Annotated in this window: 74 protein-coding genes and 2 pseudogenes; 32 read left to right on the top strand and 44 right to left on the bottom strand. The window is 61.8% G+C overall.

Annotation, left to right across the window (positions count from 1 at the left end; all coding sequences use genetic code 11):
- A partial coding sequence (locus A8B82_RS10530) for a hydantoinase/carbamoylase family amidase (RefSeq protein ID WP_067291810.1) occupies nt 1–1,012 on the bottom strand: 1,012 nt, incomplete at its 3' end.
- Nucleotides 1,013–1,140: 128 nt separating this feature from the next.
- Nucleotides 1,141–3,909 carry a formate dehydrogenase subunit alpha gene (fdhF, locus tag A8B82_RS10525; RefSeq protein ID WP_067291808.1) on the bottom strand — a complete coding sequence of 923 codons (2,769 nt, stop codon included), beginning with the start codon at nt 3,907–3,909 and terminating at the stop codon, nt 1,141–1,143.
- A gap of 205 nt (nt 3,910–4,114) precedes the next feature.
- Here fdhF and A8B82_RS10520 point away from each other — a divergent pair, with 205 nt between their 5' ends.
- Together A8B82_RS10520 and A8B82_RS10515 are read left to right on the top strand one after the other, a co-directional pair.
- Nucleotides 4,115–4,768 carry a histidine phosphatase family protein gene (locus tag A8B82_RS10520; protein WP_067291805.1) on the top strand — a complete coding sequence of 218 codons (654 nt, stop codon included), beginning with the start codon at nt 4,115–4,117 and terminating at the stop codon, nt 4,766–4,768.
- Between the two features lie 13 nt (nt 4,769–4,781).
- Nucleotides 4,782–5,402 (top strand): glutathione S-transferase family protein, encoded by a 621-nt coding sequence (locus tag A8B82_RS10515; protein WP_067291802.1) that lies wholly within the window; start codon nt 4,782–4,784, stop codon nt 5,400–5,402.
- Nucleotides 5,403–5,432: 30 nt separating this feature from the next.
- On the opposite strand, the gene A8B82_RS10510 is transcribed toward A8B82_RS10515, so the two are convergent.
- From A8B82_RS10510 to puuE, 12 genes are all read right to left on the bottom strand, one after another.
- A complete protein-coding gene (locus A8B82_RS10510; RefSeq protein ID WP_067291799.1) occupies nt 5,433–6,164 on the bottom strand; it encodes an SDR family NAD(P)-dependent oxidoreductase in 732 nt (243 codons plus the stop codon).
- Nucleotides 6,161–6,724: a DUF3833 family protein gene (locus A8B82_RS10505; RefSeq protein ID WP_067291796.1), complete on the bottom strand. Its 564-nt coding sequence runs from the start codon at nt 6,722–6,724 to the stop codon at nt 6,161–6,163. The genes A8B82_RS10510 and A8B82_RS10505 overlap by 4 nt, the downstream gene beginning before the upstream one ends.
- Nucleotides 6,712–7,959, bottom strand: coding sequence for an MFS transporter (locus tag A8B82_RS10500; protein WP_067291794.1), 1,248 nt, complete (start codon nt 7,957–7,959; stop codon nt 6,712–6,714). The genes A8B82_RS10505 and A8B82_RS10500 overlap by 13 nt, the downstream gene beginning before the upstream one ends.
- Nucleotides 7,959–8,717 carry a DUF1365 domain-containing protein gene (locus A8B82_RS10495; protein WP_067291791.1) on the bottom strand — a complete coding sequence of 253 codons (759 nt, stop codon included), beginning with the start codon at nt 8,715–8,717 and terminating at the stop codon, nt 7,959–7,961. The genes A8B82_RS10500 and A8B82_RS10495 overlap by 1 nt, the downstream gene beginning before the upstream one ends.
- Entirely contained in the window at nt 8,714–10,033 is a 1,320-nt protein-coding gene (locus tag A8B82_RS10490) for an NAD(P)/FAD-dependent oxidoreductase (RefSeq protein ID WP_067291789.1), read from the bottom strand. The genes A8B82_RS10495 and A8B82_RS10490 overlap by 4 nt, the downstream gene beginning before the upstream one ends.
- Before the next feature lie 216 nt (nt 10,034–10,249).
- Entirely contained in the window at nt 10,250–11,485 is a 1,236-nt protein-coding gene (locus tag A8B82_RS10485) for a DNA recombination protein RmuC (RefSeq protein ID WP_067291786.1), read from the bottom strand.
- A complete protein-coding gene (gene mutL / locus A8B82_RS10480; RefSeq protein ID WP_067291782.1) occupies nt 11,482–13,326 on the bottom strand; it encodes a DNA mismatch repair endonuclease MutL in 1,845 nt (614 codons plus the stop codon). Before mutL ends, A8B82_RS10485 begins: the two co-directional genes overlap by 4 nt.
- 52 nt (nt 13,327–13,378) lie before the next feature.
- Entirely contained in the window at nt 13,379–14,605 is a 1,227-nt protein-coding gene (locus A8B82_RS10475) for a urate hydroxylase PuuD (protein ID WP_067291779.1), read from the bottom strand.
- Nucleotides 14,606–14,708: 103 nt separating this feature from the next.
- Nucleotides 14,709–16,142 carry a uracil-xanthine permease family protein gene (locus tag A8B82_RS10470; protein ID WP_067291776.1) on the bottom strand — a complete coding sequence of 478 codons (1,434 nt, stop codon included), beginning with the start codon at nt 16,140–16,142 and terminating at the stop codon, nt 14,709–14,711.
- 46 nt (nt 16,143–16,188) lie between these two features.
- The gene (locus A8B82_RS10465; RefSeq protein ID WP_067291773.1) at nt 16,189–16,692 is read right to left on the bottom strand and encodes an ureidoglycolate lyase; all 504 of its coding nucleotides are present in this window, start codon (nt 16,690–16,692) and stop codon (nt 16,189–16,191) included.
- Entirely contained in the window at nt 16,689–17,498 is an 810-nt protein-coding gene (locus tag A8B82_RS10460; RefSeq protein WP_067291770.1) for a bifunctional allantoicase/(S)-ureidoglycine aminohydrolase, read from the bottom strand. The genes A8B82_RS10465 and A8B82_RS10460 overlap by 4 nt, the downstream gene beginning before the upstream one ends.
- On the bottom strand, nt 17,495–18,910 hold the full coding sequence (gene puuE, locus A8B82_RS10455) for an allantoinase PuuE (RefSeq protein ID WP_067291768.1): 1,416 nt from the start codon (nt 18,908–18,910) through the stop codon (nt 17,495–17,497). Before puuE ends, A8B82_RS10460 begins: the two co-directional genes overlap by 4 nt.
- Before the next feature lie 498 nt (nt 18,911–19,408).
- Between puuE and uraH the strand changes: the two genes are divergently transcribed.
- Nucleotides 19,409–19,768 carry a hydroxyisourate hydrolase gene (uraH, locus tag A8B82_RS10450; RefSeq protein ID WP_067291765.1) on the top strand — a complete coding sequence of 120 codons (360 nt, stop codon included), beginning with the start codon at nt 19,409–19,411 and terminating at the stop codon, nt 19,766–19,768.
- Here the strand turns inward: uraH and A8B82_RS10445 are convergent.
- The 7 genes from A8B82_RS10445 to A8B82_RS10415 form a co-directional block, all read right to left on the bottom strand.
- Nucleotides 19,748–20,677, bottom strand: a complete 930-nt coding sequence (locus tag A8B82_RS10445; RefSeq protein ID WP_067291762.1) for a metal ABC transporter permease — start codon at nt 20,675–20,677, stop codon at nt 19,748–19,750. The genes uraH and A8B82_RS10445 overlap by 21 nt on opposite strands.
- Nucleotides 20,674–21,876 carry a metal ABC transporter permease gene (locus A8B82_RS10440; RefSeq protein WP_067291760.1) on the bottom strand — a complete coding sequence of 401 codons (1,203 nt, stop codon included), beginning with the start codon at nt 21,874–21,876 and terminating at the stop codon, nt 20,674–20,676. Before A8B82_RS10440 ends, A8B82_RS10445 begins: the two co-directional genes overlap by 4 nt.
- Nucleotides 21,873–22,673, bottom strand: coding sequence for a metal ABC transporter ATP-binding protein (locus A8B82_RS10435; RefSeq protein WP_067291758.1), 801 nt, complete (start codon nt 22,671–22,673; stop codon nt 21,873–21,875). Before A8B82_RS10435 ends, A8B82_RS10440 begins: the two co-directional genes overlap by 4 nt.
- A 3-nt stretch (nt 22,674–22,676) precedes the next feature.
- The gene (locus tag A8B82_RS10430; protein ID WP_067291818.1) at nt 22,677–23,645 is read right to left on the bottom strand and encodes a metal ABC transporter solute-binding protein, Zn/Mn family; all 969 of its coding nucleotides are present in this window, start codon (nt 23,643–23,645) and stop codon (nt 22,677–22,679) included.
- A 594-nt stretch (nt 23,646–24,239) separates the two neighbouring features.
- Complete coding sequence (locus A8B82_RS10425) at nt 24,240–25,178, bottom strand: sensor histidine kinase (protein ID WP_067291756.1); 939 nt, start codon at nt 25,176–25,178, stop codon at nt 24,240–24,242.
- Nucleotides 25,163–25,870 carry a response regulator transcription factor gene (locus A8B82_RS10420; RefSeq protein WP_067291754.1) on the bottom strand — a complete coding sequence of 236 codons (708 nt, stop codon included), beginning with the start codon at nt 25,868–25,870 and terminating at the stop codon, nt 25,163–25,165. Before A8B82_RS10420 ends, A8B82_RS10425 begins: the two co-directional genes overlap by 16 nt.
- The gene (locus tag A8B82_RS10415) at nt 25,867–27,348 is read right to left on the bottom strand and encodes a DUF4153 domain-containing protein (protein WP_067291752.1); all 1,482 of its coding nucleotides are present in this window, start codon (nt 27,346–27,348) and stop codon (nt 25,867–25,869) included. Before A8B82_RS10415 ends, A8B82_RS10420 begins: the two co-directional genes overlap by 4 nt.
- A gap of 167 nt (nt 27,349–27,515) precedes the next feature.
- On the opposite strand from A8B82_RS10415, the gene deoC reads away from it, so the two are divergent.
- Together deoC and A8B82_RS10405 are read left to right on the top strand one after the other, a co-directional pair.
- Complete coding sequence (gene deoC / locus A8B82_RS10410; RefSeq protein WP_067291749.1) at nt 27,516–28,529, top strand: deoxyribose-phosphate aldolase; 1,014 nt, start codon at nt 27,516–27,518, stop codon at nt 28,527–28,529.
- 61 nt (nt 28,530–28,590) lie between these two features.
- Complete coding sequence (locus tag A8B82_RS10405) at nt 28,591–30,933, top strand: aldehyde dehydrogenase family protein (protein WP_067291747.1); 2,343 nt, start codon at nt 28,591–28,593, stop codon at nt 30,931–30,933.
- A 364-nt stretch (nt 30,934–31,297) separates the two neighbouring features.
- On the opposite strand, the gene A8B82_RS10395 is transcribed toward A8B82_RS10405, so the two are convergent.
- The 6 genes from A8B82_RS10395 to A8B82_RS10370 all read right to left on the bottom strand — a co-directional run bounded on the left by A8B82_RS10395 (nt 31,298) and on the right by A8B82_RS10370 (nt 38,486).
- Nucleotides 31,298–32,614 carry a M16 family metallopeptidase gene (locus A8B82_RS10395; RefSeq protein WP_067291741.1) on the bottom strand — a complete coding sequence of 439 codons (1,317 nt, stop codon included), beginning with the start codon at nt 32,612–32,614 and terminating at the stop codon, nt 31,298–31,300.
- Nucleotides 32,611–33,951 (bottom strand): M16 family metallopeptidase, encoded by a 1,341-nt coding sequence (locus tag A8B82_RS10390; RefSeq protein ID WP_067291737.1) that lies wholly within the window; start codon nt 33,949–33,951, stop codon nt 32,611–32,613. The genes A8B82_RS10395 and A8B82_RS10390 overlap by 4 nt, the downstream gene beginning before the upstream one ends.
- Before the next feature lie 89 nt (nt 33,952–34,040).
- A complete protein-coding gene (locus A8B82_RS10385; protein WP_067291734.1) occupies nt 34,041–34,562 on the bottom strand; it encodes a DUF3035 domain-containing protein in 522 nt (173 codons plus the stop codon).
- A 51-nt stretch (nt 34,563–34,613) separates the two neighbouring features.
- Nucleotides 34,614–35,111, bottom strand: coding sequence for a signal peptidase II (gene lspA / locus A8B82_RS10380; RefSeq protein WP_067291731.1), 498 nt, complete (start codon nt 35,109–35,111; stop codon nt 34,614–34,616).
- A 13-nt stretch (nt 35,112–35,124) separates the two neighbouring features.
- Nucleotides 35,125–36,711 (bottom strand): bifunctional phosphoribosylaminoimidazolecarboxamide formyltransferase/IMP cyclohydrolase, encoded by a 1,587-nt coding sequence (purH, locus tag A8B82_RS10375; protein WP_067291728.1) that lies wholly within the window; start codon nt 36,709–36,711, stop codon nt 35,125–35,127.
- An 11-nt stretch (nt 36,712–36,722) separates the two neighbouring features.
- Nucleotides 36,723–38,486, bottom strand: coding sequence for a heparinase II/III family protein (locus A8B82_RS10370; RefSeq protein WP_067291725.1), 1,764 nt, complete (start codon nt 38,484–38,486; stop codon nt 36,723–36,725).
- Nucleotides 38,487–38,587: 101 nt separating this feature from the next.
- On the opposite strand from A8B82_RS10370, the gene A8B82_RS10365 reads away from it, so the two are divergent.
- Nucleotides 38,588–39,391 carry a phosphate/phosphite/phosphonate ABC transporter substrate-binding protein gene (locus tag A8B82_RS10365; RefSeq protein WP_235604665.1) on the top strand — a complete coding sequence of 268 codons (804 nt, stop codon included), beginning with the start codon at nt 38,588–38,590 and terminating at the stop codon, nt 39,389–39,391.
- 573 nt (nt 39,392–39,964) lie between these two features.
- Here A8B82_RS10365 and A8B82_RS10360 read toward each other — a convergent pair.
- Nucleotides 39,965–40,597, bottom strand: coding sequence for a MarR family winged helix-turn-helix transcriptional regulator (locus tag A8B82_RS10360; RefSeq protein WP_067291723.1), 633 nt, complete (start codon nt 40,595–40,597; stop codon nt 39,965–39,967).
- 193 nt (nt 40,598–40,790) lie between these two features.
- Between A8B82_RS10360 and A8B82_RS24800 the strand changes: the two genes are divergently transcribed.
- The gene (locus tag A8B82_RS24800) at nt 40,791–41,069 is read left to right on the top strand and encodes a DUF1289 domain-containing protein (protein ID WP_443069337.1); all 279 of its coding nucleotides are present in this window, start codon (nt 40,791–40,793) and stop codon (nt 41,067–41,069) included.
- Between the two features lie 177 nt (nt 41,070–41,246).
- Here A8B82_RS24800 and A8B82_RS24795 read toward each other — a convergent pair.
- From A8B82_RS24795 to A8B82_RS10340, 4 genes and pseudogenes are all read right to left on the bottom strand, one after another.
- Nucleotides 41,247–41,651 (bottom strand): annotated as a pseudogene (locus A8B82_RS24795) (transposase); the annotation flags it as partial.
- A 198-nt stretch (nt 41,652–41,849) separates the two neighbouring features.
- Nucleotides 41,850–42,518: a VOC family protein gene (locus tag A8B82_RS10350; RefSeq protein ID WP_201120779.1), complete on the bottom strand. Its 669-nt coding sequence runs from the start codon at nt 42,516–42,518 to the stop codon at nt 41,850–41,852.
- Nucleotides 42,519–43,119: 601 nt separating this feature from the next.
- Nucleotides 43,120–43,512 carry a PPC domain-containing DNA-binding protein gene (locus A8B82_RS10345; protein ID WP_067291721.1) on the bottom strand — a complete coding sequence of 131 codons (393 nt, stop codon included), beginning with the start codon at nt 43,510–43,512 and terminating at the stop codon, nt 43,120–43,122.
- Nucleotides 43,505–44,059: a PCC domain-containing protein gene (locus A8B82_RS10340; RefSeq protein WP_201120778.1), complete on the bottom strand. Its 555-nt coding sequence runs from the start codon at nt 44,057–44,059 to the stop codon at nt 43,505–43,507. The genes A8B82_RS10345 and A8B82_RS10340 overlap by 8 nt, the downstream gene beginning before the upstream one ends.
- Before the next feature lie 519 nt (nt 44,060–44,578).
- Here A8B82_RS10340 and A8B82_RS10335 point away from each other — a divergent pair.
- Together A8B82_RS10335 and A8B82_RS10330 are read left to right on the top strand one after the other, a co-directional pair.
- On the top strand, nt 44,579–45,391 hold the full coding sequence (locus tag A8B82_RS10335; RefSeq protein WP_067291715.1) for a helix-turn-helix transcriptional regulator: 813 nt from the start codon (nt 44,579–44,581) through the stop codon (nt 45,389–45,391).
- 355 nt (nt 45,392–45,746) lie between these two features.
- Nucleotides 45,747–46,715, top strand: coding sequence for an MBL fold metallo-hydrolase (locus A8B82_RS10330; protein ID WP_067291712.1), 969 nt, complete (start codon nt 45,747–45,749; stop codon nt 46,713–46,715).
- A 322-nt stretch (nt 46,716–47,037) separates the two neighbouring features.
- Here A8B82_RS10330 and A8B82_RS24520 read toward each other — a convergent pair.
- A pseudogene (locus A8B82_RS24520) lies at nt 47,038–47,241 on the bottom strand (IS3 family transposase); the annotation flags it as partial.
- Between A8B82_RS24520 and A8B82_RS10325 the strand changes: the two are divergent.
- Nucleotides 47,191–47,376: a hypothetical protein gene (locus tag A8B82_RS10325; protein ID WP_067291709.1), complete on the top strand. Its 186-nt coding sequence runs from the start codon at nt 47,191–47,193 to the stop codon at nt 47,374–47,376. The pseudogene A8B82_RS24520 and the gene A8B82_RS10325 sit on opposite strands and share 51 nt — an antisense overlap.
- Here the strand turns inward: A8B82_RS10325 and A8B82_RS10320 are convergent.
- Together A8B82_RS10320 and A8B82_RS10315 are read right to left on the bottom strand one after the other, a co-directional pair.
- Nucleotides 47,369–48,664 carry a TRAP transporter large permease gene (locus A8B82_RS10320; RefSeq protein WP_067291706.1) on the bottom strand — a complete coding sequence of 432 codons (1,296 nt, stop codon included), beginning with the start codon at nt 48,662–48,664 and terminating at the stop codon, nt 47,369–47,371. The two genes, A8B82_RS10325 and A8B82_RS10320, sit on opposite strands and share 8 nt — an antisense overlap.
- Nucleotide 48,665: 1 nt before the next feature.
- A complete protein-coding gene (locus A8B82_RS10315; protein WP_067291704.1) occupies nt 48,666–49,232 on the bottom strand; it encodes a TRAP transporter small permease in 567 nt (188 codons plus the stop codon).
- 801 nt (nt 49,233–50,033) lie between these two features.
- On the opposite strand from A8B82_RS10315, the gene A8B82_RS10305 reads away from it, so the two are divergent.
- From A8B82_RS10305 to A8B82_RS10280, 6 genes are all read left to right on the top strand, one after another.
- On the top strand, nt 50,034–51,077 hold the full coding sequence (locus A8B82_RS10305; protein ID WP_082899238.1) for a TRAP transporter substrate-binding protein: 1,044 nt from the start codon (nt 50,034–50,036) through the stop codon (nt 51,075–51,077).
- Between the two features lie 153 nt (nt 51,078–51,230).
- Nucleotides 51,231–52,493, top strand: coding sequence for a ribulose-bisphosphate carboxylase large subunit family protein (locus A8B82_RS10300; RefSeq protein ID WP_067291697.1), 1,263 nt, complete (start codon nt 51,231–51,233; stop codon nt 52,491–52,493).
- A complete protein-coding gene (locus A8B82_RS10295; RefSeq protein ID WP_067291694.1) occupies nt 52,490–53,833 on the top strand; it encodes a four-carbon acid sugar kinase family protein in 1,344 nt (447 codons plus the stop codon). The genes A8B82_RS10300 and A8B82_RS10295 overlap by 4 nt, the downstream gene beginning before the upstream one ends.
- A gap of 152 nt (nt 53,834–53,985) precedes the next feature.
- Entirely contained in the window at nt 53,986–54,387 is a 402-nt protein-coding gene (locus A8B82_RS10290) for a hypothetical protein (RefSeq protein ID WP_067291692.1), read from the top strand.
- A gap of 334 nt (nt 54,388–54,721) precedes the next feature.
- Nucleotides 54,722–55,756 carry a LacI family DNA-binding transcriptional regulator gene (locus tag A8B82_RS10285; protein WP_067291689.1) on the top strand — a complete coding sequence of 345 codons (1,035 nt, stop codon included), beginning with the start codon at nt 54,722–54,724 and terminating at the stop codon, nt 55,754–55,756.
- A gap of 2 nt (nt 55,757–55,758) precedes the next feature.
- Nucleotides 55,759–56,979, top strand: coding sequence for a winged helix-turn-helix domain-containing protein (locus A8B82_RS10280; protein ID WP_067291687.1), 1,221 nt, complete (start codon nt 55,759–55,761; stop codon nt 56,977–56,979).
- Here A8B82_RS10280 and A8B82_RS10275 read toward each other — a convergent pair.
- Nucleotides 56,959–57,732: an IclR family transcriptional regulator gene (locus tag A8B82_RS10275; protein ID WP_067291684.1), complete on the bottom strand. Its 774-nt coding sequence runs from the start codon at nt 57,730–57,732 to the stop codon at nt 56,959–56,961. The two genes, A8B82_RS10280 and A8B82_RS10275, sit on opposite strands and share 21 nt — an antisense overlap.
- Before the next feature lie 350 nt (nt 57,733–58,082).
- Here A8B82_RS10275 and A8B82_RS10270 point away from each other — a divergent pair, with 350 nt between their 5' ends.
- The 8 genes from A8B82_RS10270 (at nt 58,083) to A8B82_RS10235 (ending at nt 65,722) form a co-directional block, all read left to right on the top strand.
- The gene (locus A8B82_RS10270; protein WP_067291682.1) at nt 58,083–59,321 is read left to right on the top strand and encodes an NAD(P)/FAD-dependent oxidoreductase; all 1,239 of its coding nucleotides are present in this window, start codon (nt 58,083–58,085) and stop codon (nt 59,319–59,321) included.
- Nucleotides 59,322–59,353: 32 nt separating this feature from the next.
- Nucleotides 59,354–60,343, top strand: coding sequence for a TRAP transporter substrate-binding protein (locus A8B82_RS10265; protein WP_067291680.1), 990 nt, complete (start codon nt 59,354–59,356; stop codon nt 60,341–60,343).
- A 67-nt stretch (nt 60,344–60,410) separates the two neighbouring features.
- Nucleotides 60,411–60,935, top strand: a complete 525-nt coding sequence (locus A8B82_RS10260; protein WP_067291677.1) for a TRAP transporter small permease — start codon at nt 60,411–60,413, stop codon at nt 60,933–60,935.
- A gap of 4 nt (nt 60,936–60,939) precedes the next feature.
- Entirely contained in the window at nt 60,940–62,250 is a 1,311-nt protein-coding gene (locus tag A8B82_RS10255) for a TRAP transporter large permease (RefSeq protein ID WP_067291675.1), read from the top strand.
- Between the two features lie 9 nt (nt 62,251–62,259).
- Nucleotides 62,260–63,198: a hypothetical protein gene (locus tag A8B82_RS10250; protein ID WP_067291672.1), complete on the top strand. Its 939-nt coding sequence runs from the start codon at nt 62,260–62,262 to the stop codon at nt 63,196–63,198.
- A complete protein-coding gene (locus A8B82_RS10245; RefSeq protein WP_067291670.1) occupies nt 63,191–63,928 on the top strand; it encodes a 5-oxoprolinase subunit B family protein in 738 nt (245 codons plus the stop codon). The genes A8B82_RS10250 and A8B82_RS10245 overlap by 8 nt, the downstream gene beginning before the upstream one ends.
- Nucleotides 63,925–64,950, top strand: a complete 1,026-nt coding sequence (locus tag A8B82_RS10240) for a biotin-dependent carboxyltransferase family protein (protein WP_067291668.1) — start codon at nt 63,925–63,927, stop codon at nt 64,948–64,950. Before A8B82_RS10245 ends, A8B82_RS10240 begins: the two co-directional genes overlap by 4 nt.
- Before the next feature lies 1 nt (nt 64,951).
- Nucleotides 64,952–65,722: a LamB/YcsF family protein gene (locus A8B82_RS10235; protein ID WP_067291665.1), complete on the top strand. Its 771-nt coding sequence runs from the start codon at nt 64,952–64,954 to the stop codon at nt 65,720–65,722.
- On the opposite strand, the gene A8B82_RS10230 is transcribed toward A8B82_RS10235, so the two are convergent.
- The 7 genes from A8B82_RS10230 to A8B82_RS10200 all read right to left on the bottom strand — a co-directional run bounded on the left by A8B82_RS10230 (nt 65,719) and on the right by A8B82_RS10200 (nt 75,998).
- A complete protein-coding gene (locus A8B82_RS10230) occupies nt 65,719–68,817 on the bottom strand; it encodes an FG-GAP-like repeat-containing protein (protein ID WP_067291663.1) in 3,099 nt (1,032 codons plus the stop codon). The two genes, A8B82_RS10235 and A8B82_RS10230, sit on opposite strands and share 4 nt — an antisense overlap.
- Before the next feature lie 42 nt (nt 68,818–68,859).
- Nucleotides 68,860–69,729: a sulfotransferase gene (locus A8B82_RS10225; protein ID WP_067291661.1), complete on the bottom strand. Its 870-nt coding sequence runs from the start codon at nt 69,727–69,729 to the stop codon at nt 68,860–68,862.
- The gene (locus A8B82_RS10220; protein WP_067291658.1) at nt 69,726–70,616 is read right to left on the bottom strand and encodes a glycosyltransferase family 2 protein; all 891 of its coding nucleotides are present in this window, start codon (nt 70,614–70,616) and stop codon (nt 69,726–69,728) included. Before A8B82_RS10220 ends, A8B82_RS10225 begins: the two co-directional genes overlap by 4 nt.
- 195 nt (nt 70,617–70,811) lie before the next feature.
- On the bottom strand, nt 70,812–72,002 hold the full coding sequence (locus A8B82_RS10215) for a hypothetical protein (RefSeq protein WP_138069737.1): 1,191 nt from the start codon (nt 72,000–72,002) through the stop codon (nt 70,812–70,814).
- A 296-nt stretch (nt 72,003–72,298) separates the two neighbouring features.
- Nucleotides 72,299–73,486 (bottom strand): tetratricopeptide repeat protein, encoded by a 1,188-nt coding sequence (locus A8B82_RS10210; RefSeq protein ID WP_067291652.1) that lies wholly within the window; start codon nt 73,484–73,486, stop codon nt 72,299–72,301.
- A complete protein-coding gene (locus A8B82_RS10205; RefSeq protein WP_082899237.1) occupies nt 73,486–75,117 on the bottom strand; it encodes an SEL1-like repeat protein in 1,632 nt (543 codons plus the stop codon). The genes A8B82_RS10210 and A8B82_RS10205 overlap by 1 nt, the downstream gene beginning before the upstream one ends.
- 98 nt (nt 75,118–75,215) lie before the next feature.
- Nucleotides 75,216–75,998, bottom strand: coding sequence for a prepilin peptidase (locus A8B82_RS10200; RefSeq protein WP_067291648.1), 783 nt, complete (start codon nt 75,996–75,998; stop codon nt 75,216–75,218).
- A gap of 92 nt (nt 75,999–76,090) precedes the next feature.
- On the opposite strand from A8B82_RS10200, the gene gspG reads away from it, so the two are divergent.
- The 7 genes from gspG to gspM all read left to right on the top strand — a co-directional run bounded on the left by gspG (nt 76,091) and on the right by gspM (nt 80,708).
- Nucleotides 76,091–76,564: a type II secretion system major pseudopilin GspG gene (gspG, locus tag A8B82_RS10195; RefSeq protein WP_067291645.1), complete on the top strand. Its 474-nt coding sequence runs from the start codon at nt 76,091–76,093 to the stop codon at nt 76,562–76,564.
- A complete protein-coding gene (locus tag A8B82_RS10190; RefSeq protein WP_067291643.1) occupies nt 76,549–77,022 on the top strand; it encodes a type II secretion system protein in 474 nt (157 codons plus the stop codon). The genes gspG and A8B82_RS10190 overlap by 16 nt, the downstream gene beginning before the upstream one ends.
- Nucleotides 77,019–77,378 (top strand): type IV pilus modification PilV family protein, encoded by a 360-nt coding sequence (locus A8B82_RS10185; protein WP_067291641.1) that lies wholly within the window; start codon nt 77,019–77,021, stop codon nt 77,376–77,378. The genes A8B82_RS10190 and A8B82_RS10185 overlap by 4 nt, the downstream gene beginning before the upstream one ends.
- Nucleotides 77,375–78,043 (top strand): type II secretion system protein GspJ, encoded by a 669-nt coding sequence (locus A8B82_RS10180; RefSeq protein WP_067291638.1) that lies wholly within the window; start codon nt 77,375–77,377, stop codon nt 78,041–78,043. Before A8B82_RS10185 ends, A8B82_RS10180 begins: the two co-directional genes overlap by 4 nt.
- Nucleotides 78,040–78,954, top strand: coding sequence for a type II secretion system minor pseudopilin GspK (gspK, locus tag A8B82_RS10175; protein WP_067291635.1), 915 nt, complete (start codon nt 78,040–78,042; stop codon nt 78,952–78,954). The genes A8B82_RS10180 and gspK overlap by 4 nt, the downstream gene beginning before the upstream one ends.
- Before the next feature lie 75 nt (nt 78,955–79,029).
- A complete protein-coding gene (gene gspL, locus A8B82_RS10170) occupies nt 79,030–80,220 on the top strand; it encodes a type II secretion system protein GspL (protein WP_067291634.1) in 1,191 nt (396 codons plus the stop codon).
- Entirely contained in the window at nt 80,217–80,708 is a 492-nt protein-coding gene (gene gspM / locus A8B82_RS10165) for a type II secretion system protein GspM (RefSeq protein ID WP_067291631.1), read from the top strand. The genes gspL and gspM overlap by 4 nt, the downstream gene beginning before the upstream one ends.
- 3 nt (nt 80,709–80,711) lie before the next feature.
- On the opposite strand, the gene A8B82_RS10160 is transcribed toward gspM, so the two are convergent.
- On the bottom strand, nt 80,712–81,230 hold the full coding sequence (locus A8B82_RS10160) for a hypothetical protein (RefSeq protein ID WP_067291628.1): 519 nt from the start codon (nt 81,228–81,230) through the stop codon (nt 80,712–80,714).
- Nucleotides 81,231–81,351: 121 nt separating this feature from the next.
- Between A8B82_RS10160 and A8B82_RS24515 the strand changes: the two genes are divergently transcribed.
- Nucleotides 81,352–81,557 (top strand): hypothetical protein (locus A8B82_RS24515; RefSeq protein ID WP_235604664.1); only part of this gene is annotated, 206 nt, incomplete at its 3' end.

The following is an 81,557-nucleotide window of genomic DNA, read 5'->3' as shown; positions in this document are numbered from 1 at the left end:
GTCCCGGTGCCACGGCCTCCGCCCCCGCCTCCAGCGCCCCCCGCAACCCCGCATCCATCCTCACCGGCTCCAATCCCAACAGCGGACCATAGGACAATGCCATGCCCCGCGCCTCTGCCACCTCCTGTGCCGTGTCGCGGATAATCGCCTCCATCCGGGCCAGCCTCTCTCCGTCCCCGTCCCGCCACTGCATTGAAAAGACGGCCTTTCCCGGCACGATGGAGGAGGCATTCGGATGCAATGACAGATGCCCGATGGTCCAGACCGTCGCCGGGGTCACCACATTGCGAAACCGCTCCTCCAGCAGGGCATTGAACGCCGTGACCGCCTGAAAAGCATCCTTGCGCAGGTGCATCGGCGTGGTGCCCGCATGGTTCTGCTGGCCTTCGAACGTCACCTTCATGTCGCGAATGCCCACAATGTCCGAGACCACGCCAATCCGCTCGCCGGAGGTATCCAGCGTCGGCCCCTGCTCAATGTGCATCTCGATGAACCCGGTAAAGCGGGCCGGGTCTACCGGGCCGGTGACCATCCCGCCCATCGCCGCACGCGCATCCGCCAGCGTCACCCCGCCATGATCCGTCAGCACATCCGCATCCACCTGCGACAAATGCCCCGACCAGACCGCAGATCCGGTGGTAACGCCAAAGCGTCCTTCCTCATCCTGGAATGAGACCACCGATATCGCCGGTCCGCCCGACTCCCGGCTCGCCCGCGCCACCTCCAGCGCCGCCACAACCCCCAGCGCGCCATCCAGCCAACCGCCCTCCGGCTGGCTGTCCGAATGCGACCCCATCAAAAGCGACGGCCCCTCGGCAAGGCCAAAGAGGTTCCCCATCCCGTCCATGGCCACCTGCAACCCGGCGTCCTCGAAACGCCCCGCCAGCCAGTCCCGCGCGGCCACATCGGCCTGCGTATAGGCGGGCCGGACCACCCCTTTGCCCACACCCGAAGCCCCGAATTCCCGCAACGCATGAAGGTCCGCCAGAAATCTCTCCGCATTGATCTTCATACCGTTTTCCCTCTTTTTGGCCGAAAATATTCCCGGGGAGTTTGAGGGGCAGCGCCCCTCATCAGCAAGAATAAAATCGCATGCGCGCCCGCAAGGGCGCGCACCAGCCGATCAACTCCGCGGCAAGATCACTCCGCCGCGACAGCACCCGTCACGGCCTCTACCTTCACAGCAGAGAACTTGAACTCCGGGATCTTGCCATAGGGGTCCACCGCCGGGTTGGTCAGAATATTCGCCGCCGCCTCGACATAGGCAAAGGGCAGGAACACCATGTCGGGAGACACCGCACGGTCCTCTCGGGCCATGATCTCGATACTGCCACGTTTGGTGCTCAGGCGCACATGTTCACCCGGCGCGACCCCCAGTTTGCGCAGCGTGCTGGGGTGCAGCGAACAATTCGCCTCGGGCTCCAGCCCGTCCAGCACCGTCGCGCGGCGGGTCATCGACCCGGTGTGCCAATGCTCCAATTGCCGCCCCGTGGTCAGGATCATCGGATAATCCGCATCCGGTTCGTCATCCGGCGCAATGATCGACGCAGGCGTGAACCGCGCGCGGCCATCGGGGCGCGGGAAGCCGTCGGCAAAGACGATGGCCTGCCCCGGATCGGTCTCGCTCAGTGACGGATAGGTCACCGCATTCTCGCGGCTCAACCGGTCCCAGGTGATGTTGTTCAGCGACCGCATGTTCAGCTTCATCTCGGCAAAGACATCCGCCGGGCTGTCATAGGACCAGCCCAACCCCAGCCGATTGGCCAGTTCCACCTCGATCCACCAGTCCTCGCGCGCCTCGCCCGGCGGTGCCACCGCCGCCCGGCCCATCTGCACCTGCCGGTTGGTATTGGTCACGGTCCCCGATTTCTCGGCAAAGGCACTGGCAGGCAGGATCACATCGGCATAATTCGCTGTCTCGGTGATAAAGATGTCCTGCACCACCAGATGATCCAGCTTGGCCAGCGCGTCGCGCGCATGTTCCACATCCGGATCGGACATCGCGGGGTTTTCGCCCAGCACATACATGCCCCGGATATCGCCGTCATGAACCGCGTCCATGATCTCGGTCACGGTCAGCCCCTTTTCGGCCGAGAAATCCCCCGACTTCCAGACATCGGTAAAGGCAGACCGCACACCGTCATCCATCACCGACTGGTAGTCCGGCAGGAACATCGGGATCAATCCCGCGTCCGACGCGCCCTGCACGTTGTTCTGCCCCCTGAGCGGGTGCAGACCGGCACCCGGCCGCCCCACCTGCCCGGTCATCAGCGCCAGCGAAATCAGGCAGCGCGAGTTGTCGGTGCCGTGAATGTGCTGGCTGATCCCCATGCCCCAGAAAATCATCGCCGCATTCGCCCCGGCAAAGGTCCGCGCCACATCGCGCAGGGTCTCGGCGTCAATGCCGCAGATTTTCGCCATCTTCTCGGGGGTGAAATCCTTCAGGTGCTCTTTCTCCGCCTCCCAGTTCTCGGTGTAGGCTTCGATATACTGCTGGTCGTACAGCCCTTCCTCGACAATCACATGCATGATCGCGTTCAGCATCGACACATCCGTGCCGGGCCGGAATTGCAACATATGGCTGGAGAACCGTTTCAGCGCCTGGCCGCGCGGGTCCATCACGATCAGCTTGCCGCCGCGTTTGGTGAACTGCTTGAAATAGGTCGCCGCGACGGGGTGGTTCTCGATCGGGTTGCAGCCGATGGCAATCGCCACATCCGCGTTCTCGATCTCGTTGAAGGTCGCGGTCACCGCGCCGGAACCGACGTTCTCCATCAGGGCCGCCACACTGGAAGCATGGCAAAGCCGGGTGCAGTGATCGACGTTGTTATGGCCAAAGCCCTGGCGGATCATTTTCTGGAACAGGTATGCCTCTTCATTGGTACACTTGGCAGAGCCAAAGCCCGCGACCCCTTTGCCGCCGATGTCCTTCAGCCCCTTGGCGGCGAAATCCAGCGCCTCGTCCCAGGATGCCTCGCGAAAGAACTGGGACCAGTTGCCCGGATCGACGTTCAGCCCCTTGGGCGGCGCGTCGTCGCGGCGGATCAGCGGTTTGGTCAGGCGGTGTTCGTGGTGGATATAGTCAAATCCGAAACGCCCCTTGACGCAAAGCCGCCCCTCGTTCGCGGGGCCGTTGATGCCGTCAACGTATTTTACCTTGCCATCCTTCACCTTCAGCGAGATCTGGCAGCCCACACCGCAGAACGGGCAGATGCTCTCCACCTCGGAATCGAAGTCCGCGGAATCACCCACCTGATCCTCATCCACCACCGTGGCGGGCATCAGCGCGCCGGTGGGACAGGCCTGGACACATTCGCCGCAGGCCACGCAGGTGGAGGCGCCCATCGGGTCGGCCATGTCAAAGGTTGGATAGGCATCGTGGCCCCGGCCCGACATGCCGATCACATCGTTGACCTGCACTTCACGGCAGGCGCGCACGCACAATCCGCATTGGATACAGGCGTCCAGGTTCACGCTCATCGCCACATGGCTGTCGTCCAGCAGCGGGATACGGCCCTCTTCCAGCTTGGGAAAGCGGCTGGCCTCGACCCCGTTCATCGCGGCCATGTCCCACATATGGCTGGATTTGTCATGGCTGACGTCATGCCCCGGTTGATCGGCCATCAGCAGTTCCACCACCATCTTGCGCGCGTTTTCGGCGCGCGCGTTGTTGGTGGTCACAACCATGCCCTCCGCTGGTTCGCGGATACAGCTTGCCGCCAGCACGCGCTCGCCCTCGATCTCGACCATACAGGCGCGGCAGTTGCCATCGGGGCGATAGCCGGGCGCAGGCTTGTGACACAGATGCGGGATCTTCAGGCCGCGCCCATTGGCGACTTCCCAGATCGTCAGGCCCGCCTCGGCCTCCACGGTATTGCCGTCGAGTGTGAATGTGATCTTCTCAGCCATTGCCGTCTCCTCGCATGCGCCCCCAACCTATAGCGAAATCCGGCGCAGGTCAGGAGTCCCATTCCCGACACACCCCCCCGGTTTTGCGCCACGAGGCGTTTCCGACAGGCGTCACAGTTTCCCCTATCGGCCGGTGCAATCACCGATCTCGCGCTTTCAACCCGCGCGCTGCTCGCCTATCAAGGCAGAAACAGGCAGGTGTCCCATGTCCCACATCACCCTTATCCGTCACGGTCAGGCAAACTCCGGTGCCAAGGACGAGGTGAGCTATGACAAGCTCAGCCCGCTGGGTCATGAACAGGCCGCCTGGCTGGGCGATCACCTGCGCGATAGCGAAACCCATCACACGCGACTTTACACCGGCACGCTGACCCGGCACATCGAGACCGCCGAAGGCATGGCCACGGGGCTGGAACCGATCCGCGATCCACGCCTGAACGAGCTGGAGTATTTCACGCTCGCCTCCCTGATGGAGCATCAGCACGGGATTCCCTTTCCCCTGGAACAGGGTGCCTTCACCGACCATCTGCCCACTGTTTTCCAGCACTGGCAGGACGGCATGATCGAACAGGCCCCGGAATCCTGGGAAAACTTCCACACCCGGATCGAGGATGCCCTGCAAGAGATCGCCGCAGGTCAGGGGCCTGCGCTGGTGGTGACATCAGGGGGGCTTATTTCCATGGTCATGGCGCAGGCGATGGGCCTTGGTATCCCGGCCATGTCCCGCATCGCCCTGGCCATCATGCATACCTCCATGCACCGGCTGTTTCCCATCGGCGGCCATTGGTCGCCGGTGTTGTTCAACGCGGTGCCGCATCTGGACCGACCAGACCGTCGCAGCGCGCAAACCCACATCTGAAAGGACACAGATCATGCTGAAGCTTTATTACGCGCCCGGCACGATCTCCATTGCGGTGGCCATCGGACTGGAGGAGGCCGGGCTGGCCTATGAAGCTGTCAAAGTCGATTTCGCCAATGCAGAACAGACCATGCCGCCCTACCTGGCGATCAACCCAAAAGGCCGGGTGCCTGCGCTCGTCGGCGATGACGGCACGGCCATGACCGAAACCGGCGCCTTGCTGGACTATATTGCCGCCATCGCACCAGAGGCGGGGCTTGTGCCTGCGGATGCGCAAGCTGCGGTCCATATGCGGGCTGTCATGTACTACCTCGCCTCGACCATGCATGTCGCCCATGCCCACAGAATGCGGGGCAGCCGCTGGGCCGATGCCCAATCCAGCTTTGACGACATGAAGGCAAAGGTGCCGCAGACCATGGCCGCCTGCGCCGCCTATGTCGAAGCAGAATGCCTGCGCGGCGATTATGTGTGCGGCGATGCCCTGACCATCGCCGATCCCTATCTGTTCATCGTTTGCAACTGGCTGGCGGGCGATGGCGTCACCCTCACCGACTTCCCCCGCATCACAGCCTTTCTGGCCCGGATGGAGCGCCGCGACAGCGTCAGGACCATCCGCGCCAAGGGGATGCTGTAACAGCATTTCAGCCCACCAACGCTGCCGGGTCTAGGAAAAGATGCGGAAATACAGCCAGTCGGGCAGGAACTGGCTGGCACGGAACACCAGCGAAAAGAGCCATGGAAAGCTCTTTTTGAAGCTGTCGGTGCCCATATGCTCGATCACCTGCCGGGCGGCCTCGTCGGGGTCCATGATGAAGGGCATGCGAAAATCGTTCTTCTCGGTCAGTTGAGTCTTGATGAAACCGGGGTTGACGACCTGCACCTGCACGCCGGTCTTGCGCAGGTCGGCATACATGCATTCGGCCAACGACATGGTGGCGGCCTTGGACGCGGTGTAACCGATGGAACCGGGCAATCCGCGAAACCCCGTCAGGCTTGAGGTGATGACGATATGCCCGGCATCGCGTGCCACCATCCCCGGCACCACCTGCCCCATGACCCGCATCAGGCCGGTGAAATTCACATCCGCCATGGCGGTCGCCTGTTCCGCGTTCCATTCGCGCGCACCGAATGGCCAATAGACACCGGCCAGATAGACCACGCCGTCGATCTGGCCCACAGCCTCTGCCGCCGCCTTCACACTGTCGGCGTCGGTCACATCGACAGTCTGGAAACTGGCCTTGCCCGGCAGTTCATCAACCAGCGCTGCAAGCTTTCCCTCGGACCGGGCGGAAACGATCACCTCGGCACCAGACCGGCTCAGCCTGCGTGCCAAAGCGGCGCCCAATCCGTCGCTGGCACCCACAAGCCAGTATCGTTTCGACTGAAAGCTCTTCATTGTCCCTCCTTCGGTCGGATGGTGGCGATCAGCTCTGCCACCTTGATCCCGTACTTGCGGAACTGACTGCGGTTCACGATGGTTCCGTCGGGTGTCAGGTACATCCAATCGACCGTCCGCAGCCGGTGTCCGCCGCTTTCCGGGGGCAGTGTGATGTCGTATCTGATCTGCGCCGCCGACCCGGCCACGCTGCCCCTGCCGCCGCCCGGCACGTCGTCAGCCGTGGCGATGAATTCATCGTTGTCCTGCAGGGAAATACGCCATTCCCGATCCTGAACGCTCCCGTCGTTGTAACGGAACCGCTCTGCCATCACGGCGGTGTCACCGTCCCACCGGATGTCGAAATCCGCCACGAAGGAGCTGGTCACCCGTCCCAGCGGGCCAAAGATCACGCCTTCGCAGACCATCTCGCCGTTCAGATGCTGCTGCATGTCAAATGCGGGGAACCCTTCGCTGTAATCTTCGGGGTGCTGACCGGGGAACTCCGCAAATCGCCTTCGCAGCAGCACCGCCACGGTCGCCAGGGCCACACCAATCAACAGGAAAATCAATGCATCCATAAATTGTCCTCAACTGCCCTCACCCGGCTCAACAAGCCGATCGAAATCAATTTCAGCGCGCAGGGCACACCGGCGTAAAGAATGATCAGCAGTCGCACGGCCTGCGGGGGGCTTGGTTCTGCACCAGTGCGCAGTCCGGCCCCCTCAAGCATTGGAAGTAGGGCAACGGCGGCGAATGCCAATGTGAATTTTGAAACAAATGACCACAGCCCGAACCCTTCGGCAGCAGAAGGCGATATCCTGGCCATCCGCGTCGCGAACATCGCCGGCAGCAGGGTCAGGTCCGCGCCCAGCACCGCGCCCGACGCCACACAGACCACTGCAAAGATCACCGCATCACCCGGCCCCAGAAACAGCGCGCCGCCGAAGGACACGATTCCCAGCACCATCGCCGCCAGCAGAACCCGTTTGCCGCCGAACCTTTCGGCCAGCAGCCCCCAGAGCGGGGCCGCGCCGGCAGCCGACAGGAAGAACAGCAGCAGCAGCGGCCCTTCCCATCCCGGCGCGTCCAGCGCGATCTCGACATAGAACAGGAACAGGGTTGAGGTCACCGCGACAGGGGCCGCGTTGAACAGCGCGATGACCAGCAGTTGCCGTGCCACCGGGTCCCGCAGGACAGTGGCAAACCCGGTCGAGGGTGGCAGCCCCGCATCGCGCCATTCCTGCCTCATGGCCAGCACACTGGCCAGCGCCAGCACCGCAAATCCTGCCGCAAAACCCGCAAAGGGCGCGCCGATGAACACCCCCAGCCCCACCGGCGCGACAGAGGCGGCGCAAACCCCCAGCAGCGCCCCGGTCTCGCGCCAGCGCGCAAGGGCCAGATGGCCACGTCCCGGCAGGCTGCCCGCCTTGGAAACGCCCTGGGCGTAAAAGCAGATTGTCAGAAAGCTGAACCCGGAGAACACCAGCGTCAGCATGATCCCGAACCAGGCAATGGGCAGGATCGGCGGCGGCACGGCAAACAGCCCCAGCATGGCGGCAGCCATGACAAAAGCCCCGGTTGCCACCGCCGCGCCGCGATGCCTGCGCATTCTTTCCGACAAGCGCCCCAGCAGCGGGTCCTGCACCACATCCAGCAGGCGCAGCCCGAACAGCACAGCCCCCAGCGCGGCAAGCGAGACACCGTATTCATCAACGTAGAACTTCGGCGCGTGGATATAGATGGGCAGGCCTGCCGCCGACAGCAGCGCCGCAAACAGCGCATAGGCCGGAAGCCTTCGCGCCAGGGCCGTCATCAGCGGCTGACTTCGTTCTTCGGTGGCAGCGGCCGGGGCCGAAACCCGGCCCCTTTCCACCACAGCTTGACCGCCTGCCAGTGGATCAGCGCCTGCACCCGCCGCGCACCAAAGGGCCGCCGCAGCATCGCGCGCAGGATGCCCGCGTTGGTCAGCGTTTTGCGCCTGCCGGTCAGTGTCGCGATCAGCCCGCCGTTCCCGGCACTGTAGTCGATCCAGATGCCGATCCGGTCCTCCCGGATGTCAAAGCGAAAGGTATAGGACCCCTCAATCGGCTGGAACGGCGAGACATGGAGTATCTTGGTCGATGGCAGGTGATCCTCTGCCGTGATCGGGCGCAGGTCCTCATTCCGACACAGATAGCAATGCCGGTCACCGTAGGTGTTCGTCACCTCTGCAATCACCGTGATCAGCGCGCCTGCGCTATCCCGACACAGCCAGAAGCTGACCGGGTTGAAGACAAAGCCAAGGACCCGTGGCTGTGCCAGAATCTCGATGGTCTGAACGCCGTCGATCCCTTGCGCCACCAGCACGTCGCGGACCCATCGCGCGCCGCGCCCCCGATGCGGCGCACCGCCATGGTCGCGGTCAAGCAGCGAGGTCAGCCCCGCCCGGTTGCGGCGGAACAGCCCCGGCGTCTTCGGCAGGGTTTCCGCGTCGCACAGCACATAGTCGATGGAATAGCGAAAGGCGTTCTCTATCGCGCCCTTGCGCCCGTGAAAGGTATGCCCGGCGATATGATCGACCGCCCCCGTCATTCGGCAGCGATGGGCAGGGCGGCACCCCGTTCGATCCGGTCGGCCACGTCCAGCGCGCTTGCCAATCCGTCCTCGTGAAAACCATTGCGCATCCACGCCCCGCAGAACCATGTGTTGCGGTTGCCATTCGTGGTGGCGATCTTTTTCTGCGCGGCAAGGGCCGCCAGGTCATAGACCGGATGGCGCAGCGTCACCTGATCATAGATCAGTTCCTCACGGATGCTGCGTTTGGTGTTCAGGGTGACAAAATGCGGATCATCCATCGGGATCGGCTGCAACGAGTTCATCCAATAGGTCAGGTCGATCCTGTCCGACGTGGCGTCGCTGTCCTCGGTATAGACCCAGGAGGCCCAGGTTGACCGTCGGCTGGGCATCATGCGGGCATCGGCATGCAGGGTGATGTCATTGGGCTGATACCTGATCGCGCCGAGGCTGGCCTGCTCGGAGTGGTCCGCGTCCGCCAGCATCGCCAGTGTATCGTCCGAATGGGTGGCAAATATCACCTCGTCAAATGCTTCCCAACCGCCGCCCGATGCCTTGATCTGCACCCCCGGCTCCGACCGGCGCACCGCCTGCACCGGCGCGTTCAGCCGGATGTCCACGCGCTTGGCGCGCATCGCCGCCTCCAGACGCGTCACATAGGCCTGCGAGCCGCCCTTGACCGTGTACCATTGATGCTGACCGGAATAACCCAACAGCGCATGGTTGCGAAAGAAATCCACCATCGCATAGGCCGGAAAGTCCATGATCTTTTCCGTTGGTGTCGACCAGATCGCCCCCGACAACGGCGACAGGTAGTAGTCCTTGAAATAGCGCCCTGTTCCCAGCACCGACAGGAATTCACCGATGGTCAGGGACTGGTCCCTGGCCACGCGGGTCGCGTGTTTGTTGAACCTGAAGATATCGCGCAGCATGGCGATGAAACGCGGGTTCAGGGCGTTGCGCCGCTGCGCAAAGACCGCGTTCAGGCTGGTCAGCGCATATTCGATCCGCCCGCCGTCGATGGAGGCGCCAAAGCTCATGTTCGATTTCACGACCGGCACGTCCAGTTCAGCGAAGAGCGCCGCCAGATTGGGGTAATTGGCATAGTTGAACACGATGAACCCGGTATCGACCGGCTGATCCCCGTTCTTTCCCGCAATCACCGTGCGGGCGTGCCCACCCAGCCGCGCACCGCTTTCGAACAGGGTCACATGGTGGCTGTCAGCCAGCCTGTGTGCCGCCCCCATGCCCGAGATACCAGCGCCGATGACGGCAATCCTGCGCCGGGGCGTTCCGCCTTGCACCGGCTCCATTGCTACAGCTTCAAAGGGCATAAAGTGATGATTTCCTGTCAGTTGTTACGCTAGTGGTTGGTTTGTGCAGTAATTACGAGGCCCAATGCCCAGGAGTTGCAAAAAACTTCTGTGCGCGCGCCAAGCCCGCCCGGAGGTCACGGCGATTTTTGAAATCACTTTGAAAACGCCACGGTATGAGAACTAGACCGGTTTTCGTGGCTTCAAGCTTCTGACGGATTTGTGAAAGCCCGTGCGCTAGGTCTTGTCGAGCGGGACCACAACGCCGGGGGTGTCGTCCTTGGCCAGTTCCTCAAAATCGAAGTTGTGCAGGCGGCCCGCACGTTTGGACGCCTTTTCCGAGCTGATCATGATCTCGTCCACGTCCTTGCGGGCCTGTCCGAAATGCCGGTCAAGGTTGCCGACCCGTGTCACCAGCCGCTCGACATCGCCATGCAGCGCGCCCAACTCCTTGCGGATGGCCCCGGCCTGTTCACGCATCCTGGCGTCCTTGAGGATGGCGCGCATGGTGTTCAGCGTGGCCATGCAGGTCGTGGGCGACACGATCCAGACCCGCGCGGCAAAGCCTTCGCGGATCAGTTCGGGGAAATTGGCATGCAACTCGGCATAGACCGCCTCTGACGGCAGGAACATCAACGCGCCGTCCGCAGTCTCTCCTTCCACGATGTATTTCTCGGAAATATCGCGGATGTGTTTCTTGACCGCGACCTTCATCGCCGCGACGGCGTTCTTCAGGTCCCAATCCGTCTTGGCATTGCGCAGCGCCTCATAGGCCTCCAACGGGAACTTGCTGTCGATCACGATCGGGCCCGGCGGGTTGGGCAGGTGGATCAGACAATCCGCGCGCTTGCCATTGGCCAGCGTGTGCTGAAGGCTGTAGCTGTCGGATGGCAGTTGTTTCGACACGATATCGCGCAGCTGGATTTCACCAAAAGCGCCGCGTGTCTGCTTGTTGCTCAGGATGTCCTGCAAGGACAGCACATCGCCCGACAGCTTGGTGATGTTGTCCTGCGCCTTGTCGATGGCGGCCAGACGTTCCTGCAACTGGGTCAGGCTGGTGGTGGTCTGCTTGGCCGAGCCATGCAGGGTCTGGTTCATGCGTTCCTGCATTTCCGTCAGCGACCGCTGCGACCGTGCGGCATTGTCGGCCAGCCGCTCCTGCATCTGCAACTGCACGGTGTTCAGCCGCGCCTCCACCGACTGGATCAGCTGGCTTTGCGCATTGGCCTGGGTGTCGGACACCATCTGCAACCCGCCGCGCAATTGCTCCTGCCCCGCGCCAAGCTGCTGCACATGGCCGCCCAGAACCTGCATCTGCTGCGACAGGGGGGCCGCCAGCCGCGCTGTCCGCCCCGCCGCGCGCACCGCCACGATCAGCAGGATCACGATCAGCGCCACCAGCGCCGCCGCCCCAAGGACAGCCAGCGCAAGCGGGTCATTCCACTGATAGATTGTTCCGCCAACCTCGATCATGTGCGTCCGAACAGCCGTTCAATATCGGCCAGCTTGAGTTCCACATAGGTGGGCCGCCCGTGGTTACACTGGCCGGAATGGGGCGTCGCCTCCATCTCGCGCAGCAGCGCGTTCATCTCTTCCGCCCGCATCCAGCGGCCCGAGCGGATCGACCCATGACATGCGATACGGCTCAGGATCGCCTCGATCCGGGCCTGCAGGAGGTTGCTGTCGCTCTGGTCGGCCAGTTCATCCAGAATATCCAGCAGCATCGCGCGGGCATTGACGGTGCCAAGAATCGCAGGCGTCTCGCGCACCGCGACGGCATTGCCGCCAAAGGCCTCGATCCCCAGACCCAGCCGCGCCAGATCATCCGACAGATCCAGCAGACGCGCGCAATCACCTGCGGACAGCTCCACAATCTCCGGGATCAGCAGCGCCTGAGCCGCCACGCCATTCTCGGCCATCTGCCGCTTGAGCTTTTCATAGACCAGCCGCTCATGCGCGGCATGCTGGTCCACGATGACCATGCCCGTTGCAGTCTGGGCAATGATGTAATTCTCATGCACCTGCCCCCGTGCGGTGCCCAACGGATAGTCGGGCGCAGGTTCGGCGGATTCGGTCACCGGGTCCGCGGGTGTCTCTACCCGTCCCCACATGCCCGCCGTCTCGGCAAATCCGGCAGGGGCCTGCGCCTGATAGGCCGCGCCCCGCGCGCCAAGGCTGGGCCGGTCCATCTGATAAACCCGCGCGCCCGTGGGTTCTGGCCGCATCGCGCCCAGTGTCGCCCCCGCAACGGTGGTAGATGCGCGGTGCCCCGCCTCTGCCAGCGCATGGCGCAGGGCCGACACGATCAGCCCGCGCGCCAGCCCCGGATCGCGAAACCGCACCTCGGACTTCGCCGGATGCACATTGACGTCCACCAGTGTCGGTTCGCAGTCGATGAACAGCGCCGCCGCCGGATGGCGGTCACGGCTGAGAAAGTCGAAATAGGCCCCGCGCAGCGCACCAACCAACAGCTTGTCCCGCACCGGGCGGCCATTGACGAAAAGATATTGCGCCACGGCAGAGCCGCGCGAATAGGTCGGCAGCGCGGCAAAACCTGTCAGGTGCAGACCCTCGCGCTGCGCGTCGATGGGCAGGGAGTTGTCGGCGAATTCCCGGCCCAGGACCTGCGCCAGCCGGCCATGCAGGGCCTCGAACATCTCTCCCTGTTCGGCATCGGCGCGGAACACCTCGCGGCCCGGCCCATCGCCCGAGACATCGCGCAGTGTGAAACGGACAAAGGGTTCAGCCATGGCCAACCGCTTGATCACGTCGCCAATCGCCTGCGCCTCTGCCCGGTCGGTGCGCAGGAACTTGAGCCGCGCGGGCGTGGCGTGAAACAGATCGCGCAGGGTGACAACCGTACCGCCATTCAGCGCGGCAGGCCGAACCTCGCCCTGCTTGCCGCCCGCCACAGTAATCTCTGCCCCGTCATGACCCGCGGCGCGGCTGGTGATGCACAGCCTGCCCACCGCACCCAGCGACGGCAGCGCCTCGCCACGAAAGCCAAAAGTATGGATGTTCAGCAGGTCCGAGCCGTCGATTTTGGAGGTCGCATGGCGCGACAGTGCCAGCGCCAGATCACCTGGCGCGATGCCGCAGCCGTCGTCCGTCACCCGGATCAGGGTCTTGCCGCCATCGGCATATTCCACCGTGATCCGCCGCGCGCCTGCGTCAATGGCGTTTTCCACCAGTTCCTTGACCGCCGATGCGGGCCGTTCGACAACTTCGCCCGCAGCGATCCGGTTGATCGCGGCATCGTCAAGCTGACGAATGACCGGGGGATTATCGGCTATATTGGGGTGAGCCAGGGACATAACGCTAGACCTAGCATGAGGGACCGCGATTCTGCCAGTGGGAAACCGGCTGTCAGCGGGTCGTTGCGGCCTTGTACCAGGCCACGATCTCTGCCCGCTCCGCCACCTGCATATAGCTCAGGTTCGCAGGCGGCATGGCATGGGTCAGACCTGCCTGCAAATAGATCTGTTTCGCCGCCATGGCGATCTGGTGTTCCGTCTCCAGCCGCACCCCCTTGGGCGGCCAGTGCAGCCCCTCCCACGTCGGCTCTGCCGCATGGCACATGGAACAGCGGCCCGTGACGATGTCCTGCACCCGGTCGAAGCCATCGGCCTGGGCAAAGCGCAGGGCAGCGGGGCCTGTCGCCTCTGCCGGTTCCTCGGCGCGGAACATCGGTTCGGTGGACAACCACATGATCAGGATGAACAGCAGCGCGGTGGCCAGCCAGGTCCAGGTCGGGTCACCTGTGCGGGCATGAACGCTGTTGAAATAATGCCGGATCGTCACGCCCATGAGGAACACCAATGACGCGATCAGCCAGTTCATCTCGGATGCGAAGGCGAGCGGATAATGGTTCGACAGCATCAGGAAGATGACCGGCAGCGTCAGGTAGTTGTTGTGGGTGCTGCGCTGCTTGGCGATCTTGCCGTATTTGGCATCCGGCGTGCGGCCCGCCTGCAAATCGGCAACCACGATGCGCTGGTTGGGCATGATGATGAAGAACACGTTGGCCGACATGATCGTGGCGGTAAAGGCCCCCAGATGCAGCAGCGCCGCACGGCCCGAGAAGACGGATGTATAGAACCAGGCCATCGCGACAAGGATCACATAAAGCAGGATCATCAGCCGCGTGTTGTCATCGCCAAAGCGGCTCTTGCAGATCCGGTCATAGGCGACCCAGCCAAAGGCCAGCGAGGCCAAGGATATGGCAACAGCCTGAAACGTCGACAGCTCCATCACCGCCGGGTCGATCAGATAGAATTCCGCGCCAAGGTAATAGACCAGCACCAGCAGGGCAAAACCGCTGAGCCATGTCGAATAGCTTTCCCATTTGAACCAGACCAGATGGTCCGGCATGTTGTCGGGGGCGATCAGGTATTTCTGGATGTGGTAAAACCCCCCGCCATGCACCTGCCACTCTTCGCCATCGGCACCCGAGGCCAGGTCGCGGTCCCGGTGCAGACCAAGGTCAAGCGCAATGAAATAGAAAGACGACCCGATCCAGGCAATGCCGACAATCACATGGGTCCATCGGACCGCGAATTCGATCCAGGAGGACATGGTGGCAAGGTCGTACATGGGCGCTCTTTCGGAATTCTGGGTTACTGCGCTGCTGTTGCGCCTGGATATTTAGAGCCAAAAAGAGGAGGGGTTGATGCGCTCCATGCCCCTCCTCCCCCTGCTAGTGTGGCAGGCTGCCTTTTGAATGGCCCTTGAGGCCGCCTGACACTTCTTCGGTTGATTCCTCGGCCAGTTCTTCGGGCAGGGCAAGGTTGAGGACAATCGCGATCAGCGCGGCAGGCAGAAGCCCGCTGGTCATCAGGATGCTCAGGGTATCGGGCAGGTGCTGCACCGCACCCGGCTCCAGTTGCAGGCCCAGACCGACAGAGATCGAGATGGCAAAGATGACCATGTTGCGGCGGTTCCAGTCCACATCGGAGAGCATCGACATGCCCGCCGCCACCACCATGCCGAACATCACGATCACACCGCCGCCCAGCACTTCGATCGGCACGGTGCGGATCAATCCGCCCACCTTGGGCACCAGCCCGCAGATGATCAGGAATATCGCGCCGCAGGTGACCACATGGCGGCTCATCACGCCGGTCATGGCGATCAGGCCGACATTCTGGCTGAACGACGTATTGGGCAACCCGCCAAAGACACCGGCGATGGCCGTACCCAGACCATCGGCATAGGTCGCACCCGCGATCTCGGTATCGGTCGCCTCGCGGCCCGCGCCGCCCTTGGTGATCCCCGACACATCGCCCACGGTTTCAATGGCCGAGATGAACGCCATCAGACAGAAACCGATGACCGCCGCCGCCGAGAATTCAAAACCGTAGCGGAACGGGTCCGGCAGCGCGACCCATGCGGCGTTGTTCCAGCTTGCGATCACACCCCGGTCGCCGCCAAACGACAACATGCCAACCGCCACGGCATAGAAGTATCCCACGATCAGCCCGACCAGAACGGCAGAGATCGACAGCATCCCACGGGTAAAGAACTTGAGCCCCAGCGTGACCACGATCACCACCAGCGCCGCCGACCAGTTCAGCAGGCTGCCGTATTCCGGCGTGCCGATGGCGGGCACCCCACCGGCGGCATACTGGATGCCGACCTTGACGAGCGCGAGGCCGATCATGGTGACCACCAGCCCCGTCACCAGCGGCGGCAGGGCAAAACGTATCTTGCCGATGAAAAGCCCCAGACAGGCATGAAACAGCCCACCCACGACGATGCCGCCAAACAGCGCGGCCAACCCATCGACCCCCTTGCCCGCAACCAGCGGGATCATGATCGGGATAAAGGCAAAGGACGTGCCCTGCACGATCGGCAGCCCCGCACCGACCGGCCCCAGCGTGATCGTCTGTAGCAGTGTCGCCACCCCGGCAAACAGCATCGACATCTGGATCAGGTACAAGAGTTCCGGGAAATCCGGCGAGTTGGAGCCAAACCCGAAACCCGCCGCACCGGCGATGATGATGGCGGGCGTCACGTTGCTGACGAACATCGCCAACACATGCTGGATGCCCAGCGGGATCGCCCGTGTCAGGGCAGGAGTGTAATTGGGATCGCGCAGTTGCTCCGGCGTCCCGATGGAGGTGGATGTCATGCTGTTGTCCCTTGTTGGAGAGGTCGTCCTCTGACGAGACGATCCGTTACGCGGGCTGTGCCCTGACAACATAGGGCCGGTCCAACGGGTATTCGTCAAGGTTCGGCGTGCCCCCGATCCGGTCCACAATGGCGAAAATGCCCGGCCCTGCCAATGGCGTGAGCACTCCATGCCATGTTCCCCGGTGCAGGTTGACCCCCTGATGCGGTGCCGTGACAAAGGCTTGCGGCACGCCGGGCCGGTCGCCCAGATCCGGTGCGACGATCACAAGGAAAGGGTTCGAGGTCATCGGCAGAAAGGCCTGCGAGCCCTCCGGATGCCGCTCAAGCAGGTCCAGCACATAGGGCAGTTCGCGCGGCACGGCGTTGAAAATGCTCAGCCCCGCGCGCCCTTCCGGGCCGAAATCAAGCGTCGCACGGTCGTGGTAGCGCCCGCACAGACCCGCGTTGATCATCTTGTCCGGTGTGCCCGCACACTCCAGCACATCCCCAAACGGGGCAAAGGCCGCCGCCGTCAGCGCCTGCGCGATAATCTCGGGCGGGGCGGTCATAGCGGCATGTGCCGGTTCACATCCTTGTACAGCAGATAGCGGAACGGCACGTCGCCGGTGGCGATGCAGGCCTGCGGACAAAAGGCACGCAGCCACATGAAATCCCCCGGTCCGACGCCGACCCAGTCCCGGTTCAGCAGGTACTCCGCCGTGCCTTCCAATACATACAACCCATGCTCCATCACATGGGTCTCGGCAAAGGGGATGCGCCCGCCGGGCTGGAAGGTGACAATGTTGACATGCATGTCATGGCGCAGGTCCGCCGGATCGGCAAAGCGCGTCGTGGCCCAGACCCCATCACAATCGGGCATGACAACGGGGGCCACCTCCTTGTCCGAGGTGACAAAGGCCTGGGGCATCTCGATGCCCTCGGCCCGCTGATAGCGCTTCCTGATCCAGTGAAACTGGGCCACCGCTTCGGTATCGTTCCACACCGTCCAGACCGTATCGGGCGGAATATAGGCATAGCCGCCTTCGCCCATGTCATGCCGCTGTCCGTCGATGTTCAGCGTCAGCCCGCCGCGCGCGACAAAGATCACCGATTGCGCCTCCGCGTCCTCCTCCGGCGCGTCAGACCCGCCGCCGGGCAGCAGTTCCACGGCATATTGCGAAAACGTCTCTGCAAATCCGGACAGGGGCCGCGCCAGCACCCACATCCGCATGTCGCGCCAGCCCGGCAGATAGCTGGTAACGATGTCGCGCTGGGTGATCGCAGGCAGCACCGCGTAGGCCGGCGTGAATACGGCGGTGCCCTCAGGGTTGCCAGACTGATCCGGCAGCCCGCCGGGCGGGAAAGCGTAACTCAAAACATGTCCTCCAGACGAAGCCGCGCGATGCGTTCGACCTGCACGCAGGCGGTTGTGAACTCGGCGGCCGTGTCATTGGCGATCCGCGCCTCAAAGGCACGCAGGATGCCCGCCTTGTCATGATCCTTGACCGCGATGATGAAGGGAAAGCCGTGTTTGGTCACGTAATCCGCATTCAGCGCCTCGAAGCGCGCGCGCTCCGCATCCGTCAGGGCATCCAGACCCACGCTTGCCTGCTCTGCCGTGCTTTCCGCCGTCAACCGCTTGGCCGCAGCCAGTTTGCCCGCCAGATCGGGATGTGCGGTCAGAACGCCCAGACGCTCGTCGGCGCTGGCCGACCGGAACATGCGCGCCAGCGCGTTGTGCAGGCCCGCCGCCGTGTCATGGGCCGGGCCCAGCTCCAGCGCAAAGGCGCGTTCCGCGATCCAGGGCGAATGTTCGAACACCCCGCCATAGGCCGCGACAAAGCTGTCCCGGTCCATCTGGCTGGGCCGCGGCCCGCGCGGCTGCGGCGGATGCACCCCGTGCCAATGATCTGCGATGTCGATGCGGCGCGGGGTCCAGACGCCTTCGAACCCCTTGATATATTCGACAAAGCGTTTCAACGCCTGAACGCGCCCCGGCCGCCCCACAAGTCGGCAATGCAGCCCCACCGACATCATCTTGGCAGCGCCCGCCGCCCCTTCGGCATAAAGCGCGTCAAAGGTGTCGCGCAGGTAGGCATAGAACTGGTCCCCCGAATTGAACCCCTGCGGCGTGGCAAAGCGCATGTCGTTGCAATCCAGCGTATAGGGAATGATCAACTGCTCGCGGTCCCCGATCTGCATCCAATAGGGCAGATCATCGTCATAGGTGTCCGAGATGTAATCGAAAGCGCCGGTCTGCGCCGCCAGCGCCACGGTATTGACCGAGGTGCGCCCACAGTACCAGCCGCGCGGCGCGCTGCCGACAACTTCGCTGTGCAGGCGGATCGCCTCGTCCATGTCGGCCTGTTCCGCCTTGATGGTATGGTCCTTGTAGTCGATCCATTTCAGCCCGTGGCTGGCAATTTCCCAGCCCGCCTCCTGCATCGCCTCGACCTGCCCCGGCGCGCGGGCCAGCGCGCTGGCCACACCATAGACGGTCACCGGGATGCCCGCGCCGGTGAACAGCCGGTGCAGCCGCCAGAACCCGGCCCGCGCGCCGTAGTCATAGATGCTTTCCATGTTCCAGTGGCGCTGCCCGGTCCAGGGCTGCGCGCCCACGATCTCGGACAGAAAGGCCTCTGACGACGCATCGCCATGCAACAGGCAATTCTCGCCGCCCTCCTCGTAGTTGACGACGAATTGCACGGCAATGCGTGCGCCCTGGGGCCACTTGGCGTCGGGCGGCCTGGGGCCATGGCCCTGAAAGTCACGAGGGTAGCGGTTCATGATAAAGTCCTGATCTTGCGCCCCCACCCTGCACAAATACCGACAGGCGCGCAATTTCTGTTGTGCCGGGAAAAAGCAATCGGGCTGCATCCGCTTGGGATGCAGCCCGACGCCAGATTGACTGCTGCTGCCTGTGTTTATGCGTTAGTCTGGGATTATTAGGCGCGGGCCAACCTGAATGACTGCTGGGGCGTATTGGCTCTTGCGGGTCGAACCCAAAAACGCAGAAATCACAATAAACACTGTGGCGCCCCCCCAGACGGCGTTCCGAAAACTTAGGTCATACACGGTTTACGTGCAGTTTTCGCCTCTTACGCCCTATATAGGCAAAGGATGATTCGCAGGTCAAAGAAAAACGAATCACTCCGGTCAGAAAGTGCGAATCACCCCGGATTCGCTGTACTTTCCAACCGCGACGGCCCGTTCAACCCCGCATTGACGCGCCGTTTCCCGGCCCTATCCTGCTGTGGAACCCCCATTCCAGCCAAGGAGCCCCCGATGCCCGATGGATATCTGACCACGCATGTCCTGGACACGGCTCTGGGCGCACCCGCCCGCGCCATGGATGTCACGCTCTACCGCCTCGACGGCGATCTGCGGATCAAACTGGCCGGGATGCAGACCAATGCGGACGGGCGCACCGATACGCCCATTCTGCCATCAAACGGCTTTGCCCCCGGCATCTACGAACTGGTCTTTGCCGCCGGGGCCTATCTGGACCGCATCGGGACACCGCCCGAAAGCCCGCGCTTTCTGGATGACATCCCGATCCGGTTCGGCATTTCCGACCCGACGGCGCATTACCACGTGCCGCTGCTGCTCTCGCCTTTCGGATATTCAACCTACCGGGGCAGCTGACCCGCGCAACCGGTGCGGACCGACCAGCGCTGTCACGCCCAGGATCAGGCCCGATACCGTCGCGATCATGCCTGCAGCCGACACGCTGTCCTGCATTCCGATCCACAGCGGCCCATAGCCCGCCAGCACATAGCCCAGCACAGCGGCAAGCGTGGCGAACCCCACCGACCAGGCCAGCTGATGCTCCAGCCGGTTGGTCATCAGCCGCGCCGCCGCAGGCGGGCAGATGAACATGGCAATCACGATGATACTGCCCACCGCGTCAAAGGCCGCCACAGCGGCAATCGCCGCCATGATCACCAGCGCCAGCCCCAGCGGGCTGGTCCGCAATCCGATGGTGCGGGCAAACCCCTCGTCAAAGGTACTGATCTTGAGCGGTCGCCAGAACAGCACGATGAACCCCGTAACCACCAGCAAGGTCGCCGCCATGCGCGGCAGTTCCACTGGCAGACTGGCCAGCGCCTGCGGGTCCAGCAGCGAGGACCAGCCGGTCGCATCCAGCCAGATCAGGCTTTCCAGATTGCCATAAAGCGCATGTTCCACGTCCAGATGCACCGAAGAGGTGTCCGATTGCTCCAGCAACAGCACCCCGCCCGCGAACATTGTGGTAAAGACCACGCCCATCGCGGCACCAGTCTCGATCCGCCCCAGACGTCGCACCGCCTCGATTGCGCCAACGGCGATGACCGCCGCTCCGGCAGCGCCCAGCAACATCGGCAGCGTGCTGATCGTACCGCCGATCAAAAAGGCAACGACGATACCCGGCAGCACCACATGGCTGATCGCGTCCCCGATCAAGGCCTGCCGCCGCAGCACCAGAAAGTTGCCGGGCAGCGCGCAGGCGACGGCCACGCAGATGCCGGTCAACAGCGGCACCAGGCTGAGCGGGACAAATTCAGCGCCGTTCATGCCAGAGCCTCCGCACGGGGAATGCGCGCGTCCACCTCGGCCAGCTGGTCGGCGGTCAGCACGGTTTCAATATCGGTCAGCCCGTCATCCTGCGCGGTGGCCGCCTCGAAGGCGGGATCGCTGCGGATCACCTGCCAGCGGCTCTCGTCGCGCAGCGCCCGTGATGCGCGCCCCCGGCCCAATTCGGTGGGCACGCCATCGGGCCGCGCCCAGCCCTGCCGGTGCAACAGTCGCAGTGTCATGTTTTCATAGATCGGTTGCCCCTGCGCCATCGCCAGCAGCCCCTGCCGCAGGTGGACCCGCCGCTGATGCCGCCGGTGCCGGGCCAGCGCCGACACCACCCCGCGCCCCGGTGCCACCAGCAGCGACAGCGCAAACAGCACAAAGCCCACCAGCACGATGATCGGCCCGGTCGGCACAGCCGGGATCGCCGCCGACAGCGCCGCGCCGACATAGGCCGACAGCCCCCCGACAGCGCCCGAAATCATCACAACCCTGTCCGTCCGCTCGGTCCAGAAACGTGCAGTCACCGGCGGAATGATCAGCAATGCCACGATCAGGATCAACCCGACAATCTTCAGCCCGACAACCGTCACCGCAAGGACCAGCCCCATCATGGCAAGGTCCGTGCGGCGCACGTTCTGGCCGATGGATACCGCATATTCGGGATCGAAAGAGGCCAGCGTCAGCGGCCGCCGCATCAGCAGCACCAGTGCCAGCGTCAAAGCGGCCGACACCGCGATCACCATCGCATCGCTGCGCAACATCCCGGCGGTCGAACCCAGAAGGAACCCTTCAAGCCCTGCCTGCTGACCCGCCGACATCGTCTGGATCACCGTCAGCAGCACGATCCCGAAACCAAAGAAAACCGACAGGACCGACCCGATCGCCGCATCCTCCGCCAGGCGGGTCCGCGTGCCCAGCCATGACACCAGCAACAGCCCCACCGCCGCCGACAGCGCCGCACCCGACAGCAACCCGACAAGGTTCCGGCCCGTTCCGCCCAGCGTCACCATCACCATGAAGGCCAGCGCAACCCCCGGCAGCGTCGCGTGGCTGATCGCATCGCTGACCAGCGCGCGCTTGCGCAGAAACAGAAATGTCCCGCCAACCCCCGCCGCCATCCCCAACAGGGTCGCGCCAATTGTCACAAGGGTCGCGTTATAGCCCAGTTGCAGCAGTAGCGCGTCCCCGATCATGACAACGCCAGCGCTTCCATCTGCGCGCCCGCCAGCCGCCCGCCATAGGCATCCTGAAGGTTCGCGGTGACAAAGGTGGTCTTCACTGGCCCTTCCGCAATGCGGCGGGTGTTGATCAGAAAGACGTTGTCGAAATAATCCGTGACGGTCGACAGATCATGATGCACCGCCACAACCGTCTTGCCCGCATCCCGCAAGGATTTCAGCACGCCGATGATCGCCTTTTCGGTGGCCGCATCGACCCCGGCAAAGGGTTCATCCAGCAGGTAAAGGTCCGCATCCTGCGCCAGGGCGCGCGCCAGAAACACACGCTGCTGCTGACCGCCGGACAATTGCCCGATCTGCCGACCGGCGAAATCCTCCATGCCGACACGGGTCAGGCAATCCTCTGCCCGCGCCCGATGCGCGGGCCGGACCCGTCCCAGCAGACCCAGCTGCGGATACAGCCCCATCAGCACCACGTCGATCACGCGGGTCGGAAAATCCCAGTCCACGCTGGCCCGCTGCGGCACATAGGCGATCCGGTGCCGCTGTTGCCCCACGGGCTTGCCGAACACCGTGGTGGTGCCCGCCAGAGGCTTGTGAATGCCCAGCGCGGCCTTGAGCAGCGTGGACTTCCCCGCGCCGTTGGGGCCGATGATGGCCGTCATCTTGCCCGGCTCCACCGTCATGTCGACGGAGAAGACCGCAGGCTTCTGGCCATAGGACACGGTCATGCCCCGCACGGCCAGCGGGCTGTCCTCGCGGCTGGTCTGCCCTGTTTCCGGGTGACGTTCACTTGCCAGGGTGACACTCATGGCTCAGCTACCGCTGCTCAGTCTGCCGGTCATGCCACCGGGTGACAGATCGGCACCCAATGCACGGGCGATGGTGGTCACGTTATGGTCGATCATGCCGATATAGGTGCCCTCATAGGTGCCTTCCTGCCCCATCGCGTCGGAATAAAGCGATCCGCCGATGACAACCTCGTGGCCCCGTGCCGCAGCACCTTCGATCAGCGCACGCATGTTGCGGTCGGACACGGAAGTCTCGACAAAGACAGCGCCGATCTTTCGCTCGACCAGCACATCGACAAGCTCTGATATCCGGTTCAGCCCCGCCTCCGAGTTGGTAGAGATACCCTGAATCCCGATCACCTCGAAATCATAGGCCCGCCCGAAATAGCTGAAGGCATCATGCGCCGTGACCAGCACGCGGGTCTCTTTCGGCACCATGGCCACCGCCTCACCAGCATAGGTCGACAGTGCCGCAAGCTCCTCGCGGTAGCCGGCGGCGTTCGCGGCGAACTCTTCCGCCATGTCGGGGCGCGCCTCGGTCAGGGCGCGGGCAATCTCCGTCACCACGTCGGTCCAGATATCAGGTGCCATCCAGACGTGCGGGTCATAGCGCCCTGCGTAGTCCGCATGTTCCAGCAACCGGCCCTTGTCCAGCGCCTCGGCCACCGCAACGACGCGGCGCTTGCCGCCCAGTTCTTCAAAGAACCGTTCCATCTGCGCCTCAAGGAACAGACCGTGCCACAGGGTCAGGTCGGCGCGGGTCATCGCAACAATGTCACTGCGGGTCTGACGGTATCCATGCGGGTCGACGCCCGGCCCCATCAGGGCCCGGACGGTCACCGCATCCCCCCCGACACGGCGCACGCCATCGGCGATCATGCCTGTTGTGGCAACAACGTCCAGCACGCCTGCCGCGCGCAGGGCGGGTGCAGTGGCCATCAGGGCAAGCCCCCCCATCAGGGTGGCGCGGCGGGTCAGGGCGAAACTGTTCATCATGTTTTTCATGATTTCTATATGAGAGCGATTCGCAACTAAGTCAATACAGTTGCGAATTATTCGCAATCTTAAGCGGACTCTGTTTACCGAATGTCCTGCGAAAGCGGCTCGTGCCCACGGATTTTCTGAATCTCGTCAACCGACCGTGCCCGGCAAAGCCCGGAACAAGCCGAAGGCGCCGGGCCATCGCAGGGCTATGGTGCGGCGATGCGCGGCGGCCTGCGGCCTCGACTCCGCGCGGGGGGAAGGGTTCGCGCCTGCTGTCCTGTCATAGCATTGCCTACCCCCTCAAACGCCCCGCCCGGCGCAAGCCGGGCATCGCCCGACCTCCCCCCGGAGGGCGATTTTGCGACCACGGCCATCACATGACCCGGACAGCGGGTTGAGACGCTTCCCGCCACACATAGGTTTGGAACGCCCTCCCGGTCGGGCGACCCCCGACTTGCACCTCACGTCACATTGCGCTCTTTCCGAACGCCCGCCTTGCACGCCGTTCCGGAGAGCTGAGTCAGCAATGTGACACAAAGTCGGTTTTGCCTGACATCTGACACTCAGCCAGTCTCATGTCTTTCCGCCAACGCAAGCCTCCCCTCAGAAGGATATCTCGAAAACTGCCCCTTTTTGCGTCGGCACATGGGCGATGGTGCCGCCATGCGCCCCGATCAGCGCCCGCACGATGGCAAGGCCCATGCCGGTCCCGCCCTGCGCGCGGGTGGTGGTAAAGAAGGGATCGAACATCCGGTCCCGGTCGCCCGGTGCCACGCCAGAACCATTGTCCGCGATCGACAGTTTCCCGGCCTCCCAGTCCAGGCTGACCCGATCCGCCCCATGGCTGACCGCGTTCTGCGTCAATTGTTCCAGCACCGCCCCCAGATCGTCCGGCGGCATCGGCACCTTGCCGTCGCGGCGCAGAACAACCGCGACCCCGCTCACCTGTGTTGCGGCCACCGACAGCAGCACCTCGCCGCCCTCGCGCGCCAGTCCCGCCGCCGCATGGCGGCGCAGGTCACGCAGCAGGTGATCCATCCGGGCGGCAGACCCCGCAATTGTGGCGATCAGCGCCCTGCGCTCCTCCCCGGTGGCATCCTCCAGCAATTCGGCGGCGCCGGTGATGGCGGTCAGCGGCGATTTCATCTCATGGGTGACGTGATCCGCATAGGCGCGCATCGTCGCCGCGCGGTTGTGCAGGGTGGCCCCCATGTCGATCACGCTTTGCCCCAGTTCCGAAAATTCCGGCGTGCCGAAATGCGCGGGCGGCGTTCCGGCGCGGCCCGCCTTCATGTCGCGGGCATGGGCAGTCAGCGCCGTCACCGGGCGCAACACCAGCCGCCACAGCAGGAACCCCAGTATCCCCGCCGACGCCAATGCCACCCAAAGGATCAGCCAGGCGGTTTCCGCCCAGCCCAGCACGTTCCCTGCAACCCTGAAATAGGTCAGGCCCAGGACCGGCACCGCGACAATCCCCGCCATCGCCCCGATCACGATCAGCGCAAGGGGTGGCCGCCATTTGCGCCTTACCTGCCTTGACATGGGCCCAACCTGATCCCGACGCCATGCACCGTCTCGATGGCATCCGCGCAGCCTGCATCGGCCAGTTTGGCGCGCAGGTTGCGCAGGTGGCTGTCCAGCGTGCGGTCCGACACATGGACATGCGCGCCATAGACCGCATCGGTCAGCGCCGGGCGCGGCAGGACCTGATCGGGGCGGACCATCAGATGGCTCAGTATCCCCATCTCCCGCGCGGTCAGGGACACGACCTGCCCCGCAACCGCGCAGGTGTGACGCCCCCTATCAAGTGTCAACACACCCCGCGTGAGGCTCTGGTCCTTTTCCACTGGCCTGCCGCCGCTGCGTTTGAGAATCGCCGTGATCCGCGCGGTCAACTCGCGGGGGGAAAACGGCTTGCTGACGTAATCGTCCCCGCCCAGCTCGAACCCCAGCACCCGGTCGATCTCATCATCCCGCGCGGTCAGGAACAGCACCGGGGTCTGGTCGGTCTGGCGCAGGGTCCGGCACAGGGCCAGACCGTCCATCTGCGGCAATCCGATGTCGAGAATGATCAGGTCATAGCGCCCGGACCTTGCCTTGCTCAGCCCTTCGTCGCCGTCGCCCGCCGCGTCACTGGTCATCCCGGCCTTGTCCAGCGCCATGCGCAGCACGGTGCGGATCTGGGGGTCGTCGTCGACGATCAGGATATGGGGCAGGATTTGGGGCGCAGTCATCGCGGGGCCTTTGCTAGGATGGTGGCAAGGCTATTGCGGGCGCGCGCGTTGCGAAAGCCCCATTCGCGCCAGTCACGCGGGCTCGCGATGCGGTGGGTGCCGGGGCAGATGCTGCGCCGCTGCGTGATCTCGAAACCGGCAATCACCGGACGCGCGGCATCGCCCAGCGCGCACAGATAGCTGGGGTCCTGGCGCACCGGATGGCTCAGGTTATAGCGCGCGATCATGGCGTCAAAGCTGACAAAGGCGCAGGCATAAAGCACCGCCACCGACAGCCCGCCGCCGCGCAGCACCAGCCAGCGGTTGTTCCGCCCCGCGCAGACCTGCCAGAAGATCAGCGCCAGCCCGGCAGCGGTCAGCCCCATCCAGATACCGGCCGCCAGCCGCAGGTGGGTCAACCCGTAGACGCTGACATAAAGGTCCAGCCGCACCAGCGACGACACCACGAGCGCCACATTTTGTGCCACCCAGAGCAGCAAAAGCACGCGCAATGCCCGGTCGCCCAGAACCCAGCGCCGCGTCATCAGAGCAAAGCCCCCGGCGAGCAGCCCGGTCACCACCAGCGGATAGGCCCCCCGGTGCGCATATTCGGCATGGGAAATCCCCTCCGGCAGGCCGACACCGCCATAGAGATAAACCACATCCAGAACCGTCTGCACCGCAAAGACCGCATTGAACAGGATCAGCGCGCGCACGGTCGAGCCGGGGTTGATCAGCCCTTCACGCCCCGGCCCCATGCGGGCGGCTGCCGGGGCCGCACCCAGCCTTTCGCGCATCGCGGGCAGGCGCAGCCCGGTCCAGACCAGCGGCAACAGGCAGAGCCAGAAACCGATCCGGTCGGCGGCGGGCAGGGTCAGGTCCCGCGACGTGACCTCTGCCAGCCAGCGGTCGGCAACCGGGTTTGCCATCAGCAGCAGGCCGACAAAGACAAGACCCAGCGCGACCGGCACCAGCCAGCGCATCAAGGCGCGCTGCACCCAGTTTGAAACCTGCACGGAGTCAGGTCGGCCCAGCGCCTCTGCCCCGTCCTGCACCGTCTGCTGCATCCCCAAGGGCCAGAGCCGCAGCATCGCCCGCAGGATCTGCTCCGGCCTCAGCCCCGCGATGGCCGCAAAGACCGCCGATCCACCCGCAACCGCGATGGCAAAGGACAAGGGCTGCACCAGTTCGGCCAGCGGCAGGAAGGCCAGCAGGCTGCCCGCCCCCACCACCATGCCCCGCCGTGCCGTCATCCCGCCCGCTGCTGTCACTGCCGCGACAACCATTGCCATGGCGAAAACCGCCAGCGACAGCCCCGGCGTGGCCTGCCAGACCAGTAGATCGCCCAGCGCCAGCAGTATCACCAGAAACCCTGCGCGCCAGAGCGTTCCCTGCGCTGTCCGGCCCTGCCCCTGCGCCGGTTCTGCCGGTGGTGCGTTCAGCCACCAACCATCCTGCTGCATTGCCATCGGCACGCCCCGGATCAAAAAGGTCTTCATGTCTCTTGCCCTCGTTCTGTTTATTCCGGGCTTTGATGCCTGTGTGATGTGCAGATGAAAGGGTCGGTTCGTGCAGTTTTCCCGCAGAGGACGTGGCGGCAGCAGCGCTTGCCAAAGGGGGCGCAGGCGTGGCACCTTCACGATCTGACCCGAACCGGAGAGCCCCGATGGCACAGCCGCTAGCCCCGTCCCAGACCCCCCTCGTGAGCACCGGCCAGACGCATCTGCCGCAGGTTACCCTGCCGCGCAATCCGGGGATGCCGCTGGACCTGAACTGGGTGCTGTCTGCGCGCGCGAACACCTCTGCGATCGAACGCCGGGCCGCCAGCCTGCCTGCGCGCCGGTCACTGAAAAAGGCGCATCAGGCGGCCTGGCTGCTGCGTGCCATCACCTGTATCGACCTTACCACCCTGTCGGGCGACGACACCGCGCGCCGGGTTGAGCGGCTTTGCGCCAAGGCGCGCCAGCCTGTGGCCCCTGCCCTGCTGAAGGCGCTGGGCATGGGGCCGATCACCACCGGGGCGGTCTGCGTCTATCACGAGATGATCGCGCCCGCCGTCGCGGCGCTGGCAGGCACCGGCATTCCGGTCGCCGCTGTTTCCACCGGGTTTCCTGCCGGGCTATCGCCCTTCGAGCTGCGCCTGAAGGAGATCGAGATGAGCGTCGCGGCAGGGGCCAGCGAGATCGACATCGTGATTTCGCGCCGCCATGTGCTGTCGGGCGACTGGCAGGCGCTCTATGACGAGATGCGCGCGATGCGGGAGGCCTGCGGCGATGCCCATGTCAAGGCGATCCTGGCCACCGGCGAACTGGGCACCCTGCGCAACGTCGCGCGGGCCAGCCTGGTCTGCATGATGGCGGGGGCCGATTTCATCAAGACCTCGACCGGCAAGGAAGGCGTCAACGCCACCCTGCCGGTCAGCCTGGTGATGATCCGTGCGATCCGCGATTATTTCGAGCGCACCGGCGTCCGCATCGGCTACAAACCGGCGGGCGGGATCTCCAAGGCCAAGGATGCGATCACCTATCTGGCGCTGATGAAGGAAGAATTGGGCGACCGCTGGTTGCAGCCCGATCTGTTCCGCTTTGGCGCGTCATCGCTGCTCAATGACATCGAGCGGCAGTTGGACCATCACGTCACCGGCAATTATTCGGCGGGCTATCGCCACGCGACAAGCTAGGGTAACCCATGGGTTACCTTGTTGAAATCGTTTACAAAATATTAACGGGAAAGGGGCGCATATGACCGTCTCTGAAATCTTCGAAACCATGGACTACGGACCGGCCCCTGAATCCGCGGCCGATGCGCTCGCGTGGCTGGTCGACCAAGGCAGCCGGTTCGGCCATTTCATCGACGGTGCCTTTACCGACCCCGGCAAGGGGTTCGACAGCACCAACCCGGCCACGGGCGAAGTGCTGGCAACGCTCACGCAGGCGACGCAGGCGGATGTGGAGACAGCGGTGAAGGCCGCGCGCAGGGCGCAGCCGAAGTGGGAAAAGCTGGGCGGGCATGGTCGGGCGCGGTATCTTTATGCGCTGGCGCGGCTGATGCAGAAGCACAGCCGCCTGTTCGCGGTGCTGGAGGTGCTGGACAACGGCAAGCCGATCCGCGAAGCGCGCGATATCGACGTGCCGCTGGCGCAGCGGCATTTCTATTACCATGCGGGCATGGCGCAGCTGATGGAAAGCGAATTGCCCGACGCGCAGGCGCTGGGTGTCTGCGGCCAGATCATCCCCTGGAACTTTCCGCTGCTGATGCTGGCCTGGAAGGTCGCGCCCGCATTGGCGATGGGCAATACCGTGGTGCTGAAGCCTGCGGAATATACCTCGCTGACCGCATTGCTGTTCGCGGATATCTGCCGTCAGGCGGGGCTGCCACGCGGCGTGGTGAACATCGTCACCGGCGATGGCGCCGTGGGCGAGATGATCGTGAATGCTGACGTGGACAAGATCGCCTTTACCGGCTCGACGCCCGTGGGTCGGCGCATCCGCGAGGCGACAGCAGGCAGTGGCAAGGCGCTGACGCTGGAGCTGGGCGGCAAGTCGCCCTACATCGTCTTTGATGACGCCGATCTGGATTCGGCGGTCGAGGGGCTGGTGGATGCGATCTGGTTCAACCAGGGGCAGGTCTGCTGTGCGGGCTCGCGCCTGCTGGTGCATGAACCGGTGGCGGAGGCATTTTATGCCAAGCTGCGGGCGCGCATGGCCAAGCTGCGGGTCGGTGACCCGCTGGACAAGAGCATCGACGTGGGCACGCTGGTTGATCCGGTGCAGTTGAAATCGGTGACCGAGATGGTGGCGGCGAATACCGCGGGCGAACGCTTTGTCGCGGATGCCGCGCTGCCGGAAAACGGCTGCTATTACCCGCCGACGCTGATCACCGGGCTGAACCCGGCGGATGTGCTGATGCAGGAGGAAATCTTTGGCCCTGTGCTGGTCTCGACCACCTTCCGCACGCCTGCGGAGGCGGTGCAGCTTGCAAACAACACGCGCTACGGGCTGGCAGCGACGCTGTGGTCGGAGAACATCAACCTCGCGCTGGACGTGGCCCCGCAGCTTGCGGCGGGGATCGTCTGGATCAATGGCACCAACCTGATGGATGCCGCCGCCGGTTTCGGCGGGGTGCGCGAAAGCGGCTTTGGCCGCGAGGGGGGCTGGGAAGGGCTGGCGGCCTATACACGGCCCAGATCAGCGCCCAAGCCGCTGAAAGAGATCGAGCCCCACAGCGGCGAAGGCGCGCCGCAGGACCCGATCGACCGGACGGCGAAGCTTTATATCGGGGGCAAGCAGGCGCGGCCCGATGGGGGCTATTCGGCCCCGGTCTGGGGCAGGAACGGTGCGCTGCTGGGGCATGCGAGCCTTGCCAACCGCAAGGATGTGCGCAACGCGGTGGAGGCGGCGCAGGCCGCAAAGGGCTGGGGCAAGACCACCGGCCACCTGCGGGCGCAGATCATCTATTACATGGCAGAGAACCTGGCCGCGCGGGCGGATGAATTCGCGGCCCGTCTGGATGCGATGCAGGGCGGCAAGTCCGGCGCGAAAGAGGTGGAGGCAAGCATCAGGCGGCTGTTCACCTATGCCGCCTGGGCCGACAAATATGATGGCCAGGTGCATGGTGTGCCGATCCGGGGCGTGGCGATGGCGATGAAGGAACCGGTGGGTGTGATCGCGGCGCTTTGCCCAGCAGAGGCACCGCTGCTGGGTCTGATCTCGGTCATGGGGCCGGCGATGGCGATGGGCAACCGCGTGATCCTTGCCGCGTCGGAACCCTATCCGCTGTCGGCCACGGATTTCGTGCAGGTGCTGGAAACCTCCGATGTGCCTGCGGGTGTGGTGAACATCCTGACCGGGCCACATGCGGATGTCGCCGACACGATGGCGCGGCATATGGATGTGGATGCGGTCTGGTCCTTCGGGGCGGGAGAATTCAGCAAGGTCGTGGAGAAAGGGGCCGCGTCGAACATCAAGCGGACATGGGTGAACAACGGCTTTGCCCGCGACTGGATGGGGGGCGACGGCGAAGGCAAAGCGTTTCTTCAGGCCGCGACCGAGGTCAAGAACATCTGGATTCCCTACGGCGAGTGAGGCACGGTGCCGGAGTTTTCAAAAACTCCGGACCAAACTTTTCAAAAAGTTTGCGCACGCGGGCGGCGCGGTTGCTGGTGGTGGGTTGCAAGGCTTTCAGGCCCAGCGTTTTCATGCCCGCCAAGATAGGCGACAGCGCGTAGCACCGCAGCCCGAAACGGAGTTTTCAAAAACTCCGGGCCAAACTTTTCAAAAAGTTTGCGCACGCGGGCGGCGCGGTTGCTGGTGGTGGGTTGCAAGGCTTTCAGGCCCAGCGATTTCAGGCCCGCCAAGATAGGCGACGGCACGTAGCACCGCAGCCCCGCACCGGAGTTTTCAAAAACTCCGGGCCAAACTTTTCAAAAAGTTTGGCTGCGCTGTCCGCTCAGTTGCTGGTGGTGGATTGCAGCCCTTCGGGCTGGCCGACCACCACGAATTGCAAACCTTCCGGGTCCAGCAACGCGCCTGCCACGCGTTTCACATCGGCCAGCGTCACCGCCTCGACCTTGTCGTTGCGGGTGGCGATATAGTCGATGGGCAGGCCCAGCAATTGCATCCCCACCAGGATATTCGCAATCGGCGCATTGCCGTCAAAGCGCAGCGGATAGGCCCCGGTGATATAGGTTTTGGCATCCTGCAGTTCTTTCTCGGTGATGCCGTTTTCTGCCGCCTTGGCCCATTCGGCGCGGATCACCTCTATCGCCTCGGCGATGCGGTTGTTGGCGGAACTGACAGAGCCCATGTAAACCTCGGCCAGGTCGCGGGCCACGAGATAGGAATAGACCCCATAGGTCAGGCCGCGCTTTTCGCGCACCTCGTTCATCAGGCGGCTTTCAAAAGACCCGCCGCCCAGCACATGGTTGAGGATCAGTGCGGCAAAGAAGTCCGGATCGTCCTGCGCGATGCCTTTTTGTCCGAAAAGGGCCACGGATTGCGGGGTCGGAAACTCCACCACGGTCACGTCGCCGGGAATGGTCACATCTGCCCGTGGCGGCATCGGGGCCCCGGTCTCGGGCAGATCGCCCAGCAGGTCATCGACCAGCGCGCCCAGTTCTTCGGGTGTGATGTCACCGACCGCGCCGATATAGACCCGGTCCCGCGCCATGACATCCTTGTGTGCGGCAACCAGATCGTCGCGGGTCAGGGCCGCCACGCTGTCCAGCGTCCCGTTGAGCGAGGAGGCATAGGGATGATCGCCGAACGCGATCCTGTCAAAGGTCTCTGACGCGATGTCATCGGGGTCCTTTGCATCCGACTGGATGATAGACAGCACCTGCCCCCGGACCCGTTCAATCGACGCGTCGTCGAACAGCGGGTCCTGAAGCGCGGCGCGCAGCAGGTCGACGGAGGGCGCGCGGTTTTCGGTCAGGAAACGGGCCGACACCGATACATCATCGCGGGATGCGTCAAAGCCAAAGGAGGTGGCCAATGCTTCGGACGCCTTGGAGAAGGCGCGCGCGTCCATGTCGCCGGCGCCCTCTTCGAGCAGCGCGGTCATCAGGTTGATGGCCCCCCGCTTGCCCGGCCGGTCCAGCGATGCGCCGCCGCGAAAGCGCAGTTCCAGCGCCACGAAGGGGATCGAATGGTCCTCGACCAGCCAGGCGGTCAGGCCGCCGGGGCTTTCGACCGACTGGATGTTCACTTCTGCCCGCGCGGGCAGTGCCATGACGACCGCGAGGATCAGACCATAAATCAGTTTCATTGGGTGACCTCCGGTTTCATCAGCCATCCGGTGACCGACTGCCTTTTATCAAAAACACTGCGCGCGGCGGCCATGATGTCATCGGCGGTGACCGCCTCCAGCACATCGGGCCAGTTCTGCACGTCTTCCACGCTCAGCCCGATGGCCAGCGCCTGGCCGTAGCGGTTGGCGACGGAATCGGCGTCGTCACGGGCATAGATCTGGTTGGCACGGATTTGCAGTTTGATCCGCTCCAGCTGCTCTGCGTCCACGCCGGTCTCCATGAATTGGGCCAGGGCGGCATCCATCGCGTCTTCGGCTTCTTGCAGGCTGACACCGGCGGCGGGCACAACCGCAAGGTCAAACGTCGTGTCGTCCAGCGAGGTGCCCCGGTAGAAGGCACCGGAATAGGTCACGATCTGCTGGTCGAATTGCAGTTTCTCGGCAAGGAAGGATGTGGTCCCGCCGCCCAGAATCTCGGCCAGCATCGTCAGGGCGGCGGCCTGTTCCTGTGCGCCGGGGTCCCGTTCGGGTGCAAGGTAGGATCGGCTGACATAGGGTTGCGCCACCCGTGCGTCGCGGAAGGTCAGCCGCCGCTCTGCCGTCTGGGGCGGTTCCTGGGTCCGCAGCCGCTCGGGCAGGTCCGGGTTGGCCGGAATCACGCCATAATATTTCTCGGCCAATGCGCGCACCTCGTCGGGCTGCACATCGCCCGAGACCACCAGGATGGCATTGTTCGGCGAATAGTAGATCTGGTAGAAGGACAGCGCATCCTCCAGGTCCAGTTCCTCCATCTCGTGCATCCAGCCGATGATCGGGGTGCCGTAGCGGTGGTTGAGGTATTGCGCCGCGTTCATCTGCTCGCCCATCAGCGCGCCGGGATTGTTTTCCGTGCGCTGGTTGCGTTCCTCGATGATCACGTCCCGTTCCGTCGCGATGTTTTCAGGCGTCAGGCGGATGTTGCGCATCCGGTCGCTTTCCATTTCCATCATCAGTTCCAGACGGTCCGCCGCGACACGCTGGTGATAGGCGGTGTAATCGTAGCTGGTAAAGGCGTTGTCACGCCCGCCGTTTGCCGCAACCGTGGCCGAGAATTCACCTGATTCAAGCTTGTCCGTCGCCTTGAACAACAGGTGTTCCAGAAAATGCGCCACGCCTGACGACCCTTTGGGTTCATCCGCCGATCCGGCCCGATACCAGACCATCTGCTGCACAACCGGTGCGCGGTGGTCTTCGACCACCACCACGTCCATGCCGTTATCCAGTGTAAAGGTGGTCACCGCCTCGTTGTCCCTGGCCTGCGCCAGGCCCGGCAGAAGAAGCGCTGCAACAGCGCCAAGAAGTTGCAACCGTTTCATGATCGCTCCTTTGAAAACAACATGAGTGAGGTACGCGCGGGCGCACCGTATTCAAGGCAACTCACGGATAAATGAGTTTTGGGCGGCGCTTAGCTGGGGTTGAAACGCCGGTTGACGGGGGGTGCGGAGGGCGTGCGCGCCCCGGCCCGGCGCCAACGCGCCGCCTCGGTCGCGGCATCCAGCGCCTGCCGTTTGTAGGCTTGTTCGTACCGGTCCACCGGCACGATCCTGATCTGGGTGAACCGTGCCTTGCGCTTGCGGAACTGGGCATCTGTCTCAGCCAGAATGCCCCGGATGCCCGGTGTCACGCCCAGGCGGCTGGCGTGGTTGACCAAAGCGCCATCGCGCCCGTCCACGCCGCCTGACAGCGCCTGCGGGTTGCCGCCAAACGCCGCCACGCCCTCGCTGGTGGCGGACCGGTCCGTGAGGTTCGCCTGCCCCGGTGTCGGCGGCGGCAGGTCGCTGTAATTGGCGGGTTCCTGCAACGGCGCAGAGGGGGACAGCATGAATTCGTCCGGACCCTTGGATTCTGTCCGAAGGTCACGCAATCCCTTGTTGGCACAGGCCGAGAGTGCCAGCGGGATCAGGATCATCAGAGCGATACGGCGCATGGTGCGTCTCCTTTGGGTCTGCCCTTCAATATCGCAGGCAGGCAGGCAATGTCACTTAGGTTTTTTGCGCGGGCGGCGCGGGGCGGATTTACCGTCCCGGCTGAACAGGATCAGGCCCAGGGCACCACCGAAAATGAAAATGTCCGCGACGTTGAAAACAAAGGGGTTTTCGATGCCGCAGCAGGACATGTTGAGGAAATCCAGCACATAGCCATAGACCAGCCGGTCCAGCACATTCGCCAGGGCGCCGCCGACCAGCAGACCGCCGCTGATCTGCGCCAGCCGGGGCTGGGCCGAGCGCATCAGCCAGATTGTCACCGCCGCACAGATCAGCAGTGCCAGTGCGATCAGAATCCAGCGGCTGGCCTCTGACCCGCCGCCGAACAGCCCGAAATTGATGCCCCGGTTTTCGCCATAGCGGAAGTTCAGCAAGGGCGGCAGCACGTCAATCGACCGGATGCGTGCCAGTTCCATGGTATGAATGACCAGGTATTTGCTGATCTGGTCGATCAGAAAAGCCAGCACACTGAAGAGAATGAAACTGCGCATTGGTTTGCCCGCCTCAGTGCCTGAAATGGCGCATGCCGGTAAAGACCATGGCCAGCCCCGCCGCGTCTGCCGCCGCGATCACTTCGTCGTCGCGCATCGACCCGCCGGGCTGGATCAGGGCGGTTGCCCCGGCTTCCGCCGCCGTGATCAGCCCGTCCGCGAAGGGAAAGAACGCGTCCGAGGCCACGACTGACCCTTGGGTCAGCGGGGCGGAGAGGCCCATCGCCTCTGCCATGTCCTGCGCCTTGCGCGCGGCGATGCGGGTGCTGTCCACGCGGCTCATCTGGCCCGCGCCGACGCCCACGGTCGCGCCGTCCTTGACGTAGATGATGGCATTGGATTTGACGTGTTTGGCCACGGTCCAGGCGAACAGCAGGTCGTTCAACTCCTGTTCGGAGGGTTGGCGTTTGGTCATGACCTTCAGATCGTCGCGGGTGATGCGGCCCACGTCCTTGTCCTGCACCAGATAGCCACCCGAGACCTGCCGCACCGCCAGCGCCGCCGCGTCGCGCAGGGCAAGACCGGCAGTGGTGAGCAGGCGCAGGTTTTTCTTTTTGCCAAAAATACGCTTGGCATCGGCGTCAGCACCGGGGGCGATCACCACTTCGGTGAATATCCCGCTGATGGCTTCGGCGGTTTCGCCGTCCAGCATCTGGTTCAGCGCGATGATGCCGCCAAAGGCAGAGGTGCGGTCGCAGTCGAAGGCGCGGGTATAGGCATCGACCATGGTCTTGCCCGTCGCCACGCCGCAGGGATTGGCATGTTTGATGATGGCGCAGGCGGGGCCCTGGGCCGGGTCGAATTCGCTGACCAGTTCAAAGGCTGCGTCGGTGTCGTTGATGTTGTTGTAGCTCAGTTCCTTGCCCTGATGCTGCTGTGCCGTCGCCACGCCCGGACGGTCGGAACCGTCGGTGTAGAAGGCCGCGTTCTGATGCGGATTTTCGCCATAGCGCAGGGTCTGTGCCAGCGTGCCGCCGAATGTCCGGCGGCGCGGGGTGCCCGGCACCTGTGCGGCCATCCATGTGCTGACTGCGGTGTCATAGGCCGCTGTGCGGGCATAGGCGGTCTGGGCCAGACGTTGCCGCAGGGCATAGGTGGTCTGGCCGTCATTGGCCTCAAGCTCTGCGATGACGGCGGCGTAATCCTCGGTATCCACGACGACATTGACGAAGCCGTGGTTCTTGGCCGCCGAGCGGATCATGGCGGGGCCGCCGATGTCGATGTTCTCGATCACTTCGGCGTATTCGGCACCTTTCGCGACTGTCGCCTCGAACGGGTAGAGGTTGACCACCACCAGGTCGATGCCGCCGATGTTGTGTTCGTTCATCGCCGCGACGTGATCGTCATTGTCGCGCAGGGCCAGCAGGCCGCCGTGCACAACCGGGTGCAGCGTCTTGACGCGGCCATCCATCATTTCGGGAAAGCCTGTCACCTCTGCCACGTCCTTGACGGTGAGGCCCGCGTCGCGCAGGGCCTTCGCGGTGCCGCCGGTGGACAACAGTTCAACCCCCTGCGCGGCCAGTGCCTGGCCAAGGTCGACCAGGCCGGTCTTGTCGGATACGGAAAGAAGGGCGCGTTTCACGGGGTAGAGATCAGGCATCTGGCAGGGTCCTATTGTTCGTCCGGTTCGGTGTTGTCAGCCAATGGGTCATCCATTGAAAGATCACGGACGCCAATCGCAGTTTCCTGCGCCTTGGACAAGGACCACCTGACCCTTGTGGCATATGTAAAGGCCATGCCGGACAGCACGATCTGTTGTGCGGCGCGGGGTTTGAGACGTGTGGTCTCAAGATAGGCACCCGGTTCCAGCGAGAGATTATGAGTGCCGTCATGGCGGAACACCCAGATTTCACCGCTTTTCAGCGCCATCGAGACCGCCGCGCCGCCAAGGTCGAGCGTTGCGTCCACATCCGGATGCAGATGAAACCGGATGTCAAAGCGCAACCCCTTGAGCCCGGCAGTATCCAGCGCCTTGTCAAAGCGCCGTTTCTCGATGTCCTCCAGTGCCAGCAGCATGTCTTCGCCTGCAAGGCCCCGGCCATCCAGCGTCAGTTCCAGGGTGCGGGCATGGGTCAGACCGTGCGAGCGCACATAGCCGTTGTGGCCGCCCTGAAAGCGGATGCCGTCGCCCGCAGAGCTCATTTCCACAGGCACATGGGTCGGCCCGTCGATCAGGGCCTCGCGCCCGGTGTGGCGGTCAGGCTCGGACAGCCGGGCGCTGGAGTACCCGCCAAGGCAGAGTGCGGAATGCGACGGGGTCGCCCGCCCGGCGCGGCGCCATTCCAGCCCAAAGGACGCACCCGATCCGCAATTGACCACCAGCGGGCGGCGGCCCGAGGTCAGTTCGAACGCGAGGGTCGAGGCATGGGCATTGCCGGAGGCCGCACCGCTGGGCGGCACAGCGGCATCGACCACCACAGAGGTGCGCCCGCCCGATAGGCGGGCATAGCCCATCGACAACCCATCTGACGCGGACATTCGCACCTTGGCCGCGGCAAGGGCGTGGTCGAGCCAGCCCTCTGCCCCGCGCCCGCCACCGTGGAACCGCGCCAGACCACCGTCAGCGTGGCGCAGGGACCGCAGGGTGGGGGCGATTCTGGAAATTGCCGCCAGATGATCCTTTGGGGTGCCGCGCCCGGCATCGCTGAGTGCTGCGGCGGCCCAAGTCAGCAGGGTGAAGACGGCAAGCAGTTCTTCGGGGTTGCGGGTGGGCAGGCCGCCTTCGGCGTCGATCTGGGTGCGGCATTCGCGCGCCAGCGCCTTGATGGCGGGGTCGGCCAGCGATTCCTGACCTTCAAGGGCAAGGCCTGCGTAGATCAGGCCGGTCAGCGCCTCGAACCTTGGCAGGCCGGGGGCGGCCCCGTGCCAGCGGCGGGACAGGAATTGTGTCTGTTGTTCAAGCGACCGGTAGAACGCCTTGCTTTGATCGGATTCTTGCCCGCGCAGGCAGAACAGCGCGTGGTTGATCCAGCGGATCAGCCGCCTGCCGGTCAGGTCCGGTGTCCAGCCGGGGCCGCGCCCCTTGCCATAAAGCGCGATCCACTCCCACAGCCAGCGTTGTGCGGCCTGCCGCGCGGTGCCGTCGCCCACAGCCGCCAGATCGTCGAGCCAGGCAAAGCCGTGCAGTTCAGCGGCATAGGCCGCATTCGGCACGTCAAGTTGCCAAAGGGTAAGGTCCGGCGCATTGATCAATGTGCCCGCAAAAAGATAGTTGCCGCCGATCAACTGCCGGCCCCGGGCGTAAGAGCCGATGGTGCGCGGTTCGGGCGACGAGACGAAACCCTTGACCTGCGCAGGCGTGCGGGTTGCGGCACGGGCGTGCCACCGGTTGAGAAACCGCGCCTTCTGTGCGGTCAGGCCGGGGATGTTGAACATGTTTTGCTGCCCTTGACGCTCTGCTGGCGTTTGCGGTCAGCATAGCGGCTGACCCGGCGGGTGTCACCGCTTTTTGCCAGGGGGTCGCGGGATCGGCGTGAATGGTCAGAATTGGGCTGTTGCCGGGGCAGCGACGGCTCTATCCTGCGGCCATGATCGCCAGCCTGATGATGTATGCCAGACCCGAAACCGATGCCGCGCTGGGGCGGTACTGGGCGCTGATCCGCAAGGCCCTGGCCGCGCGTGGGATCGCGTCACCGGTCACCCTGTCCAACACAACCGAGTCATTTGCGGTCTGGACCGACCCCGCGCTGGTGCTGAGCCAGACCTGCGGCATGCCCTTTCGAACGCGGCTGCATGACAAGGTGACCCTGGTCGGCACGCCGGATTTCGGCGTCGAGGGCTGCCCGCCGGGATATTACCGCAGCGCCATTGTGGTGCGGGCGGAGGACGACCGCGCCACGCTGGCCGATTTTGCAGCCGCAAGGTTCACCTACAACGAGACCCTGTCGCAATCCGGCTTTGCAGCGATACATGCCGCTGCCCGCGCGGCGGGGTTCTGGTTCGGGGATCGCAGCCAGAGCCATGGGCATGTGCATTCCGCCAGGGCCGTGGCCGAAGGCCGCGCAGATATCGCCGCGCTTGATGCCGTGACCTGGCGGCTGATCCGGCAATTTGAGCCCTGCGCGGATCAATTGCGGGTGCTGGAGTGGACAGAACCGACGCCCGGCCTGCCCTATATCACCGCGCGCGGGATGGACGGCGCTGCCGTATTCGAGGCGGTGGCCGAGGCGATGGCGGCGCTGTCGGCACCGGACCGCGCGGCGCTTGGGCTGCAAGGGATGGTTGCGATCTCTGCCAGCGACTACCTGGATGTTCCCAACCCGCCCTCTGCGGACATTTGACGCGCCCTGCGTTACCACCGCCGGGATCTGTGTTTCCCGGTCACGCGCTGCCCGTGGCTTTGCACGGATGATGATACGCAGATGAAGACATGTCATTTTTGACATGTCATCTTTGGCCAAGGACTGGAGCTGTCGCGCTTTCATGCCACCCCGGGTGCTGGTTCAAAGAAACGAACCCTTACAGCGGCCGGCCATTACAGCATTTCGCCTTTGCCTTGAGACACCAATTATCACCTAGAGCTTTGAAATATATGATTTCAGGCAGCTTTAGGTGATTCAGGTCCAACGCGAACCGCTCTCCCCTAAGGCAGAACACATCGCCAATGTCCCACGAGCGCGTCGCGCGGCAGGGAATTGGCCGTTCAATTTTTCGACGAGGCGTGCCGACTTGATCCAAATCCTGCTTCGCAGCAGGAGTTCCAGCGTTTCTGCGGTGTAGATTGCGGGCAACGGGGTGGCGCGACAAGGATTGCAATCTGACGCGGACAACATACCGCGTAAATGCCGCGCATGGGAAACGCCAAGCGACCCCTGCTGAGCGCCCCTTCCCTCAAAGGAAATAGGCTTCGCGGTTCAGTTATCGCTCACTATGTTGGCACCTTGGGACTTCTGCTCGATGGCCTCACTGCACTCTGACTTCGTGCCGGAAGCCTGGTAGCCGAATTGTGACAAAATCGCCAACCAGTCGACTTCATCCGACATGGTTTCGGCTGTTCTTGCAGCAACTTTTTGCACCATTTCCCGGATCAAATGTCGCTCATCGTCGGACAGATCGGACATTATCGCTTTGTCCGCTGCGTATGATAGCGGCACAATATCGTTGTATACTGCCTCTCCCCGCTTGGTCAGCCGCAGCACGACGCGACGTCGGTCCCTTCGATCCGTGCGCCGGGAAACGAATTTCTTTCCGACGAGCTGGTCCAATGCGCGGGTGATGCTGACCTGATCCATTGCGCTGATCTCGGCCAGGCTCTTGGCAGACAACGGGGCATGGTTGCGAATTATCGCGAGCAGACGCCAGCCAACCACGGTCAGTTGGAAGCGTTCCCTGTACATCTTTTCGAGCACGTGACTGACGCGGTTGCTGATGACAGTAAATACGTGCGCAATCGAGTCTTCGGGCGTGAAGAAATTCTCGGGAAGATGGTGGCGACGCAGTTCTTCTCCGACGTGGTCTTCAGTTTCTGAGCTCTTCCACTTTACCACATCACCTCACTTCACCCAACGTTTCCGCGCTGCGTCTTTATAGCCACCGTCGCCCTATCAGCTTGACGTTCCAAGGTCTACTCTCTTGGGGGGGGACAGCTGAATTTGAACCACCAATTTGGACCATAAAGCCTTGACTTTGAATAGCCCCTGGCCGCGCGTCCCAGAAAAGGGGACAACGCGGGATCATAGGATGTTGTACCTTGGCGGGATAGCAAATGGAGACACTGGCGGGATGAGCACCAGCGATCAGCACGATGATCTAGTCACAGGACCCGGAAAGGAACGGAAGGTGGAATCCCCTTGCGTGCGTATCTGCAAGCAGGACCGACAGGCCGGCTTTTGCATTGGCTGCGGACGCACGGTTCAAGAGGTATTTCGCTGGTACGACATGCCAGACAGCAAGCGCCGGGAAACTTTGGCGGAGCTGCCAGGCCGGTTGGAGTCCGTTAAGCTCAATACGGGTGAATGAACCACGTCCCCGGGGCCGCAACTTAGCCTGGAGCACCGCAGGTTCTCATGGGATCACAACGCCGCTTTGGCCATTTGTGCACCCAATGGGTTGAGGCACCGTAGAACCCTCGCCATTGTGCAGGCATTGTTCTGAACATTCTGGCTGGTCGTCGCGAACCGCCGCCGCCCATGACAATCACAACCCGGCATGCATTGCAGCCGAGCTGCGAACCTGCGGCCAATCGCGGCCATAATGACTGCTTGAGGAGAAAAGCAGATGGAGCGCTCGGAAGCGTTCGAGGCGCTGTGTCGAATGCCGCGCAAAAGCGGCTCGATCCTGCCGTTCGCTGCATTTTTCAGGAATGACCGCTTGGCCGCTGCCCCGTCCTTCGGACGTAGCGCCGCGCTCTGGGTCAGCGATGTGACGCGAAAGTCGGTTTTGCTTGGCATCTAACACGATGGGAAAGCTGAAGCTCTGCGGGATCGGGGCGTCAGGGAAGCCTTTTAGCCCATCTGCAACCGCGATCAGAACGTCCGCCACGCCCCGGTTGCGCAGATTACTCATGACGCTGAGCCGGAAATTTGCACCGTCGTTGTTGGCGGCCCGAAGAAACGCCTGTCTCTAACGCGACATGCAGCCAATTGATTTCAATTGGCGTCTTCAAGGTCGCGCCGCATCAACAATCTGGGCGGTAACCTTGAAGAAGGGGATCAATCCGACTGTCTGCTAAGGAGGCAGCTGCGGCGGTCAGAGGCTTTGCATTTTCGACCGCCGCACCTGGGAGGTAAGCCGTTGTTCTTAAGCGTCAGGACCTGCGGCTTGCGCCTCGTCGTCATAGCGCTGGCGCACTTCCACGCAAAGGTCAGTCATCGCTTCTACGACGTCTCTGCCTTCCTCGATGGCTTTTTTCTTGGTTCCGACCCAAAGGGCAAGATCGGCCTTTGCCTTTTCGTCATGCCGATTCCAGTTCTCTTCCAGCGGCGTGGTAATTTCCATCCGAATGCCCGCCGGGTCGGTGAAATAGATGCTGAGGATCATGCCCTTGTGGTCTGTGGGGCCCTGAACTTCCAGACCGTTGGACTGCAGCCATTCGTACCACTTCATGACTTCATCGGGGTCGGCAGCCTGTAGCGCGATGTGGGTGAAAACATCATAGGCAACATGCGACGACTTGGCCGGCGCTGGTACGCCAGGTGCCTCGAAGAATGCCAGGGTCGAGCCGTCACCCATCCGGAAAAAGAGATGGAAGTAGGGAATCTTCAAACCGGTCGAGGGACTGGTGTCCTCGATTACGGTGCTTACCAAATCCATACCCATGATGCGTGTATAGAACTCGGCTGTTGCCTCGGCGTCCGGTGTTACCCAAGCAGCATGATTGAGCATCATCGGCGTCAGTCCGGGATTGGGACGTTTCGACATGCTCAGTGAGCCGGGGTTTTTGGGAAGTGCGCCTGTGATGTTGGACATATCAAATCCGCCTATTGGTTAGTGTTATAAAATTGCACCGCGCGCGCGGTCGGTTGCGTCCCGCGCCAAGTCCTGACCAATGGGCGCAGACGTCATGGCGCCCGCCGTTGGAATGGAATTGAACCGCAATCAGCATGTCTGGAATATCGGCAAAAAGTACGGCAACGTCAGTCCCTGTGGCTGGGGACCGGCGTGCTAACCATCTCATCAGTAAGCAAAAATACGCCAAACGGGACCCACCCCGGCGCAGCCAAGAGCGACATAGACGGCCTTGTTCTTCATCGTTCATCTGGGAGAATCGCGGATCTTCACCCGCAGGTTTACGAAAATCACGTCGGATAGGTCCGGTTCAACGCGCGGCTCTGCCGGTCCCCGACCGCATTCAGGACGTCATCGGGGCCGCGCCACTGACACCTCGCCGTGTTTCGGGAAAAAATGGGCCGGGAAATATGCTGCGATCGTCCCGGCCTGGCATCAGTTTTGGCGGGAGGTGATCCCGTTCTTTGGTTTCAATCTGGCGATCCGTAGCTTGGAGAAGGAGGGCTGAAGCCCGGTCATTTCAACGCCCCCCGTCAGGGAAGCGCGCGTGACCCGAGCGGCCTCAGCCGGTGGGCAACCATTCTTCCAAAGTCACTTCGAGGGTAACGCAAACCGGATTTGCACCCGCTATGAAGGGGCCGCCATAGACCTCGCCATCGGTGTCAGCGACCACCCCGGACAAAACCGCCCTGACCGCGCCATCGTCCGTCGCGCGCACTTCGCCGGTCAGGTTTGTAAGCTCGACTGCTGGTCCTGTAACGTGCAGGTATTTGCCGTCCGGTGTCCCGAGGCATGCGTCGGTAAGACTGCCGACTGCACCACGAACAAAGGCATTCTTGAAACCCCGTGCCAGGCATATCTTTTCGATGCCCAGCACCAAATCTTCGTTCGGTCCGATCCGCGCATAGGCCACCCGTCCGGTCGATCCGGTTTCGATCAAGATTGGCTCACTCATGATTTTTTTCCTCGTAGGGTTGTAGCGCCGGAAAGTTGGTTTCTTTGTCAAAGACCTGATGCACGGCAAAAGTTTCGTGAGAAGTGACATGCGCAAAGATCGGGGCGTCACCCACGGTACAAAGATCGGGCAAGACGTGCCCGCCCCGCAATTCGCCGCGCTCGGTACGGATTGTCGCGTGACAATGCACCAGCGGCGCGCCCTCGGTACTGGTGCCCAGCGTCGCGTTTCCGAAAACCATGTAGCTATGGCCGGTCGGGATGGGCGGACCAAAGGCGATGACGGCCCCTCCCTCAGGATCGGGAGGGGCAACAACAAAGTTGAACTCCCGGTAATAGCCGCCGAGAAGCGTCATGGACGCACTCTTGATGCCGCATGCCGCAAGGGGCACTGCGATGCTCTCGTACAGGTTGGCGCCGGGTTGAAGCTGCAGGCGCACATGACGTCCAAATGGCGATCCTTCACAGTGAACCCGAACCGGGTTCATTTGTCCGGGATGGATCAGACTTCGGGAACGCAGCGGCTGAAGTTTGGGAGTTTGTCTCAATGAGATCTCCGATTGTCTTGAGTAATTAAAGGGTTCGGGCAGGTCTGAATCAGTTGAGAAGGCCGTGGGCCACGTCCATGCCGTCACGGTCGGCCGGGTATCGACGTAATTCCATAAACACTTCAGCCCTCACTTCGGTCAGACGACCGCTACAATCAAACCGTCTCCGCCCAATTGGTCTGTCCCCATGCCCGGTTACGCATCAGGCGACAAAGAGAAGGCTTTATGCGCGCAGGACCTGACCGCGGTGTCGGCCGGTCTTGCCCGGCACACTGATCCCAAGGCCGGTCTCCCCGCCGCGCGAGGTCCGTTTGGCGCCGCAGGGACAAGTTTTTTTCACCAGAATACAGATTGCGACTCTGGCGTGAAAATTTCGGGATTCCCCAGGTGAAATTTAAATAAGTAAAATCAGTATTTTAAATTTGGATAAAGCCGGGGGTTCTGAATATTAGTTTCACATTGCATATTTTTAAAAATGCAATAATATTCCAGTGCAGGAAGGTATGGGAGGACTTTTCGATGACGGCTTCACTTATTTTTTCCGTTGCCAACGGCGACCAAGGAGCACCCTTCGATTTGGTAGAATTGCCTGAGATCGTGGAAGCGATCGGGAGCGACAGTTTTGCCGATAGTCTGCTATCCTGCTTCGACAAGTTGCTGGGTGCCGACCATTGCTCCGTCTACCGGTTGGAAGGTTTTGAACTGTCCGAAGTTGCGTCCGCCAGTGTTGAAGGGGCACGCGCAGTAGCGCGGTCCGACCTGACCGTCTATGAGGTGAGGCGACAGCTTTCCATGTCAGGAACGGGACTGCGGATCGACGTCGCCAACATCAGCGACGATGAGATCGCCCAGAGCCCGGTCCGCACGCTGCGGCGGCACCAGCGCGTCATGATTTGCGCCCGTCGGCCCGAGGCGTCCTACTGCCTGCAAATCATGCGTTCAGCACATCAGGCAGAACTCACCGACGAGGACGTAAAGAGCCTCCGACAGGCTGCCGGCATCGTGATTTCAGCCATCGTCAAGCATCTTGATCTCACGCTTCGGCGCCCCAACCTCACACCGGCGCTCTCCTTGCTGGAGAATATCGAAACATGCATTTTGTCCTCCAAGCACCTTTCGCGCCGTGAGGGTGAGGTTTGCGCGCGCATTCTTTACGGCCTCTCGTCCATAGGGATCGCGCTTGATCTGGGCATTGGCAAAGAGAGCGTCATGACCTATCGCAAACGGGCGTATCAGCGCCTTGGAATTGGCTGCCGGCGTGAGCTGCTCATGTGGTATCTGGCGCTATGGAGCGGCGGGCAGCCGTCGAACACGCAGCCCACACTGAACTGACTGCCTGCCTTCCCCAGATACCCGCGCAGGTCGCGCCGTGGGAGAGCGTCATCAGCGGAGACAAACGCAAGCGTCGGAACGGCATTGCCATTCAAATACTCCGATTACAGCGTTCCGCATTTACCATGACGCATTTCTCATCACTTAACGCGTTGAAAAGTATGCATTCAGGCAGCGTTTGGTGATTCAAGTTTAACGCGAAGTGCCATAGGTTGTCCCCACCAGCGGTTACATTGACTGCCGAACTTTCCCTCTAGCGTGAGCGATCATAACTCTTGGCTTCGGGGTGGGTGCCCCACCAAGAAAAATTTGGAAGGGAAGAAAAATGGGTAGGGCCACGATAAAGACAGACTTGATGAGGATAATTCCTTCAATTGCCCTGGCGCTGACCATCGGTGTCGGAACCGTTGCGCTCCCGGTCAAGGGATACGCCGCTGATGAAGTGACTACCATGCCAAGGCAGGCGCCGGGCTTTTACAAATGGACCCTTGGTAACTTCGCGATCACGTCATTGAGCGACGGCACGTTCGATCTGCCGGTCGATCAGCTTCTTATTGGTCCCGAACCTGGCGAGGTTGCCGCCGCGTTCGAGTTGGCATTTGCCAAGCTGCCGATGGAAATGTCGGTCAATGCCTTTCTGATCGACACAGGTGCGCAGCTGATCCTCGTCGATGCAGGAGGTGGAAGCCTGTATGGTCCGACGCTGGGTCAGACGCAGCAGAACCTGATCGCAGCCGGCTACCAGCCAGATCAGGTAGATTTGGTCCTTTTGACCCACATCCACGGCGACCATTCAGGGGGATTGTCCATCGAGGGCAAACCTGCATATCCGAACGCCAAGGTCTGGGTGGGCCAGGGCGATATAGACTTCTTCACCGACCCGGACAAGAAAGAGGCCGCTGCTGGCCTTGACGAATTGAACTTCTCCGCTGCGCAATCCTTGCTGTCAGCCTATCAGGAAGCAGGCCAGCTCGTCGCCTTTTCCGGTGAGCGCGAGATCGTTCCTGGCGTGCGCGCCCTGCCTGCAATAGGCCATTCGACTGGGCATACCGTTTATGCAATCGAAAGCGAAGGTGAGAGTCTGGTGCTGCTGGGTGACCTTCTCCATGTTCCGCAAGTTCAGTTTGCGCATCCTGAATATTCGATGGTCTTCGACCTTGACCAAGATGAGGCCGCGGCTGTCCGCAAGACCGTCCTTGATGGTGCATCCGGGAAGCGCCAATGGATAGCTGGCGCGCATTTTTCCTTTCCCGGCATTGGCCACCTTTTGGCAAAAGGGGATGGCTTTACCTATGTTCCCGCTGAATACTCGGCCAATCGGTAGCACAGCACGAATTCAGTAGAAAATTGAGCGGCCCGCGGTGTCATCAAGGCGACATCGCGGGCCTGACTGCGTCTGATTGAAGGTGCTGCCGGGGTGTTGGCATGGCAGCCTGTCGGCAATCCGCGAAGACCCGCCTTCGTGGGGTCAGGCGATGTTCGCCGCGATCCTCCAGAAATCGAGTGCCTGCAATGATGGTTCTGGCTGACGGGTGGCATATTGGGGCAAAGAATCCGTTTGGAATTGCTGACGGAACCGTCACGAAGTTCTGCAAGCCGCCCGGTGATCCACGCCCTAAACCTTGCACATTTTCCCGCTCAAGTTAGCTGCCCAGGCTGAGGCGGGACTTTTCTTTGATCCGCGCCAAAGTGGCCAAATCAGATCGCTGACTGCGGCTGGCAGTATGATTGTGGAATGCCCGCAAACCGTGTGAGCTGACGTTCATAACACGGCACATCCGCCCGATGGCAAATACGGAATGGCGGTCATCGAGAACCCTGAACCTCAGGCCCTTTGGTTCGCGAAGAACAAAGACGCGGTGCCGCTGATCGTAATCAGCGGCACCTGGGTCAGTCAGGTATGCACGACTCGTGACGCGGACAACAACAGCGCACTGAACGTGACATCACCGATGGCTGCCTGTCGCTTCCGGGAGGCTAGTTGAATAGCAGCTCAGGAAGAAACAAAGCGATGACTGGAAACAACGCTACAAGGGCAATTCTAACGATATCCACGCTGATGAAGGGTATCACACCGCGAATGATCTTGCTGATCGGCACGTCCGGCGCAACGGAGCGCATGACGAACAGATTAATTCCAATCGGTGGCGTGATGAGCCCCAGCTCGCAGAGCATCACGAGAATGATGCCAAACCATACCGGATCAAATCCCAGTCCGACCACGATGGGGAAAAACAGTGGGACTGTCAGAAAGATCATGGACATCGTTTCCATCACCATTCCCAACAACACGTAGATCAAGCAGATCACAACGATGATCATCGCAGGCGAGAACCCCGATTGGGTCATGAACTCCAACAATGCGCGGTGCACGCCGGAATAGTTCAAGAACTCGCTAAACAGTGCCGCACCGATCACCAGCGCAAACAGGATTGCTGTTGTTCGGGCACTGTCGATCAGGATGTCGTAGAGCTTCCGAAGTGTGAGCTTCCTGCGTGCAAGCGCGATGATGAAGGCGCCGAAGGCCCCAAAACCTGCCGCCTCTGTCGCGGTGAAAACTCCCAAATAGATTCCGCCGATCACAGTGACAAACAGCAAAAGTGCAGCCCAGACTCCGGCGAGCGATCTGAACCTATCACCCCAACTTACAAGGGGGGCCGTTGGGGCAGCGGTCGGGCTGCGCTTGACCGTGTAGCGCACGGCAGCCAGATAAAGCAGCACGCCTAGCAGACCGGGGATGAGCCCCGCCGCATAGAGTTTGCCGATATGGGTTTCAGTGAGGATTCCGTAGACCACCATCAACACGCTCGGCGGAATGAGAATGCCCAGAGTTGCACCAGCCGCAATGGAGGCGGTACTCAGGCCGTCATCGTATTTGTAGTGGCGCATCGAGGGCATGGCGACCTTGCCGATGGTCACCACTGTGGCGACGCTTGATCCGCAAATCGAGGCAAATCCGCCACTTGCCAGCACTGTGGCCATAGCCAGGCCGCCCCGGCGATGGCCGACAAACGCCTGCGCCGCATGGTAAATCTCACGCGACACGCCGGTGCCGGCAATGAAGTTGCCCATCAGGATAAAGAGCGGGATCACCACCATGGCATAGGACATCGTACTCTCACGCGTGACGATAGCAGCCATGATGGCAGATTGGGGCCAGCCCACGAGATGGCCGAAGCCGAGAAACCCCGTGACGCCCATTGCAAGGGCGATTGGAACGCGCAGGAAGATGAGGAGGAATGCAAAAGCAAAACCGATCAGAGCAATTGTCATATTAGTTCTCCACCGTCGTCTTCGAGGGCTTTTCGCTGGTAGGTTCATCGGAAGTCGGGCTATCGAGCCCTTCGGCCTTCAGGATCCGTTCAAGTTCGGGGTTCTTCGTTTCTTTCAGGTTCCAATTTCGCAAAGCCGCAAAAAACATGAGCGCTGCAACAAACGACAAGATCGAAATGCTATACATGATGGGCGCAAGTGGAATTTGCAGCGAAGGCGTGGTATCTTGGTAACCGACGGCCTGATCCCCAATAATCCACAACCTCCAGCCGATAATTGCAAAGAGCCCCGACCCGAGAACGGTCACGAGAATCTTTTCGACCCGCACCAAGAAAATACCTCGAAAAGGATCTATCAAGTCGACCGCGATATGCTCTTCGCTTGCTGCAACCAGTGGCAGCATCAGAAAAATTGAGGCGGCGAGCAGGATTTCGGATAATTCGCTGCCACCCGTGAGTGGCCGATTGAAGACACTCCGGCCAATCACATCGACAAATGTCACCATCATCAGCGCAAAAAGCGCAGTCGCAGCGAGTACGCTGGCGATTGTTGCAAGTTTTCTTGTCATCTTTGAACTCCAGAATGAAAGGGGGTCACGACGTCGCTGTTGTCTTCGCGGCAGCCGCCGCAGTGATAAGTTGAATGACATATGACCTTATGCAGATCGCACATGCTTGATATGGCACGTTGCATGGTCACCTGTCGCCTAGGGGATTTGAGTGGATGGTACTGAACTCGACGCTGCATGCTTGTTCGTCAAAATGCGTAAAAACCTTTCTGGCCGACACCCGGCCAAAACAAAGGTCTTAAGGCAAAAACATCCTCACGACGCAGAGCTAGCTTGCCGCGCCTCCCGAGATTCCGGACAGAAGGTCGATCATCACCCGATTTTTGGTAGACCGCACGATCGCCCCGAACTGCAGACATGTCGCCCTTAAGTGGACTGACATCTCGTCGCAAACTACGATGAATGGCATTGTGCCACGCCTCGCGCAAATTCTGACTATAGCAGAAGCAGCCATCGCCGCTCCGATGCCATTGACAGTGTTCATATGGACTCCCCCCAGTATGAATTTGAGACTTTTAGCAGTCCGCATTGTCGTTTTCCGGTCGTTCTCACATTACTCACCTCGCTTTAGCGATGATCCTCAAGGACATGCGATCTACGACGGCTGGCGATTTACTCTTCAGGCAGCTGGGTCACCCCAACGGCGCAACTTGCTGTGCCCCGCACCTAACCATGAACAAACTTTGTCAGATGTCACACACCGCAGGGACATACTCAATTCTTGATTTGGTGTGACATGCCCATGCTGGACCGCGCCGGTAGCTGCGCCGGCACCTATAATAATCAAGGGAGGAGAACTTAATGTTGTATAAACGATTAAATTTCGTGGGGGTCGTAACCAGCCTCTGTCTGACGATGCTGCCCATGGGCGCCGCTGCGCAAGAAACCGTGACGATAAAATATTCGAACTGGTTTCCTGGGAACTACTTCGCGCTTACAGATGTGATTGAACCTTGGTTCGCTGAAATCGAAAAGGTTACCGAAGGTCGCGTAAAGGTTGACATTCTTCCAAAGGTCGTTGGCACTCCCGCAAGCCAGTTCGACGTGGTGCGCGACGGTTTGGCTGACGCAGGCTGGTTCACCACCGGCTTCACGCCTGGGCGTTTTCCTGTGGCCGAGTTTGCCGATCTCCCGCTGACGTCCGATCGCGCTTCGATCCACGCGCCGGTATATGATCGCATCTATCGGGAATACCTGGAAGACTTCAATGTTTATGATGGTGTCCACGTTCTGACGACCTTCCCGCTCTCGGCATCGCATTTCTTTGTTAAGGGCAAAGTCATCAACAAGGCTGAAGATATCGCAGGTTTGAAGCTCAGGGCGCCGAGCTCCAACGTCATCGAGATCGTAAAGCTTCTTGACGGTGTTCCAATCACCAAAACGCCGGCAGAAGCCTATGAGATGTTGTCGACCGGCGTAATCGACGGCCAGGTCACGCTCCCCAGCACCTTGGTGGGTTTCAACCAGGCTGACCTGACCGACAGTGCCTACATGGTGCCTGGCGGCCTAACGGGCCCTGTCTCCATGATCATCGTCAACAGCAATACATGGGCCAAGATCTCCGAGGCTGACCGTGCAGCGATCATGGCAATCTCGGCCGACAAAGTTGCGGCAAAGTTTGGCGCGGAATGGGAGGCTCAGGACCTTGATGCGATCAAAGTGCTGAAAGCCGACTACAATTATAGTGTTGTAACGGCCTCCTCCGAAGATGTGGAGCACATGCGCACTCTGTTCGCACCGATCGAGGAGGATTGGCTCAAGCGCGCCAAGGAAAAGGGCTATGAGAAGCCCGAAGAGCTGCTTGAGGCATATCGTGCGGCGCTCATCGAAGAAGCGAAAAAGTAATAGGTTGATCCCGGACGCGGCGCCCTCAGGGGGCGCCGCGGCTTGACCGGATCAATCTGCCAATAATCATCAGCATGTCTTGCTCGAAATGATCCGCGTTTCCGCCGGTCTTGTTTCAAAAAGACCACTTCTATTTTTTGTGAGAGATCCCCTTTGACTGAACGTATCGTCGCGACCTACTGGATCGAAACCGCATACCCGCTAGAGGTAGCAGCCGCGGCAATGGCTGGTGAGCAATCCTCGGGCACGTTTCTCAAAATCCCCAATGAAGACGCAGAACTGAAAGCGCGTTCCGCAGCCGTGGTCGAGACGATCACGCCACTGGAGACCGTGTCGACACCCTCTCTGCCCGGTGCCATGACGCCGAAAGGTGTTTCCTCACCGAAATGGCAACGCGCGCAAGTGACGATTTCCTGGCCTCTCGCCAATATGGGAACGTCATTGCCCAACCTGCTGGCCACGATAGCGGGCAACCTCTTCGAATTGCAGCAATTTTCCGGACTGCGCCTGATCGACGTCGCCCCGCCACGGGCTTTTGCCGAGACCTACCAGGGCCCCGCATTTGGCATTACTGGCACACGAGAGCTTGCCGGAGTGTCCTCTGGCCCACTGGTCGGCACGATCATAAAACCATCAGTTGGCCTGTCGCCGGATCAGACCGCAGAGATCGTCAAGGATCTCGTTGAAGCCGGAATCGATTTCATCAAGGATGACGAGCTGCAGGCTGATGGGCCGCACTGTCCATTCGACGAACGCGTAACCAAGGTAATGGCAGTCATTCGTGATCACGCAGAGCGCACCGGGCGCAAACCGATGTACGCGTTCAATGTCACCGGTGAAACCGACGAGATGCTGCGGCGACATGACCGGGTCCGCGAAGAGGGCGGCACTTGTGTCATGGCGAGCCTCAACAGCGTGGGACTGGCCGGGTTCGGGGCATTGCGCCGCCACAGCCAACTGCCCATCCATGGCCATAGAAATGGATGGGGCCTTTTCTATCGCTCGCCCCATATCGGAATCGAGTACCGCGCCTGGCAAAAGCTTTGGCGGCTGGCGGGCGCGGATCACATGCATGTTAACGGGATTTCCAACAAATTTTCCGAGCCTGATCAAAGCGTTGTCGCCTCGGCGCGCGCTTGCCTGACACCTCTGTTCGAAGATGCCCCCTACCAGGCAATGCCGGTGTTTTCCTCTGGACAGACAGCCGTTCAGGCAGGGGAGACCTTCAAATCGGTGGGCAGCACTGACCTAATCTACTGCTGCGGAGGCGGTATTATCGGCCATCCTTCGGGAATTGCGGCTGGTGTCGAAAGTGTTCGCGATGCATGGCAGGCCGCCGTCGAAGGTGTGGCCCCGTCAGACTATGCACAGAACCGCCCCCATCTTGCACAAGCGTTGGAGTACTTTGAAAAGTGAGTGAAAAATCAAATCTACTGCTGACCTTTTATGGCGACGATTTCACAGGCTCGACCGACGCTATGGAGTCGCTCTGCCGAAACGGTGTGCCTGCTGTCTTGTTTCTGGAGGTTCCCTCTGCCCAACGCCTTGCCCAATTCGATGGTCTGCGCGCCATTGGAGTTGCCGGTAACAGCCGCAGCAAGTCACCGGACTGGATGAGCGAAAATCTACCGCCGATCTTCGAGGCGCTCAAGGAACTGGGCGCACCAGTTTGCCATTATAAGGTCTGCTCGACCTTCGACAGTGCGCCCCATACAGGCAGCATTGGGCGTGCGATCGACATTGGGGCGGATATTTTTTCATCCGCCTGCGTGCCAGTGATTGTTGGCGCCCCCAGCCTGCGTCGCTATCAAACATTTGGAAACCTATTCGCTGGCTTTGGGAGCGCTATCTATCGGATCGACCGTCATCCGGTGATGAGCGCCCATCCCATTACCCCCATGCACGAAGGTGACCTCCGCCTGCATCTTGGCCAGCAGACAGACCGGTCAATTGATCTGCTCGACATCGCGGAGATCCTTGGGGAGGACTATTGCGACTGCGACAGCAGATTGCGCGCCAACGGTGCCCAGGTGCTGTTTTACGACGTGGCGGACAAGGAGAGCAGCGCTCGCGCAGGAGAACTCCTGTGGCGCAGCGCTCAAGAGGCTCCGGTCTTTTGCGCCGGTTCGTCCGGCGTCGAGTATGGTCTGGTGGAATATTGGCGAAGGTCCGGGCACATCGCGCCGGACGACGAACCGGCGCATCTGCGGAGCGAGGTCGATAAGCTTTTTGTCATGTCCGGTAGCTGCTCGCCCCTGACAGAGCGCCAAATTCTCTCGGCTTTGGATGCGGGTTTTGTGGGGCGACAGATCAGCCCGATCACCCTGCTGGACCCCGACCGGCAGGAAAGCGAAGTCGAAACCGTTATTGCGGATGTGGTGGCCGAGCTTGAAGCCGGAAAGAGCGTCGTCGCCTATACGGCACTCGGGGCCCCCACACAGGAGGAGCAAGAGTTGCAGGCGCGCGATCCGCACAAATTTTCCGACCAACTTTCGTCGATTCTGGCGCGGATATTCCGCGAGGTCCTGAAGCGTTCAAAGATTGGTCGGGCCATCGTCTCGGGGGGCGATACCTCCAGCGGCGTCGTCGCTGAAATGGGCATCTATGCCCTTTCAATGATTGCCCCGGCGGCGCCCGGAGCACCGTTGTGCCGGGTCCATGCGGAGGAGGGCACGTTCGACGGGATGGAGATCGTTCTCAAGGGTGGTCAGATGGGGACGGATAATTTTTTCGAGGAGATTCGCAGGTCGAACTGACTTGTGACTGCGCAGATGGAAGGTATCGGACGGTACTCCGCGATCGCCGTTCCGGAAAAGGATTGGATAGGCTGCCGGTCACTTTGCCGGCACAGGCAAATCCAACACGCCGGGCGCGGTTCATAACCCCTTTTATTCAATAGGAGCTTATCATGCTGAAAGTGGAAGTCGAAAAAGGGCCGAATGGCCGCATCATTCTCATGGACTCGATCACGAAGGTGACAGCGGATGATGCTGGCACTATTGTGGTTTCCGCCTCGCATGGCGGGGCAAGTTCTGGTGAATTCGCCTGCGAAGTGCCGCTCAAGATCGTGTTTTTCAACGACGCCGGTGTGGGGAAAGACGACGCGGGTATCGCGGCGCTGTCGATGCTGCAGGAAAGAGGTGTTGCAGCGGGTGCCACCTCTCATACCTCCGGCCGGATTGGCGAGGCACAGGATATGTGGGATCACGGGGAAATTTCGCATCTCAACGATGCGGCCAAGGCGCTTGGGCTAACGGTCGGTGGGAGCCTGCGGGACCAACTTCAAAAACTTGTCGAGACTGGCCTGTGACTGTGCAAATGCCGCATCGCGGCTCGGGCTTGGGGGATATTACATCAAAGCGGCGCACCTAAGACTTCAGCCGCTGGTTCCCCTTTTGGTTTGATCTGTGATTCATCCTTTGCAGGAGGATGTTTCATGTCAGCAGCACTACCGGCTGCGTTCTGGGCGCGGTTTGAAGCATATTTCAAAAAGGTATGCGCTGTAACCTGCCGCATAGCTCTTGCTGGTTCGCCGCACCCGCGACCCGAACACGGTGGCATCAATGTCCCGAACGACTAAGCCTGCGCTTGATCGTTGCCCATGCTTCGCGCTAACTGGTTGCTGAGTAATCAGGAATGAAAATTTGACCACATCTTCCAAACGGCCGCTCACCCTCCGCGATGTATCCGAGGCCTGCGGTGTCTCGGAAATGACCGTGAGCAGGGTTCTGCGAAAGAGAGGGGATGTATCGGAAGCCACACGCAACAAGGTGTTGGCTGCGGCAAAGGAGCTGGGATACGTGCCAAATCAGATTGCCGGGTCGCTGGCTTCTCAACGGGTGAACCTGGTGGCGGTCATCATCCCTTCGCTGTCCAACATGGTTTTCCCTGAAGTCCTGAATGGCATCAATCAGGTCCTTGAGGACACGCCGCTGCAACCCGTGGTCGGCGTAACGGACTACCTGCCCGAAAAAGAGGAACGGGTGCTTTACGAAATGCTGTCCTGGCGGCCATCGGGTGTGATCATCGCAGGGCTGGAACATTCAGACGCGACCCGCGCGATGCTCAAGAACGCGGGCATTCCCGTGGTCGAGATCATGGACACCGACGGTCGGCCCGTTGACGCGATGGTGGGTATCTCGCATCGCCGGGCCGGGCGTGAAATGGCCAATGCGATCCTCAAGGAAGGGTATGAACATATCGGGTTCATGGGCACCAAGATGCCGCTGGACCACCGCGCGCGCAAACGATTTGAAGGATTCACCGAAGCGCTGGCCAAGGCGGGCGTCGAGATTGAGGATCGCGCGTTCTATTCCGGGGGGTCCGCGCTGGCCAAGGGTCGGGAAATGACGCAGGAGATGCTGGAACGCTCACCGGACTTGGATTTCCTTTATTATTCCAATGACATGATCGGTGCAGGCGGCCTTTTGTATCTGATTGACCAGAAAATCGACATACCGGGTCAGATCGGTCTGGCCGGATTCAACGGTGTCGAACTGTTGCAGGGTCTGCCACGGCAATTGGCGACGATGGATGCCTGCCGGAGCGAGATTGGCCAGGCGGCGGCGAAAATCGTTCTGAACTACACGTCCGAGACACCGGACCCGGATGTTCCGACGCAGGTTACAATGACCCCGACCCTGTCGTTCGGAGACACCCTGCGCCGCCATCGCCGCTAATCATGCTGACCCTGGACAACGGCCAGGCGCGGCGGATTTTCCTTGACCGGCACGGCCTGTCCGACGCCCCTGTGGGCGAAGCAAAGGGCGCGGCGCTGCACGGATTGATCCATGATCTTGGCTTTGTGCAGCTTGACAGCATCAACACCGTGGCCCGCGCGCATGACCTGATCCTGTTTTCACGCAGGCAACGGTACAGGCCAAAAGCGCTGAAACACCTCTACGAGCGAGACAAGGCGCTGTTCGAGCACTGGACACATGATGCGGCGGTCATTCCGATGGAGTTCTATCCGCAGTGGCATCTCAGACGGCAGCGCGACGCCGAAAAGCTGCGCGCGCGGTGGCGCAACTGGCGGCGGGATGGGTTTGAGAAACGGTTTCAGAATGTACTGGACCAGATCGCAGCCGAAGGACCGCTGAGTTCTTCCGATGTCGGAAAGGGTGAAACACGCGGTTCCGGCGGCTGGTGGGACTGGCACCCTTCCAAGACCGCGCTGGAATACCTGTGGCGTTCCGGTGCGCTCTGCGTTGTCGGGCGTGACGGCTTCAAGAAGCGTTACGACCTGACGGAACGGGTGATCGAACAACATCTGCACGATCCGGCAAACTGCCCCGATACCGCCGCCACGATTGACTGGTGCTGCGATCAGGCGCTTTCACGGCTGGGGTTTGCCACCCACACCGAGATTGCCGCCTTCTGGGATCATGTCACCCCGGCCGAGGCGCGCGACTGGTGCGCCGAGGCGCTGGCGGCAGGAGCGCTGGAACAGGTGCAGATTACCGGGGCAGACGGGTCGGTCAAACTCGCTTTCGCGCGACCGGGTCTTGATCAGGACCCTGCCCGCGACAAGGCGCCCACCGGTCGCCTGCGGGTGCTCAGCCCTTTCGACCCGGCCCTGCGGGACCGGAACCGCGCCGAACGGCTGTTCGGGTTCAACTACCGGATCGAGGTCTTTGTACCGCAAGCGAAACGCACCTTTGGCTACTACGTTTTTCCCATTCTGGAAGGCGACCGCATCGTTGGTCGCGTCGACATGAAGGCCTTTCGCAATGAGGATGTGTTGCGCGTCAGTGCGCTGTGGCCGGAGGGCAGGATACGCTGGGGCAGCGGGCGGCAACGCGCCTTCGAGGCTGAACTGGAAAGACTGTGCAAGCTTGCCGGTGTCAGCAAGGTCGCATTCGAGGACGGCTGGCTGTGCGCCTCAGCGCAGAACTATCTCTGACAAATCGCCAGCCGCGGTTCTGAGCCGGTCCAGATGCGCCTCCAGGTCACCGATAGTGACGCGCTGGGTCGGTGCGTGGATGGAAAGAGTGGACATCAGCCGCTGTTGATCGTCCCAGATCGGAACAGCGATTGCGACCATACCCTCCATGAACTCCTCGTCATCGGTAGAATATTCTAGCGTCCGAACATCTTCGATCGCATGACGCAGGGCATCAGGATCAGTCAATGTTCTTGCTGTCTGCGGCTCCAGCGCTGCCGACGACAGATATTTGCCCAACATCCGCGACGGCAAGGTAGACAGGTACATCTTGCCGCTGGCGGTACAGTGAAAGGGAACCGTGGTGCCAACAGGCAGTTGGATGCGCAGGGGCCATTTCGTTTCGACCCGGTCAAGATAGACCATCCCGTCCCGGTCCGGCATCGCGACATTGCAGGTTTCGCCGATGTCTTCGGTCAGCGCGTTCAGAACGGCGAGGCGCACGGTCCGCACCCGGCTGGAGGACAGCACGTTGACCGACAGCTTGCGCAGCCGCTGCCCCGCTGAATAGGACCGCCCGTCAATGTCGCGCTGAAGGAAGCCCTCTTGCTCAAGCCTGTGGAACAGGCGATGCACTGTGGGTTTCGGCAAGCCCAGAACCTCGTTCGCGGCGGTAGGGGTCATCGGGGCCCCGACGCGCGCGATCTCTTCCAGCAAGAGCAGCAGACGCAAATTCGTCGGTATCGCCTTTTCGCGTCCGCCGATATCGTCCATTGCGCTTCATCCGTCCGGGTTATGCCGCGCCCCAATCAGGTCCAGAAGGTAAGAGCCCCGATCCAGATCGGCATATGCTCGTACAGGTAACCTCCGGGCAGCAGCGTTTTCGATAGAGACGGGAAATACGCGACCGCGACCCACACTGCAACAATTGATCCAGGATAGACCGTCGCGTAACGCAGCAATCGGAAATTAGGCACACATGTCACGCCGGAAATCTGCGTCCTGCCGCCCCGATCACCCTAACAATGACATTTTACAAACATTTTGTTGATGTTTTGTGAATTCGTGCAATGATGCTCCGAGAGAATCAAAGGCAAGACATTCATGACCCGAAAGCCCGCCAAATGAGCCGCCAAGTCGTCGTGATCGGCGCAGGCATTGTCGGCATATCAACCGCGATCTGGCTGCGCCGGGCGGGTCTGGAAGTGACGGTGATCGACCGCGGCCTGCCCGGCACTGGCACGTCTCATGGCAACGCGGGGGTGCTGGCGGCATGCTCCATGGTGCCGGTCACCGCGCCGGGCCTGCTGCGCAAGGCGCCGATGATGATGCTGAACAGCAACTTCCCGCTGTTCCTGCGGTGGTCATACGTGCCCCGTCTGCTGCCATGGCTGCGCCGCTACATGTCCCACGCCAATGATGCAGACACCCGGCGCATTGCGCGGGGGTTGACCCCGATCGTCGGCGACAGTGTCGAACAGCACAAGAGCTTGTGTGGCGAACTGGGCCTTGGAGACTGGGTGACGGACAGCGACTATTGCTTTGCCTACGCCGACCGCGCCGCGTTCGAGGCGGACAAATACGCCTGGGAACTGCGCAGGGAGGCCGGTTTCGTACCCGAATTGATCGAAGGGTCGGCGGTGCAGGACTATGACCCTGCCCTTGGCCCTGACATCACCTTTCTTGCGGTGATGAAAGACCATGGATTCATCCGCAGCCCCGGCGGCTATGTCCAGGCGCTGGCCAAGGCGCTGACGGATCGTGGCGGCAAGATCCTTCAGGCCGAGGTCACGGATTTTGACCTGACGGATGGCAAGATCACTGGCGTGCAAACCAGCACAGGTGCCATTCCCTGCAACGCCGCCGTGCTGGCAACAGGCGTCTGGTCGAAACCGATGATGGCCAAGCTGGGGCTGAACGTGCCTTTGGAAAGCGAACGCGGCTATCACGTGGTTTTTGAGGGTGCGACAGGCGGACCGCGACAACCAACGATGATTGCCAGCGGCAAATTCGTGGCAACACCCATGGAACAGGGCCTGCGCTGCGCCGGTATCGTGGAATTTGGCGGGCTGGAGGCCGGACCGTCGCGCGCGCCCCTCGACCTGCTGCGCCGCCACGTCATGGGCGCCTTTCCCGGCCTCAGCGCCACCGATGAAATCGAATGGCTGGGGCACAGACCCGCCCCCAGCGACAGCCTGCCATTGATCGGCGAGGTTGGACAAAGCCGGGTCTTTACCGCCTTCGGGCATCATCACATCGGGTTGACGGGCGGTCCGAAAACGGGCCGACTGGTCGCCGGATTGATCACCGGGCAACCGGTCAACACCGACCTTGCCCCCTATCACCCTCAGCGCTTCCAATAGCGCGTTCACAAAACCAACCGGGAGACGAAAAAATGAAACGCACACAGAAACTGATGGCAACTGCGGCAACAGCCGCCTTGACGCTTGGCACCGCCCTGCCTGCCTTTGCCGCAGAAAAATGGGACATGCCGATGGCCTATTCGGCGTCAAATTTCCACTCCGAGAATGGCGTGGAATTCGCGAAATGCGTGACCGACGGCACAAGCGGCGAAATTGAAATTACGGTTCACCCCGGCGGCGCGCTGTTTGCGGGCGCAGACATCAAGCGTGCGATCCAGACTGGTCAGGTTCAGATCGGTGAACGCCTGCTGTCCGGTCACCAGAACGAAAACGCGCTGTTCGGCTTTGACAGCGTCCCGTTCCTTGCCCCCTCCTTTGATGACAGCGGCAAACTCTGGGAGGCCGCCAAGCCCGAAATCGAAGCGCTGCTGGAGGAGCAGGGGCTGCACCTGCTCTACAACGTGCCGTGGCCACCGCAGGGCCTGTACTTCAAGAAAGAAGTGAACAGCGTTGAAGACATGGCGGGCGTCAAATTCCGCTCTTACAACAACACCACTGCGCGTCTGGCTGAATTGACGGGCATGGCCCCTGTCACAATCGAAGCCGCCGAAGTCAGTCAGGCCTTTGCCACCGGCGTAGCGGAATCCATGGTTTCCTCGGGTGCGACCGGTTATGATCAGAAGGTCTGGGAAAGCCTGACGCACTTCTACGAAGTCGATGCCTGGCTGCCGCGCAACTATGTGATGGTGAACGCGGATGTCTGGTCGGGCGTTTCAGACGCCAATAAGGAAGTGATCAACACCTGCGCCTCCGAAGCGGAGGCGCGCGGCTTGCAGAAATCCAAGGACTATACCCAGTTCACCTATGACGGTCTGAAAGAAGGCGGCATGAGCGTGCAGCCTGCCAGTGAGGAACTGATGTCGGGCCTGCGCGAAATTGGTGAGACGATGACCGCCGAATGGCTCGAAGCCGCAGGCGAGAATGGCCGGAAGCTGGTCGACAGCTACAAGTCGATGAACTGATCATCGACAGCTTTGGCGGCCCGGTTCAACGGGCCGCCCTTCCTTTTCGGACAAGGAGGCGCTTGGCGTGACAGCACTGCGCAAAACTCTCGATACGCTCTACGTTGCGGCGGGCGCCTTGGCGGCTGTCTGCCTGGTGGCGATCTTGCTGCTGATTGTGGCGCAGATGGTCGCGCGATGGACCGGGGCCGTCTTTCCCGGTGCCGCGAGCTATGCCGGATACGCCATGGCCGGGGCCAGTTTCCTTGCCTTTGCCAATGCGCTGAATCGCGGCACGCACATTCGCGTGTCGATGCTTCTCAATGTCCTGTCGAAGGGACCAAGACGCCTGCTTGAGATCTGGTGCTTTGGTCTGGCGGCGGTGATTGCCTGGTACTTCACCTATTACGCCTATTGGTTTGTCTATTGGTCGTGGAAGTTCAAGGAAATCAGCCAGGATCAGGACGCCACCCTGCTGTGGATTCCGCAATCGGTGATGGTGGCGGGCGGTGCAATCCTTGCCATCGCGCTGACCGACAACCTGCTGCACATCATTATCAGGGGCAATCACCGCCTCACCCGCGACCTCGTCGATCAAAGCTTCGGAGAATGATGCCATGACCGAAGTTTACGCCATCACGCTTTTCCTCTTTGTCCTTTTCTTCCTGCTGGGCACCGGCGTCTGGGTCGGTCTGGCCCTGATGGGGGTGGCCTGGGTCGGGATGGAGCTGTTCACCACCCGCCCCGTCGGCGACACGATGATCACGACAATCTGGGCCTCGTCGAGTTCCTGGACCCTGACTGCCCTGCCCCTTTTCATCTGGATGGGTGAAATTCTGTACCGCACCCGATTGTCCGAGGACATGTTCAAGGGTCTCGCCCCCTGGCTGGCGCGCCTGCCGGGCGGGTTGGTGCATACCAATATCGTCGGCTGTACCGTCTTTGCCGCTGTGTCCGGGTCTTCGGCCGCGACGCTGACAACCGTGGGCAAGATGTCGATCCCCGAATTGCGCAGCCGCAACTACCCCGAAAAGATGATCATCGGCACGCTGGCCGGGGCGGCGACGCTGGGCCTGATGATCCCGCCGTCACTGGCATTGATCGTCTATGGCGTAACCGTGAACGAAAGCATCACCAAGCTGTTCTTTGCCGGCGTCCTTCCGGGGCTGATCCTTGCTGTCATGTTCATGGGCTATGTCGCCGTGATCTCGCTGACCTCGAAGGACTGGAACCCAACGCAGGAAGTGGACATGAGCTTTGCCGACAAGCTGCGCAATTCGCGCTTTCTGCTGCCTGTCTTTGCGCTGATCACGGTTGTGATCGGGTCGATGTACCTGGGATTTGCCACCGCGACCGAGGCGGCGGCAATCGGCGTGATCGGGGCGCTTGTGCTGGCGCTGTTCCAGGGCTCGCTCAACTGGGGCAGCTTCCGCGAAAGCCTCATGGGGGCGATGCGCACCTCCGCCATGATCGCGCTGATCCTCGCCGGAGCGGCATTTCTGAAACTGTCCATGGGCTTTACCGGCCTGCCCCGCGCGCTGGCCGACGGCATCGCGGCGATGGAGCTGACGCGGTTTCAGCTGCTGATGGCGCTGCTGGTGTTCTACATCGTGCTTGGCATGTTCCTTGATGGCATTTCGTCAGTCGTGCTGACCATGGCGGTTGTTGAACCGATGGTGCGCGGCGCTGGGATCGACCTGATCTGGTTCGGCATCTTTGTCGTGGTCGTGGTGGAGATGGCACAGATCACGCCGCCCATCGGATTCAACCTGTTCGTGTTGCAAGGCATGACGGATCACGAAATGGGCTATATCACCAAGGCAGCCCTGCCAATGTTCGCGATTATGGTCGTGATGGTCTTTTTCCTGATCTGGTTTCCCGAAATCGCAACCTGGTTGCCGGAAAATCTGCGCAATGGACCGAACTAAAGCCCATGTATGCTGACCCGCCTTCTCTCATTGGCTTCGACCCACGCGCGCCTGTGCCTGATTGCAGGGCTGGCCGGGGGCCTGCTGCTGCCCGGTCTCGCCGCCACGCTGGTGCCTTGGCTGCCGTTGATGGTCGCTGCCCTGCTCACGATCACCGCGCTGCGGATCGGCCATCGCGCCGCCTGGGGTGCCGGGGGCGATCTGCGCTGGGGGCTGGCTTCCGTTGTGATACTGCAGACGCTGCTTCCGCTGGCAGTGTTAGGGCTCCTGACACTGCTTGGGCTGCAAGACACGCCCGCCGCGCTGGCCATCGTGCTGACCTGTGCGGCACCGGCGATCACCGGCAGCGTCAACCTGGCACTGATGCTGGGGCTGGATGCCGGGCGCATGATGCAGATCCTCGTGCTGGGGACTGCCGCCTTTCCGTTGACCATGCTGCCGGTTCTGGCGGTTCTGCCCCAGGCGGGCGACCCGCAACAGGTCGTATTGGCCGCGCTCAGGCTGCTGGTCGTGATCGTGCTGGCGACCGGCGCGGGGTTTGCGCTGCGCGCCTGGTTGTTTCCACGCCCGACCATACGCCAGATCAAGGCGCTGGATGGCGCGTCGGTGCTGGCCTTTTCGATGATCGTCGTCGGTCTGATGGCCGCGCTGAACCCCGCTTTGCGCAGCGATCCTTGGCAAGTTCTGACCTGGGCCCTGCTCGCCTTTGCCATCAGCTACCTCTTGCAAATCTGCACCCTGCTGGGCCTGAGGCTCACCCGTCTTCGGGCGCTGGCCGGGCCGCTCGCCCTTGGGGCTGGCAACCGAAATATCGCGATATTCCTGGTTGCCTTGTCGCCCGAAGTGCTTGGCCCCTTGATGATCTTTATTGGCTGCTGGCAACTGCCGATGTACCTGACGCCCATGCTCCTGCCGAAACTTTACCAATGGACATTGCGCAATGACTGACTGGCCGCAAATCCGCCGTGTCGGGCTGTCCGGCATTCTGATCACCTTTGCCGAGGCGATGACAGAACCCGCCAACCGCGCCGCACTGGCCCTGCGCGCGGCGGTCGAGGGCGCGGATTGGCCAGAGGTCACCGAGACAAGCACATCGCTTGTTTCCACCTTCCTGCAAGTGAACCTTGCCCTGACACCGGCCGAGGAGATGACCGAAAGGCTGAATGACCTGCTGTCCAGCCGCGATTGGTACAAGGCCGATCTGCCCCCCGGTCGGACCCTTTGGCACATCCCCACAGTCTACGGCACCGATCTTGCGCCGCAGCTTGAGGAAGCCGCCGAAGTGGCCGGTGTCGACCCGGACGAGGCGATCCGGCAAATCTCCGAAGCACGGGTGCGTGTGCTGACCATCGGTTTCGCCCCCGGCCAGCCCTATCTGGGCGAGCTGAGCGAGACCTGGAACATTCCCCGCCAACAGACTCTGTCGAAATCCGTTCCCGCCGGTGCGCTGATCATCGCGATCCGGCAACTGGTGCTGTTCACCAATGCCTCCCCCACCGGCTGGCGTCACATCGGCCAGACCGCGTTCCGCACCTTCCGCCCCGAAAGCGAGGAAGCCTTTGCCCTCTCGCCGGGAGATGAGCTGTGCTTTCCTGCGATCAACACCGCCGAACTGGAGAAAATCCGCAGCAATGATCAATCCGGCGACGGCGGCGCGAGCAGGGAGGTGCTGGCATGAGCGCGACATTGACCGTTGTGCAGGCCGGCCCGGCGCTGAGCATTCAGGATTTCGGCCGCACGGGATACCGCGCGCAGGGGCTGACCAAGGGCGGTGCTGCCGATCCCATTGCCCTGCACGAGGGCGCCGCCCTGCTGCGCCAGCCCGCCGGTGCCGCCATCGAAATGGTCGGCGCAGGTGGCACGTTTACCAGCGACACCGACCTGCGCATTGCCCTCACCGGGGCCGCGATGACGGCCAATATCGACGGGGCTGCGATTATCTGGAATGCCAGCCATCTTTTGCCTGCGGGTGCGAAGCTGACCATTGGCGGGGCAACGGGCGGGACCTATGGTTATCTGCACATCGGCGGCGGGCTCGCCACGCCAGAGTTGATGGGGTCGCGGTCCAGCCACCTGAGCGCGGGGCTGGGGGCAGCGCTGAAAACCGGCGACACGCTGGCAATCGGCCCCGACAAGGGATCGGATACCGGCATGGCCCTGCCGCGCGACAACCGTTTCGATGGCGGCACCGTCCATGTGGTGGAAAGCATGCAGACGGGTCATTTCAGCGTTGAAACACGCGACCGCTTTACCCAGACAACGTTCAAACGCGATCCACGCGCCAACCGGCAGGGCGTCCGGATGGACAGTGATGGCGAGGGGTTCTTCTCTGACGGTCAATTGAGCATCGTCTCTGAAGTGATTGTGCAGGGTGACATCCAGATCACCGGCGACGGCGCGCCCTTCGTGCTGATGTGCGAAAGCCAGACAACCGGTGGCTATCCGCGCATCGCGACTGTCCTTCCCGCCGATCTGCCGCGCGTCGCACAGGCCCCGACCGGTGCCGCAATCCGGTTCGAGTTCGTCTCGCTGGACAAGGCCATCGCCATTGAACAGCGCGCTGCCGCTGATCTGAAGGCCCTGCCCGGCAAACGCTATCCACTGGTCCGCAATCCCGCTGAAATGCGTGATCTGCTGGCCTATCAACTGATTGGCGGCGCGGTGTCTGCCAATGCAAACCCATTTGAAGAGGAGTCGTGACATGCCATCCGTCGATCTGAACGCCGATATGGGCGAAAGCTATGGTGCCTGGAAGATGGGCAATGATGCAGCCCTTCTGGATATTGTCACCTCTGCCAATATCGCCTGTGGCGGCCACGCCGGGGATGCCGATGTGATGGCCGCGACCATGCGCATCGCCCACGACAACGGGGTGGGCATCGGCGCGCATCCGGGATTTATGGATATTGCCGGGTTTGGCCGCAACCGCATGTCGGTGCCGCGCGCCACGCTGCAAAACCAGGTCCGCTACCAGGTTGCTGCCAGCGTCGGCATGGCCCGCAGCCTGGGCGCTGAGGTTCGCCACCTCAAACTGCATGGTGCCTTGGCCAACATGGCCTCCGAAGACGTCGATCTCGCCCGCGATTTGTACGAGGCGGCGCTGGGTGTCGCACCCGACCTGATTGTGATGGTGCTCCCCGCCACGGAACAACAGCGCGCGGCAGAGGCTCTCGGCTGCGCCTGGGCCGGAGAGATTTTCGCGGACCGCGCTTACAACGACAATGCCACGCTGGTGGACCGGTCCCTGCCCGGTGCCGTGATCCATGACGCAGCCCTTGCAGGCAAGAGGATGGTCGAAATGGTGCAGGCCGGGGCAATCATTACTGAAAGCGGCAAACATATCCCGACGAGGATCGACACGATCTGCCTGCACGGCGATACTGCCGAGGCCGTTCAGATCGCTACCGCCGTCCGGTCAGAGCTGGAAACCGCAGGCGTAACCCTGGCCCAGTTCAAGGGGCACAAGGGCTAACCGTTTCCGGCGGTGCGGCTGATCCGGTAAATGTTGCCTGCGTCAAGCTGGCCCTCGATCACTGTTTCAGTGCCATCTGCCCAGCGCAGCGACAGTTTTGTCGCGCGGCCAAGGTCGCCCAATCCGAAATGCACGCGCGGCGCGTCGAACGACATGAACCCGCCCCCCATCTGCACCTCGCGCATCTGGGTCAACCCGTTCCCATCTGTCAGGTGAAGCACAGCGCCAATGCCGTCACGGTTGCCCGCCATATCCGCAAGTTCGAACACGATGCCTTGGGTCTGGCTGTTGTTGCGGAATACGGTCAGAGGGCCGTTCACCGGATGGGTCAACAGGTCCAGGTCGCCGTCATTGTCCATGTCGAACTGCGTTGCGGCGGCGGTCATCAGGTAGTCTTCCAGCCCGAAGGGCCCGGAGGCTTCCTTGAAAGTGCCGTTCCCCTGATTGTGGAAAAACAGGTTTGACGGCGAAACCTCGTTCGGCACCCAGGTGCCGTTCACGATGTACACATCCTGCCAGCCATCATTGTCAAAATCGAATATCTTGGTGTCCCAGCTCCAGCCGCCGACATCCAGGCCGACCTCCGATGCCAGATCAGAATAGGCGTTCTCTCCCCAGGACAGCAGCACGTTGGACCGCAGGATCTGCGGATGGGTCAACGCAATCTCTTCCGGCTGTGGCTGGCGCACCGGCATGAAATGCGTGTCGCAATAGGCGCGGGGAATGGTCTGCCCCGCCGGGATCAAGGCGCAGATGCCGGGGTCTTCTTTCTGGATCGCCAGGTCCTTGACCAGCATGGCGCGGCATTCGTCCTTGTAGCGCCCCTCCAGTTCCTGGCACCGGCTGGCATAGGTCGGGTCAAAGTTGTTGCCGGATTTGTACCAGGCCTTGATCTCCATGTTCTTGGTGCAGGTCGCCTTGGCCTGCGGATCGGCGATACCGTCGCAATATTGGTCCAGCGACTGCATCTTGAGCTTTCTGGACACGCCTGACGACCGGCCCGCGATCTGCGCAAGGTAAATTTCCGGTGTGCCGTCGTTGGACAGGTCCGCCGTCTTGACGGCCATGGTTGTCGTGGTCGTATGCGGGATCAATCCCGAGGCGTGGTCGATCATCGACAACCCGCCTTTCCCGTCACCGCGATAGAAATAGTCCGGGATGTCGAAATCGTTTCCAACCACCAGATCGGCGGCCCCGTCGCTGTCAAGATCGGTCCACAGGATGCTCAGCGTCTCGCCCGGCAGTCCCGGAAGATCGGTGAACTGTTTCCCTGAAAGCGCCCCACCATCGTTCCATATCACCCGGTTGCGCGATTCCTCTCCGGGAATGCGGCGATACCAGCCAGCGGCCCAGTTCCCGAGGGCGACGTCAAGATCGCCATCGCGGTCCGCGTCGGCAAAGCTGAGCGACAGCGCGAGGATATCGTTGTCCCTTCCCGTTACCTCCCGCAGGGTATTCGGGGCAAACTGCCCCTCGACGTTGCGCCAGATGTAATTGCCCTGCAGGTAGGTGCCAATGAACAGATCAAGCCAGCCGTCGTTGTCGATATCCACCAGGGCTGACTGAAACACGGCCATATCGGCCAGCGGGCCCATGTCGACTTCCTGCCGGGCAAACCCCCCTTGGCCGTCATTCAGGTAAAGATACAACCCCACCTCGGTGGAGGCGATGGCGAGGTCGAGATCGCCGTCACGGTCAATATCCCCGGAGGATACCGACCGGCCTTCCCAGAACGGCGGCCACATATCGCGAAACGAGAACTCGACCGGTTTGTCGATGCCGATCGTGTTCGCCTCCATTCGGGTGAATCCCGTTTCCGCAGGTTCGGATAGCGGTTTCAGCGGCTGGGCCGCCAATGTGATCCGGTCCGCGTCGCCGCTGGTCACCTGCCAGGGATCGGTCCCCGCCGCCTCTGCCGCCATGAAGAGCGGCGCGGTGACGGGTGCGGCGTTACCCTGCAACAGAATGTCCAGGGCGCGTTCCGATTGCCTGTCATAGTAGATCTGCGCACCCAGACCCGCGATGATCCCCAGCACGCCAACCGCTGCAGCCAGCAGCCCGGCAGCCCGCAGACCGATGGCCTGCCAGACGATAAAGAACGAATAGACGGAAAAAGTGCCCAAGGTGAACAGCAGCCCCATCACATATCCATGCGACAGCCCCGCGCTCAGCAGCGCCCCGGTGACCACCACGTCAAAGGCGATCGGCACCGGCAGGAACAACCCGACCAGCGCAATCGCGATCAGGGCCAGCACCGAAAAGGCCAGACCCGTGATCATGTCCTGCGGCAGGAACACGGCGGCCACCGTCCCCAGGAAACCGGCAAGCAGCATCAGGGGGACCGTCAGCTTGATGATGTACCACAGGTTCTGCAGATACTCCTTGGCCACATTGACCACTGCCCCCACCGGGCTGTTGCCCAATCGCTTTCCCGCCATCAGCCCGCCACCGGGTGTCATCGCGCAAACAATCTCGTCCTCGGGCAGTTCAGTCTGCGCCAGGGTGCGGCAGATCAGCGGTACGATGACCAGGATCACCAGCAGGCTCAGCGCGATCTTTGTCACCGCCATGAAGAACGGCAGGATCGAAAACGCCATCGTCAAGACCACGATGTTGAGCGTTGGCGATGCGATCATCGCGGAGAGGGTGGTTTCCGCCCGCAGGCCGGCGGAATACATGCCCTTTGCAATCGGGGCGGCGCAGTTCACACACACACCCAGCGGCGCGCCGATCACCATGCCCATAAATGAATTGGCAAACCCTCCCTTGAAGCTGCGGCGACGCAGGTAGGGGATCATCGTCAGAAAGGCGGCGGCAAACAGGACGCCAAAGGTCATGCCCTTCTTGTTGGTATTGATCCAGTTCAGCGTGGACCAGAAAATCCGTTGTGGCAGGGTCATGTCCGCCGTGATCGGGAACTTGGCCTCGAAGCTCAGCGAATCTTCAAGCTGGATCGCGCCCGACATCATCGCCTTTTCGTCCAGCGCCGGATAGCGTGATCCGGTCCAGAACAGATAGGCAAGAACGGCAACAATCAGAACACTCAGAACAAGTCGCAGCGTGTGGGGGCGTGTCGGCACAGAGATATCTGTCATGGTGAAACTCAATTTTGAAAAATCCAATGCGGGCAGGATACCTCAAACTTGCGAATTGACCAAATCCAATTGAAAAGCCTTCACCTCCCGCCGCAGATCGGCCGGAAATACTGACAGATCATGGGTGCCCGCACGTCCGATGTTGGTTGGCCGCACCAGATCGGCGGGCGGCGTCGCATCGGCCCTACCACCGGACAGCGCCGTGATCGGGTGCCAATAGCGCATCGGGTCGACGCAGAAATCCTCGTATCTGATGACCATGAACCGGCCCGGCATCCGCGCCCGGCCATAGGTCAGCGCGCGCCGGTTCGCAGAGAGCCAATAGCGCAGCTGCCGGACGCGCATCGGCGCATCGGGGTCCGGCGCAACGCCGACGATGTCACCCCAGTGCTGCGCCTGCCAGGTGTTGTCGCTGAAAGCCATATCCAGCCCATCCCGCACGATATGGATGTAACGAAAGTCCGGCAGCAGCTGGTCCAGATAGGGCAGAAAGACATGTGTATTCGGTTCCTTCCATCCCCATGGCCCGCCCCCGGCGACCGGCGATGCCGTGCTTTGCAGCAGGTGCTGGGCCTGTGCGACCCTGGCCCCGCTGTCCCATGTGCCGTCCGGCAGCAGGTCCTGTTGCAGCGCTTCGATCATGGCCCTGTCCGGCCCTGACAATCCTGCGGAAAGGCCCAATGTCATCGCCTGCCGGAACAGCCGGATCGCGGTCACGATCTGCGACACGGGCGGCGGTGTCCGGGTCCAGTCGCGGCGTTTGAACAGGACGGTAAACCACAGGTTATCCAACGGACCGTTCAGATCGTCGCCAATGAACACCCCCGCCTGCCGCAACATCGCGGCAAAAACACGTGTGCCGCTGCCGCCCAGGCCTCCGATGGCCGTGATGGATGCGGGCGGGGCGGTCATTTGAGAAACGGCATCGCTGCGGCGGGCATACCGCCGACATAGATCGGATTTGGCACCGGAACGGGGGCAAAGCGCGTACCACGCAGACGTGTGTATTCTTCGTGAAAGGACTGCAACGGGTGGTTTTTTGGCGGTGCATTGGTCGCGATCCCGCCATGCACCTGATGAAAGACGCCTTCGCCCAGCAGCTTGACCGGAACAACGTCGGGCTGTTGCAGCACCCTATTGCGGAAATCATGGTTGCAGAACCCCCCGCCCGGTGACTGGAACGCCGGATCGAAGCCGCCCAAGTCGAGGAACCTGTCCCGGGAAAGGGCGATCCAGCTGCATTCCACCGGGAAATCGCCAAAGAAACCGGTGTCGGACGAGGGCGCTATCGTGGATATGTCAAACAGGCGATACCCGTCCCCGCGCCAGGCTGCCTGTTCCAGCATGGCGTCTTCGACCGTTTGATTGTACCCCTCCTGCGTCGATTTGGGCTGCACATCCGGCCCCAGATGCCACGACAGCGCACAGACAACGGCCTCCGGAAATGCGGCGAAAGCCGACATCGTGTAATGCAGAATGCCCGGTGTGGCCATGCGCGCACCATCCACGATAATCGCCAGCCCCTCACCCTGCGCCATCTGCGCACCCAGATTGACCGCGCCGACCGGGGATTTGCTGCTTGTTTCGTGGAAGTGATAGTGAAACTGCGGCCCGAAACGGGTCACGTCGGCTTCCTCCAGCGGGGCAGAAGAGCCATTGTCAATCACGATCACTTCGTAATCGTCAGGCTTCACACCGATCTGGTGTGCTAGGCTGAGGGAATACAGCGTGCGCGCCGCCTCGCGCCGCATGTTGTGCATGATCACGACAATCGACAGTTTCATGGGGGAACGTTTCATGGGTGCACTGCATCTCTTGTGGTCAAACGACAGTCCGCCGCCAATGGTAGAAACCCGCCAAAAACGGTGTCTTGGTCTGCCCGAACAGAGCTACCCCATTGAGATTTCGATCTCAATGCGAACCCACGGAAACGCAAACCGCCGCCCCGGAAACGGAGCGGCGATTTGCGTTTTCCCCGGCGCAATGCGCCCTGATCAGTTGGCGCTTTTCAGCGTTTCGACTTCTGCTTTCAGCTCTGAAATCGTCGCCTGCTGCTCAAGCGTATAGAGGGTCAGTTCTTCGACCTTCTCCAGCAGCTTCAGTTGCATGTCCACGACGTTGAAGCGCAGTTCGGAGTTGATCTTGTTCGCCGAAGGGACGCCCGGCAGGTGACCGTTGGCTTCGATGAACGCCTCGACTTCCGCCAGCGGCAAGAGCTTGTAGTCAGGTTCGAACACATAGTCCGGCACGTTCAGCGGTGTGCCGTTCACGATGATTTGGCCCGTAATGATGACCGCATCGGAATTCGCATTGTCACCAATCTTCAGCAGGTTGTTGTCCGCGCCTTCGTCAACCTTGATCGGCGTGTTGCCACCGACAACCCCGATGTTCAGACGACCTGAATCTGCCTGTGCGCGGAATTCCCATGTGCCTGGAGCCGCACCGCTGGTTTCCAGCGCAAAGGACGCATCATTGCCCCCGCCGTTGGCTTCGATCAGAAGGTTCGCAGGACCGCTGGATCGCTTCACGTGCAAAGACGCTTCGGGGCTTGTCCCGGCGCTCATACCCACATTTTCGTTGCCGGCAATATGAATGGACGATGACGCGGCACCGGGTGCGATGCGGAATGGCAATGTGCTCCCGTTGGACGCGTCACGAATGAAAAAGCTGGTCTCGTTGCCGGCCACATCCCATGTCTGCGCCGCAAACCCGCTGGATGTGTCCTGCTCAAGACGCAAAGTGGGCGTGTTGCCAGTCCTGGAATGCAGATCGGTGACCGGCGACGCCGTTCCGAAACCAACCCTGCCAGAGCTGTTTACAAATATAGAGTTCGTGCGCGCACCGGACAGGATGGTGAACGGGGTTCTGCCACTGTCGATTTCATCGACTGAAAACTTGTTGGCGCCCCCGTTCGTGGAATCGTTGAAGGTCAATTGCCAGTCCACAGTCGGGAAAGCGCCAACTGACGTATCCATCGCCTTGATCCGCAGATTGTTTTCCTTGAGCCGGATCGTGTCACTACCGAAGGCCTCGCCGTTGGCGCAATCGAAACCCACGCACAGCGACCGAGTTATGATCACGTCGTCGGCGTGGACGATATCCGCCATCGCCATGCCTGATGTCAGCGCATAGATACCCGCCACCAGCGCGGCGCTACCCTTTATTCTCGATACTGTAATGGACATGTTAATTCCCTTTAATAATATGCGGTCAGCGCCGCGAATTCCCTGTCAGCAATGGTCGGTTGTCAGTTCCGGTCGCTGTACAAGCTGTTCTCGTCGACCGTTGAAAAATTAAAATTTGATAAATCACACCGACCGCGACTGCCTGATCCAAAAAAATAGCAACCAAGGCGCGCCACGCGCAAAGGATATCTCAGAATCGCCGGAATTCGAAGCGTTTTGTTATTCTTTCAGGCGTTTATCAACCATTTCGAAAAAATCGTCCCTCAACATTCTACTTGGGGTAGAATATTGCGGGCTCAGGGAATCACCTTCGCACGGGACTGGGCCTCGTTGATCTGCTCCGCTGTCATCCGCGCGATGTAGCCGTCGCCAATGTTCCGCGCCTCTTCAGCGCCTGCCGCTGCGGCACGCAAAATCCACATCTGTGCCAGAACGAAATCCTGCGGCACCCCTTTGCCCTGAAAATAGAGACTGCCGAGATTGGCCATGGCTGGCGCATAACCGGCTTCGGCAGCCGCACGGAACAGGGCCGCGGCCTGAAATTGATTTTGAAACGGCGCGTCAGGCGATTGCAACAAGACCCACCCCAGTTGGAACATGCCAACCGGGTCCCCGGCGATCGCCCGCGACTGCACGTCTTGCAGCACCTCCTCTGACAGTTCCAGCGGCTTGAGCCGCGCATCATAGATCAGCGTCGACTGCTGTCCTGCATCGGGCTCGGCCTGCCGTCCCCCGGCGCGGTAAAGCTCTTTTGCGCGCTCTTCATCAAGCTCCACGCCATAGCCGTTTTCGTAAAGCACCCCCAGATTGGTCATTGCGGTTGCCAGCCCCAATTCGACGGCGGCGGCAAAATACTCTGCCGCACGGGCATAGTCCTGCGGCACACCGGTGCCACGCACGTAAAGAAGCCCGAGATTGTTCAACGCACGCGCATTTCCCTGCGCTGCGGGGCCCTCGTATAGCTCAAGCGCACGGAGATAGTCCTGCTCGACCCCGCGCCCCTCCTGGTAGAGAACACCAAGGCTGACAGAGGCGTCGCCAAGACCGGCATCGGCAGCCTGCTGATAAAGCTGTGCCACCCGGCTCATATCGCCCTCCGCGACCTCCAATGCGCGCCCCAGATCAAAGACATTCTGCGGATCACCCGATGCCGCGGCATCCTCGAACAGACGCAACGCCTCCTCGACATCCTTGTCGCCGCCCAGCCCCTCGAACCGGTAGCGCGCCAATTGATTGCTGGCACCTGCGTGCCCTTGCGCCGCAGCAAGCGCGAACCACTTCGCCGCCTCTGAATAATCCTGCGATGTGCCTTCGCCCAGGTGGTAACGCAGACCTAGCGCGAACTGCGCATCGGCTTGTCCCCGCTCCGCCTGCGTCTGCAGTTCAGGCAGCGATATGTCGGCCAGGGATTGCGCCCAGACTGACCCCGCTGCAAATACAAATGCCGAGGCAAGGACCGCGTGAAAAATCGAACGGAACGCCATCAGTCGCGCGCTGTCGATGTGGTGCCATCGGGGTCGGATGTCCTGACCACCTGGTCCGTCTGCGGGGCCCGCGCCCGCGCCGTATCGAAATACGCGCGCGCATCGGCCTGTGCCTTGGCAATCTGATCCGGTGTCATCAGGTCACCAACAACCGCCCTTGTCTCTACCGCTTCCGGGTGTCCGCTGGCCGCCGCGATGTTCAGCCACTTGTGCGCCGCGACATAATCCAGATCGACCCCGTCGCCGGTTACATAGAGATTGCCCAGACGGAACTGCGCCGGAACGCTTCCCGCAATCGCAGCGCGTTCAATCAGATCGACACCTTCGGCCTTCTTGTCTTCCTTTTGCAGATAGAATTCTCCCAGGTTGACCTGCGCAATGCGCACCCCGGCATCCGCTTGCTGCAAGAGCCAGGCTTCCGCCTGTTCATCGGCGTTCTGTAGCAAGTCGATCATGACCCATGGGACCGCCTCATGCGGCGACATCAAACCCTCAAGCTGGCCGGCCTTGGCCAGTTGCGAAATCGCCAGTGCGCCACCCGGCTCACCCTGCTGCGCCGCCTTGTGATAAAGCGCCACAGCCTTTGCCATGTCCTGCGCAGTACCGTTGCCGCTTGCATAAAGCTGCGCAAGGGCAAAGGTGGATCGGCCCAGTTCCTGGTCCGACGCCTGTTCGAACCACCTGAACGCCTTGTCATAATCCTGCGGCAGCAGACCACCACTGACATAACCGATGCCGAGGTTGTGCATCGCAGACCGGTCGCCAGCCTCTGCGGCAGCCTCAAGCCAGCGCAAAGCCTCAGCCGCGTTTGGTGTCACACCATCTGCCCCGGCGAGATATTTCGTACCCAATTCGCGCTGCGCCTGCGGTTGTCCGTTCTCGGCGGCGCGGCGAAACCAGTCCAGCGCGGCCTTCTTGTCCATTGGCACCCCGCCGCCATTGTCCAGCGCATTGGCCAGAAAGTACTGCGCTTCTGGCAAGCCCTCTCCGGCAGCTTCTTCCAACCAGCGCAATGCCTCCTGCGGATTCTGCTCGGTGCCGTGCCCTTGGGAGTAGGCCTTGCTCAGCTCATATTGCGCCCGCATGTTCCCGTTTTCGCCCGCCGCTAGAAACCAGTCAAAGGCGCGGCTCAGATCCTGCTCCACCCCTTTGCCGGATTGCAACAGCAGCCCGAGGTAATATTGCGCCTCGGCATCGCCGCGCGTCGCGGCATTCGACAAAAGCGATGCGGCGCGCTCCGCGTTCTGCTCCTCCTTGCTGCTGAGCAAGACCCGCGCCAGCAGCGTGGCGGCAGGCGCATTGTTCTGCGCGACCGCTTTCTCAAGCCAGCCAACAGCACCCCGCACATCGCGGGGCCCGCCCGTGCCTTCCAGCAATACCCGCCCGTACCGGTATTGCGCGAGGGCAGAACCCTCCTGCTCGGCCAGGGCTTTGAGCCCTCTGCGGACAAAGACGAAATCGCCACGCTGCCAGGCCTGTTCGACCTCTTCCATGGTCGCGGGGGCCGCAGCCTCTTCTGTCGCGCTGCCGGAAGTGGCGCTGCTGTCCTGCGCGGCCAGTGGCAGGCCCAATCCCGTACAAACAAGTGTCACGGAAAGAAGGCGGATTGCGGAATTCTGAAATGAAATCATGTGCTCGCTCGGATAAGGGACAGGTGCCGCAGCAATGGTCCTGCGGGCGGAGTTTCTAAATGCACCGCGACCATACCCGGCGCATAGATGAAGTCAATTCACCACGCCACGGGCACCAGTTGCGGTCCGATCAGCCAGAGGATCGCCGCAGCCCCGCACAGGGCGGCACCAAATGGCAGCGGGCGGTCGCCAGCAAGCGACTGCCTGTTCATCACCCTCTGAACCAACGCGACCGCCAATGCCGCAATCGCCGCAAGCAGGACCAGAAGCGGCAGATCGTATGGCCCGGAGAAGGCACCGAGCCCCACCATCAGCTTGACGTCCCCCAGCCCCAGCCCTTCGCGCCGCCGCAGCACCCAATAGCCCCAGCGCAGGGCAGCGAAACTGCCCGCGCCCAGCGCCGCCCCCAAAGCGGCCTGTTCCAGCCCCGCACCCTGCGGTGTCAGCGCCATGGCAAAAGCGACCAGCGCCAGCGCTGCCGTCAGCGGATCGAACAGCCGCAACCACAGCACGTCGGCTGTCGCCAGCGCGGCAAGCACCCACAAGAAGGCCGCAGACAAGACAACCGTCATGATTCCGCCGCCCTGCAGAACCGCCAGAATGCCAGCACCAAGACAGATCAGTTCGAGATAGAACAGCCAGGAAGGTATTGCGGCACCGCATCTGCTGCACCGGCCTCTCTGAAGCAAAAACGACAGGATCGGGACCATCTGCCAAGCCGTCAGTGCGGTGCCGCAACTGCGACATCCCGAGGGACGCACCACGGTATCCTCGCCGCGCGGCAGCCGATCCACAAGCACAGCGAGGAACGACCCGATTGCAGGCCCCAGCAGGATCACCAGCAATAGCCATGGCTGCGCCCCCGCCATCTGCTCTGTCATCGGCCCTGTCGTCCCTTCAAATTTTGCAACATCGCATAGACAATCATATCGCCCTCCTCCTATCATGCGCTGAATTGAAAAGGACATATTTGATGAAACGTGCTGCTTCACGCACAAACCCGGGCACGGCAGCGGTGCCAACGGCACGCGATGCGGGTTTTTCGCTGCTGGAACTTATGGTTGTGGTCGTGATCCTGTCGATTCTCGCACTGGTGATTGTCCCCCGCGTCATTGACCGCCCCGATCAGGCCCGTGCCGCGCGTGCGCAATCGGATATCTCTGCGATTTCGGGTGCGGTGAACCTCTACCGTCTGGACAATTTCCGCTATCCGACAACCGAACAGGGCTTGGCCGCGCTGGTGAACCCGCCGACCACCGATCCGCAACCGCCGAACTGGGCAACGAATGGATATATGGAACGGCTGCCGGTTGATCCCTGGGGGCAACCCTATCAATACCTGCAACCGGGAGTTCACGGGGATTTCGACGTGTTCACCTATGGTGCGGATGGGGTGTCAGGCGGCACCGGACCGGATACCGACATTGGGTCATGGAACCAGAACTGAAACCCGACCCTGCGCCTGACCGGGGCTTTACCCTGATCGAATTGCTTGTTGTCATCTCAGTGCTTGCTGTGCTGTCAGTGGGTGCAACCCTGGCGGTGTCCGGGCGCGGCACCGACAGCGCCGCATCGGACCGCGCCTGGTTCGAGACACAGTTTCGCGCTCTTCAGGACCTCGCAATGCAGGGTCGCAACAGCAAGGGGCTGAGCATCACACCAGAAGGCCTCGGCTTTGCGCGCCGAACCGGGGAGGGCTGGGATATCGGCAATCCCGTCCGCCGCTGGCAGGGCGATGTCACAATCGCAAACATGCGGCCAAGGGCGGGACCGGATGAACCCCAGATCGTCCTGTTGGCGAACGGACAGACAACCGCCTTCGACATCCGGTTTTCGGGAAACCGTGGCGCATCGCAAAGCTGCCGAAGCGACGGATGGACGGGGCTGAAATGCGGCGGCCAATGAACAGTGACAGGGGCCTGACCCTGATCGAACTGGCCGTTGCGGTGCTGGTCCTGTCGATTGGCAGCATCGCCGCCCTGCGCGCTGCCGATCAATCGCGGTTGGCTATCGGCGGTGCCGCCGACCGGCTGCTGGCACAGATCGTGGCCCGCAACAGGGCCGAGGAACTGCGCCTGCTCCCGCCCCAAGAACGCGCTGCCCTGCCCACGGAAATCCTTATGGGCGGTCAGACGATAAGCGTGGCCACAACGACCAAGACAACCGCCGCTGGCCTCACAGAGGCAACGGTGACAGCGCGGGCGCAGCGCGGCGGCGGGGCGATATTCGTGATCTACCTTCCGGTGGAGCCCGCATCATGACCTGTCAGCGCCACGATACCGGGATGACCCTGATCGAACTGGTGGTGGCCATGGCGATCTTTGCACTAGTGGCTGTCATGGGGCTTCAGGGGCTCTCCGGCATGCTGCACATTCGCGACCGGCTGACAGAATTGGATGACAACACGTCGGAATTGTCCCGCGCCGTAGCCTTGCTGCGCAACGACCTGACCGCGATCATGCCGATGCGGTTTTTCCCCCCGGACAGCCCATCCGCAGACGCGGTTGGGCAAAGCGCTGATGGGCACCTCTTTTCCCTTTCGATATCGGGACAGCCTGCCTTGGGAGCACAGCGCCTGTCCGATCATCTGCACCGCGCAGAATGGCGGCTGGACCCCGATGAAAACACGCTTTTCCGGCGCGTCTGGACCACGCTGACCCCCGCAGACACACAGGCCCTGCACCCTGAGAACCCGGTTCTGACCGGCATCGAAGACCTGCGCATCCGCAGCTACTGGAGCGGGTTGGGCTGGATCGACGGGCCAACCAATCCGATCCTGCAAGACCGGCCAGCCCCAAGCCCCGAGGACGACGACCGGGTCGGGCCGCCATCGGAAAACTACTCCGACTTCATCCCGCTGGCGATCGAGGTCACTCTGGTCACCGCAACATGGGGCGACATCACCTTGATCGAGACGCTGAAATGACCCGCCAGTCCGGCTTCGTGCTGGTGAACGCGCTGGTGATTGTCGCGGCCCTTGCCGGGGCGGCGGTGTTCCTGCTGACACGGGCCGAAGGCGGGCGCGCGCGCTTGCAAGCCAGCCAGACTGCGGGGCAGCTCACCTATTACCTGGATGCTTTCGACGCGCTGGCGATCACCATGTTGAATGCCGACCTGATGACCAGTAATCATGATCATGCTGATGAAGCCTGGGCAAAAACCGACATCGCCGTTCCGCTGGACCGGGGCCGTGTCGCAGGCCGGATCCTGGATCAGCAGGCGTTGTTCAATCTCAACTGGCTGAATGATCCGGCCTATGACGCGGCGCAGACAGCCTTTGACAAAGTCCTGCAACGGGCCAGCCTGTCGCCCCGCGTCGGTGACCAGATCATGGATTTCATCCAACCGGGCGGGCCGGAGAACAAACGCACCTATGCCGCGCTGACCCCCGCCCGCGACCCGATTGGCGGGGCGTTGCTGATGTTTGATCAGGTTGCCGATATTCCCGGTCTCAGCCCGCAGGAGATCGGGCGTCTGCGCGAAGTGGCCACAGCGCTGCCCGGTGGGCTTCCGGTGAACATCAACACCGCGCCTGTCGAGATGCTTGTGGACCTGTTGCCGGAATTTCCGCCCAATACGTTGTACCAGATCCTGAACACCCGCGACCGGACACCTTTTGTCTCCGTAGATGATTTCGTTGCCGCGCTGGAGGATCGCCTGGGCGAGCAACTGCCGGAAGGGTTCTCGCCAGCGCGCATCTCGGTATCCTCGGAATGGTTTCGGGCAGACACCGCTGCCGAACTGGATGGGCAGCAGGCACGACGCATGACATTGCTGTACCGCCTTGGTCGGCAGAGCGGGACGCTCATCCGCCTGAAGGTCAGCCAATTTGACTGACTTGCGCGCCTGGCCATTGATCAATCCTGACGGACCCTGCATCGTGGCACCGCAGACATTGGCAGGATACGACAGGTGACCGAGGCGGCCACATATGACGCGGGCAAGGACTTTGTCGCGCTGACCAGCGATGGGACCGCCCCTGGTGCCCAGCAGGTCGCGGTTGTGAACGGAGCGGATGTTCCGGTCTTTACCCTGGAGCTGCCGCCGGGCCTACGCGGACAGGCCCGCGAGCAGGTCGCCCGCCGCCAGTTGCAGGACCGCGCCGGGCTGACGGCGGAAACCACAGAAATCCGACCCATCTACCCCCCGAAACAGAGCGAGAAATGGTCGAAGGTCCTGATCGCGGACTCCGCCCTGCTGGCCGAGTGGAAGGCCACCGCTGGTCCCCACTGTCGCGCTGTCTTGCCCGACTACCTGACATTGCCGACCGCATCCGGCATCTGGTCGATGGCCATGCGGAACGACATGCTGATGGTGCGCCTTGGACCCGATGAAGGGTTCACCGCGCAACCTGATCTGGCGATGACCATGCTGAAGATGCAGCTTGATCAGGCCGACACGGTGCGCCCCGGTGCGATATTGAGCCTCGGCACCGCCCCGGAGGGGCTGAAGGCGCTTGCCGATGCCCATAACGTGCCCGTCATCACCTCACCCACCGAAGCCAAAGCGCTGGGGCTGGAAGTGCCCGCAGTTCTGACCCATGGCGAGATTGAATTCGATCTGCGGCGCGACCCCCAGATGGCGCGGACCAAACTGCGCAAACAGGTCCTGCCATGGCGCTGGCCGCTCCTTTTTGCACTGATTGCTGCGGGGCTGTGGTCTGCCGCCCAGATCATCGAAACACGACGGATCGAAGCGCGAACGGCACAACTGAATACCCAGACCCGTGAGTTGGTTCGCGAAAAGTTCATCCCGACGGGCCCGCTGCTGGACATGCGCATTCAGGTCAGCCAGGTGCTGGCAGAGCGCCAGCTGCGCGCGGCGGGCTGGCAGAGCGAAATAACGGCGCTGGACCTTTTTGCCACAGCGGCTGGCGTTCTCAGCACCCGTGGCGTGGAAACCGATCAGGTCAGCACCGTATCGGGAAATGAGGTCGCACTGGACCTGACCATGCCCGATTTCGCCAGCGTCGATCAGCTCGCCGACGATCTGCGTGCGGCGGGCCTGACGGTATCGGTCGTGCAATCGCGTGTCAGCGAAGGCTCCGCCGCCGTGCGCAGCGAAATCCGCCTGCGGGCACCCGAGACGGAGGCGGCGGAATGACTGGGCGGATGATCGACTTTCTGCTGCAGCGATCTGGGCGCGAACGCCTATTGCTGGCCGTGCTTTTTGCTGTCGGCCTGCCCTTGCTTGTGATCTTTGCGGTTCTGCTGCCACTGAAGGACGGCAGGGACAATGCTCTCGCGGCAAATGCCGAAGCCGTTGCGCTGAACATCTGGGTCCAGGATCGTGCCGCCGAATTGGGCCAAATCGTCGAAGGACCGGAAGAAACTGTGGCGGCCCCGATCGGTTCAAGCGCAATAGAGGAAAGTCTGATCGCTGCCGGTCTGCGCCCCTTTGTCAGCGAGTTGGCCGTGGCAGACCGGGGCGTGATCGAATTGCGGTTCGATCAGGTCAAATTCACCGCTTTGGCGGACTGGATGTCAGCCAACAGCCGCAGTTGGGGCTATGACATTTCGTCCTTCCGTTTCGAAGCGCTGGAAGAGTCCGGCAAGGTCAGCGCCAGGCTGGCCCTGACCCCGGCGTCCTGAACCTTACTTCATCCCGCTGAGGCGCGACTGAATGCTGGCCTTGCGACCGGCCATGCTGCCCAACGGGTCCAGATCGGGGTTGGTCTTCAGCACTTCGGTCAGTGCTGCCTCTGCCTGCTCAAGGTAGGACTTTCCGGTTTCCTTATCGCCCTGTGCCAGCGCCTTGAGGCCCAGTTCATGCACTGCCGTGGCCTGCACAGACAGGGCTGCGGCGCGCCCGTCACCGCTTTGCGATTGTGCCAGGCTGCCCGCTTCCTGCGCTGCGGCATCGAAATCGCCCGCGCGGAGATAGCCATGGGAAAGCTCCAGACGGATACGCGGCTCGAACCCGCCTGCATCGGGAACCAGGCGTTTGTAGACGCGGTTCGCCTTGGCAAAATCGCCGCCTTCCAACGCGTTTCGCGCTGTTGAATACTCTGTTTCAAAGGACTTTTGCCCAAGGCTGCCGTTTTCGGCACAGCTTGAGATCAGAAGGGCGCACAGAACAATCGTCCCGGCCCGGGCGTGTGTGTATACCTGCATTTGCCTGCTCTTTATTTATTGGTTTATTAGGTTTACCCTTACCACAGGATGGGATTTACGTCTACAAATCCCGACCCGAACACGCAGGAGCGGTGCAACAATGCGGCTGATAGCTGCGATAATGACACTGATTGCCCTCGCCGCCTCGGGGCTGGCGGGTCAGAGACTGCATGAAACGCTGAACACACCAGCCAATGACGTCACAGGTGCCCAAGTCACAGATGGAGAGGTTGCCGAACCGCAACCGCCCGCCCAGCCACCAAGGCCAAGGCGCTGGCCCGCCGTGTTCGGAGAGCTTCAGCCCCCCGCCCCGTCCGGATGCAATCC

This window comes from Sulfitobacter sp. EhC04 (assembly GCF_001650875.1).
Lineage (GTDB): Bacteria > Pseudomonadota > Alphaproteobacteria > Rhodobacterales > Rhodobacteraceae > Sulfitobacter.
Note: the sequence above shows the minus strand (reverse complement) of the source record. Positions and strands in the feature narration are given on the sequence as shown.

What these genes read in the sequence shown, in the direction of transcription:
- fdhF (WP_067291808.1), bottom strand. Translation starts at nt 3,909, where the DNA reads ATGGCTGAGAAGATCACATTCACACTCGACGGCAATACCGTGGAGGCC.
- A8B82_RS10520 (WP_067291805.1), top strand. Translation starts at nt 4,115, where the DNA reads ATGTCCCACATCACCCTTATCCGTCACGGTCAGGCAAACTCCGGTGCC.
- A8B82_RS10515 (WP_067291802.1), top strand. Translation starts at nt 4,782, where the DNA reads ATGCTGAAGCTTTATTACGCGCCCGGCACGATCTCCATTGCGGTGGCC.
- A8B82_RS10510 (WP_067291799.1), bottom strand. Translation starts at nt 6,164, where the DNA reads ATGAAGAGCTTTCAGTCGAAACGATACTGGCTTGTGGGTGCCAGCGAC.
- A8B82_RS10505 (WP_067291796.1), bottom strand. Translation starts at nt 6,724, where the DNA reads ATGGATGCATTGATTTTCCTGTTGATTGGTGTGGCCCTGGCGACCGTG.
- A8B82_RS10500 (WP_067291794.1), bottom strand. Translation starts at nt 7,959, where the DNA reads ATGACGGCCCTGGCGCGAAGGCTTCCGGCCTATGCGCTGTTTGCGGCG.
- A8B82_RS10495 (WP_067291791.1), bottom strand. Translation starts at nt 8,717, where the DNA reads ATGACGGGGGCGGTCGATCATATCGCCGGGCATACCTTTCACGGGCGC.
- A8B82_RS10490 (WP_067291789.1), bottom strand. Translation starts at nt 10,033, where the DNA reads ATGCCCTTTGAAGCTGTAGCAATGGAGCCGGTGCAAGGCGGAACGCCC.
- A8B82_RS10485 (WP_067291786.1), bottom strand. Translation starts at nt 11,485, where the DNA reads ATGATCGAGGTTGGCGGAACAATCTATCAGTGGAATGACCCGCTTGCG.
- mutL (WP_067291782.1), bottom strand. Translation starts at nt 13,326, where the DNA reads ATGTCCCTGGCTCACCCCAATATAGCCGATAATCCCCCGGTCATTCGT.
- A8B82_RS10475 (WP_067291779.1), bottom strand. Translation starts at nt 14,605, where the DNA reads ATGTACGACCTTGCCACCATGTCCTCCTGGATCGAATTCGCGGTCCGA.
- A8B82_RS10470 (WP_067291776.1), bottom strand. Translation starts at nt 16,142, where the DNA reads ATGACATCCACCTCCATCGGGACGCCGGAGCAACTGCGCGATCCCAAT.
- A8B82_RS10465 (WP_067291773.1), bottom strand. Translation starts at nt 16,692, where the DNA reads ATGACCGCCCCGCCCGAGATTATCGCGCAGGCGCTGACGGCGGCGGCC.
- puuE (WP_067291768.1), bottom strand. Translation starts at nt 18,910, where the DNA reads ATGAACCGCTACCCTCGTGACTTTCAGGGCCATGGCCCCAGGCCGCCC.
- uraH (WP_067291765.1), top strand. Translation starts at nt 19,409, where the DNA reads ATGCCCGATGGATATCTGACCACGCATGTCCTGGACACGGCTCTGGGC.
- A8B82_RS10445 (WP_067291762.1), bottom strand. Translation starts at nt 20,677, where the DNA reads ATGAACGGCGCTGAATTTGTCCCGCTCAGCCTGGTGCCGCTGTTGACC.
- A8B82_RS10440 (WP_067291760.1), bottom strand. Translation starts at nt 21,876, where the DNA reads ATGATCGGGGACGCGCTACTGCTGCAACTGGGCTATAACGCGACCCTT.
- A8B82_RS10435 (WP_067291758.1), bottom strand. Translation starts at nt 22,673, where the DNA reads ATGAGTGTCACCCTGGCAAGTGAACGTCACCCGGAAACAGGGCAGACC.
- A8B82_RS10430 (WP_067291818.1), bottom strand. Translation starts at nt 23,645, where the DNA reads ATGAACAGTTTCGCCCTGACCCGCCGCGCCACCCTGATGGGGGGGCTT.
- A8B82_RS10425 (WP_067291756.1), bottom strand. Translation starts at nt 25,178, where the DNA reads ATGTCAAGGCAGGTAAGGCGCAAATGGCGGCCACCCCTTGCGCTGATC.
- A8B82_RS10420 (WP_067291754.1), bottom strand. Translation starts at nt 25,870, where the DNA reads ATGACTGCGCCCCAAATCCTGCCCCATATCCTGATCGTCGACGACGAC.
- A8B82_RS10415 (WP_067291752.1), bottom strand. Translation starts at nt 27,348, where the DNA reads ATGAAGACCTTTTTGATCCGGGGCGTGCCGATGGCAATGCAGCAGGAT.
- deoC (WP_067291749.1), top strand. Translation starts at nt 27,516, where the DNA reads ATGGCACAGCCGCTAGCCCCGTCCCAGACCCCCCTCGTGAGCACCGGC.
- A8B82_RS10405 (WP_067291747.1), top strand. Translation starts at nt 28,591, where the DNA reads ATGACCGTCTCTGAAATCTTCGAAACCATGGACTACGGACCGGCCCCT.
- A8B82_RS10395 (WP_067291741.1), bottom strand. Translation starts at nt 32,614, where the DNA reads ATGAAACTGATTTATGGTCTGATCCTCGCGGTCGTCATGGCACTGCCC.
- A8B82_RS10390 (WP_067291737.1), bottom strand. Translation starts at nt 33,951, where the DNA reads ATGAAACGGTTGCAACTTCTTGGCGCTGTTGCAGCGCTTCTTCTGCCG.
- A8B82_RS10385 (WP_067291734.1), bottom strand. Translation starts at nt 34,562, where the DNA reads ATGCGCCGTATCGCTCTGATGATCCTGATCCCGCTGGCACTCTCGGCC.
- lspA (WP_067291731.1), bottom strand. Translation starts at nt 35,111, where the DNA reads ATGCGCAGTTTCATTCTCTTCAGTGTGCTGGCTTTTCTGATCGACCAG.
- purH (WP_067291728.1), bottom strand. Translation starts at nt 36,711, where the DNA reads ATGCCTGATCTCTACCCCGTGAAACGCGCCCTTCTTTCCGTATCCGAC.
- A8B82_RS10370 (WP_067291725.1), bottom strand. Translation starts at nt 38,486, where the DNA reads ATGTTCAACATCCCCGGCCTGACCGCACAGAAGGCGCGGTTTCTCAAC.
- A8B82_RS10365 (WP_235604665.1), top strand. Translation starts at nt 38,588, where the DNA reads ATGGTCAGAATTGGGCTGTTGCCGGGGCAGCGACGGCTCTATCCTGCG.
- A8B82_RS24800 (WP_443069337.1), top strand. Translation starts at nt 40,791, where the DNA reads ATGTTGTACCTTGGCGGGATAGCAAATGGAGACACTGGCGGGATGAGC.
- A8B82_RS10350 (WP_201120779.1), bottom strand. Translation starts at nt 42,518, where the DNA reads ATGTCCAACATCACAGGCGCACTTCCCAAAAACCCCGGCTCACTGAGC.
- A8B82_RS10345 (WP_067291721.1), bottom strand. Translation starts at nt 43,512, where the DNA reads ATGAGTGAGCCAATCTTGATCGAAACCGGATCGACCGGACGGGTGGCC.
- A8B82_RS10335 (WP_067291715.1), top strand. Translation starts at nt 44,579, where the DNA reads ATGACGGCTTCACTTATTTTTTCCGTTGCCAACGGCGACCAAGGAGCA.
- A8B82_RS10330 (WP_067291712.1), top strand. Translation starts at nt 45,747, where the DNA reads ATGAGGATAATTCCTTCAATTGCCCTGGCGCTGACCATCGGTGTCGGA.
- A8B82_RS10325 (WP_067291709.1), top strand. Translation starts at nt 47,191, where the DNA reads ATGGCGGTCATCGAGAACCCTGAACCTCAGGCCCTTTGGTTCGCGAAG.
- A8B82_RS10320 (WP_067291706.1), bottom strand. Translation starts at nt 48,664, where the DNA reads ATGACAATTGCTCTGATCGGTTTTGCTTTTGCATTCCTCCTCATCTTC.
- A8B82_RS10315 (WP_067291704.1), bottom strand. Translation starts at nt 49,232, where the DNA reads ATGACAAGAAAACTTGCAACAATCGCCAGCGTACTCGCTGCGACTGCG.
- A8B82_RS10305 (WP_082899238.1), top strand. Translation starts at nt 50,034, where the DNA reads ATGTTGTATAAACGATTAAATTTCGTGGGGGTCGTAACCAGCCTCTGT.
- A8B82_RS10290 (WP_067291692.1), top strand. Translation starts at nt 53,986, where the DNA reads ATGCTGAAAGTGGAAGTCGAAAAAGGGCCGAATGGCCGCATCATTCTC.
- A8B82_RS10280 (WP_067291687.1), top strand. Translation starts at nt 55,759, where the DNA reads ATGCTGACCCTGGACAACGGCCAGGCGCGGCGGATTTTCCTTGACCGG.
- A8B82_RS10275 (WP_067291684.1), bottom strand. Translation starts at nt 57,732, where the DNA reads ATGGACGATATCGGCGGACGCGAAAAGGCGATACCGACGAATTTGCGT.
- A8B82_RS10270 (WP_067291682.1), top strand. Translation starts at nt 58,083, where the DNA reads ATGAGCCGCCAAGTCGTCGTGATCGGCGCAGGCATTGTCGGCATATCA.
- A8B82_RS10265 (WP_067291680.1), top strand. Translation starts at nt 59,354, where the DNA reads ATGAAACGCACACAGAAACTGATGGCAACTGCGGCAACAGCCGCCTTG.
- A8B82_RS10255 (WP_067291675.1), top strand. Translation starts at nt 60,940, where the DNA reads ATGACCGAAGTTTACGCCATCACGCTTTTCCTCTTTGTCCTTTTCTTC.
- A8B82_RS10250 (WP_067291672.1), top strand. Translation starts at nt 62,260, where the DNA reads ATGCTGACCCGCCTTCTCTCATTGGCTTCGACCCACGCGCGCCTGTGC.
- A8B82_RS10245 (WP_067291670.1), top strand. Translation starts at nt 63,191, where the DNA reads ATGACTGACTGGCCGCAAATCCGCCGTGTCGGGCTGTCCGGCATTCTG.
- A8B82_RS10240 (WP_067291668.1), top strand. Translation starts at nt 63,925, where the DNA reads ATGAGCGCGACATTGACCGTTGTGCAGGCCGGCCCGGCGCTGAGCATT.
- A8B82_RS10235 (WP_067291665.1), top strand. Translation starts at nt 64,952, where the DNA reads ATGCCATCCGTCGATCTGAACGCCGATATGGGCGAAAGCTATGGTGCC.
- A8B82_RS10230 (WP_067291663.1), bottom strand. Translation starts at nt 68,817, where the DNA reads ATGACAGATATCTCTGTGCCGACACGCCCCCACACGCTGCGACTTGTT.
- A8B82_RS10225 (WP_067291661.1), bottom strand. Translation starts at nt 69,729, where the DNA reads ATGACCGCCCCGCCCGCATCCATCACGGCCATCGGAGGCCTGGGCGGC.
- A8B82_RS10220 (WP_067291658.1), bottom strand. Translation starts at nt 70,616, where the DNA reads ATGAAACGTTCCCCCATGAAACTGTCGATTGTCGTGATCATGCACAAC.
- A8B82_RS10215 (WP_138069737.1), bottom strand. Translation starts at nt 72,002, where the DNA reads ATGTCCATTACAGTATCGAGAATAAAGGGTAGCGCCGCGCTGGTGGCG.
- A8B82_RS10210 (WP_067291652.1), bottom strand. Translation starts at nt 73,486, where the DNA reads ATGGCGTTCCGTTCGATTTTTCACGCGGTCCTTGCCTCGGCATTTGTA.
- A8B82_RS10205 (WP_082899237.1), bottom strand. Translation starts at nt 75,117, where the DNA reads ATGATTTCATTTCAGAATTCCGCAATCCGCCTTCTTTCCGTGACACTT.
- A8B82_RS10200 (WP_067291648.1), bottom strand. Translation starts at nt 75,998, where the DNA reads ATGACAGAGCAGATGGCGGGGGCGCAGCCATGGCTATTGCTGGTGATC.
- gspG (WP_067291645.1), top strand. Translation starts at nt 76,091, where the DNA reads ATGAAACGTGCTGCTTCACGCACAAACCCGGGCACGGCAGCGGTGCCA.
- A8B82_RS10190 (WP_067291643.1), top strand. Translation starts at nt 76,549, where the DNA reads ATGGAACCAGAACTGAAACCCGACCCTGCGCCTGACCGGGGCTTTACC.
- A8B82_RS10185 (WP_067291641.1), top strand. Translation starts at nt 77,019, where the DNA reads ATGAACAGTGACAGGGGCCTGACCCTGATCGAACTGGCCGTTGCGGTG.
- A8B82_RS10180 (WP_067291638.1), top strand. Translation starts at nt 77,375, where the DNA reads ATGACCTGTCAGCGCCACGATACCGGGATGACCCTGATCGAACTGGTG.
- gspK (WP_067291635.1), top strand. Translation starts at nt 78,040, where the DNA reads ATGACCCGCCAGTCCGGCTTCGTGCTGGTGAACGCGCTGGTGATTGTC.
- gspM (WP_067291631.1), top strand. Translation starts at nt 80,217, where the DNA reads ATGACTGGGCGGATGATCGACTTTCTGCTGCAGCGATCTGGGCGCGAA.
- A8B82_RS10160 (WP_067291628.1), bottom strand. Translation starts at nt 81,230, where the DNA reads ATGCAGGTATACACACACGCCCGGGCCGGGACGATTGTTCTGTGCGCC.